A 91067-nucleotide genomic window follows, 5' to 3' on the forward strand; every position below is an offset into this window, starting at 1 on the left:
AGAAAGCGCCGTGCTGGGACGCGACGGTTGGGGTCAGCTCCGACATGATCAATCGAGTCACCGTCTGCAGATCGCGCTGTCCCTGCATCATCCCGGAGATCTTCGCGAGGTTCGTCTTCAGCCAGTCTTGCTCCTCGTTCCGTTGCGTCGTCTCCGCGAGGTTCGTGATCATCTGGTTGATCTTGTCTTTCAGCTGAGCCACCTCGCCTTGCGCGGCTACCGTGATCTCCCGCGTCAGGTCTCCCTGCGTGACCGCGGTGGCAACGTCGGCGATGGCGCGCACCTGCGTGGTGAGGTTGCCAGCGAGTTGGTTCACGTTCTCGGTGAGGCCTTTCCAGGTACCGGAGACTCCCTCGACCCGCGCCTGGCCGCCGAGCTTCCCCTCGCTGCCAACCTCTTTCGCGACACGAGTCACCTCCGCCGCGAACGACGACAGCTGGTCGACCATCGTGTTGATCGTGTCCTTCAGCTCCAGGATCTCGCCCCGCGCATCGACGGTGATCTTTTTGGACAGGTCACCCTTGGCGACGGCGGTGGTGACGGTCGCGATGTTGCGGACCTGGCTGGTGAGGTTCCCTGCCATGAAGTTCACGTTGTCCGTCAGATCGCGCCACGTCCCGGAGACGCCCTTCACCTGGGCCTGACCACCCAGCTTCCCTTCCGTGCCGACCTCACGGGCGACTCGCGTCACCTCGTCGGCGAAGGACGAGAGCTGGTCGACCATCGTGTTGATCGTGTTCTTGAGCTCGAGGATCTCGCCCTGGACGTCGACCGTGATCTTCTGGGACAGGTCTCCGCGCGCGACGGCGGTCGCCACCTGCGCGATGTTCCGGACCTGTCCGGTGAGGTTCCCGGCCATGGAGTTCACGTTGTCGGTGAGCCCCTTCCACGTTCCGGAGACCCCCTTCACCTGCGCCTGCCCGCCGAGTTTTCCCTCCGTGCCGACCTCTCGGGCGACGCGCGTGACCTCGTCCGCGAACGACGAGAGCTGGTCCACCATCGTGTTGATCGTGTTCTTCAGCTCGAGGATCTCGCCCTTGACGTCGACGGTGATCTTCTGAGAGAGGTCACCCTTCGCGACGGCGGTGGTGACCTGAGCGATGTCTCGCACCTGGGCCGTCAGGTTCCCCGCCATGAAGTTCACGTTCTCGGTCAGGCCCTTCCAGGTACCGGAGACCCCCTCAACCTTGGCCTGCCCGCCGAGCTTTCCTTCGGTGCCGACCTCGCGTGCCACGCGGGTGACCTCGTCCGCGAACGACGAGAGCTGGTCGACCATCGTGTTGATCGTGTTCTTGAGCTCGAGGATCTCGCCCTTGGCGTCGACCGTGATCTTCTGAGTCAGGTCACCGCCTGCAACCGCGGTCGCCACCTGCGCGATGTTCCGCACCTGGTCGGTGAGGTTGCCGGCCATGAAGTTCACGTTCTCGGTCAGGCCCTTCCAGGTTCCGGAGACGCCCTCGACCCGCGCCTGCCCGCCGAGCTTGCCCTCCGTGCCGACCTCGCGAGCCACGCGGGTGACCTCGTCCGCGAACGACGAGAGCTGATCCACCATCGTGTTGATCGTCTCGGCGAGGGCCGCGACCTCGCCTTTGGCCTCCACCGTGATCTTCTTGGAGAGATCTCCCTGCGCGACCGCGGTGGTCACGGTCGCGATGTTCCTCACCTGTGTCGTCAGGTTGCTGGCCATGAAGTTCACGTTCTCGGTCAGGCCCTTCCAGGTTCCGGAGACGCCCTCGACCCGCGCCTGCCCGCCGAGCTTGCCCTCCGTGCCGACCTCGCGGGCGACCCTTGTGACCTCGTCGGCGAACGACGAGAGCTGGTCGACCATCGTGTTGATCGTTTTCTTCAGCTGGAGGATCTCGCCCTTCACGTCCACCGTGATCTTCTGGGAGAGGTCCCCGTTCGCGACCGCGGTAGTGACCTGTGCGATGTCTCGCACCTGAGCGGTCAGGTTGCTGGCCATGAAGTTCACGCTCTCGGTGAGACCGCGCCACGTTCCCGAGACCCCCTCGACACGTGCCTGCCCGCCGAGCTTGCCCTCGGTGCCGACCTCGCGGGCGACCCTTGTGACCTCGTCGGCGAACGACGAGAGCTGGTCGACCATCGTGTTGATCGTGTCCTTCAGCTCCAAGATCTCGCCTTGTGCGCCGACCGTGATCCTCTTCGAGAGGTCTCCGGTGGCAACGGCGGTTGCAACCTGCGCGATGTTCCGCACCTGGTCGGTCAGGTTGCTCGCCATGAAGTTCACGTTCTGGGTCAGGCCCTTCCAGGTTCCGGAGACTCCCTCGACCCGCGCCTGTCCGCCGAGCTTTCCTTCGGTGCCGACCTCGCGCGCGACTCGCGTGACCTCGGCGGCGAACGCGGAGAGCTGGTCGACCATCGTGTTGATCGTGTTCTTGAGCTCGAGGATCTCGCCCTTCACATCCACCGTGATCTTCTGAGAGAGGTCCCCGTTCGCAACGGCCGTGGTGACTGCGGCGATGTCCCGCACCTGAGCCGTCAGGTTTCCCGCCATGAAGTTGACGCTGTCGGTGAGGTCCTTCCACGTCCCCGCGACGCCCTCGACCCGCGCCTGGCCACCCAGGTTCCCCTCGGTTCCCACCTCGCGAGCGACCCTCGTCACCTCGTCCGCGAAGGCCTGCAGCGTGTCGGTCATGCTGTTGATGGTTTCGGCCAGTGCGGCGACCTCACCCTTGGCCTCGACGGTGATCTTGCGCGACAGATCGCCGTTGGCAACCGCGGTCGCGACCTGCGCGATGTTGCGGACCTGGCTCGTGAGGTTCCCCGCCATGAAGTTCACGTTGTCGGTGAGGTCCTTCCAGGTCCCCGCGACGCCCTCGACCCGGGCCTGGCCTCCGAGTTTTCCTTCCGTTCCGACCTCGCGCGCCACCCTCGTTACCTCGTCGGCGAAAGCCCGCAGCGTGTCCGTCATGCTGTTGATCACTTCGGCAAGGGCGGCGACCTCACCCTTGGCCTCGACGGTGATCCGCCGCGTCAGGTCACCGGTCGCGACGGCGGTCGCGACCTGCGCGATGTTGCGGACCTGGCTGGTGAGGTTCCCGGCCATGAAGTTCACGTTGTCGGTCAGGTCTTTCCAGGTGCCGGATACGCCTTTCACCTGCGCTTGACCGCCGAGCTTGCCCTCGGTCCCGACCTCTCGGGCGACTCGCGTCACCTCGTCGGCGAACGACGAGAGCTGGTCCACCATGGTGTTGATCGTGTTCTTGAGCTCGAGGATCTCGCCCTTTACGTCGACCGTGATCTTCTGGGAGAGATCTCCCTTCGCGACGGCCGTCGTCACCTGGGCGATGTCACGCACCTGCGCGGTGAGGTTCCCCGCCATGAAGTTGACGCTGTCGGTCAGGTCCTTCCAGGTTCCCGAGACGCCCTTCACCTTCGCCTGGCCACCCAGCTTTCCTTCAGTGCCGACCTCGCGTGCCACGCGGGTGACCTCGGCGGCGAACGACGAGAGTTGGTCCACCATCGAGTTCACCGCAGTCCCGATCCGCAGGAACTCGCCCTTCACCGGCTGACCCTCGATCTTCAGCGCCATCTTCTGAGAGAGGTCACCCTCGGCAACGGCCTCGATCACGCGGGCGACCTCGGTGGTGGGACGGACCAGGTCGTCGATCATCGAGTTCAGCGAGTCCGCCGTCGTGGCCCACTGCCCCCCACGAGCGGGGCGGGCGACGCGCTCGTTCATGCGTCCCTCCCGTCCGATGAGGCGGCTCACGCGCGCGGTCTCTCTGCTGCGTTGGGCGTTCATCTCGACCAGCTCGTTGAAGGCGCGGCCGATGTCTCCGAGGATCCCGCTGCGCCTCGGCATCCGAACGGAGAAGTCTCCGTCGCGTGCCGCGGTGAGCGCTCGCAGGAGCTCTTCGAGCTGCTCGGGTGCTACGCCCGTGTGGCCGTTGCGCGACCCGTTCGTCTTGGCGCCGGCGCTTCCATTCTTCGCCTTCGCGGTCGCCGTTCCGTTCTTCGACTTGCTGGTCGCCTTGCTAGAGGTCGAGCGCGCCGCACTCCTAGTCGCCATCGGGCAGTTCCTTTCGTAAGAGTTAGCACCCCATTGACGCAGTATGCGGGGGCGGAATCAACCCGCCGCACGGCTAAACGGGTGATTCGCCCCAGCTTTGGCCCGTTTGGTCCAGGTTGGCACTGCGACACGATCTCGACCCGCCGCCCCGAAGCGGAGGCAGCGGTCAGCTGTGGGGGCGGAGGAAGCGGTCTCTGACCCCCCACAGCGTCACCCGCAACATCGCCTCCACCACGATCCGGCGGCTCATCTTGGACTGGCCCTTGGCTCGTTCGACGAACGTGATCGGAACCTCCACGATCTTTCCCCTCGCCAGGTGGACGCGCCGAGTCATCTCGATCTGGAAGGAGTACCCCTCGGATCGAAGCCCGACCAGCTGTTCCCCCCGCAGGACGGACGTCCTATAGGCGCGGAAACCGCTGGTGGAGTCCCGCACGCCGTAACCCAGCCAGGCGCGGGCATAGAGGTTGCCGGCGAGCGACAACAACCGGCGTACCAGGCCCCAGTTCTCGATCCGTCCGCCGGGCACGTAGCGCGACCCGACGACCAGGTCTGCGTCCTGGAGGCGCTGCAACAGGCGCGGTACGTCGGCGGGGTCATGCGACAGGTCGGCATCCATCTCGACCACGGCGTCGTAGCCGCGGTCCATCGCCCATCGGAAGCCGGCAACGTAGGCCGTCCCCAACCCCTGCTTGTGCGAGCGTTCGATCAGATGGACGGGGTGCGGCCCCTGCGCCATCTGCTTCACGAGCTCGGCCGTACCGTCGGGAGAGCCATCGTCGACCACCAGTAGATCGACGCGATCCCCCGCCGCCTCGAACAAGCGACCCGCAACCTCCCCTATCGAATCGAGCTCGTTGTACGTCGGAACTATGACGAGAGCCTGTGCCGGGCGACGCTCGTCCAGGTCACTCATCGGATGACGTTAGCGCGCGCTGCCGCCGACTTCTCCTGTCGGTCGCCGCAGCGCCCACCGCCGCTAGCGCGGTGAGGACGAGCGCCAGGTACGCGAACCAGTCACCGGTGCGCGCATAGAAGCTGGGACTCACGCCCAGGCTCATCGGGTGAACCAGCGTCGTCGTTTCGAAGAGGCCGGTCTGTTCGACCAGCTCCCCGCCCGGCTCGATGAAGGCCGAGATCCCGCTCAGCGCGGCGTGGACGACGCCGACCCCGTTCTCCGCCGCGCGAACCTGGCTGAAAGCGACATGTTGCGCGGAGGCCCACGACTCCTCCCACGTCGACGTGTTCGTCGCCACCACGAGCAGCCGACCGCCGACCGCGATGGGCTTCCTGACAAGGGAACCGAAGTCACCTTCGAAGGAGATGACGGTCGCGACCGGGCCCTTCGGGAGCGCGAAGACCTTCGGCTCCGCTCCGACCACGGCATCGCGCGGCACCTGCTGCAGCGGAGGGAGCCAACCGATGAGGTCCCGCCCAGGCACGTACTCGCCAAAGGGCACGAGGTGGGTCTTCTGGTAGACGTCGACCACCTCCCCCTCCGGCGAGACGTGGAACGCGACCACCTTGTACCGATCGGCGTCGATGTCGAGGTTGCCTCCGACGATCATCGGTGCCTGCACGGCTTGGGCGGCCGAGGCGACCTCCTCCGCCACGACGGGCGCTCGTTGCAGGTCGAGGCCAACCGCACTCTCCGGCCACACGACCAGATCGACCTCGCCGGGATCGAGCTGTTTCGTCAGACGCGCGTGGCTGCGCGTGATGGCGAGCTCCTTCTCGAACTGCCCCCCCGTGAACTGACGCGGAACGTTTCCTTGGACGATAGCGACGCGCATGACCGGTCCGTCCGCGGCGGCGACCGGCAGAGCGAGCGGCGCCGTTAGGAGAGCCGCAGCCGCCAGCGCCGGCGCCAAGCGTCTACGGCCGTTCGAAGTGATGGCTTCCGCGATGCAGGCGTTCACCGCCACCAGGATCGCCGCGACCAGCCAGGCACCTCCCCACGCCGCTGGCCGGAGCGTCCAGAAGAAGAGGTCGTGCTGGCTCTGGGCGAGCTGTCCCCAGGTGAACCCGCGTAGGGGGAAGACCGACCGCACATATTCCACGGCCACCCACGCCGCGGCGGCCACTGCCACGCGCAGCCACACCCTCCCGTGGCGCGATAGCCACGACCACAGGAGCCCGAACAACCCCGTGAACAGCGACTGGAGAACGATCAAGAGCGCCCACGCGATGTAACCGACGATGCTGATCCAGATCAGCAGCGCTCCGAAGAAGCCGACGCCGAAGGCGAAGCCGAGGCCGAAACCGCGCCCTGCCGAGGCCCCTCGCGCGGCGAGAAGCAGCGGCACCAACGAGACCCACGCCAGCGGCGCGATGTCTGGTTCGGGGAAGGCGAGGCTGAGCGCGGCTCCTGCAAGGATCACGGCGGGATATGCACGCCCGCCGCGCATCACGCCTTGGACTAGACGCAGTCTCGGCAGAGCTCGCGGTCCGCGTCTGCCAGCTGCGAGCGCGCCTTCACCAGGTGGCAGCGCTTGCAGACGAACTCTTGCCTGTCCTTGATGGGGATGACTTTCGTCCGGATGACCTCGGTGCCGGTGGGCTCGCGCTCCGAAGACAGCGACATGATGTCGTCTTCCTCTTCATCCGGCTCGCCTGCGGCTCGCCGGGCGGCGCCTCTTTGCGCGAGCAGTTCCTCCAGGCTCGCGTCGTCGCCCTCTTCGTCGTCGTCGGTCGCCAGCGCGAGCCCGGCAGCGACCTCGTCCTCGTCGTCCTCCAGATCCTCGAGATCGTCGTCGGGGCCTTCTATCTCTTCTTCGGGTTCTTCTTCGCTCGTAGCCTTAGGCGCCACTGTGGGATCCTCCGCCGGAATCGTGTCGGGACGAAAACAGTGCTCCCCAGACTAAGGCGTCCCAAACTCAAACGAAGCGCAACGCAAGAGACCCGAGTGACCGACCAGGACCCGCTCGGTAGCCGGCCGGAGCCGGTTATTGGAGCGTTTTCCCTGGGCCACTCGGGTCCCAAAGCTTTGTCCCAAGCAACCACCCGGTTCCGGTGGAGCGAACTCCTCCGGTCGGCCGCTCCGCCTTGGTCCGCAGCGGGCCCGAGGGCCGTGCGGTCCGGCGGCGCTGCGTGCCGGTTGACTGCTTGGGACGTTTCGCAAGATAGAGAGGCCGACGAGTGGAGTCAATATCTTCTTTCGCAGAATTTCGGGGTCCGCGAAAGATTCTCGTCTCTCCACATTTAATCCACAGTTTGTGAGTCATCTGTAAACGGCATCGAGCAAATAGGGTTGGTGCATGCAGACGCATCAAACGACTTTCACCATCGCCGCGCGCTCCAGGTTGGGCTTCGTCGACGTGACCGACGCCGTCGAGACCGCGGTCGCGTCATGCGACGTCACGGATGGCCGCGTAACGATCCTGCGACCGAGCGCCGGATGCGCCCTTGTGTTGAACGAACAGGAGAAGGGGTTGCATGCAGACGTGCAGGCAACGCTGGAGCGGCTGGGTTCCGCTTCCGGTGCGACGCCTCCCACCGCGGGCTCGCCGTCATTGGTACTCCCCGTCGTCGGGAGCCGCATCCGGCTCGGCACCTGGCAACGGATCCTCCTGCTCGAGCTCGAGGAGCCGCGCGATCGCGAGCTGCAGATCCAAGTGGTGGGTGAATAGCTATGGCCAAGAACAACCGCCTCCCCGATCCCAAAGAGGATTTCCCCGGCTGGTACGTCGAGGTCGTCAAGCAAGCCGGTATGGCGGAGCATGGGCTCGCCAAAGGCATGATGGTGATCAAGCCGCACGGTTACGCGGTGTGGGAGCACATCCAGCGGGCTCTCGACGATCGTTTCAAGGCCACGGGGCACGAGAACGTGTACTTCCCTCTCCTCTTCCCCGAGAGCCTCTTGCACAAGGAGGCCGAACACGTCGAGGGTTTCTCGCCCCAGGTCGCGGTGGTGACGCACGGCGGCGGACAGAAGCTCGAAGAGCCGTTGGTGATCCGTCCCACTTCGGAAGCCGTCATCTGGAACACCTACGCGAACTGGATCCAGAGCTATAGAGATCTGCCTCTGCTCTACAACCAATGGTGCAACGTCCTGCGATGGGAGATGCGGACCAGGTTGTTCCTGCGAACGAGCGAGTTCCTGTGGCAGGAGGGCCACACCGCGCACGCGACCGAGGCCGAGGCCTGGGAAGAGACCGTGCGGATGCTGGGCGTGTACCGCGAGGTGGCGGAAGACGTGCTCGGGGTTCCGGTGCTGCCCGGGCGCAAGTCGGCTTCCGAACGCTTCCCAGGAGCGGTGGAGACGCTCACCATCGAGGGCCTGATGCGGGACGGAAAGGCGCTCCAGTCCGGCACCTCACACTTCCTGGGGCAGAACTTTGCCAAGGCCTACGACGTCCAGTTCCTCAACGAAAAGGGCGAGCAGGAGTACGCCTGGGCGACGTCGTGGGGACTATCGACGCGCATGGTCGGTGCCGCGATCATGACCCACGGCGACGAGCGAGGACTCAAGCTTCCTCCCGCGGTCGCGCCCGTGCAGGTGGTGATCGTTCCGATCTATCGCGCCGACGACGAGCAGACGCGAGTCCTCGAGGTTGCGACGAAGCTTCGTGACGGCCTCACCGGCAACGGCATCAGGGTGAAGCTCGACGACCGCGATCACTACAGACCCGGATACAAGTTCAGCGAGTGGGAGCTCAAGGGGGTTCCACTGCGGATAGAGATCGGTCCCAAAGACGTCGACGCGGACCGGGTGGTCGTCGCCGCACGCTTCAGTGGTGACAAGGAGGAGGTCGGCACCAGCGACGTCGTGATGGAGATGGCAGGTCGGCTCGCGCAAGCGCAACGCGACCTCTTCGACGACGCACGCGCCTTCCGCGAATCCAATACCCACGAGGCCGGCTCCTACGACGATCTGCGAGGCGGTCTCATCGACGGCGGCGGCTTCTGGATCGGCCCCTGGTGTGGCAGCGAAGACTGCGAGACCCGCGTCACGAAGGACACGTCCGCGACGGTCAGGCTTCTCCCCCTGGAGCGCGAGGACCCCGGAGCTGCGTGCCTCGTCTGCGGCCAGCCCGGCGTGGAGCGAGCGACCTGGGCGAAGGCTTACTAGCGCCTAAACGCTCGGCTCCCGGTGCGAGGTTCGAACCGCCTCGGGCAGGGAATCAAGCTCCGCATGACGAAATCTGCCGATAAGTCCCATTCGCTGCGGAGGTCCCGATGACGCGTCGTCCCCGGCTCCGCCGCCTCCTGCCTGTAGCGGCGGTCGCGGCGCTGCTTCTATCTCTGCTGCCCGCGGCTCCCGCCACAGCGTCACCAAACCGGTTCCTCGAGATGAGCGACGGCGTGAAGATCGCGGTCAACATCCGGATGCCGGACAACTTCCAGAAGGGCCGCACCTACCCGACGATCTTCGAGATGTCCGGCTACGACGGCGGCAGCTCCGACGGCGACGAGCCCTACGCCGAAGAGGGCAGTCGCGTGCTGTCGAAGCAGTTCAACAGGGACTACGTCACGATCCACGCCTCGGTCCGGGGCACCGGATGCTCCGGGGGGTGAGTTCGACCTGTTCTCGTGGCGGAGCGCCCAGGACGGCTTCGAGATCATCGAGTGGATCAACGACCAGCCCTGGAGCGACGGCGAGATCGGCATCTACGGTCACTCCTACGGCGGCATCACGGGCTTCATGGTGGCCGCCACGCGTCCGCCGAGCCTGGACGCGGTCTCCGTCTCCGGCCTCATCGACGATCTCTACAGGGGCATCGTCTATCCCGGCGGGGTCAGCAACTACGGCTTCCCGTTGCTCTGGACGGGCGGCGTACGACCGCTGTACGACGTGGGCGGAGGTTTCCTTCTCGGTATGGACGAGGGCGGGGCCGAGGGGTGCGCGCGGAACGCCCCGACCAAGAGCCGCACGGTTCTGAACGACCCCATCCTGCAAGGTGTCTCCGACACCGACAACACCTGGTTCCAGGCGAGGTCGCTGATCAACTACGCCGAGCGGATCGACGTCCCGATCCACATCTCCGGGGCGTACCAGGACGAGCAGACGGGGCCGCGTGGGCCGTACCACCTCTTCGAGGAGGTGACGAACGCGCCCGTCCGCCGCCTCCTCATCACCAACGGCGACCACGGGACCCAGCAAGACGGCAGGTTCCTGGAGCCCGACCGCAAGGCGTTCCTCGACCACTACCTACGCGACGTGGGCAAGGGTTACGCCCGCTCGTCGGTCGCGACCTTCCTGGAGAACCTGCAAGGTGAAGAAGACGTCCCCGTCGCGAAGGAGAACCGCACCTTCCCGCTAGAGGACACGGACTGGACGAACCTCTACCTCGGCGCCGACAACAAGCTGGTGGGCAACGCGCCGCGAGACCCAGGAGCCGCGTCCTACCTCTCCGGCAGCCCACGGCAGTCGGCGTGGAGCTACCACGCGGGGCACAGTGCCGGAGCCCCGTTCACGACCGCGGAGGGCCCGGACGGGCTCACCTTCAGAACGGCGAAGTTCGACAAACCGACGGCCGTGATCGGGCCCGCGACCGCGACGTTGTTCATGTCGTCGACGGCGCCCGACACGGAACTGTTCGTGCAGATCATCGACGAGGCTCCCGACGGCACGCGCTACTACATCCAGCGCGGGCTGCTGAGGGCGAGCCACCGTGCCGTGATCCGGGGGTTGTCGGACAGGCTGGACAACGGCGAGATCTACCGGCCGCATCGCCCGCACACCAACCCGCAGCCGATCGAGCCGGGCAAGACCTACCGGTACCTCGTCGAGATCTTCCCGTTCGGCCACGTGTTCCGACCCGGGCATCAGCTGGTCGTGAAGATCACGACGCCGCCGCTAATCGACGGCTACTACGCCTGGGTGCCCAAGCGCGTCCCCGGCGTGAACACGGTCCACTTCGGCGGGAAGGCGCCTTCGAGCCTCATGCTCCCGTTCGTCCCGTTGAACGGCATGGACCTGAAAGCGGCGCCGAAGCCATGCGCGCTCGAAGACGTGCGTTGCGTGAAGGGCTGACGGACCGGTCGCAAGCACCGACAAACGGCAGCCACCGCTGATCCAGCGCGCGCACTTTTGGGACGTGCGGCGTGCCTGAGGCCGACGCGCTAGGTCGCGCCGGCTGTACCTAGTCGAGCCCGAGTACCTCGAAGATCTGCTCGTGGCGATCGATGACGGACTCGGCCTCGGTTGCGTCGGTCTTGTCGTTGTGGACGCCGCGGAACCGCACCGCGTGCATGCCGACATCGTGAGCACCGGCGATGTCCGTTCGCTTGAGGTCCCCCACGTGCAAGGCGTCCGGCGGTCGCACCCCGAGCTCCGCCAGAGCCTTGTCGAAGATCTCGTGACCCGGCTTCGGAACGCCGACCTCGTCCGAGAAGCACAGCACTTCTAGGTACTCGGCCAGCTGACACTCGGCGAGCCGCTCTCTAACTACGCGGCCGGGCGTGAAGCCGGTGTCGCAGACGAGACCCAGCCGGATCCCCTTGCTCCGCAGACGCTCGAGCGTCTCGCGCGCACCGTCGACCGCTTCGATCCCGGACGTCGTCGACGCGAGCTCGAACTCCTCGGTCAGAGCCGCGATCTTGTCGTCGTCGAAGATCCCCTTAGCCTCGAGGCAGTAGGCCGCCATGCGACCGGGGCCGAACGTCTCGACCTGCTTCCACGCCTCGTCGTGTCTCGCCCATGCTTCATCGAGGAGCTTCCGGCCCTCGTCTTCGGACAGATCCATGGAACGAAGAAGGGCGCTAAGTCTGATCTCCATAGCGCCCTCCCAATCACGGTCCTTCAACAAGGTTCCCCAGCAGTCGTAGGTGACTGCTCGGATGCCGTCCACTCTTCTCACTAGGCATCACTCCCGGTCGAGGTCGGCGCTGCGCGGCAGAGACAGACAGGCTACCGGATTTATGGGTTGGGTGACCGGCTAGCCGGTCATCGAAAGAGCAGGGGCAGCGCGGGCCGCTGCCGGCTCGTAAGTTCGGCCGTCGGGGCGGAACCACCTCGCCACCTGGTGCTCGTCGAGCGCCACCCGCCACCCGTGCTCGTGCACCAGCTTGTGGTGGAAGTGACACAGCGTCACCAGGTTGTCTAGGTCCGTGGGACCTCCGGCTTCCCAGTGCCAGATGTGGTGACCGTCTACGAAGCGGCGCGTCCCGCAGCCGGGGAAGGTGCAGCCGCCGTCTCGATGGAGCAGCTCTCGCCGCAGATAGCCCGGGATGTTGCGATCCGCGCGCCCGATGCCCGCGGCGGTGCCGTTGGGGTGGCGCAGCACGAACTGGAGCCGGCAATCACACGACATCCGCCGCGCGATCTCGGGGTGGATCACACCGGAGCCTTCGAGCTCGCAACCGCGCTCGTCTGACTGCAGGGCCTGAAGCGTCGTCGACACCACCACCGTGGCGCGGTCGGGATCGGGATCGGCGGCGATGTGGCTAGAGGCGAGCACCACCAACGCGTCCGCCATCCGCTGTGGGAGTCCATCTCTGACCATCACGGTCTCGGCCGGGATGACCTGCTCCTCGCCCTCGGCAGTCGCCCATCCGGGGATGGTCATCTCCTCGTTCTGCTGCGGAAGAGGCGGCATCTCGGGGAGCTGGTCGAGGATGCGGCGAAGCCCGTTCCCGACGACCGCTCCTTCGTCCGCGGGAAGGAGGCCCTCTAGATAGATCGCACCGGAGTCGTTGAAGGGGCGCAGCTCGAGGTAGCGGGCGAGGTGGGTGTCGTTGTGCTCTTCGAGCGGAGGCCGCGTGGCCAGGTCAGCCCGCTTCCTCAGGGCCGACACGGTCGTCCGGCGTGCGTAGCGCAGAAGCTCCCGCTCGGTGCCCGCCGTGGCGAAGCGGGTCAGCTGGAGGACCTTGTCGAGCGAGATCTGGCCGCGCTCGAAGGCAGCGCACGTAAGAGGAAGGTGCTCGAGGGCGTGGGCCGCATGCGTCCAGCGCATCCCGGCGGCGACAGAGATCCCGAAGCGGCCAGAGAGCCACTGCCCCATGTTGCGGCAGCCGTCCTTCTCCCACGCCCTGCGACGATCGTGCTCGCGCACGAACCGCAGAAGGTTCCGCTGCGTAGAGGCAACGACGCAGTTCAGCTCGCACATCGAATCCACGAGCTCGTCATCGCTACAGAACCGCGGGTGTTGCGTTAACCGATGTTCCTGTTGGTTCTTTTCCTTTTCCAAGGCCACCACCTGCTGCGGCCCGGGAGCGCGTACAGACACTCTATCGAACAGACGTTCGATAGTCAAGCAGAAAGTGACCCCTGAAGACCACAGTAGTACGCCTCGGCCGACGGCGCGGGCGCGTCGCTTAGAGCTTGGCTCTGGCTAAAGCTAGAGCTGCCAGACGTTGTCTTCGATGATCGTGATGCGGCCCCCGTCACGCGTCACGCCGGCCACGTCAACGCCCGGCCCCCCGATCATGAAGTCGGTATGCACGGTGGAGTGGTTGATCCCGCGAGCCAGCAACTCATCGGTAGAAAGCCCCGCGGCGCCGTCGACGGCGAAGGTGTAGGCGCCGCCATAGGCGATGTGTGAGGTCGCGTTCTCGTCGAACAGGGTGCTGTTGAAGGTGATGCCGGTCTCGCCGACGGCGGAGGCCCGATCCACCAACGCCACCTCCCCGAGCCTCGCCGCGCCCTCGTCGATCGCCATCTGCGCCCGAACGACGTCGGCTCCCGAGCTCGCCTCGACCTTCACCGCGCGGCCCTCCTCGAAAGTGACCTCCAGGTCCGTCACCGTCACACCCTCTGCCGACAGCTGTAACGGACGAGATGCGGCGACCGTCCCCTCGACGCGCCGGAAGTCCGGGGTCGTGAACACCTCTTCCGTCGGCAGGTTGGGGACGTGCCGGATCCCGGACGCCGTCGCGAAACGCGCGCTGATCCACCGGCTGTCCTCGTGCAGACCCACCGTCAGGTCCGTTCCCGGCCCACGGAAGTGAACGGCCTCGAAACGCCGTTCGTTCAGCGCATCCGCGCGCTCCGCGAGCCGCGCGAGGTGCTCCTTCCACGCCTGCACCGGGTCGGGCTCGTACAGGCGGGTTGCCTTGGCGACCGCGTCCCACAAGCGCTCGACGTCGGGCTCGCCCAGCGCGGCCGCAGCCCAACCTTCGTTCGGACAAGCCACGATCGTCCACGAGACGGAGCGTCGATTCACCTGTTCTAGGCGAAGCTTCGCCAGATCAACCATCTTCGCCCTCCCGACCCTGGTCGGGTCGAGGTCGGCAAGGAGCGCGGGCTCGGCGTCCCCGGCGACGCTGATGCGCGCTCCGCCCGTTGCGTCGACGTGCTGCAGCGCCGCGAGGAGGTGCGGCGGCGTCCAGCTGAGCGCGTCCTCCGGCCCGTGCTCGATCATCGCCCTGCGCACGTGATCGTCGGAGTAGGTGACGCTGACGTACGCGGCGCCGGCGCGGTAAGCAGCTTCGGTCAGAGCCCGGATGAGCGGAGCGTGCTCGAGCTTTCCCTCGACCAGGACGTGTTGGCCGGGCTGCAGGTTCACGCCAACCCGCACCGCCAGATCGGCGTACGCGCTGAGAAGCTCGTCTGTGTTCATTGGACGCCACCGTACCCGTGCAGGGATGACTCACCTGCGCTGGCGGTCCTTCTTCACGACGCAGGTTCCGGTGGCGGTGGCGACAGGTTCCGGCTGAAGAGACAGGTCCGCGGCGGAATCGGAGACGTCGGGACGCGGCGCCGCGTATCGGAGCACCTGGAATGCCATCTCGCGCGAGGTGTCGCCGGCACGGATTATGCGCGCGATGACCTCGATGAAATCTCCCGCGTACACGGGGGCGAGGAACCGGACCTCGCTGTAACCCGCGAGCAGACCCTCGTCCCCGTCGGATCGGATGCAGAGCTCTGTCGCGACGTCACCGAACAGCTCCATCAGCCGCCCGCCCGCGACCAGGTCACCGCCGTAGTGCGCGTCCGCCTGTGACAGGCGCATACGGTGACGCGCCTCCAGCCCCTCTTTCACGCGCTCTCCTTCACCGCGACGCGGTGCGCGAGATACGACGCGACCTCGGACGGTTTCGTGCCGCGCCCGAAGATGCGGTCGTAGCCAAGCTCGACCGCTTGCTCGGGAGAGAAACGCGGCCCGCCCCCGACGAGGATCAGACCGTCCCGCTCCCCCGCCGCGTCGAGTGCGGCGCGGACCTGGTTCAGGTGGACGATGTGTGCATCTCGCTGCGTGACGACTTGGGAGATCAACACCGCGTCGGCGCGTTCATGCCGAACCACCTCCACGATCTCGGCAGGCTCCACCTGCGCCCCCATGTTCACGACGCGCATCTCCTGGAAATACTCCAGCCCCTTGTCACCGGCGAACCCCTTCATGGACAGGATGGCGTCGAGCCCGACGGTGTGGGCATCCGTGCCGGTGCAGGCTCCGACCACCACCAGGCGCCTCTTCAGCCGCTCGCGGATGATGCGGTTGATCTCGGGCGACGTCAGCAGCGGGAACTCCCGCTCCTCGACCACGACGGTTGCGGGATCGACGGCGTGAGCCGTGGCGCCGTACATGACGAAGAAGGTGAAGTCCGGTCCCATCGCCTTCATGTGGACGACCTGGGGGCGCTGGAACCCCATCTTCCGAGCCAAAGCCAGCGCCGCCTGCCGCGCGCGCTCCGACTCGGTTATCGGAAGCGTGAACGAAACCTGCACGAGCCCGTCGTCCCTCGAGTCCCCATAGGGCTTGATATCCTTCAGGCCAACGCCCCTGTTCGCTCGCTCAAAAGATCGACGATGGGGTTCACGTAGCGCGGGTGCTTCGGAATCACGCCGTCGAGGCCCTTTCCGCCATCCCTGGTGCGGATGGTGTCGGCGAACATGCCGGCCTCGATCGCGCCGAACATCCCGAGCTCGGAGACCTTGCGCAGCATCTGCCGGCACTCCTCGAGTACTTGACCGGCGCGCCGCTCGACGTCACCACCGGGCTCGAAACGGATCTCCCCCGCCAGCGTGGCGGCGCCGCCGAAGATGTAGCGGGCGTTCTCGAGCGCCAGATCCCGATCCGACAGGAACGGAGTGTGGACCCCCTCCGTCATCATCCCGAGAAGGATGATGTCTTGGCCCGTCAGCGCCCCGACGAGGTTGAACATCCCGTCGTAGAGGAAGCCCTGGAAGATGTTGCCCGTCATGTGCTTGGTCGGCGGCATGTACTTGAGCGGGGCGTTCGGGAAGCACTCGCGGATCAGCTGCGCGTGCGCGAGCTCGAGCGCGATCTGATCCGGCGCCGAAGGGTCGATCTCGAACGCATGTCCCAAACCCATCTGCTCTTCTTTGAGCCCCGCGACCAGCGCCAGCCGCTCGTTCAGGAACTGCGACGCCAGCACGGTGTGAGCGGAGTCGATCGCGTTCGCGGTGGTGAGGTAGTTGTCCTCTCCGGTGTTGATGACGATGCCGGCGAGCGCGTGCACCATGCGCGAGAAGTGCTGGTCCACGAACGTCCGCAGCATGTTGATGTCGCGGAAGATGATTCCGTACATGCAGTCGTTGAGCATCATGTCCAGCCGCTCCATCGCCGCCATCGCTGCGATCTCGGGCATGCACAGGCCGCTCGCGTAGTTCGTCAGCCGGATGTAGCGCCCGAGCTCCTCGCCGACCCGATCGAGGGCGGCGCGCATGAGCCGGAAGTTCTCTTGAGTCGCGAACGTCCCCGCGAACCCGTCGGTGGTCGCGCCGTAAGGGACGTAGTCGAGAAGCGACTGCCCCGTCGAGCGGATCACGGCGACGACGTCGCAGCCCTCCCGCGCCGCAGCCTGCGCCTGAGGGATGTCCTCGTAGATGTTGCCCGTGGCGACGATCTCGTAGAACCAGGGCTTGGGTGCGTCGCCGACTCGCTCGATCCTGCGCGCCCTATCGGTGGCAGCCGCCGCGATGACCGCGACCGCTCTCTCGGCCTCAGCCCCGCTGCGCGCACGAGAGCGATCGAGATCGGATCCTTCGGGGAACCGCACCTCTACCTCGCCGCTCGCGACCCGCTGCGCGGTCGTCTGTATGTCTTCGCCACATCTTTCGACGGCGTCGAAGAACGGAATCAGCACGCCCCGCTGCAGACCGGCAGCGCCGCGGATCCGCTCCAGCACCAGGTTCGGTATCGGAGCGGCCCCGACCCCCTCGCCCTCCACACCGTCCACTCCGACCAGCCGCAAGCAAGCTCGCTCCAGCGACACCGTCGTGTTGGTGACAGCGAGCTCCTCAACAGGACGCGAGATCTCTGCCGCGAGCTCCCGGCATTCGTCGACCGCGTCGATGTCGATCCGCAGACGGCCCACCGGTCTCTGGAAGGTGCTCATGCGGTCTCCGCTTCGTCCTCGGGCCACACGCGGTGGCCCGCTACCCACGTCCCCAGAACGACCGTGTCCACCAGCTCGCCGGGGCTCACCGACAGCGGGTCGCGGTCCAGCAGCGCCAGATCCGCCAGCATCCCGGGCTCGAGGGTCGACCTGGTGGCGTGGTGGCGCGCGAGCACCGCGGGCGCCATCGTGTGGAGGCGAAGCGCCTCCAGCGCGCTCATCCGTTCGTCGTCGCGGTGGTGCTCGCGCAGCGCTGCCATCTGCAGGAAGGGATCGAGGGGCGTCACCGTCGAATCCGAGCCGGCCGCAAGAACGAGCCCCGCTTTGAGCATCGTGGAGAAGCGGTTCATGTCGCGCGCCCGGTTCCAGCCGATCCTGTTGGAATAGAGGCCGTCGGGGCCGCCCCAGTACCGATCGAAGGTGGGCTGAACGCTGGCGCGCAGCCCGAGTCTTCGAGCGCGAGCGATGTGGTCGTCCGACGCGCACTCGAAGTGCTCGATGCGATGGCCGAGGTCGCGAACCTCGGTCTCGCCGCAGTCCGCGGCGACCTTCTCCCACGTTCGGATCGCCTGATCGATCGCGGCGTCGCCGATCGCGTGAACGCCCGCCTGGAGGCCGGCCTGCTGCGCGCGGGTGAAGAAGTCGAGGAGCTCTTCGTCGGAGCGGTATGGGATCCCGTTCGCAGGAGTGCCCGCGGGAGGGTGGGTAGCGTAGGGCTCGTTCAACCAGGCGGTGTGAGATCCGAAGGAGCCGTCGAGGAAGAAGTCGCCGCCTATGCGCGGCAGACCCATGTCGACAACGCGCTCGACGTCCGGCGTCGCCAGCCACAGCGAGACCTCGAGCGCGACGTCGGCGACCGCGTCCAAGAACGCCTCGGCCGAGTCCCAGCCGCGCCACTCCACGACGAACATCTCGTGGACCTCGGCGATCCCTTTCGAGTACGCCAGTGAGATCGCGGCTCGGACGAGGTCGCGCTGTTCCTGCGCGGTCATGTTGCGGTCGAACCAGGTCCAGGCTTGCGCGGCGGCTCGCTCGCGCAGGTACCCGGTGGGGACGCCGTGCTCATCGACGTCGACACCGTCGAGCTCCGTCAGTTCGAGCTGCTCGAGAAGCGCGCTCGACACGACGCAAGAGTGCATGTCGGCGCGCGCAACGAGGGCGGGACGCGCCCCCGCTGCCTCGTCCAGCTCAAACCGCGTCAGCGGCCGATCGAGAGGGTCCTCGAAGTTCCCGCCGAACAGCACGGCGTCTGAGTGGACGGCTCGTTCGGCGAGTGCCTCCACGATCGCGCGGGTTCTTCTCTCGCCGCGGAAGTCGAGCCCGGTCGCGTACAGGCCCGTTGCGGGCAGGTGGACGTGCGCGTCCCGGAACGCCGGGACCAAAGTGCCGCCGTCCAGATCGATTACACGGTCACCTTGCGGACGCTCACCGGTTCCCACCGCGGTCACCATCGAGTCCTCGACCAACAACCATTCCGCCACCGCCTTGCCGGGCAGCCTCCGGATCGTTCCATTGCGGAAGAGCGTGGTGGTCATGCCGCGAAGATCGCGAGGAGTCGCTCGTCCGACCGTACGAGGTCCAGTGCCAGCTGGGCGTGTCCGGGGACGAAGCCGTTCCCGATCGTCATCTCGCACGCTTTGCCGACACCTTCAGCTTGCAGGGCCGCGGCCGTGAACGAAGTCACCATGGAGAAGAACACGATGCGCCCGTTGTCCTCGCAGGCAAGGATGGCGCCACCTTCGCATCCCGGGACGTTCGCGCACACGAAAACTAGGTCTGCCGCGCGGCCCCCCAGCGCACCCGCCACCTCGTCCAGAACCGCGGTGGCGTCGGTGCAGTCGACAACGAGCGGCTCCGCGCCGGCCACGGCGGCAGCGGGCGCAGTCTCGGGCGGCCAGCACAGTCCCAGCACGCGCCCTTCACCATGGAGCGACCGCACCGCTTGAGCGCATGCCAACACGCCGGACTTACCGCCGGCTCCGATCACCGCGACGTTCATGCCGGGCCGCGCTAGGCGCGCCATCCACGCGGGCGCGCCGCAAACGTCCAACACTCCTAGCACGACGTCATCGGGCAGGTCCTCCGGGACCTCCGAGTAGATGCCCGAGCCGAACACGATCGCCCGCCCCCGGACCTTCACCTTCTCCGAGGTGGGGTCAAGCTCCAGCACCTCGTCGAGCAGCAACGGGGTCAGGCTCAGAGAGACGAGCGTCGCTATACGTGTACCTACCTGGGGCTCCGTGCGATGGGGGCCGAGCTCGGCGACGCGCCCCACCAGCATGCCGCCCGATCCCGTATCGGGGTTGTGCATCTTGCCCCGCTCCTTCACGATCTCCACGATCCGATCGCGCATCTCGGCCGCTCCTCCTCCCGTGGCGGACCGGAGCTGTTGCCACGAAGCCGAGTCGATGTTCAGGAACTCGACGTCGATCGCCAGCTCATCCGCCGCTAGCGGCGACGTCGCGTCGACGATCTGCGCTTGTTGCGGAAGGACGCCGGGGGGCTCGACGGAGCGGTGCGTGCCGAAGCGCTCCATCAGATCTCTGCGGCCGCGGTGGCGTCGCGCCGCCGCCACAGGTCCTGTCCCTCCGGCGGCAGCGTGTAGATCGGGTCGTAGTACGGGTACGTGCGTCCAAGAGCATCTGGATCGTCGTACTCGATGCCGGTCCGGTAGTTCTTCGTCCAGTAGGAGATCCCGCTGACGCCGTCGTACGACTCCACTTGATGGACCCAGCGCTTGCCGACGAACGGGACATCGCACACGACGCGCGGCGTGGCGAATCCCGGGAGGTAACCCATGATCGAGTGCTGCAGGTCTTGCGCCTCACGCACGCTCACGCGCCAGTGCTCGGAGTTCGGGATCATGTCGCACATATAGAAGTAGTACGGCATCACCTTGGCGTGGTCTAGCAGAGCGAAGCAGAGGTCCAAGAGCGCCTCCTGGGACGCGTTCACCCCGCGCATCAAGACGCCCTGGTTGCGGACGTCGCGGAAGCCCATCTCGTGTAGCTTCTTCACCGCCCGCGCGACCAGCGGGGTGACCGAGTTCGCGTGGTTCACGTGGGTGTGGATCGCGAGGTCGACCTCGTACTCGATCGCCTTCTTAGCGAGGCGTTCGAGCCCCGCCAGAACCTCGTCCTGAAGGAAGTGCTGGGGCAGCCCCATGAGGCCCTTGGTCGCAAGACGGATGTCGCGGATGTTGGGGATCTCGATCAGCGATCCCACGAACTCCTCGAGGTGAGCGATGGGCAGGTTCGCCACGTCTCCACCCGACACGACGACGTCGCGCACGCTGGGCGTCACACGCAGGTACTCGAGGATCGCTTGGTAGCGCTCCTTCTGCTTGAGCTCGAAGCGGTGCTTGACCACTTGAGGGACGTTGTTGCCGACGAGGTCCATCCGCGTGCAGTGTCCGCAGTACTGGGGGCAGGTCGCCAACAGCTCCGCGAGCACCTTCGTCGGGTACCTATGCGTGAGTCCCTCCACCGCCCACATGTCGGCCTCGTGCAACGAGTCCCGCTCCGCGAGCGGGTGGCTCGGCCACTCCGGAGCCCGGTCGTCGAACGCGGGGATCATGTAATGGCGAATGGGATCGCGCCACAGGTCGGTCTCGTCCATCGTGTTCAGCATCTGGGGCGGGATCAACATCGACATCGTCGCCCGCTCCCTCTGATCCCGCTCGATCGAGGCCGCGAGCTCCCCCGGGAGCAGTTGGCCGAACACTCGCCGAAGCTCCGACAGGCTCTTGACGGTGTGCAGGCGCTGCCATTTCGCGCTCTCCCACTCGTGGCGGGTCACGCCGGCGTACCCGGGCAGGCGCGTCCAGTCCGGCTCCACCAGCTCGCGCTGGGGCGGGTACGGGTAGGGCTGCGGCGCGGCCTGCGCTCGGCGCGGGGCGGTAACGGGAGAGAGCTCGACGATAGCCACGGTTCTGGCAGTCTAGCGGAATCTGATTAGACAAACTAGCGATTATCCGGAATGATATTCGGCATGGACAACAAGGATCGGAGCATCCTGGCCCTCCTCGAGACCGACGCGAGGCTGGGCTATACGGAGATTGCCGCCGCCGTGGGCCTGGCACCCTCGTCGGTCCACGACCGGGTCCGCAAGCTCGAGCGGCGGGGTCTGATCAAGGCTTATCGCGCCGAGATCGACTACGAAGCCGCCGGGCTCCCGATCACGGCCATCGTGAGCCTCGCCTTGCGTCCGGCGTCACCCGGCGACATCCCGTCGAAGATCGCCGAGTTCCCGCAGGTCGAGACCTGCTACTCGGTCGCCGGCGACAACTCCTATGCCCTAGTGGTCCGCGCCGCATCGACGAAGGACCTCGAGGAGCTCCTGGACGCGCTGCGGGCCAAGCTCGAGGTCGTCACCCGTTCGACGATCGTCTTGTCGACCCCGTTCGAGCGCCGCCCGATGCTGACAGCCCGATCGGAGCAGCCGTAGCCACACCGGCGGCGTGCGACACTCGGCCGATGTTCACGTGGTCGGCCTCGAAGATCGCCGCATCGATCCGCTCGGGCGAGATGACGTCTCGCGCGGTCGTCCACGCCCACATCGAGCGCATCCGGGCCGTGAACCCGGTGCTGAACGCTGTCGTCGAGGAGCGGTTCGAGGACGCGTTGAAAGAAGCCGACGCCGCGGACGAGCAGGTCGCGAGCAGCGGACCTGAGGACCTGCCCCCCCTGCACGGCGTCCCGTGCACCGTCAAAGAGGTGTTCGCAGTGCCCGGCATGCGCCAGACCTCCGGGATCGTCGGGAGGCGAGACTTCGTCGCGACCGAGGAGGCAACGGCCGTCACCAGGCTGCGCGCCGCGGGGGCCATCGTGATGGGGACGACCAACGTCTCCGAGCTCTGCATGTGGATGGAGACCTCGAACAAGCTGTACGGGCGCACGAACAATCCGTACGACCCGACCCGGATCGTCGGAGGAAGCTCGGGAGGCGAGGGAGCGATCGTGGCCGCCGGCGCCAGCCCGTTCGGCCTCGGCTCCGACATCGGCGGTTCCATCCGGATGCCGGCTTTCTTCAACGGCGTGTTCGGCCACAAACCAACCGGAGGTCTCGTGCCTGGAACCGGGCAGTACCCGCTCGCGGAGAACGATGCACTCCGTTATCTCTGCACCGGGCCGATCGCGCGGCGGGCCGAGGACCTGATGCCGCTCCTTCGTATCCTGGCCGGCCCCGACGGGATCGACACGGGCTGCTACGACCAGAAGCTCGGCAACCCGGCCTCGGTAGATATAGAGGGCCTGAAGGTGGTCGACGTGCGCGGAAACGGGTTCCGCCGCGTCTCGGCCGAGCTGGGAGAGGCTCAGGAGCGCGCCGCTCATGCCCTTTCGGGATCCGGCGCGGATGTCAGCCGGGCGTTGATACCGAGCCTCAAGCGATCGCTCGATATCTGGGGGTCGATGATGTCCGATGCCGCCGACACCTCCTTCGCGGAGCTGCTGGGAGACGGGCGTCGTCTGCGCCCGCTGCGAGAATTGGGTCGTCTCGTCGTGGGCCGCTCGGAGCACACCTTCCCCGCGATCGGGCTCACGGTGCTGGAGCGGCTGGGCGACCTGTCCCCGAACAGGACCCAGAGGTTCGTCGAGAAGGGGAAGGCGCTGGCGGACGAGCTCGAGGACTTCATCGGCGATCGCGGCGTGATGCTCTACCCCTCGTACACCCAGGTGGCGCCCAAACACAACCGGCCACTGTTCCCGCCGGTCAACTGGGTCTACACCGCGATATTCAACATCGCGGAGATGCCGGTGACGCAGGTCCCTCTGGGCCTGAACGCCGACGGCCTCCCGTTAGGGATACAGGTCGCCGCGGCGCGGGGAAACGACCATCTCACGATCGCGGGCGCCCTGGAGCTGGAGCACGCCTTTGGCGGCTGGAGGATGCCGCCGCGCCTAGCCCGGGATGAGGCCCTCGTCCCCCAGCAGGTCTCTTAGCTCTCCCAGTGATACGTCTTCGGACGGAAGCAGCGCGTCGGACGGTGCGATGAAGTCATCGGCGACGGGACGCCCCTCGGACCTCACCGCCGCTAGGAGGTCTCCCAGGGCGGTGGAGTAACCGGCCTCATCGCCGCGCTCGACCGCAGCAACGACGGCTTCGTCCAGCTGGTTCAAGCCTTCGAGCCGCGCGTCGTCCAGCTCGAACTGTCCCTCCCCGAGTATGCGAACGATCAACCGCGCTCCCCCTCCTTGCTGCTCTCCAGCTCGGACCGCTCCTCGGGGGCGACGAGCTCGTTCTTCAAGCGCGCCAGCTCCAACTCGACCTGGGTGTCGTTACCGCCGCTGCCAAGCTGCCGCTCGATGTCGTCACCGCCGTGCGCTACATCTTCGATCGCGCCCGAGGCCATCAGCTCGTCCAGGGCCTGGCTGCGAGCCTGCATCTGCATGACCTTGTCCTCGGCGCGCTGCATCGCAAGCCCGACATCACCCATCTCCTCCGAGATGCCGCTGACGGCCTCGTTCACCTTCGTCTCGGCCTCGGCGGCGGAGTACGTGGCCTTGATCGTCTCCTTCCGAGTCCGGAACGCCGCGACCTTGGACTCGAGCCGTCGCGCCGACGCCACCAGCTTGCTCTCCTGGTTCTGCAGCTGTTGGTGCTGACGATGGATGTCTTCGAGCTGCGTCGCGACCGCCTCCCGCCGCGAGAGCGCTTCCCGCGCCAGGTCCTCGCGATCTTGCTCCAACGCGCGCCGAGCCTGGCCCTCGAGCTTCGTCGCCGTCGCCTCTAGCTGCTGCCCTTGGATCTCGAGACGCTTCCGCGAGGTCGCCACGTCGGTCACGGCGCGCCGCATCTTCTGCAGCATCTCCACCGTGCGCTCGTAGGAGTAATCCAGCGTCTCGCGCGGATCCTCGGCCGCGTCGAGGGCTCTCGCCGCCTTCGACTTGAAGATCATCGACAGTCTTCGCATCAAGCTCATCGGCTCTCCTAGCTCCGGCGTCCGGCGTCGTCGGGTTCAAGGATATGCAGGGTAGGGCACACTTGAGATGTGAAGAAGCGCTGGGGGCTCCTCGCTGTCGTGTGTGGCCTCATGTGGTCGCTACCGCCGGCCGTCCTCGCTCAGCAGACGACCACGGATTCGTATGTCGATGCTGCCGCGGAATCGCTCGCCACGGATCCGGTCTACGTCCACCCCGATGCGGAGGACATCCTCAGCGACGGCGAGGCAGACGACCTGAGGGACCAGATAGCCGCCGCCGACGCGGGGCCCATCTATATCGTGGCCCTGCCCGAGGAAGCGACGGCCGAAGCCGGCGGCGACCCGGACGGGCTGATCCAGCTGATCGGCAGTCAGCTCGGTCGCGCCGGGACCTACATCGTGGTAGCCGGCGGAGAGCTCCGCGCCGGCAGCAACACGTTCGATGCCGGTGTCGTTCCGGACATCGCGAACGAAGCCGTCGAGGAGAGACGCGGCCGGGGTGCCGCGGCGGTTCTGGGATACATGCTCGACCGGCTGTCGGACGAGGCGTCGGGTGAAGGGTCATCTGATGACTCCGGCGGGATCGGGTTCTTGCCCATCCTGCTCATCGGAGGCGGTGCGCTGTGGTTCGTGTCGTCCAGGCGGCGTCGCAAGCGGCAACAGGATGAGGAGCGACGGCAGCTAGAAGAGGTGAAGCTGGCGGCTCTCGACGACCTGGTCGCGCTCGGCGAGGACCTTCGCTCGCTGGACCTCGACGTCGAGATGCCCGGCGTCGGCGCCAACGCGAAAGCCCACTACACGCGCGCCCTCGGCTGCTACGAGACCGCGACGGCCAACCTCGATGACGCCGCCCGCCCAGAAGACATCCGGCAGGTCACGAGCGCTCTCGAGGAGGGTCGCTACGAGATCGCGTGTGCCAGGGCGGCTCTCGAGAATCAGCCGTTGCCGGAGCGACGTCCGCCCTGCTTCTTCGATCCTCGGCACGGCCCTTCCGTCAGAGACGTCCAGTGGGCTCCTCCGGGCGGGGAGGCCCGCGACGTTCCCGCGTGTGCGGCGGACGCCGCGCGCGTCGAGGCCGGCGAGGAGCCGGAGTCGCGTCTCGTGCAGGCGGGCGGGATGATGACGCCCCTGTGGGGCGCTCCCGCTTACTTCTCGCCGTGGTACGGCGGGTACTTCGGCTTCTTCGGCGGCGGGCTGCTGAACACGATGTTGCTCGGCACCATGCTCGGCGGCTTCGGTCCCTGGGGCATGGGCGGCTTCGGCTACGGCGGCTTCGGCGATGGAGGCTCCGGCGACCCCGGCGGTGGCTTCGGCGGGTTCGGCGGCGGCGACTTCGGCGGGGGCTTCGGGGGCGGCGACTTCGGAGGCGGAGGAGACTTCGGGGGCGGCGACTTCTAGCTCGGCGGCGCCCTCTTCTGAACCTGCGGCGCCGTGGGCCCGGTGCTGCCTTCTAAACGGACGGCTCGTCCTGGCGCCACTCTCGCTCCGCTCGGGGTGCCTTCCATCGCTCGCCGCGTTCACGTGGCGGCTTCGGCTCCCGCGCCGGTCTCGGCTCCCGCGGCTTCTCCGGCCCCCCCGCGACGACTAGAGCGGCGAGCGCGGTCGTGATCGGCACCGACGAGACCAGGCCGATGCTCCCCACCAAGGTCCGGACGATCTCCTCGGCCATGATCTCCGTGGTCAGGATGTCGCCGACGGTCTGGTCCGACAGGCTGAAGATCAAAAGCAGGGGTAGCGACGCTCCCGCGTAGGCCAGCACCAGGGTGTTCACCGTCGAAGCGATGTGGTCGCGGCCTATGCGCAGCGCCGAGCGATACAGCCGCCCGAAACCCATCGACGGGTTGGCGGCGCGTAGCTCCCACACGGCGGAGGCCTGGGTGATCGTGACGTCGTCCAACACGCCGAGCGCGCCGACGATGATGCCGCCCAACAGCAGGCCCTCGAGGTCCACCTGCCCCGCGGAGAGCTGCAGGAAACCGGCCTCTTCGGACGCGAGCCCGGTGAAGCTGGCGGCACGAACGAACAGCGTCGCCAGCAGCGCGGTCAAAGTAAGGCTGGCGAGCGTCCCGAGCACCGCCGTGGTGGTGGCGGCGTGGAACCCGTGCGCGAGGTAGAGCGCCATGAACATGATCGCCGCGGCTCCGACGATCGCTACCGCCAGGGGGTCTTCCCCGGCCAGGATCGCCGGCATCATGAACCGCACCAGGATCATCACGCTCAGCCCGAGGCCGATGAGCGCGGTGACACCGCGCCAACGGCTCGTCACGACCACGACGACACCGAAGAGGATCGCGAGAGTCACCAGCGGCTGCGCTCTCTTGAAGTCGACGAACGTGTATTGCGACTCCCCCGGCGCGGTCTCGAAGCGCGCAACGACGACGTCGTCGCCCTCCTCGATGCCTCTAGAGCCCTCGCCGCGCGCGTAGTCGAACGAAACGTCGTCTCCCGCGTCTGGGCCTTCCACGAGCCGCGCCGTGACCGCGGAGCAGAAATAGACGGTTCCTTCGGGGACGCCCTGGCACTCCTCAGGTGTCACCTGAACGACCGACGCGGTGAACCGCTCTCCCCTGTCGCCGCCGGCGAACCTGCCGGACACGTCGGCGGAGTTCGGCCACAGGATCACGAGGCCCGCGAGCGTGGCGACGACGAAGGGGACGACGGCGACGAGGAGCCTGCGCTGCGTCCGCTTGGGAACCTCGACGTCGGTATGCGAGTGAGAGTGGGAGTGCCCCATGCCCGGCCGCGTGTCAGGCGCTGGTGAGCTTGCGGCCGATCACCAGGCGCTGGATCTGATTGGTGCCCTCGACGATCTGAAGCGCCTTTGCCTCGCGCATGTATCGCTCCACCGGGTACTCGGTGATGTAGCCGTAACCACCGTGCAGCTGGACCGCGTCGGTCGTGACCCGCATCGCGACGTCCGAGCAGAAGAGCTTCGCTTGAGCCGCCGCCAGCGAGTACTCCTTGCCCGCGTCTCGCAGTCCCGCCGCGTACCTGTACAACGCTCGTCCGGCCTCTATCTGCGTGGACATATCCGCCAGCATGAACTGGAGGCCCTGGTTCTGGTTGACCGGCTTGCCGAACTGCTCCCGCTCGGCGGTGAACTTCAGCGCCTCGTCCAGCGCGGCCTGGGCGAGGCCGACCGAACACGCGGCGATCCCGAGGCGGCCGGAATCCAACGACGCCAGGGCGATCCGGAACCCCTGGCCCTCCTCGCCCACCCGCCTAGACTCGGGGACGAGAGCTTCGTCTAACTGCAACATCCACGTCGGCGACGAGCGCCAGCCCATCTTGTCTTCCTTCTTAGCGCCGCCGAACCCGTCGGTCCCCCTCTCGATGATGAAGGCGCTGATCCCTTTCGCCCCGGCCTCGCCCGTCCTAGCCATCACCAACACCGCGTCGGCTTCGTTCCCGCGGGTGCAGAACACCTTCGATCCGCTGAGCCGGTATCCGTCAGCGGCCAGCCGCGCCTTCGTTCCGAGCGCTACCGCATCGGAACCGGAGTGAGGTTCCGAGAGGGAGTAGGCGCCGAACCACTCCCCCGAGCAGAGGCGGCTGAGGACGTCCTCCTTCAACGCGTCGCTTCCGAACTCGGCCACGGCGAACGCGCACAGGGTGTGAACCGACAGGCCGACCGCGAAGCCAAGATACGCCCTCGCCAGCTCTTCGATCACAGCTAGATAGGTGCCGTAGGGCAGGCCGAGCCCGTTGTACTGCTCGGGGTAGGGGATGCCGGTGAGGTCCAGCTCCGCCAGTTGCTTGTAGAGAGGAGCCGGATCCTCGGAACGTTGCTCGTACTCGTGTGCGGCCGGCGCGGCTACTTCGTCCGCGAACTCCCGTACCATCTGAACGAGAGAGCGCTGCTCATCGTCGAGCAGTCGCAGGTCCGCCGGCATGCGCCGCAGGATATCCGGAGAGGGAACATGAAGATCGAGGACAGGCGCGGTGAGGCGGTCCCGGAAACGACCGTCACGGTCGACGACGAGGAGCTGATCGACCTACTCCAGGGGCTGGCCGATCTGATCGAGGGCAAGCGCGAACACCTCCACTTCCAGCAGCTCGGAGGACCGGAGCTCGTGGTGCAACGAGCCGGCGCCGAGGATGCGGCTCCCATCGAGCGCCAGATGGACTGGTGGGTCGGCCCGCTGGTGCTCTTCGCTGTCGTCTTCGTCATCATCGGCGCGGTGACGGTGGTGCGGTGGGCCGTCGGGCTGGTGTCGTGACCGGGCCGGGTCTGGGCCCGCGCGACGCGGCACTGGCGCACCTGGCGGAGCGGTCGGAGCCCCTGGACGTGCTCGTGGTCGGTGGAGGGATCACCGGCGCCGGGATAGCGCTCGACGCGGCCTCGAGGGGCGCTACCGTCGGCCTGGTCGAGCGTTACGACTTCGCGTCTGGGACCTCCAGCAAGTCCTCTAAGTTGATCCACGGTGGGCTCCGGTACCTCGAGCAGCGCGAGTTCGGGCTGATGAGGGAGGCGTGCACCGAGCGCGACCTCCTGCGACGGTTGGCGCCGCACCTCGTGGAGCCGCTCGCGTTCGTGCTGCCGTTCGCCGCTCGGACCACCCGTGCGAAGTTCGGCGTCGGCCTGTGGGCGTACGACGCTCTGGCGAGCTTCCGGAACCTGAAGCTCCACAAGCACCTGGATGCGCTCGAGGCCGAAGCCCTGGTCCCCGCGCTCCCGCGGGGCCAGGTCAGGGGCGGCTTCGTCTACTACGACTGCAAAACCGACGACGTGCGTCTCGTGATGGAGAACCTGATCCAGGCGCGCCGCTACGGCGCCGCCTCCGTGAACCACTGCGTCGTGCGCGACCTCTCTGCCGCGGGGGGGATGTGCCGGGCCGCCGTCGAGGACACGGTGAGCGGCTCCGACCTCGAGATCAAAGCGCGCCGGATCATCGTCGCCGCCGGAGTGTGGGCAGACGATGTCGAGGCGCTGGCTAGGCCCGCTGCGGCTCCGAGGCTGCGGCCCTCGAAGGGGGTCCACCTGGTGTTCCGTCGAGATGCCGTGCCGGTCCTGGACGCGGGCGCCTTCATCCCCGATGCGGACAACCGCCGGATGTTGTTCGTGATCCCGTGGCTGGACCACGTGATCGTAGGCACCACCGATGATGCCTACACCGGAAGCCTCGACCATCCGACCGTCGACGAGGCCGACCGTCGGTACTGTCTCGATGCGCTCAACACGACGCTGGGTCTGGATCTCGACGAGCGCGACGTAGCGGGTGCGTACGCGGGACTGCGGCCACTTATCGCCGGCGAGAGGGATGCGACCGCGGATCTCTCTCGCCGTCACTCGGTCTACGAGATCGCTCCCGGCATCACCGGGATCACCGGCGGCAAGATGACCACCTACCGACGCATGGCGAAAGATGCGATGGACGGCGTCGCCGAGGACCTGGGCATCTCCACGCGCTCGAAGACGCACTGGATCCGCCTCGGCTCCCGCAACGTCTCGGCCCTCTCGGTCGCGGTGGAGCGACGTTGCCGGGTGCTCGGCCTGGATCGTTCGGTCGCAGCGAACCTCGTCCGCTGCTACGGCGACCGCGCGCTTGATGTGCTGGAGGTCGCAGGCAAGGAGGACCTCACGGACAGCCTCGTCCCCGGGATGCAGCCGATCCAGGCCGAGGCCGCCTACTGCGCGCGCGCCGAGATGGCAACACACCTCGGCGACCTCTTGAGCCGGCGGACGCGCCTCGCGCTGACCGATCCAGAAGCGGGGATCGGCTCGTCCTCCTCGGCTACGGCCATCCTCGCCTCCGAGCGGTCCTGGAGCGACGACGAGACGGTGCGCCAGCGGGAAGCGCACCGCGCTGACGTCGAGAGTGAGCGCGGTCTGCCGTTGCGCGCCGTTGCACTGCGAGTGGCGGACGCGCGAGCCACGCTCCACACGGGATGACCAGAGTCGCATCCAGACTTACCGTCACGGGCTTCGACGGCACCTCGCTCGCGGGCTACCACTTCGACGGCGGAACCCTGGAGCCGCTGGTGCTGGTCAACGCGATCGGCCCCGACCTGTCCGCGTGGCGTTACGTGATCGACGAGGTGGAGCCGGAGCGACCGGTCGTAGCTTGGGACCTCCGCGGTCTCCACGGATCGGGGAAGCCCGCGTCGCAGCGGGTAGACGCAGCGGCTCACTGCGAGGATGCGATAGCGGTGCTGGACGCGACGGGGGCACAACGCTTCGTGCTTGCCGCGTGGAGCACCGGCACCAGGATCGCGGTCGAGCTCGCCCGCACTTATCCGGAACGGGTGAAGGCGCTCGCAATCGTCTGTGGCGGCGCCGGGCGCGGCTTCCGCGGCCTCTTCAGATACCTCGAGACCTCTCCGCTGTTCCCGTACGGCGCCGGTCTAGCGAAACACTTCGCGGGCTCTCTCCAAGGAGCCTTCCGGGCCTTCGTCTCACGCCCGGAGATCGCGGGCGTCGTCCGTCAGTCTGGTGTGATCGGTCCGACCGCCGACGTGGATGGATTGGTGGCGGTCCTGCAGAGCTTCGCCGCCTGCGACCTGAGGCAGCTGCTCACGATCTACGAAGAGGTGGCGGGTGACTCCGATCCCTCGGTCTTCGCCGAGGTCCAGGCCCCCTGCCTCGTCGTGTCCGGCAGACGCGACCGGTTCGCGACGCAGGGGATGGTGGACGAGATGCTGACGCGCCTACCGCTCGCGGAGAAGGTGGTGTACCAGAAGGGAAGTCACTTCATCCCCCTCGAGTATCCGGAGCGGCTGGCGCTCGACATGGCCGCGCACTTCAGACCTTGAGAGAGATCACGTCCCGAAGAACCTCGAACGTGGCGGGCGTGTGACCCAGCACCTCGCCATCGGCCTCGATGAGCAGCGGCCGATCGGCGGAGATGCTGACCTTGACGCGCTTCGCCTCCACCACGTCCGGATGCGGAAGATGAGCGCCCTTGAATACCTTCGGCATCATCGCGATCGCGTCCTTCTTGCGGGCGTGCTCGATCTGGACGTCGAGTAGCCCGTCCGTAGGAGCGGCCTTCGGCGCGATCTTCATCCCGCCCCCGAAGAACTGGCCGTTGGCTACGACCAGGTTGTTCATCGAGCCCTCGTAGGTCCTGTCGACGAGGTCGACCTTCACCTGCGCGGGCTTGTGCTTGCTCATCGTCAGCCAGAACGCGAACAGGTACACGGTCGGACCGAGCCAGCGCGGCAGGCGGGCGGCGCGGGCAACGACCTCGGCACCCAGCCCCGCCTCCGCGATGTTGGGGAAGTAGCGCGTGACCTGACGGCCGTCCTCGGTGAAGACGATCTTTCCGATGTCGATCGGGAACGAGTTGCCGCCGTCCAGATGCGCGACCGCCGCGCCCGGAAGGGGTCTCATCCCGAAGGTCTTGATGAAGTCCGATCCGGTGCCGGCGGCCACCACGCCGAGCACGGCGTCGGGATCCACCGCACGGTCGTCGTCGATCATCCCGTTGACGACCTCGTGAACGGTGCCGTCGCCACCGACCGCTACGAGGAAGCGGGTGCCGGAGGCGAGGGCCGCGCGGGCGAGCTCCGTCGCGTGGCCCGGTCCCTCCGTGTAGCGCAGCTCGTATTCGAGGTTCCGGTTCTCGAGGTGCTCTTGCACCTCCGGAAGCGCCCTCGCGACGCCGCCCCGGCCGGAGCGAGAGTTGCAGATCAAGAGCATCGGGCCGAAGGGGCTGCTCATGCCTTCAACCTCCCAGGCCGAGAGCGCCCGGATTCATGATGCCGTGAGGGTCGATCGCCTCCTTGACCGCGCGCAGCACGTCCCACCATCCGTCGAGCTCACGCTCCAGCCACTTCACCTTTCGCCGGCCGATGCCGTGGTGGTGGCTGATCGACCCGCCGGCTCTCAAGCAAGACTCCATACCAACCTCCCACCACCGCTCGAGCAGCTCGGCGGCCGCAGCGTCGTCCTCGCATGCGGACGCGAGCGTGAAGTAGAGGCAGGCGCCGTCCGGATAGATGTGTGAGAGATGGCACGCGGCCAGGTCCGCGAGGCCGCTGAGCTCGTCTTTCATCGAGTGATACAGGTCGCGCAGACCCGACCACGTCCCCGACACCTCGATCGTGTCGACGAGCGCGTGCGGTCCGAGTACGCCCTCGCCCGCCATCAGGATCATCAGCTGTTCGACCGCGTCGTTCCGATGCTCCCACCAGTGCTCCACCAGCGAGTCGTCGCCGGGGATACCGCTGCTCAGCTCCGCCGCCTGATCCGCCCGCTGCACCGCGCCCGCGTCTTGGAACGTGAGGAGCAGTAGCGTCCCCGGTGTCTCCTCCGGCAGGTTGCGCAGCAGGATGGCGGAGTCTTCGGGGTCGTAGAGCCGCACCAGCGTCGGCGCCAAGCCACTCTGCGCGATCTTCCGGCACGCGGCGACGCCGTCGGCCATGTGTTGGAACCGTACGCACCGATGCACCCGCTCGGCGGGTAGAGGAGACACCTTCAGGGTGACCTCCGTCACGATCCCGAGCGTCCCTTCCGACCCGACCATCAGGGCAGCAAGATCCGGGCCCGTGGCGCGGCGAGGCACCGTCTTCGACCGAACCACTCGGCCCCCAGGAAGCACGGCCTCGAGCCCCGAGATCATGTTCTCGATGCTTCCGTAGCGCGCGGACAGTTGGCCTGAAGCGCGTGTCGCGACCCACCCCCCGAGGGTGGAGATCTCCAGCGACTGCGGCTCGTGCCCGAGGGTCTGGCCCCACGAACGGAGCGCCTTCGCGAGGTCCGGCCCCAGCACCCCGCTCTGCGCTCGAACGAGCCGGCTCTTCTCGTCGAAATCCAGGATCTCGTTCAGAGCGCGCAGCTCCACCACTACGGCACCACCCGCCGCGATCCCCTGGGAGACTCCCGAACCCCCACCGTACGGCACGACCGGCGTGCGCGTTCGGTGCGCCCACTCCAGTACCTGCGCTACCTGCTCGGTCGTGTGCGGCCGCACGACACACTGCGGCAGCTCGTACGCGGTCCCAGCACGCCGCGCGAGGAGCGCCGACGTCGAACGGTCGGTCGCGTGACGGTGCAGATCCGCGGGATGTGAACCGACGCGGTGCGGGCCAATCAGTTCGGCGAGCTCGGCTACTGCCTTCACATGCCTTCCACGATCGTGGCGATCCCCTGCCCGACCCCGATGCACATCGTCGCCAGGCCGTAGCGCGCCTCGCGACGTCTCATCTCGTGGACGAGGGTGGTCAGGATGCGGGCGCCGGAGCAACCCAGCGGGTGCCCCAGCGCGATCGCGCCGCCGTTGACGTTGACCTTCGAGAGGTCGAGCCCGAGCTCTTTGACGCAGGCGAGCGACTGCGCGGCGAACGCTTCGTTCAGCTCGACCAGGTCGATGTCGTCCAGCGACAGCCCCGCCCGCTTCAACGCCTTTCGGGTCGCGTGAACCGGCCCGATACCCATCCGTTGGGGCTCGACCCCGGCCACCGCCGAGGTAACGATTCGCGCCATGGGCTGCCATCCGTGCTCGCGCACCGATGCCTCGGACGCGAGCAGCAGCGCGGAGGCGCCGTCGTTCAGGGTCGAGGAGTTGCCGGCGGTCACCGTCCCAGAGTCCTCGAACGCCGGCTTCAGCCGTGCAAGGCGGTCGAGGCTGCTGTCCGCGCGCGGTGGCTCGTCCCGCCCGACCAGGACCGGATCACCTTTCCGTTGGGGCACCTCGACGGCGACGATCTCGTCGTCGAAACGGCCGCTGTCACGCGCCTCTACCGCGCGGAGATGGCTCTCGAGGGCGAAGGCGTCTTGCTCCTCGCGCGTGATCCCGTACTCGCGGCCGTTTATCTCCGCCGTCTCCCCCATCGCGTGGCAACCCCACAGCTCCTTCATCCTCGGGTTGACGAAGCGCCAGCCGATCGTCGTGTCGTAGACCTGCGCGCTGCGGTCGAACGGCTTCTCGGCCTTCGCCATCACGAACGGCGCCCGCGTCATCGATTCGCTTCCGCCGGCGATCGTCAGCTCGGCCTCTTCGGAGCGGATCTCCCTGTAGGCGGAGTTCACCGCCTCGAGGCCCGAGCCGCACAGTCTGTTCACCGTTGCACCAGGCACCTCGACCGGCAGACCGGCAAGCAGAAGAGCCATCCTCGCGACGTTGCGATTGTCCTCGCCCGCCTGGTTCGCCGCGCCCCAGACCACGTCGTCCACGGCACCGGGAGGAACGCCGGTACGTTCGACCAGAGCCGAGATCGCCCGCGCCGCGAGGTCGTCCGGCCGGACGGAGGCGAGAGCGCCGCCGAAGCGGCCCATGGGCGTCCGGACCGCGTCGATCACGAACACGTCTCTCATAGGCCAGCAATCTATCCGGTGTCTTCTAGACCTCCACAGCGGACTAGGCGATGACGCCCCGGTTCAGCGAGTCGATCGCCGACCGTGCGCGGTCCGCTAGGTCCTGGCCCCGAGCGAGCCTCGTCTCTAGACCTCCACAGCCGAGTAGGCGATGACGCCCCGGTTCAGCGAATCGATCGCCGACCGTGTGCGGTCCGCTAGGTCCTGGGTCGTAGCGATCTCCTCGAGCTGTCGCAACAGGTCCACCAGCTGCTTGATCGACCGGACGAAGTCTCCGGGAGCGTCGTCCTCGGCCAGGACCTTCTCCAGCGGCGCGCCGGATGCCCACCTGTACGCCTTCCGTGCGAAGCCGGGGTCAGGTTCGCGGGTGAGGTCGAGGCCGCGCGACTCCTCTTCCCGGCGCACCTGGCGCCACAGCTTCATCAGCTGTCTCCAGACCTCTCCGGATGCGACCGTCGGCATATCGTGAATCAGGCCCGTGTCGGGACCGCGGGTCTCGTACACGAGCGTGGAACAGACGGCGGCCAGCTCGGGGGGCTGGAGGTCCTCGAACAGCCGGCGCTCGATCGACTCGACCACTAGAAGGTCGGATTCGTTGTAGACGCGGGTGAGCGTCTCTCCCTTCCGGGTCAGCACCCACTCCTTCACGTACTCGAGCTGCTCCAGCACCGCCAGGACCTGGTCGAAGCGCTTCGCGAGCGTCCCGGTACGTCTCTGCATCCTTCTGTCGATGCTCTTCAGCTCGCGCTCCAGCCGCGCCGCCCGCTCCGCGTAGTGCAGGTGACGCTTCTTCTCGGGGCAGCCATGGCAGGGATGTAGCTCGAGCTCCTCGCGCAGAGTGGCAACCGAAGAGGTCGATACGACGTCCGCTGCGCGCTCCCTCACCGGCGGGGGTGTGATCTCCAGGCGAGCGAGCGCCCTGCTCAGGTCTCTTCGGGTTCTGGCGTCGCGGGTCTGGAAGCCGCGCGGAAGAGGGAGCCGAGCGACGGGTTGCGGCGGATCGCGGAAATCCGCCGGGGAGAACCTGACCAGCGACCTTTCGTCCGAGAGCAGCAAGACGCGAGGGGCCCTTTCCGAACGCCGCTGAGTTACCTCCATCACGGCATAGCGGCCCTTCCGTTTCCCGGCCGGGATCTCGATAACGTCGCCGGGTCGGAGACGTGAGACCGCGTCCAACACACGCGCGCCCTTCGTGCCCCTCGGCGACCGTTCGCCGTTGGCCGAACCGAGGCGCTCCAGAAGGTCCCGGTACTCCGCGAAGTCGCCGAGCTCGCACGCCATCCGCTCTCTATAGGTGGCGAGGTACGCCGCGTCCTTCTCACGTTTGCGTTCCAACCGCACCACGTCGCGGTCCGCCTGGAACTGCGCGAACGACGAGTTGACGAGGTGCTCCGCCTCCGACCGGTCGTAGTTGCGGACGAGGTTGACGGTCATGTTGTACGAGGGCCGGAACGACGACTGGAGCGGATAGGTGCGGGTGGACGCGAGCCTGGTGATCCCGTCGAAGGGGATGAACCTCTGCAGCAGGACCACGCTGTGGCCGAGGGCGTCCTTGCCCCTGCGGCCGGCGCGGCCCGATAGCTGGGTGTATTCGCCCGGGGTCATCTGCTCGTGCTTCTCGCCCGTGAACTTCATCAAGCTCTCGATCACGACGCTTCGCGCGGGCATGTTGATCCCGAGGGCCAGCGTCTCGGTCGCGAACACGACCTTGACCAACCCGCGTGCGAAGAGATCTTCAACCGCCTCCTTGAAAGGCGGGATCATGCCGGCGTGATGGGCGGCGATCCCGCGGCGCAGGCCCTCGATCCAGTCGTCGTACCCGAGCACGTCGAGCTCGTTCGGCGGCAGGTCCGCGACGTGCATGTCGGCGTACTCGTGGATCGCCCGCGCCTCGTCCGAGGTTGTGAGGCGGATCCCCTCGCGCAGGCACTGCCTGACGGCTTCGCTGCAGCCCTTGCGCGAGAAGATGAAGTAGATCGCGGGCAGCATGCCCTCCGCATCCAGCCGCTCCACCACTTCGGTGCGCCACGGCACTCGGGCCCGCTTCTGGGGAGGTCGTTTCCCACCGCGACCGGGCCGGCCGGCGCCGGAGCTCCGCCTGCGGTCTAGCTCCCGGCCCCGCGGGTTCGGCATCACGGTGCCGTCCGGTTTCTTGACGAACATCGGCAGCAGCTCATCACCCGCGAAGTACCAGTTCTCCAGGTCCACCGGCCGCTTCTCTTCGATGATCACCTCGGTGCGGCCCCGCAGCGTCTGCAGCCACTCGCCGAACTCCTCCGCGTTCGAGACCGTCGCCGACAGAGAGACGATCTGGACGTCCACCGGGAGGTGGATCAGGATCTCTTCCCACACCGCGCCGCGGTAGGGGTCCTGGAGGTAGTGCACCTCGTCGAGCACGACGTAGCGGAGCCCCGCGAGCGCGGCCGAGTCCTCGTAGATCATGTTGCGCAGCACCTCGGTGGTCATCACCACGACAGGCGCATCGCCGTTCAAGGAGTTGTCACCCGTCAAGAGGCCGACATTGGGGCCGCCGTGGATCTCGAGGAAGTCCCCGTATTTCTGGTTGGAGAGCGCCTTGACCGGCGTCGTGTAGAAGGTCTTCCCCCCGGTGTTCATGGCGAGCCAGGCGGCGAACTCGCCGACCACCGTCTTGCCCGCGCCCGTGGGAGCGGCAACCAGGACGGATGCCCCGCCCACCATCGCCTCACACGCGCGCCTCTGGAACTCGTCGAACGGGAAGCGGTAGGAGCTCTCGAACTCGGCGACCGCGTCGGCGGAGCGGGCCCTAGCCGTCTGCGCCGTCGCCCTTGTCGCCCTTGCCGCCCTTGCCGCCCTTGCCGCCCTTGCCCCCACCCTTGCCGCCGCCGTCGCCATCGTCGGGCTCGACCGGAACGGTGGTCGAGGCGGGAGGCTGCGCCCCGGTGGGTGGCGCCGCCGTGGGAGAGCGGATCCCAGAGGGGCTGATCTCGGCCTCGTCGCGGGCATCGTCCAGAACGGCGACCGCGGAGTCCCAGATGGCGGATGCGGAGGTCACCTGGGTGGTCGCCGAAGCGATCAGCTCCGTCTGGTCCCCGCCCTCCAGCCCAGCTGCGACGCGCAATGTGTCGGCGCCCGACTTGTAGAGCTGCAACGACTGGAGGAAGAGCTCGCGTGACGTGCTGACTTCGGGGGGGGCTATGAACTGAGCGACCTCGGTCTGGGCTGCGGCGAAGCTGTCGCTCCACTCCTGGGCCTTCTCGCTCAGATCTTCGGGGGCCGCGGCCGTTGCGACTGCGGCAACGTCCGAGGCTGGGCCGCTGACCCTCTGAAGGAGCGCTCGAACCTGTTCGGTGTAGTTCTCGAGCGACACCTGCGCCTGCTCCCTCTCCCGCGCCTCCGTCCGGGCATTGTTCACCAGCGCCAGGACGACGACGATGCCGATGAGGGCGGTGATCGCCGCGATGGTCTGCCCGGCGGTGGTCTTGTACCAGGGAACCTTCTGCGAGCGGCTTGATGCGGGACGAGGGGCCATGGCGGGTCGTCGCCGCGCCTGGCTGCCCCTGCTCTGAGACTTCTTCTTGCCCTTGATCGCCACGGCGGGACTATAAACCGGCGCCCGCGCGCCTCTTCCTCTTCTGCACCACCCTCAACAGGATGATCGTGCCCTCGTAGAGAACATATAGCGGCCCTGCCATGAGGAGCATCGTGTAGGGGTCTTGACTCGGCGTCACAACGGCCGCGAGCGCAACGATCGCAACGAAGGCGGCGCGGCGCTGGTGCTGCAACTGTTGCACCGAGACCGCTCCCGACAGTCCCAGGAAGAACAACAGCAGCGGCAACTCGAAGGTGAGCCCGAAGCCGATGAACATCAGGCCCACGAAGTTCAGGTACGCGTCGGCCCTGAAGAATGGGGTGATCAGCCCCTCGCCGAGCCCGATCAGGAAGCGGAGTCCCGGCTCGAGCGTCAGGTAGGCGAAGGTCACGCCCACCGAGAACAGCACGATCGACGACAGGATGAACGGCAACGCGTACTTCTTCTCCTGCGGCGTCAGCCCCGGCGTCACGAAGGCCCAGATCTGGTAGATCCAGACCGGCGCCGAGAACACGACTCCCACCATGGCCGTCACCTTCAGCCTCACGATGAAGGGTTCGGCCGGGCCGAACCCGCTGAGCCTGCATCCCTGGGGGCCGAGCAAGCTGGGGTCCAGCTCGCACAGCGGCGCAAGCAACAGATCAAGGATGGGTTCGAAGAAGAAGAAGGCGCCGATCGAGATCGCCACGAAGGCCGCCAGCGAGAAGATGAGCCGCCTGCGCAGCTCGTGCAGGTGCTCGATCATCGTCATCGCCGCGACCTGCGACTTCCGACGTCTGCGGCCGACGAAGCTCAACCTGCGCCGGCGCAGGTTCCCGGAAGTTCCCATCAGTTGTCCTCGCCGGAGGCTGCGGGTGGCGCGGGCGCGGTGTCTTCGTCTTCGTCCTCGACGTCGTCGAGGCTCAAGCCGTCTTCGAACTCGGCCTTTGCCTCTGCCGCCATCCGACGCACCTCCGACAAGGCCTTGCCGACGGTCCGGGCGATCTCCGGCAGCCGTTGGGGGCCGAACACGATCAGCGCGATGACCGCGAGCATGAGGAGCTCAAGGGGCCCAAGGGACGGCATCGGCGCAGTCTAGAAGTTGCTCGGGCGGTAAAAGAAAAAGGCGCCGGACTCCGGCGCCTCTTGGAACGTTGGTGTGAAGACCCCTACTGAGGCTGCGGTCCCATCAGCTCGTCGAGCCAATCGTCTCGCTTCAGCACCTCGTGGAAAGCGATCAGGTCGTCGTAGTCGATCGGCGGCCCCTGCTTGGGCTCGAGCGCCTCGGCGGGGACGTGCATCAACATCGGCATGACACCGCCCGACAGCAACAGCCGCACGATGCGGTCGTCCGCGGGCTTCTCTACGAACTCGCCGCAGTCGGGGCAGGAGAACCCGTAGCTGTTCGACGTGGTCTGGCTTCCGATGCGCAGGAGGATGTCCTCTGCGGTCAGGTCAACCTCTCCACAGCCGGGGCATGTTGCTTTGATGGTGGTCATGGTTCATCTATCGGCGCCACTCGGAGAAGGTTTAGAAGGTTTCGCTACGTAGTTTCGCCTCGCGACGGGCGCTCCTCAATCACGTGTTCTAGGCGTCCGATAATGCACACATGCCCATCTTCACCCGCGCCCGGAAAGACGATCTTCCGGAGAGCCCAGACAAGACGCGGGTGGCCCTGGAAGCCGCTCTGCGCGTGTCCGAGATCGCGTCGTCGGGCGCCGCGCTGCCGAACGCGGTTCAGGGCATGGTCGAAGCGGCCATCGAGCTGCTCGAGGCCGAGCAGGGCTCGATCATGTTGCTGCAGGAGGACGGTCAGACCCTGACCCTCGTGGCGTCCTACGGGCTGCCGTCCGAGGTGCCGATCGGTCAGTCCATCCGGGTGGGCGAGTCGGTCGCCGGTCGCGTCCTGGCTACGGGCAAGCCACTTCTCCTGGGTGCCATCGACCGCGACGCCTTCGTGAACTTCGTCCCGAAGAGCCGCCAGATCACGTCATCGATCGTGGTTCCGCTGCGCGTCCAGGGGCGCGGCATCGGCGTTCTCAGCCTCGCGGTCACCGATGCCCCCGCGCGCTTCGGAGACGAAGACCTGCGGGTTGCCCAGATGTTCGCGGACCAAGCCGCGGGATTGCTCTACCGCGCGCGGCTGCACGAGCAGGCCGAGCACCGGTCCTCCGACCTTATGGCTCTGGTCGAATCCAGCCGCGGGCTCCTCGGGAGTCTGGACGTCGAGGAGCTTCTTCAGAGCGTGCTGGATGGTGGAGCTCGCCTGGCGGGTTCGACCGAGGGGTTCGCGTGCCTGTTCGACAGCGACAGCGGCGGGATCACGCGCGGCGTCTTCCGCGGCTTCGCGAAAGACAAGATCCGCGCCTTGCTGGACCTCGAGGAGGTGCAGGACGCCATCCAACGTACAGACGTAGCGATGGTCGACGATCCTGATCGCGGGCCGGTGGTAGCCGTGGGCCTCAGAACCACCAGGGGCAGCACCGGCGTCATGGTGGTCCAGGCAGAGCGGGAGATCATCGAAGAACGCCGGCACCTGTTCCGCGCCTTCGCACAGCAGGGCGGCGCCGCTATCGGCGCGGCCGAGTTCCACAACGAGGTCGAGCGCAAAGAGACGGAGCTCACGTCGATCATCCAGGGGGTGCCGAACCCGATCCTGTTGGTCGACGCCCGCGGGAACCTGGTGGCCGTCAACCCGGCGTCCGAGACGCTGTTCGGCATCTCCAGCATGTTCGCCGCGGGCGCCCCCGCAGTCGGGACCGTGGGGCATCCCGAGATCGAGCGGCTGCTGACGGCCGAGGGGGAGCTGCAGGCCGAGGTCATCGCGGGCAACCCACCTCGCACCTACAAGGTCCGAGTAGCCGATGTGCACGTCCCGCGGGCCCCGATGGGACGCGTGCTGATCATGGACGACGTCACGTCCGAGCGCGAGATCGTTCAGACGCAGCGAGACTTCGTCGCGATGATCGGGCACGAGCTGCGGACGCCGCTCACCATCATCAAGGGATTCGCCCGCACCTTGCTCCGCCGCATCGACACCGTGAAGCCCGAGGACGCAACGGAGGCTCTGCGCACGATCGACGTTCGCGCCGCGCAACTCGAACGTTTGATCGAAGACCTGCTCTACGTATCGAAGATCGAGTCGCGCGAAGCTCAGCTCCGCATCGACCAGGTAGAGATCGCTTCTCTCGCGCGGGCGGTCGCGGAAGAGATCATCGGTGACTACGAGGATCGCGAGGTAGCGGTGGAGATCCCTCGTGGGCTGACGTGGCCTTGTGACGAGACCAAGGTCAGCCTGGTCCTGCGGCACCTGATCGAGAACGCTCTGAAGTACTCGGCGGGGCCGCAGCCCGTGGTCGTGCGCGCGTCTGAGGACGACGATGAGCTGCGGATCGACGTGATCGACAGGGGCATCGGCCTCGTCTCGACGGACATCCCACACATCTTCGAGCGCTTCCGCCAGGTCGACGGGTCCTCGACGAGGGAGCACGGCGGCACCGGTGTCGGCCTGTACCTGTGTGCGCAGCTGGTCCGGGTGCACAACGGGCGCATCTGGGTCGACTCCACATGGGGCAAGGGATCTACCTTCTCGTTCTCGCTCCCCCGCGGCGCCGTTACCGCCGGCGTCGTGCGGATCCGGTCCAAGCCGGCTGTCGAAGCCTCCTCTTAGCCGCCGTCCCAGCCGTGACGGCGGGCTATGCGCTCCGCCAGTCGCTGAGCCGTTTCCAGCACGGAGGCAGGCCGCACGTTTCTCACCTGGTCGCCGAGACGAAGCGCCAGGGTTGCGCCCCACCTGTCGCCGCTCGACAGAAGCTCGACCTCGCGCCAGCCGTCGGGGAGCTCGCGCGCGGCCCGCACGGGGTAGTAGTCCTCGAACCAGCGGGCGGCCTCGGGTGAGATCTCGACGGTGACCACCGTCTGATCGTCGCGGCCGATGAACGCGCCCTTGTAGCGCTCCGCGTCGAAGTCGACCGGAGGAGCCGCCGGCGTATCCGTCAGCCTCGAGCTCTTGATGCGGTCGACCCTGAACATGCGCTCCTCGCCGCTCAGGTGGTCGAAGCCGACGACGTACCAGCGTCCAAGGGTCGCAACAAGTCCCCACGGGTCGATCTCTCTGGTGGCCGGCTCGCTGCGAGAGCTGGAGAGGTACTCGATCTTCACCCTCTTGTGCTCGGAGAGACCTTGTTGCAGGACCTGCAGGTGCTGCTGCGGAGTCGTCTCGAAGCGCACCTCGATCGCGGATCCCTCGTCCCCGTCTCCGTCGGCCCCGAGCGCCTTGCCCAGCTTCACGAGCGCTCGCCGCAGCGAGTCCGCCTGCTCCATCGCGGGGAGAGCCGCGATGGCTTGGCCGCCCGCGTAGAGGGCGAGCGCCTCCCCCGGCGTCAGCCGGAGGGGGGCCGAGAAATAGTCGGCCATCCGGATATAGATCCGGTCCTCTTGGATCTCGACGTCGATGAGGTCGCCGGGCCCGTAGCCCGGGAGCCCACAGAGGAACACGAGGTTGAGGTCATTGATCAACTCGTTCTTCGGGATCTGGAACTTGCGCGACAGCTCGCCGGCAGTCGTCCCCGGATGTTGGATGGCGTACGGAAGCAGCAGCAGGATCCGGCTGAGCCTGCGACCGAGCCTGCCGGCGTTCTCCGTCATGACCTCGGCAGGAAGGGGCGCAGGTGATCGATCATGCGCTCGCGAGCCTCTACGGGCTCCACGATCTCGACGGAGGCGCCAAGCCCGATCGCCCACGACACCAGCGCCTCGATGTTAGCGACGGGCATCTCCACCTGCGCCGATCCGCCGGGGCCTCCCGTGACGTCGAGCCGCGGCATGTTCTGGTGGGGCCACCACCGCAGAGCCTCGTCGAAGCGGACGGTGGCGCGCTGGTGATGGTCCTCCCCGAGCTCCCACGGCTCGACGCCCGTGTGGGCGTCGACGTCGAAGTCCTCGGGAACCTCGTACGTGCCGTCGGCGGAGGTGACCGACGAGATGATCCTCGAGACCTTGAATGACCGGACGGCACCGCGGGTCGCATCGCGACCCACCAGGTACCAGTGCCCGCGGCGGTGGACGAGGCTGTACGGCTCCAGGTGCCGGCTGCTGCGCGCGCCGTCGCCGCTCTCGTAGTCGAAACGTACGGGCCTCTTGTCCAGAAGGGCGGAGAGCAGGGGGCCGAGAAGAGGCTGCTCGGCGGCCACGTCCGCACCCCACACGACGTGCGGGGCGGCAACGGCATCTTCTGCTGCGCCAACCGACAGCTTCCGGAACCCGGCCGCAGCCTCCTCGCCCACGCCGAGAACGGCGTCGGCCGCGAGCCGCAGCGCCGCGAGCTCGTCGGCTTGCAGGTCGAGGTCGGGCATGTAGTACTTCCCGGGCGGGATCGTGTACGCATCCACGTCCTCTTCGTCCTTCACGACCTCGATCGGGATGCCCATCTCGCGCAGCTCGGCCTTGTCGCGCTCGAACGAGCGACGGAAGGCCTCGACGTTTTCGGTCTGGTACCCGGCGATCCGCGTCCGGATCTCGGCGGCGGTCATCGGCCTGCGGCTGTCGAGGAGCGCTGCGATGAGGTTGATCAGCCGCTCGATGCGCCGCATCGCGTGAGATTAACCGCCGTCCGCCAGAGCCTCCCCGGCGACGCTGCCGGCAGCGGCGGCCGCGTACCACAGCTCCGGCGCCTCACCCATAGTTCGGCCCATCGACACGGGGTTGATGCCGCGCTCGCGCAGGAGGCGAACACCGGGACGTCCGCTCGCGAACACGAGCTCGTGACGGGCGCAGACTTCCGACTTCTCGAGCTGTGCCTCCATGAGGCGGGTCTGCGCTACGGGCAGTTTTGGAACGACCACGGTGCAGCGCTCACGGGCCGCCACCGTCAATGCCGTCAGCGTGTGATGGCTGATCCCGAAGTGGCGGGGCCTGCCGTCGTGGAACGACACCCGCACGGTGGCGATCGCCCTGCCGTGAAGGGCCGTGGCCGCGTCCAGCAGTTGTCCCTGCTCGATCGCGCTGTGTCCGAGGCGGCTGCCGGTGCCGACCACGCCCGGGCCCATCGCCGCGATCACGGCATCACAGCGGGTGGCTCGTTGCAGTGCGACCAGGCCGCTGAAGACGTTCACCGCTTCGAGGTCCCCGCCGAATGCATGCCCCGTCGTGCAGGTGCTGTCGACGAGCCCGGCCTCCTTCATCTGGGTCACGAGGTTGCTGAACGCGGCGGGAAGGGCTCCGCCGTCCGTCATGAGGTAGCCGACGCGGGCCGCTGGTGCGGCGGCTCGTATGCCGGCGGCGACCGCGGGGATCTGGGAGTGCAGACCGCAGGCGACCACCGGCAACCCTCCGAGATCGTCCGCGTCCCGTAGAGCCTCGTGGTGCGGGCTCTCCGGCGCCTCCGCCGCGACCACGTTCATCTGCCACGGCGTGTACCTCATCTTCATGATGTGGCCTTCCCCGACGGTTCCCCCTCCGCCGTCGAGGTTCCACAGGATCAGCCCGATGCCGCCGGTTCCGAGGCCCAGCTCGAGCCCGGTCACGTTGACAACGACTGCATCGCCCTCGGCAAGTTCCCCCTGGAGCATGGAGGGGTAACCGACGGCGTCGATCTCTCGGTCCCCAAGCGCCACCTTCGCTCGAACGCGCTCCGGCGTCACCTCCACGACGGCCACCACCTTGCCCTCGTGGAAGAGTGCCATCAGAGAGACGCGATCAGCTTGGCGACCCGCTCGTCCACGGACCGGAACGGGTCCTTGCAGAGGACCGTCCGCTGCGCCTGATCGTTGAGCTTGAGGTGGACCCAGTCGACGGTGAAGTCCCGGCGCTTGCGCTTCGCGGCGCGGATGAACTCCCCGCGCAGCTTCGCACGGGTGGTGTCGGGGGGCTCTTGCGTCGCGAGCTCGATGTCCGCCTCGTCGCACATCCTCTCCGCCAGCCCGCGCCGCTCGAGGATGTAGTAGAGGCCGCGCTTCCGGTTGACATCGTGGTACGCGAGGTCCATCAAAGCCACGCGTGGATGGGCGAGCGACATGTTCTTGTGCCTATGGCGGTAGTCCTCGATCAGCTTCCGCTTCGCGATCCAGTCGACCTGACGCTCCAGACCTCCCTGATCGTGCTCCAGGCAATGCAGCGCGTGCTCCCACATCGCGGCTATCTCTTTCAAGACGTGATCGTCTCTCTGCTCCACCCATCGAAGCGCCTTCTCGAGGTACTCCTTCTGCATGTCCAGAGCCGACGCCTCGCGTCCGTTGGCGAGCCGCACTCGTCGCCGACAGGTCGTGTCGTGGGAGATCTCTCGGATCGCGCGGATCGGGTTCTCTAAGGTCATGTCGCGCACCTGCACGCCCTCCTCGAGCATCCTCAGCAAGAGCGCCGTGCTTCCGACCTTCAGATACGAAGCCCACTCGTTCATGTTCGAGTCGCCGACGATGACGTGGAGGCGCCGGTACTTCTCGGCGTCCGCGTGAGGCTCGTCGCGCGTGTTGATGATCGGACGCGAGCGCGTTGTTGCCGAGGACACGCCCTCCCATATGTGCTCCGCCCGTTGTGAGATGCAGAACAAGGCACCTCGCGCCGTCTGCAGGACCTTTCCGGCGCCCGCGTAGATCTGGCGCGTGACGAAGAACGGGATCATGACCTCGGCGAGGCGCCCGAACTCGCCGTACCTCGAGACCAAGTAGTTCTCGTGGCTGCCGTAGGAGTTGCCGGCCGAATCCGTGTTGTTCTTAAAGAGGTAGATGTCGCCGGAGATGCCTTCCTCCCGAAGCCGCGCCTCCGCGGCTTTCAGCAAGCCCTCGAGGATCCTTTCGCCCGCCTTGTCGTGAACGACCAGGTCGTAGACCGAGTCGCACTCGGGCGTCGCGTATTCCGGATGAGACCCGACGTCGAGGTAGAGGCGCGCCCCGTTCTCGAGAAAGACGTTCGAAGAGCGGCCCCAGGAGACGACGCGGCGGAAGAGGTAGCGGGCCACCTCGTCGGGCGACAGCCGCCGCTGGCCCCTGAACGTGCAGGTGACGCCGTATTCGTTCTCGGTTCCGAAGATCCGTCGCTCCATCGGACCATTGTCCCCCGCGAGCCGGGTTTGGGCTCCTATCTGAGGAAGTCTTGAAGCTCCTTGTTCGTCAAGCGGCGGAACTTCCGGCGCGGCCTGTTCCGGTCCAGCACCGCGACCTCGAGATGCTCGGCGGGCATCTCGCGCCCCTCGACGTTGCGCAAAGCTTCGTCGCCGAGCTTCACCGCCTGCTTCAGGGCGGGCGACTTCTTCGGGTACTTGTCGCCGAGGTAGGTGCCCAGCGCCTCGGCCTGACCACCCATGGCCACCCAGCCCTGGCGGTCGCTCACCGACCCGTCGAAGAGAATGTGGAAGAGCTCGTTGCGGTCGGGCGTGTCTCCCACCGCCGCCACCAGGATCTCGCACTCGTAGGGCTTCAGCTCGGTCGTGAAGATGTTGCCGAGGCTCTGCGAGTACGCGTTCGCCAGCGCCTTCGCCGTGACGTCCTCACGGGAGTACGAGTACCCCTTGACGTCGACGAGCCGGATGCCCCCGATCCGCAGCTGCTCGAACTCGTTGAACTTGCCGACGCCCGCGAACGCGATCCGGTCGTAGATCTCGCTCACCTTGTGCAGCGTCGCGGACGGGTTCTCCGCGATGAAGATGATGCCGTCCGCGTATTCCAGAGCGATGACGGATCTGCCGCGCGCTATGCCCTTGCGCGCGTAGTCGGCCTTGTCCTTCATCAGTTGTTCCGGAGACACGTAGTAGGGGCTGGCCATGCTCATCGCTCCGGTTTCGCTCTGCGCACGTCGACCGTGTGGGTCTCGGGCAGGAGCATGTCGTCGCGTCGTTCTGCGATCAGTTGCTCGAACAGGGAGCGGATCTCGTCCTCGCGGATCTCCACGGTGCCCGACGCCGTGATCGAAGCGACGGTCGGAAAGATCCCGCGCATCAGATCGGGACCTCCCGTCCCTACGTCCTCGTCGGCCGCGTCGAACAATGCCTCGATCGCGATCTTGACAGCCTCGTCCCTGCTGAGGCCGTCGTCGAACCGCTTCTTCAGCGACGACCGGGCGTCTTTCCCGCCCGAGCCGGTGGCGTGGTAATCGTCTTCCTCGTAGCGGCCGCCCGTGATGTCGTACTTGAAGATGCGCCCGATCTGCCGCGCCTCGTCGAACCCCGCGAAGAGCGGCACCACCGCAAGCCCCTGCATCGCGGCGGGCAGGTTCGCCCTGATCATCTGCGAGAGCTTGTTCGCTTTACCTTCGAGCGTCAGTCGCTCCCCCTCGACCTTCTCGTAGTGCTCGAGCTCGGTCTGGAACAGGCGCACCATCTCGACGGCGGGCCCCGCCGCGCCCGCGATCGCCACCGCGCTCATGTCGTCGGCGGCGAATACCTTCTCGATCGACCGATGGGCGATCTGGAAGCCCTCCGTCGCCCGGCGGTCGCCCGCGACGATGACGCCGTCCGCGAACCGCAGAGCGAGGACCGTCGTCCCCTCGGGCGCGTGCACCGGGCTTTCCAGCTTCGTCTCCGGGAGGTGGTCCGGGGCCGCGCTCTTCAAGACCTCCGTGAACGAAGAGCCGGGCCCGTACACCGGCATACGCAAGATGTCACCAAAGCTGTAGCTGTCCATGCCATCCATGGCGCTCAAGATAACTGAGGCCGCGCCGCAGCAGGTCGGCTAGCTAGCTCTTCGGAATCCGCCGTGGCACTCGCCGCGGACGATCGCCCGTACCCAGAGGTAGCTGTCGTCTCCGCAGATAAGCGCCCGCCGCTTCGAATCGAGCAGCGTCCTCGTGAAACAGCCCCATCGCTCGGTTGCAGCTACCGCAGAGAAGACCGCGTACACGACCCGAAGAGTGGTCGTGGTCAACATGGAGACGCGACCCATCCTCCTTCCCGCAGATCGCGCAGCGTCCACGCTGTACGACCACGAGGAACTCGAAATCGTCTTGGGTCAACCCGTAGTGTCGGGAAAGATGCAGGTCACGCTCCCGGCGTTTCTCCGCAGGTCCTCTAGCGGCCCTTCGTCGTCGCTGAGCCTCTAGATATCGCTCCCGGTTCTCGCGTTGCCACTGCTGAACCCGGCTGATGTGTGCACCTGGGTCGGCGCGAGATCTCCGCCTCTTCTGCTCGCACATACAGGCTTTGCAATCATTGCGAAAGCCGTCGCGCATCCCGCGCTGTTGATAGAAGTCGCTGTAAGGTTTCGGCTCTCCGCACGCTATGCATCGTTTGAATCCGTTCACGGACGCGCCACCTCTCGTTTCCTGATCCGGGGCGCGGGTCCGAATCCACTTCAGGGAGGACCTAGTCTCTAATCACACGCGCAACAGGAACCTCACTGACCGCCTTTTTGGACATATGAGCGCACAAAATCCTCGGCATTGACTTCGAGGACCTCGTCGATCTCGTCGAGAAGGTCTTCTAGTTCCTCGTCCTTCTCTTCGGTCGTTGTGGTCTCGGAAGCTTGAGGTGCTTCCTCTTCCTTCTTCGGCTTCGGCTTGCGCGTCTGGTCGGCCATGCGCTAACTCTACTACCGCCCTAGAACGGAAATGGGTCTAGGCGCTGAGGTTCGCGAGCAACGACGAGACGTCGGGGCTTGCGTCGAACAGCCCTTGCACGTGGGACTTCGTCCCGCGCATCGGCTCCATCGTCGGGACCTTCCGCAGCGGGTCGTCCCCCGAGTCGAAGATGAGGGCGTCCCACGACGCGGCCACGATCGAGTCGGAGAAGCGGCGCAGGCATTCGCCGCGGAAATACGCGCGCGTGTCCTCCGGAGGGTGATCGACGGCATGCGCGATCTCGTCTTCGGACACGAGTCGCTCGATCTTGTTCGACTTCACGAGCTTCCAGTACAAACCGCGCTGCGGGTCGACGTCGTGGTACTGCAGGTCGATCAACCTCAGCTTCGAGTCGTCCCACGCCAACCCATCACGTTCCCGATACGCCTCCATCACCTTCAGCTTCGCCACCCAGTCGAGCTGTGAAGACAGCGACATGGGATCTCGCTCGAGGCCCTCGAGCACGCTCTCCCACCGCTCGAGAACCTGATCGCTTCCGACATCGGTTTCGTTGTCCTGCGCGTACTTCTTGGCGAGCTTCAGGTACTCCCACTGCAGCTCGACCGCGGTTATCTTGCGTCCGTCCAACAGCTCGACCGTCTGTTTGCATGAGGGATCGTGCGACACCATCTTCATGGAGCGGACGGGCTGCGCGAGTGACAGGTCGTCCGCGATGAAGTCGTCCTCGATCATGCGAAGCAAGAGCGCGGTCGTCCCGATCTTCAGGTATGTCGGGACCTCGGCAAGGTTGGCGTCGCCGACGATGACGTGGAGGCGGCGGTAGCGCTCGGGATCCGCGTGGGGTTCGTCCCGCGTGTTGATGATGGGTCGCTTGAACGTTGTCTCGAGCCCCACCTCGACCTCGAAGAAGTCGGCCCGCTGCGACAGTTGGTAGTCGACGGATTCGGCCCCGTTCTCGGCCCCCACCTTTCCCGCCCCCGTGAAGACCTGCCGAGTCACGAAGAACGGAGTGAGGTGCTTCACGATCTGAGGGAACGGCGTCTCACGAGAAACGAGATAGTTCTCGTGGGTCCCGTATGAGTTGCCCTTCCCGTCGGAATTGTTCTTGTAGATGAAGACCCTCTCGCCCTCGCGCAAAACCGGGGTCGCGGCCTTGATGGAATCAGCAAGGATCCGCTCCCCCGCCTTGTCCCAGATCACGACGTCGCGCGCGTTCGAACACTCGGGGCTCGAGTACTCGGGATGTGCGTGGTCGACGTAGTACCTAGATCCGTTCGGCAGGATGATGTTGACCAACCCCGACTCGTCCTCCACGACGACGTCTGCCTGAGCACGGTCGAAGCCGCGGGCGTCGCGCAGCGGGCTCTCCTCCTCGTAGTCCCACCGCACACGGCTGAACGCCGGCTTCGCGTACGCGTTGATCAACAACGAAGACGTCAGGATCGGGTTGAACTCCGTGCTCCCGCGGACCGAGATGCCGTATTCGGTCTCGATGCCGGAGATCTTCGGTATAGCCATATCCGAGAGGGTACGCCCGAAGTGGCCTTCGTGGAACGACGCAGAGGTCTTAGAGGTACTGCCCGGTTTGCACGCGTTCCACTTGGCGGCTGCCGTCGCCATCGCCCGTCTCGCCGACCAGCGTCCGGATGTAGACGATCCTCTCGCCCTTCTTCCCGGAGATCCGAGCCCAGTCGTCGGGATTCGTCGTGTTCGGCAGGTCCTGGTTCTCCTTGTACTCCTGGTGGATCGCGTCGATCAGGTCCTGCTCGCCGATCCCCCTCGCTTCGCCTGCGATAGCGCGCTTGATCGCGGTCTTCTTCGCGCGCCTCACGATATTCTCGATCATCGCCCCCGACGAGAAGTCCTTGAAGTACAGCTCCTCCTTCTCGCCGTTCGCGTAGGTGACCTCGAGGAACCGGTTGTCCGCGTCCGTCGAGTACATCTTCTCGACGGTGGACGAGATGATCGAGGACACGGCGGCCTCCGGCGACCCGGCGCGAGCGACCTCGGCCTCCGCTATCGGCAGGTTCGCCGTCAGGTACTTCGAGAAGATCTGCTGTGCCGCGCGCTCGTCCGGACGCTCGATCTTGATCTTCACGTCGAGACGACCCGGGCGAAGGATCGCAGGGTCGATCAGGTCCTCACGGTTCGACGCACCGATGACGATCACGTTCTTTAGCGTCTCGACACCGTCGATCTCGGCCAGGAGCTGCGGGACGATCGTCGACTCGATGTCGCTCGAGATGCCCGAGCCGCGGGTGCGGAAGAGCGAATCCATCTCGTCGAAGAAGACGATGATCGGAACGCCTTCCTCCGACTTCTCCTTCGCCCGTTGGAAGATCATGCGGATCTGCCGCTCGGTCTCGCCGACGTACTTGTTCAGGAGCTCCGGCCCCTTCACGTTCAAGAAGTACGACCGGTGCGTCTTCTGGTCGAGCTTCGCCGCGATCTGCTTCGCGAGGGAGTTCGCCACCGCCTTCGCGACAAGCGTCTTGCCACATCCGGGCGGCCCATACAAAAGGATCCCTTTCGGCGGCTCTAGCTCGTGCTCGGCGAACAGGTCCTTGTGCAGGAACGGCAGCTCCACGGCGTCGCGGATCTCCTCGATCTGCTCGTCCAGGCCGCCGATGTCTTCGTAGGAGATGTCCGGAACCTCTTCGAGGATCAGCTCCTCGACTTCGGGCTTCGGCAGCTTCTCGAGGACGTGGCCGGACTTTGGCTCGAGCAGCAAGGTGTCACCGGCCCGGAGCTTCTCCTCGAGCAGCGGGCTCGCCAGCTCGACCACCCTCTCCTCGTCGGTACGCCCGATCACGAGAGCGCGGCTTCCGCCCTCGAGCACCTCCTTCAGGATCACGACCTCGCCCTGCACCTCGAAATCGCAGACCTCGATGATGTTCAGCGCTTCGTTCAGCACCACCTCTTGGCCCCGCTTGATGCTCTCGAGATCGACCTCCGGAGACACGTTCACGCGCAGCTTCCTGCCGTTCGCGAACACGTCTGCGGTCGCGTTCTCGTATGCCTCGAGGTAGATGCCGTAGCCGGAGGGAGGCTGCGAAAGCTTGTCGACCTCTTCTTTGAGAGCGACCAGCTGATCCCGCGCCTCTCTCAGCGTCTCTGCCAGCTTGCTGTTGTTGTCGCGGGTCTTCGTCAGCTCCGCGCTGGTCTCGGCGAGTCGCTTCTCCAAAAGGTGGATCTGGCGCGGAGCGGCGTCGAGCTTCCGGCGCGTGAGGGCGAGCTCGTCTTCCAGCAGCTTCAGCTGACCTTGAAGCTCCTGGACCTCCCGGTCGTAATCGGCGATCCGGCGTTCCAGCTCGTTCTCGTGAACGATGACCACCTCCCCTGTAGGAGGAAGACTACTCCCGCCAACCTTTAGTTCGCGAGCTTTCTGGCGGTGATGATGAAGCCCGTGTGCGCCACCATCCGGTGGTCCGGGCGTACCGAGCGATCCTCCACGTTCCATGTCCGCAGAAGTCCCTCGAAGGTGTCGATGAAGCCGAACCCGCTGCGCCGCAGCGTCTCGACCGTCTGAACCACCTGCAGCACGGTCGGGAGGTAGCAGCAGAGGATCCCGCCGCTGGCGAGAGAGTCCGTGCCCGCGCCCACCGCCCGCCACGGTTCAGGCATGTCCAACACCATGCGGTCGACGCCACGCTCCGGGATCCCCTCGAAGAGGTCGCCCAAGCGCAGCTCGATGTTCTCGGGCTTCCCTCCGCGGCCCTCGTACCAGGTGGTGACGTTCTCGACCGCTCGCTCGTGATGGTCCTCTCTCACCTCGTACGAGATCACGCGCCCCGCGTCACCCACGGCACGCGCCAGCGCCAGCGTCAGTGATCCCGAGCCGGTTCCCGCCTCCACCACGGTCGCACCGGCGAAGACGTCGGCGTAAACCAGGATGAGGGCAACGTCCTTCGGATAGATAACCTGCGCGCCCCGCTTCATCTTCAACGTGTACTCCGCGAGCGTCGGGCGCAGGACCAGCATCTTCGAACCGCCGCTGGTGCGCACGCTCGATCCCTCCGGCGCCCCGATCAGATCGTCGTGCTCCAGGATCCCGAGGTGCGAGTGGAACTGCTTCCCCGTCCCGAGCGTGATGAGGTAGCGCCGGTCGCGCGGGTCGATCAGGAGAACCCTCTCCCCCGGTTCCAGAAGACGTTCCATCGCTACCGCCGCGCCGAACGGCGGATGCTCGGAGCGGGCACGACCTCGCCCTTGCGTTTGGCCGCCAATGCTTTCGTCTTGCAGAAGGCGCAGCAGGGCTCGCCAGAGCTGGGAAGGATCGTCACGGCGCCGCACTCCGTACATGCAGCCAGCTCGACATCACCCTTGGGAACGTCTGCGAAACGAGACGCGGCCTTCTTCAGGAACCCGAAATACATCTGGCTCTTGGTGCCGGGAGAGGCCTCCTCCAAGAGCGTGATGGCCTCTTTGTACTTGTGCTGCGTGTTGCCCTCGACCATGGGGCACTCCTCGATGACGTAGTCGATCCCCTTCAGCAGCGCGTAGGCCGCCGTCTCGCGCTCGGCGATCTTCACCAGCGGTTTGACCTTCTTGACCATGACGGTCCGAGCGGTGTCACCGCTCCCGAACAATCGCTCCTCGAGCACGGGCGCCTGACGCGCGAGCATGTCGGTGTTCCAGTGCAAGACGTTGCCGAACAGCGTCGCCACCTCGTCGTCGAGGTTGTGGCCCGTCACCAGGATGTCGAACCCCTCCTCGAGCGCGGCGCGGTTGAACTCGTAGCGCTTGTTGAGGCCGCACCCTGAGCAGGGTGCGCGACGGGTCAGCTTCGACAGCTCGGGGACGCTGTAGCCGTGTTCCTCTACCAGGGTGCGGACGATCAGCTTCGCGTTCTTCCGCTCCGCGTACGCGATGCACGCCTCCTTGCTGCGGGTCGAGTAGCCGCCGATCCCAAGGTCTAGGTAGAAGCCGGTGACGTCGTAGCGGAGGTCGAGCAGGATGTCCCACAGCGCCAGGGAGTCCTTCCCGCCCGACACCGCGAGCAGCAGCCGATCGGTGGGATCGAACATCTTGAACTCTTTGATGGTCTTCGCGACCTGGTTCGAGATGTGCTCCAGGAAGTGATGCTGGCAGAACCCCGCGTTGTGGCGGCGGATGTCCACCACCGCATGCTGGCGACAGACCTTGCACTTCATCGGTAAGACCCTCCGGACAAGACCGGGCGGACCTCGATCTCGTCGTCTTCGTCCAGGCGCTCGTCGCGGGTCAGTAGCGTCGCGTCGCGGATGACGAGCACCGACTCGGGGACGATCTGCAGCTCCTGGAGGAGCGCCAGCACGTTCCGGGCCCCGGAGACCTCGACCACTCGATCTGGATTTCGCAGCCTGACCTTCATCGAACCGAGCCTAAGGGAGGCAACGAGCCGTGGCCGGTGAAGGGGCCGGCCGAGAGGCGGACGCGAGCGTCCATCCTTGCGACAAGGGGCAGGGCTACTACGTGACGGTGGCGGTGGCCCGGGTGTTCAACGCCGATGGAGACGTGGTTCATCGTGGCACGCGCACGTCGCGGCCGCGCTTTCTGGCGAACTGCGTCGGCTAGGTCGGCGGCTACTCCTCGTCTTGATCGCCCGGCTCGAACGTCGCGGGCCGTTGGGCCAGTACCACCGTGACGCTACGCTCGCCCGCCGCGGACACGACGGTGAGGTCGACCTCGGCCCCGGGATCCATCTCGGCAAGGCGGGCGATCAGATCCTCGCGTGAGGTGATGGGGTCCCCGTCGATGGCAACTACCACGTCTCCCTCTTGAAGGTCCGACTCCTCGGCGGGGCTGCCGGGGATGATCGAGAAGACGATCGCGCCTTGCAGGTCCGGAGGGACGCCCAGCTCCTGAGCTATCGCCGGCGACGTGATGTTCGCCAGCTGGACCCCCAACCAAGCATGACGCTCCGCAGGCTCGGTCAGGATCTCATTGACGATCGGCAGCGCTTCATCGATGGCGATCGCGAACCCGATGTTCTCGGCCGAACCCGCTACGGCCGTGTTGATCCCCACAAGCCGGCCGTTCAGGTCAACCAGGGCGCCTCCGGAGTTGCCGGGGTTGATCGCGGCGTCCGTCTGCAACAGGCCGACCAACTCCTCCACTCCGAACGCCGCCTGCGCCTCGATCGTGCGGTCGGTCCCCGACAGGATGCCACTGGTCACGGTCGGACCACCGAGGCCAAGCGGAAACCCCATCGCGACCACCCCATCCCCGAGCTTCAACTGCCCGGAGTTCCCCAGCTCGATCGCGTCGAGATCGTCGGCCTCGACCTTGATGACGGCGAGGTCGCGATCGGGATCGCCCCCTATCACCGTTCCCTCCAGCGGATCGCGGTCGTCTGTGAACACCACACGGACGGATACTGCGCCGGCCACTACGTGGTAGTTCGTCAGGATGATCCCTTCGTCGGCGATCACCACGCCAGAGCCTTCCCCGACGCCCTCCGTGGGCGGCGCGACCTCGGACAGGCTGATCGACTTCACCTTGACGTTCACGACGGAGGGAAGCGTCTGCTCGACGACGTCCGCGAGCCCCGAGTGCGGGGGCGGCACCGTGCTCTGCTCGAGCGGCGTCGCCTCGATGTCGGCTCCGGCGCGTTCGGAGTCGCTGAAGCTCTCCATCGAACACCCGGTCAGAAACAGAGACAGGATCACGGCGGCGACGACCCATCTGCGCATGCGGCTAAGGATAGGAGTCGCGAGCAGATAGGAGATCTCGATCAACGCCAGGTGAGGTGAGCGCCCACGCACCGCTGAAAGAAAGCGCCGGCTGCTGAGGCGCGCCGTAGGGGAAGCTCAGGCGTACCTCAGTAACCGGCACGAGCAAGTCTGATGTGTCTCCGGCACCGGGTCAAGCGAACGGCGGCTCGGTCAGGCGGCCTCCGCCGGCGCCTCGATCGCTTCGACATCGACGTCGCCTCCCCGGAGACCTCCGAGCCCGAAGACGATCTGGTACCGCCCCGGCGCCAGCGCCACCGGCTCGGTCACTTCGTCGCGGCACTCGGTGCGCGACTGTAGGCCCCAGATCAGCCGCTCCTCCAACGGGCCCTCGAACAGAACCTCGCTCGTCTCTGGATCCACCAGGAACCATTGCTCTGCGTAATAGCCCTCGGGCGCGGACCACTCGCGAGTGACCACGAAGGGAAGGGTCATGCCGTCGCGGATAGCGATCCCGGTCGTGCCGTGCGACGCCTTCAGCGGCCGAACGGACGCCGAGAGGATCTTGCGTTGCGGCCCGTTGATGTCTGCTTGCATGGCGCGAAGGATACCTAGACGACCTTTAGATCGACGATCTTCGGGCGGCCCTCCCGTTCAGCCCAGCGTGACTCCACTGTGGCGCTCGAGGTCTCGCTTCGATACACGATCGAGACGATGCATTCGTCGCCATCCGAGCGCACCCCGGAGATGTCAGAACCCGTCAGGTCCGGCGGCATGTGTTTCATCACCTCGGCTGCGGCTGCGAAAGCGCTCTTCTCCAGGTCGCTCCCCGCCGCCTTCAGGTCGCCGGCGACGGTTGCCTGGGCATGTCTCTCGGCGTGCTCGCGCACCATCGACTCATCCATCTCGTCGTCTCCTCTCAAGTACCTGCGGCCCGCTGCAAGAGGTCCCTGTAGATCGCCGGGTCGTCCCGATCGACGACCGGGAAACCATGCCCGTGCTCGCCTTCCCAATGGATGTCGACTCCAGGATTGTGCACGTCGGTGCCGTCCGGGAGGAAGAGGTGTGGGCTCCCTTCGACCTCGTCCGTCTGCGACAACCTCCACTGTTCCACGAGAGCGGGCCGCGCGCGCCCGTGGTCCAGAGCATCCAGCAGTGCGTCCACATCGACGTCGGGACACTCCGAAGCGGTCTCGCCGATCACGTGCCTCATCGAGATCGTCCGGCTCTGTCCGAAGAACGCCACCCGGAGCGATCGATCGAGCTGCTCGCTCGCTCGAAGCCCCTGCTCCTTCGCCGCCTCGACGGCCTCCAGAGCCGGAAGGGTCGTAACGGGGTAGCGGTACTCGGGCTCCTGCCACATCTCCCACCCTGCCTCCGGGTCGAGCGCTCCGGCCACGGGGATCTCGGCATCGAGCGTCGCCTTCGGAGTCGGTTGACCGTTGATGATCTCGAGCGGGAACGCCCGCAGGTCGAAGCGAACCGCCTCCTCCAAGCCCACGTCTCGTCGCACCGCGTGCAACCGGTACACGGCGAGGTGCGCCCACGGACAGCCGATATCGGAGAACACGACGATGGTGCCGGGGTCGGGCTGGATCACGCGCGTAGTCTCCGTTCTCGTGTGCGTCTTCTGCGACATCTCGAGCGGGAGGATCCCCGCCGAGATCGTGCTCGAAGAGGACGGGTTCCTGGGCTTCCTCGATATACGACCTCTATTCCCCGGACACTGCCTGCTGATCCCCCGGTCCCACTTCGAGGCGCTCGGGGACCTTGACCAAGAGATGGTGGGGCCGCTGTTCGAGAAGGTGCAGCTGCTGTCGCGCGCTGTGCCCGCCGCTCTTGATGCCGCGGGGTCATTCGTCGCCATCAACAACAAGGTGAGCCAGAGCGTCCCGCACCTCCACGTCCACGTGGTCCCACGCAACCCGAAGGACGGACTGAAGGGCTTCTTCTGGCCGCGTCACGGCTACTCGGACGAAGCCCACATCCGAGACACGGCGGCTGCGATCCGGGCCGCGGTCTTGGAAGAGCAGAGGGCATGAACGAGCCCGTACGAGTCACCAGCGCCGACGGGCTGGCGCTCGAGGGATGTCTCGACTCCCCCGACGATCCCGCTGGGGCCGTCGTCTTCTGCCACCCACACCCAAAGATGGGCGGAACGATGAACGCTCCGCTGCTGCTGGCGGTGACGGAGGAGCTGGTCGAGCGCGGCTGGGCGGTTCTGCGTTTCAACTTCCGCGGGATCGGCGCTTCGGAGGGTGAGGCCTCCACAGGGATCGCCGAGGTGGCCGACGGCGGCGGAGGGATCTCTTTCGTGTCCGAGCGACTGCCGAACCTCCCGATCGCCATCGCGGGGTGGTCCTTCGGCGGAGCCGTAGCGCTGCGCGCCGCCGCCAAGCACCCGGAGGTGGTGGCGTGTGTTGCCATCGCCCCGGCCGTCATGCCGAAGCCGGATATAACGGCCGGGGCTCCCGCTCCCGAGCTGTTCACGTTCCGCGGCCCCACCTTGTTGATCTGTGGAGCCAACGACGACCAGGTGTCTCCCCAGGCCTGCCGCTCATGGGCGGAGGACGCGGGAGCCCGCTACGAGGAGATGCGCGGCGCCAACCACTTCTTCTGGGGGAAGTACGAGACGCTCGCGGCGAAGGTAGCGGAGTTCCTGGACGAAGCGGTTTAGAAGCGGTCTAGAGGTACACCTGCTGCCATGCCTGCCACCAGTCGGGGGCACGCGAGATGACCCTCGTCTCGTCCCACTTGATCTCGACGCCGCGACGAGAGCGGAAGGCTTCCAGCCGGTCCGGTGCCACCAGCTCGACCTCGATCTCGGATGGGCTCGCCGGGATGTAGGGCGGGATCTCGTCTCGCCGCGCGACGGCACGCTCGGCGGCCTCCTCGATCAGCCGGCGGGCGCGAACCGGAGGAAGATGGCGCGCGCTGTACCGACCGAGTCCGGTCTTCACCGGTACCGTCTCGACCTCCGGACCCAGCAGAGCCTCGGCCTCGGCGCAGGTCGCGCGGTCCCCGGTCACCAGGACCACCGGACAGTTCCACGTTCCGCAGAGGGCTGCGTTGATGCCGGTCTCGCCGACCGAGGTCCCGTTGAACCAGAGGTTGCGCCAGTTGGTCCCGCTGACGGTATGGCTGAGAACGCCCGTCGGAGTTCCGGCTTTGGCGTGCATCGCCACGAACAGCGCGGCGTCGCAGCCGTCCTCCAGGATGCCGGTGTACTCCGTCCACTCGTTCTGCACCACCCACTCGCAACCCGGATCCAGCAGATCCGGGATCAACGAGTTGAAGCTCCAGTCGCTGCCCGCTCCGTGGCAGTCCATCACGATGATCTCGTCTGCCCCCGCGGCGCGAGCCCCGCGGACCGCCGCGTTGATCTCTTCGGTGTAGAGGCGACGACCCTCCTCGTACAAGGGCTTCCCGCCGGTGACCTGATCCCAGCGGCAGATACCGGCTACACCCTCCATGTCGCTGATGATGAAGACGCGCATCAGCTCTCCGGCGGAGCGTCGGGCGCGAGCGCGGTGAGGAAGTCGCTACACCGCCGCGCTTCGTCCGTCTCGCCGATCGCGCCGGCCGCCGCGGCCAACCCCCTGAGACTGCGCAGGAAGCCGCGGTTCGGCTCGTGTGACCACGGAACACGCCCGCTGCCACGCCACCCGGCGCGCCGGATCCGATCGAGGCCGCGGTGGTAGCCGACGCGGAAGTAGGCGTACGCCTGCACGGGATCGCCTTCGGCAAGAGCGGCGTCGCCGAGGACGGCCCACGCGGTGAGGCACTGCGGATGGGCCGCCGCGACCCGCCGGGCGTCGTCGGGCGACGACGACCGGGCAAGGGCATCCAAGCTGCCCGCGGGCTCCTCGATGGTCGTCTCAGCCGGTTCGGTGATCGGAAGCTCAGGCATGGCAAGATGCTAGCCGCAGGCGGGTTCGGGGGCCCTGCGGGCGCACAATACCCAGACCCTGGAAGGAATCTTGGCTCCGGCGCAGTATCAGAGACCGGAAGGGCATCTGCCCGCGAAGGGATACCCGTGACGACACCCCGCAACGATCTGATCCTGGTCATCGACGACGACGCGCAGGTATTGCGTCTGCTGGAGGCGTCGCTCGCGGCACAGGCTTACCGCGTCGTGACCGCTTCCAACGGCAGCGACGGGATCGCGTCGGCGAGGCTGCACAAGCCGTCACTGATCCTGCTGGACCTGGTGATGCCGGTCCTCGACGGGTTCGGAACCTGCAGGAAGCTCAATCAAGACGTCTCTTTGAAGCACATACCGGTCATCGCCATGACAGGTCATGAGATCCCCACGGACCGCCTCGGTGACATCTTGGGATGCATCGACGACTATCTCGCTAAGCCGTTCGACCAGGCGGACCTGCTCGCCCGCGTCGAGCTGTCGTTGAGACGCGCACGCAGCTTCGGCGGCGCGAATCCACTCACGCGGCTCCCGGGAAACGTAGCGATCCAGGAAGAGTTGATGGACCGCATCGCTCGTGAGATGCAGTTCGCCCTTCTCTACATCGATATCGATGGCTTCAAGGCCTTCAACGATCACTACGGCTTCCTTCGTGGTGACGAGGCGATCAAGCTGCTCGCCCGCTGCGCCCGCGAGGCTGTCACCGAGTACTCCCCCATGACCGGGTTCATCGGACACATCGGTGGCGACGACTTCGCCGCGATCGTCGAGCCGGAAGCCGCCCAGCAGGTAGCCGAGCAGATCCTTCGCACCTGGGAGGAGCTGCTTCCCACCCTCTACGAGCCCGAGGACGCAGACAGGGGCTTCATCGAAGTAGCGGACAGGCGCGGGCAGCTGACCCGATACGCGCTCGCATCGGTCTCCATCGGAATCGTGACCAACGCGATCCGCCCCCTCCAGACGCACTGGGAGGCCGCTGAGATCGCCACAGAGATGAAGCACGTTGCGAAGACCCGCCACGGCTCCAGCATCGCCATCGACAGGCGGCGGCAGATCTCCCTGGAAGATCAGACCCCCGCCGGGGTTCGCTAGCGCCCCTCCTGCGCCCCCCGGCCGCTAGTGCTACGACCAAGCTGCTGCAGCGCGAGCTGCTCAGGCGATCAAGCTCCGGAGGGCGTCTAGTCGAACGCCGTCCTCCGTCGGCAGAGCCCTTTGTTTTCGTTACGGGACCGAGCGGCCTACTCCTTGAACCGGAGGATGTCGAGGCCGCGCGTGTAGTCGATCGCGTAGACGATCTCGTCGGTGATCCAGTAGGGGGCGGAGGTCACTCCCGCGTACGGCAGGAACCAGCCCACCTCTTTGATCCGCCCCTTGTCGGTGATCTCCAGGAAGCGCGTGCCGTTGTCGTAATACGCGAGCGCCACCATGCCTCCGTTGCGGAAGTCGTCGCGCGCCTCGAACCAGTGCGTGCTGCAGGTCGAGGCGGGATAACGGCCATCGATCGGCGACCCGTTACCCACCACGAACTCGTCCGTCAGCTTCAACACGCCATCTTTCTGCCAGCGCGATGCGTCGAAGGTCCAGAAGTTGCGAGTTCCTCGGTTGCATTGTGCTTGCGCCAGGTTCGAGCCTCCCTGCCCCATCAGCCAGCGGTCGTTGCCGCTGCGTGGCCACCGCGTTGAATGAACACCTGCGCCCGCCTTCGCCAGCTCCGGCTCGATCACGGGAGGCGAGCCATCGACGACCTCTTTCGGATCGAGCGGGTCGCGCACGTCGAGGAGCTGGATCGGCCCCTCATAGGCGGACGTGACGAGGAACCCGTTGCGGAACTCGTCGAGGTCGTGAACCTTGAAGTCGATCCCCAGCTTCTTCTTCCAGTCCCCCACCAGCTTCGCCTTCGCAGGGTCACGCAGGTCCACGATGGCTCCGTCCGATCCGTACGAATAGCGGCACCGCAGGATGCAGGTGGCTGTGTGGTTGCCGGCTCCTTCCACCGCGGCGATCTGGACGGGGTTCGTCTTGTCCTCGATGTCCCAGACATGCAGGACGCTGCGAGGGGCTTCTTCGGAAAACAGCATGATCTGGCCGTCGGTCGCGACGTCTTCGTTCTCGAACTTGAAGCCGAAGGGCGTGCTGCTGAGGAGCTTCGGGTCGGTCGGCTCCGAGATGTCGTAGAGCGAGAACGTCTTCCACCCGGTGACGACCATGTGCTTGCCGAAGATCGCGGCGCCCGTGCCGGTCCCCGCCTCGAACGGCACGAACCTGACGTACTCGACGTTGTCGGACGACCACCCGCCCGCCGTCGGTCCCGCGTGTGCCGTCATAGAGAAAAACAGTAGGCCCGCCATGGCCACCACAGGCAGAGCTTTTCTCATCAAGAGCCTCCCGGGGTTTCGGTAGTCGCGCCGGTGCAGGAGCTATTCGCCGAACAAGACGTAGACCCTCTGGACCCTCGACCGATCGTGATCGGGGAGAACGGCGCGGAACCTGTAGGGAGTGTCCTGGTCGGCGTCCCGACGGGTCGTCTGCCACACGTACCTGTACCGGCCGTCGACGAGCAGGACCCGGGCGACGGTTCGCCAGGGGCGCGCTCCCCGGCGGCGCTGGATCTTCACGGCGCCCTCGTGGTTTGGCCGCGCGCGCCCTTTGATCGGCACCCGGTCGCCGTAGTGGTACGAGGGTGGCGCTTCGCTTCGTCGTGCACATTCGCCACCCACGTGATAGGGGATGCAGATCGAAAGGCGTACGTCCCCGTGCGCGGCCGCGGGCGGAACGCTTCCCGCACATAGACCTGCGATCACTACAACGACCATGCTCCGCGTCCTCATCCGCACCTCCCACCTCTGGACCCGTCTCGCGAGGTTAGACACGCTGTCGACGGCGGTAGCGCTCGTAACGGGTGTGTCGCGGCGCTCCCCGGTTGACGCGAGCCGGTGCTGATCGAGATGGAGCTAGCGGCGACGGTCGTCGATCTCGGCGCGGTCGCCGAGGCTCTCTTGGAGAGCGGCCACGAGATCCTCCCATTCCGACTCGCTCATCGTCAACGTTCCGCTGTGGACCAGATGGTCCTCGCTGCCTGCAAGCACGTTGACGGTGACATGGGATTCGTTGTTCCTCAGTCGAGCCGGATATCGCCCCAAGACCGTGAACTTGTACACGTGGGTGGCCACAGCCCGATGCTACGGCGCGTCCTCCCGCAGGTCTGGCCTGCGGGATCCACAACGTCTTTATCGCGACTTCTCGCCGGTGGTTGTCGGCGAGCGAACGATGGGTGCTACGGTCGCTGATCGCTGACGAACGGCCCGGGCGGTGAGACGCTGAAGCTATAACCGGTTGGGTGCGCAAAGGTATGCAGAAAGAGCATCTGCCCAACGTCATCACGATCAGTCGTCTGTTGGTTGTTCCCTTCGGCATCTACGTCCACGACACGCTCGGTGACGGTGACGTACCCGGCCCGCTGGCTCTGCTCGTTCTGGTGTGTCTGATCGGCGGTGACTTCTTGGACGGCATCTTGGCGAGAAGGTGGCACGCGGAAAGCGACTTCGGCAGACTCGTCGACCCGTTCGTGGACAAGACCTTCCTGGTGACGATGCTCGTCGCCTACGGGGCCGCGGTGGATAACGCCGCTCTCTGGGCGGCAGTCGCGCTGAGGCTTCTGCCGGATGCCATGACGTTCTTCCTCAGCTTGGCCGAAGCGTGGACCAAGAGGATCAAGGGGTCCGCGTTCTGGGGCAAGCGCAAGACAGAGGTGGACTTCATCGCCCTGCTCATCGGCTACACGCCACTGTTGCTCTCCGGCGACACCTCCTACTACAGAGCGCTGATCGGAGTTCTGCTGGTTTCGACCGTTTTGGGATTTGTCGCCTTTGGCTATTACCTATGGAGGTTCGTGCGACCGCTACCGGGTTCGATCATCTAACTCTTGCCGCAACGCGGCGGAGTCAGATCTACCAATCGAGTCCGAAGAAGCCGCCCGGACCAGCCTTCGGAGTGAGGTTCCTCTGGTGCGAGCCGTCCCGTCTCATCACCCAGATGTTCACCTCAGGCTCTCGCTCGTCGGCTTCGATCTGACGCCGGAGGTAGGCGATCCGCTTGGAGCCCGGGGACCACTCGGGAAAGACCCCTGTGGCAGCTTGACCCTCTGCGGTTAGATCCGGAGTCAGTCGCCGCAATCCGAGGCCATCCGGACGAACGCTGTAGACGAAGATCTTGCCGTCTTGCTCATCGCTCGTCGAGTGGGAAAAGGCGATACGCGATCCATCAGGCGCCCATTCAGCCTCTTCGTCTCTGCCGCGCGAGTCTATGATCCGTCTGCGGTTGGAACCATCCTTGTTGATCACGACCAGGAACGCGCTCGGCGCCGTTCGGATGCGGCTGAAGACGAGGCGCTGGGATCCCGGCGCCCATGACGGTTGATAATCGAAGAACCGGTCAGAGGTAAGGCGTCTCTTCGCGGTTCCGTTGGGGCGGATCAGAAACAATCCCGCGGTCGTTCCATAGGCGATGGTGGAGCCGTCAGGCGACCACTCCGGCGTCTCCACGTACGCGTCGTCCTGCGTCAAACGCTGTCTCCCAGATCCGTCAGCTCGCACGACGAATAGATCGCGCCCCGTATTCGACTCGTGGACATAGACGATGCGCCTTCCGCCCGGAGCCCACGAAGGATGGACCTCGCGCCCGCTTTGGGCTGTCACCCGTCGAACACGACCGGAGCGCCTGCTCCAGACGAAAATATCCTCGCGCTGTTCAGAGCCCGCCTCGAACGCCAACTTTGAGCGATCCGGGGACCATGCCACGCGCGTCGAGTTATTGATGTAGTAGGGAGTTTTACTCGCAACCTTGCGCTTCGCGGCGGTGCTCGCGTGCAGCACGTACACGCCGCCGGTGTGGCGCGGCCAGCTGAAGACCGCCAGATCGCCACGTTCGTGCGCGACGGCCGGCGCGCCGAGGGCCGCGCAGTTGAACGCAAGCACTAGCGCCACCACCCGCACCGACGTTGTCTCCCTGCGCCGACGGAGCATGTTTCTCCCCACGGGAACCCCCGACCTCAATGGGTAGTTCTACTGTCGAACGATCCGTCAGCACAGTAGCGGCCGGGCACCGCTAATTGAGTAATCCACGTGCAACGACCAGGGGCACGTGATCCCGCGACGTCACAGTGCAGTGTGTCGGAGGGGCGAGTGCAACCTTCAGCACACGACGAGGCTACGACTTGGTGGAGTGGACGGTAGCGCCTCCGCGAAACACATAGACCTTTCCTGCTCCCACCTTCGCCGATGTGCCCCCGCCTGGCGCGCCCACTACCAGATCCGAGGATCGATCGCCGAGCAGGTCGTCCGCGGCGAGGGCGAAACCGAATCCCTCACCCGCTTTGCCTCTCAGGATCACATCCGCGCGGCCTAGCTTGAGCCGGGAGGTGGGTTTGATCGGTCCGAAGAAGACGTGCACTGCGCCTGCGCGGTCGGATGCCCCGGGCGAACCCACGACGAGGTCGTCCTTGCGGTCACCATTCACATCCGCGATCAGGACGCTGCTCCCGGTGGCATCTCCAAGCTCCTTACCGGCCACGGTGACCGAGGCATCTGAGAGATCGATCTTCCCCACCAAGGCGCGGTCGCCAAAGATCACGTGGGCTGCTCCGGGGCCGGTGCTATCGGTCAGCTCGAACCCTCTTGCATCGGCACCTAAGACGACGTCGTCGATGCCATCGCGGTTGAGATCGCCGGAGGAGTCCACGGCGAAGCCCGTCCAGCTCCCGGGCTCGCCGACGAACCGGACGTCGGCTTCGTCGAAGTACCACAGACTCAGCGCCACCGTCTTCATACCGAAGATCGCGTACGCGCCAGAAGGGGCAGCCGGATTGGCCGACGGAGACCCGATGATCATGTCGCTGAGGCCGTCGCCGTTGATGTCCCCGCCGCTGGCGCCCCACGACGCGAAGCTAGCGGGCGCCGCGCCCGTCACCTGCATGATCGACCGTTCCACTCCTACCGTCCCGCTGTACCGCTGTCCGCCGGCGAAGAGGTAGGCGGCACCGGAGTATCCCGCGGTCCCAGCTGCTCCCACCATGAGGTCGTCGGTGCCGTCGCCGTTGAAATCCCCGACCGGAGCTAGACCGACACCCAGGAAGTCCTCGTCGTGGACACCCATAAAGGTCGCGTCGGCAGCTTCGGGCGCAGGGATGGTTCCGTCGAGCCGCTTGCCGCCATAGAACAGGTACGCCTCACCCCTTCGGGCCATGCCCGGTTGGAATCCCGGGATGGGTCCAGGTGCTCCGACCACGAGATCGTCTGCTCCATCAGCATCAAGGTCGACGATCGCAAGGCCCTCTCCGAGGTAATCCCCCGGGCGCGTTCCGAGGATCGTGGCGTCCGCATGGCGGAAGGAGGAGCCGTTAGCCAGTGGACCGTAAAGGACGTAAACCGCACCGGCTTGGCCTCCACCAGTCGATTCACCCCAGGCGTACCCAACCAGATCGGCCGCTCCGTCTCCGTCGAGGTCACCGGTCCGAACCACCCACCCGGCTGCGTCTCCGGCTTTCTCTCCCGAGAATCCGAGGGGACGAGAGCGACTCGACTCGACTCCAACTCCGGGTCCTGCTAGGGCCACAAGCATGCAGAAACTCGTGACGAAAGCCGCCAAACAGGAACCTCGACGCGTACCACCCAAGACATTTTTCACCCACGACCCCCATCTTCCGGCTCCGCTTGGCCGGATCGATTCGCCACTCTGCTTACCTTCCTGCACGCTTCCCAGAATGGCAACGGCCTTCAGCGAACTCGTAAGACGCCATGGATTTGCCTGGTCCCGCGGACACTTTTGACACGGGACGGTGGTCCCCAGTGCGGCGAACCACGGACCGGGTCGGTCTCGGGCCCACGCCGGGGGCCATGGGAACTGGTAATTCCTAGGTGGCGGTGGGGCGAGTTGTTCGATCAGCACACGCCGCCCGAAGCAAGGCGCCCCGGGCCCAGAGGTGTCGGGTGTGCTGGAAGATCTGGGTGTCGGAGGGCGAGTTGCACCTTGAGTACACAGCGACCGTGTGGGCACTCAACGTTTCGGAACCCTAGTACGTCTCCCTAGAGAGCCACCAATTTGGTCTAGGGATCGGCGTAGGCGAACGGAAGGCAATCGGGATGGCCACACGGAGCTCTGTCTCGCTGCTAGTGACGCTCGGTCTCCTCTCTGCGGCGGCGCCTGCAGCCTCCGCTCGTACTCCGCGGTGCCTTGGATACGAGGCCACCCTCGTGGGCACGGAAGGCGCAGACAAACTCTATGGGACCCACAAACGCGATGTCATCGTCTCCCTAGGGGGATCGGATGTGATCCACGGCGGTCACCGTGCGGACTTCATCTGCGCGGGACCAGGCTCCGACCAAGTGCGCGGCGGGAATGGGAAGGACTTCATCAGTGGGGGAACCAACCGAGACAGTCTCGACGGCGGCGAGGGACTCGACCTTCTGTGGGGTCGCGCCGGCAATGACGAGCTGAGGTCAGGGGCGGGTGCCGATCAAGATTCATACCGCTACAACTCGGATCGGATTTACGGGGGCAGCGGCGATGACGTCATCGAGGGCAATCCGGGCCTCAACATACTGGAGGGCGGGCCCGGTGATGACGTGATCAATGGTCACGGAGCTGATCTTGACAACTGTGATTGTGAGTCTGGCTTCGAGGAGGTTCTTACGGGCGGGGCAGGACATGATCAGTTGACCGGCGGCATCGTCTCGGGTCCGCTGGTCGAAGGAGAGCGATTCGATGGCGGTCCTGGCAACGATGTCATCGACGGCGGAGACGAGGTAGTGACCACTGACGGGTCATCGCGCCGGGATGCCGTTTACTACTACGACGCGGCGCATCCGGTCGTCATCGATCTCGTTGCGGAAACCGCATCGGGTGAGGGTCGCGACGTGCTGCGCGGCATCGAGGACGTCACGGGGACCGCGTTCGACGACCAAATTCGAGGCAACGACTACGCCAACGACATCAGTGGAGGGGATGGTACCGATGTCCTTTCGGGGATGGGCGGCGCGGACCTCATCTCGTCCTCAGACGCCACGGCTTACGGGGGCGATGGCGACGACGACATACGACTGATCGCAGGGATCGTTGACGGCGCTGCCGGCCGCGACACCATCCACTTCTTCTTCCCGTCGGTGGCGGACCTCGTTGGCGGAGAAATCGTGAACGACTACGGGACGATCAGCACGGAAAACATCGAAGATGTGTACGGCAGCGATGGTGCCGACGTCATCACGGGCACCAACGACATGAACTACATCTACGCAGGTGGAGGTGCTGATCGAGTTTTTGCAGGGGATGGCGTGGACGAGATTTACGGGGCCGGAGATAATGACTTCTTGGACGGAGAAGGTGGCGTCGACACCCTGCACGGCGGCGATGGGATCGACCGCTGCGAGAACGGGGAAGTTGTCCTCTTCTGCGAATAGTCGTCACGAGACCTGCTTAGGCGATCACCGAAGGCTGAAGGTCTTGGGGTGTCGGAGGCGCGAGCCGAACCTTCAGTACACGCGACCTCCCTGGGAGCGACCGGATGGGCAACGACGATTAGAGCTCTTCCCCGGGCGGGATGTTCGCGTTTAGTCGGAAGAAGTTCGAGGGATCGAATCTCGCTTTCAGCGCAACGAGTCGTGACCATTGCTCAGCGCTGTAGGCGTGAGAACGAACGCGTTCGCCTGGATCATCGCTCGTGAAGTTCACGTACACACCTCTGCTGTGCGGCTCGAGCGCGCGGAAGAATCCCCGCACCCACTCGATGTGCCGAGCGGGTTCAGGATCATCGGGCATCCAAGCGGCAACGATGTTGATGTCGTGCGCTGCGTCCCGGTTCGGAAAAGCAGCGTCCGCTTCGGGTACGCGATTGACAGCGCCTCCCTGGGTAAATATCGGAACCGTCGTTAACGGCGAGGTGATCCTCCCTGCCTGCTCCACGATGATGTCGATCATGGAGTTGCTCAGCGGCCCGAGCTTGTGCGACTTCCAGTAGTAGTGCCGCCCGTGCGGCAACGCCGGATCGAACATCTTCTGGTGCGCGACGTACGGCTTAGGCGAAACCGTGTCGAGCACCGGGCTGCCGAACTCTTTGATCGGCCGCAAGACTTTCTCCCCCTCCGCGATGGTTCCCGTGTACATCGGGACGAGTGCCACGATCGGCTCACCGTGAAGGGGCTCAGGGACGACCGGAAGAGGCGGCGCCAGACGCAGGTTGGCCATGATGCCGACCTCGTCTGGGGCTTCAGCAACGAAATCACGGAAGAATCTCAGAACCTGGACCGCATCGCTCATCGGCCACGCGACCATCCCAGCCAGCACGGTGGGACCGAGCGGATGAAGTTGGAACTCGAAGGACGACACGACCCCGAAATTGCCTCCGCCCCCACGCAGTCCCCAGAAAAGATCCGGGTTCTGCTCACGGTCGGCTACCAGGAAGTCACCGTCGGCGGTCACTACGTCGCAGGCCAGCAGATTGTCAATGGCGAGCCCGAACTTCCGCATCACGTGGCCGATGCCGCCGCCAAGCGTCAATCCCGAAACCCCTGTGTGGCTGACGATCCCACCCGTCGTGGCCAGCCCGAACGTTTGACTTTCTCGGTCGAGATGTTCGTTGAGAGCACCGCCCTCGACCCGGATCGTCCGCGCCGACGGGTCGACCCGGCAGCCCGTCATGAGTGACAGGTCGATCACGATCCCGTCGTCACAGAGGGCGTGCCCGGCGACCGCGTGCCCACCGCCGCGGATCGCGACGAGGAGCTCGTGTTCCCGAGCGAACCGCACCGCCGCGACGACGTCGGCGACGCCGTAGCAGCGCGCGATCAGGCCCGGGCGGCGGTCGATCTGCCCGTTCCAGATCCTTCGGGAGTCGTCGTACGTGGGATGACCCGGCTGGATCAGGTCACCCACGAACTGCGTTCGGAGATCCTCGATGTCGGGTGTCTTCACGGGATCAGCCTGGCGGATGAGCGGTTACGACGGCGGCGCGAAGAGTTCCAGGGCGATGTTGTCCGGGTCCCGGAAAGATAGACCGGAGCCGTAGGGCGCATCGACTATCCCGCCGTGGTCTATGCCGAGTTCGTCCAGCCGGCTCACCCACTTCTCCAGCTCCGCTCTGCTGGACACTCCGAATGCAAGATGGTCGAGGCCGGAACGGAACTCACTGAATCGTGGCTGATCGTTCGTCGTTGGGTGAGTGTGCAGACCGAGAAGGGTCCCCCCCTCTAGGGCGTAGACCACGTGGTAAAAGCCGCCGGCGTCCTCATCCACTATGGGATCCGCCTCGAGCAGACGTCCGTAGAACTCTCTGCTTCGGTCAAGGTCAGTCACCGTCAGGGCAACATGTGAGATGCCCGGGAATCCAGCCATTCTGTCCTCCTATGCGATCTTGATTGAACTCTGCCGGTCTCATGGATCGAATACAACCCCGACGGAATGGAAGCAACGACCCCTGCTCCCTGATGCCTACGAGAAGCAGGGCTCCGGTTGCGGGTTAGCCGCGATCGTCGGACGCAGGTCTTCGGTGCGGATGTCCGTGATCACGACCTCGGCGGTCTCGCTCGACGATGGGTTCCTGAGGGTGTGGATGTGTGGGCGGTGCGTCGATCCTGGATCGAAGAACCCGGTGTCCTTGGGGTAGCTGGTGAAGCTGCAGTCCGTCTCGTAGACCTCCACGGTTCCCGACTTGACCGACACGATGTGGGGACCTGCGTGGTAATGCCACGGCGTGTGTCCGCCCGGCTCGACCGTGATGTGGGCGACGAGCACCCGTGACCCCGCCTTCTCGTTCACGCGGATCCGATCGTCCACCACCACGTTCGATTCCTCGGTCCGGGTGAGGCCGTGCGTCCCGGTCCCGCTACCTTGGGCCAAGCCGGACGAGGCGGCGACTCCGATCGCCGCCAGCGCTAGCACGGCAAGAACCTGCTTCACATTCTTGCGTTCCATGATTGCTCTCCTTTTCCTGTCGTCCATCACTTGCTGGCGTACGCGTCTTGCACTGTCTGTCGAATCAATTCCTCGTCATCCCTTGGTACCGGAGGCCACGAGAAGCTCGCACGGACCTTCGAAGCCCGCGTCGGTCTCGAAGCGGGAGAGCTCACTTTCGATCTCCGCCCAGGCCTGTTCGCGCTGCGGGTCCGCAAGACCGCCGAGCATCTGGTGCAGCGCGCCGAACGACTCGCGCTCGAAGCGGACGCACTCCGCGGCACTGGCCATCCGCACGGGGGCGGGAACCGTGATCACGCTCACGTTGGTGAAGCCGGCCTGTCCGAAGGTCTCCTCGATGACCCCCGGAGAGCCGAGGCTGAAGGGGCCCGGCTGCCCGGGGAGCGGGGCAGGAAGCTGCGCTCGCCGACGGATGATGCCCACCGGGATCGAGAAGAACTCGTTCCGCTCGGGGGTGGAGTAAACGATTGCAGAGAGGCGGCCGCCGGGGCGCAGTGCGCGGCGCATGCCCGCCAGCGCGCGTTGCTGATCGGGGAAGTAGATGAGCCCGAGGCGCGAGATCACCGCATCGAAGGAGCCCTCCTCGACGTCGAGCTCCTCACCGTCGACCGTTTGCGTGTCCAGGTTGTCATAACCGGCCTCCGCCGCTGCCTCGGCGGCGTACGTCAGGATCGACGGCGAGATGTCGGTGGCGAGCACCCGTCCCGTGGCGCCGACCCGGGCCGCCGCGGCCAGCGACTGGCCGCCCGCACCCGCGGCGACGTCCAGCACACGACTGCCTTCGCCGATGGCGGCGGCGTCGAGCATCCGCTCGGTCGCCTCACCCAGCCAGCTCTCCAGCGCGGGTCCCCACCGATGCCACGCCTCAGCGGCGTCTTCCCATTGCTCGCGCGTCGTGCGCTTGTACTGTTGGGGATCAAAGGTGACGGTCATCACTCCTCCTCCGTTCGGTGGCGGTCACCTCTCTCTGCGCCAGATATCGGGGCCAGACCGCCAGAAGCTGTCTGGCGATTGCGCCAGATCACACTGTCCTCGGGATCAGCCCGGGGACATAATCGACAGATGGCGCAGGTCTTCACGGAGTTCATCGGACGCAGCGCGCCGCAGGCTCGGATCAGGAGCGCGTTCCGCGACTCCCTCACCGGCAGGGCCCGCCTGGTCCTGGTGAGTGGCGAGGCCGGGATCGGGAAGACCGCGTTGCTCACCGAAGCGACGCGTGAAGCCGCCGAGCGCGATGCGCTGACCGTGTGGGGCACCTGCTGGGACGCCGAACGAGCGCCGGGCTACTGGCCCTGGGCGCAGGTGCTGCGCGAGATGGTCGATCGAGCTGACGCCGAGCTCGTCGACGCGATAAGCGACGAAGATCGACGCGCCCTCGCAAGGCTCGTGCCCGCGCTGCAGAGTGGCGGATCCGAGGCGACGACGGAGGGATTGGACTCCGATCGAGCGCGGTTCGGTTTCTTCGATGCGGTCGCCCGCTGGCTCGAACGGAGCGCCCGGGGGCGGCCGGTGGTCGTCACCCTCGACGATCTTCAGTGGGCGGACGCCTCGTCGCTGGAGCTACTGGAGTTCGTGGTAAGGGCCCACCGTCCGGTGCCGTTGCTCCTCCTCGGCGCCTACCGACACGATGAGCTACGGCCCGAGATCGGGGAGATCCTGGCGACCATCAGCCTCCGCGCCGACAACATCCGGTTGCAGGGCCTGTCGGCGACCGAGGTGCGCGAGCTGCTTGCTCATACCGGCGGCGACGACGTCGCCGAGAGGTGGGGTGACGACGTCCATGGCCGTACCGGGGGCCATCCTTTCCTGGTTCGCGAGGTCTCGCACGCGCTCACCAGCGATCAGACGTCTGACGTCGTTCCCGCGGCCGCGCACGACCTGATCGCCCGCCGCGTTGCCCGCCTGCACCCAGACTGCCGTCGCGTGCTTGATGCAGCTGCAGTTGCCGGGAACGAGGTGCTTCCTGATGTGCTCGCAGATGTTCTGAACCTGCCGGCATCGGCGGTCGTGTCCCACGTCGTCGACGCTGTCAGAGCCGGAGTGCTGACCACGTCAGGCGATGGCGGAGCAGGGATGAAGTTCGCCCACGACCTGTATCGAGAGACCGTCTATGCAGATCTCCCGACGCCTGAGCGACTCGCGCTGCATCAGCAGGTGGGGGCCGCGCTGGAGCGGCGGGCGGCGCGCGGTGGAAGCGTGTTCGCTGGTGAAGTCGCGCGCCACTTCGCCGCGGCGGCCGTCGTCGATGGCCCCGATCGCGCGATCCGGTGGGCACTCGAGGCCGCCGCGGCAGACCGCACCCGGCTCGCCTTCGTCGAAGCTGCGGCCCATCTCGCTCGTGTTCGCAGCGCGCTGGATGACGCCGGCGTCGCGGTCGCCGCCGACGCGCTAGTCGACCTTCTCGTGGCACAGGCGGACGCCGCGAGCAGAGCCGGGGATCCCGCAAGACCACGCGAACTTCTCCATGAAGCCCACAGACATGCCGTCCGTCTCGGTGACCCCGAGCGTCTGGCGGCAGTAGCGCTCGGATTGCAAAGCCTCGGCGCCCGCTACGCGATGCCTCGCGACGAGGTCGTGGCCGTCCTCGAAGAAGCCCGGTCTGCCGTCGAAGGTCGGGCATCGGCGGTCGAAGCGGAGATCACCGCAAGCCTGGCACGAGAGCTGCACCACTCGGTGCCGAAGGACAGAGCGCGGGCCCGGCCGCTCAGCGAACGAGCCGTCGAGATAGCACGCGCCCTTGACGACCCCGCGACTCTCGCTGCCTGCTTGCTCGCCCGCCACGACATCTTGTGGACGCCGGGAGCAGCTGCGGAGCGGGTAGACGTCGCTCGCGAGATCGTGGCGCTGGCCGACCGGGGCCGAGATGATGAACGCCGCAGCCAAGGACACCTCCTCACCGCGAACGCCCTCCTCGAGAGCGGATCGCCGGCCTTCCGCGCGGAGCTCGACGAGTTCCTTCGCCTCGAGGAGGGTTTCCGGCAACCGCGCCACGAGTACCTCGCGCTCACGCGGCGCGCCGGGGTGTCGCTTCTCGAGGGATCCCTCGATGAGGGCGAGCGGCTGATTCACGAGGCCGCCGCGCTCGGGGAACGGATCGGCGAACCCGATACCGGGAACGTGCGCATGTCCCAGCTCCTCGAGCTCGCTCGCGCCCGAGGTGAACCCGATCAACTCGAAGCCACCGCGAAGATGGCTATCGGTTGGTGGATCGGGATTCCGTCGCATGCACACGCAGTCGCGGCGGGCCTGCTGGCGGACGCGGGTGACCTCGGCGGCGCCCGCCGGGCCCTCGATACCGTCCTCGAGCTCGGAACCTGGCGAGAGGATCGCAGCTACGTGTGGTCGGTCTTCGTCGGCAGCCTGACCGTCGCGGCCGCTCGTCTCGGGAACCTGGACCTAAGCCGTCAGCTTCTTCAGGACCTCGCACCGCTCGCAGAAACGTGCGGTGTGAACGGTGCCATCGTCTGCTTCGTCGGCAGCCACGCGCACTGGGCGGGGGTTGCCGCCAAGACCCTCGGACGAACCGAGCAGGCGCGCGACCTACTGCTTCGCGCGCTGATGGTCCACCAGCGACTGGGCGCGCGCGCCTGGGAGGCCGAGACGTGCGCTGAATTAGCCACGCTCGACGCCGACGGCGCCCCGTACGGCGATCGCGCCGCAGAGCTCGCCGCGGAACTCGGCCTGGTGGGCCTCGCGGCCCGCCTGCCGCGGCGCGAGTCCGGTGGCTCCAGGTCGACCCCCGCAGCGTGGTACCGCGACGGCGACGTCTGGAAGGTCGCGTACGGCGGCCGGTCGGCTCTGATCCGGGACGCAAAAGGACTCCACGATCTTGCTGCACTTCTTGCTCGTCCGGGCGAAGATGTCCCCGCGCTCGACCTCGCGGGGAGCGGCATCCGAGGAAGCGAAAGCGCCAGTCCAGTGCTCGACGCTCAGGCGCGGGCAGAGTTCCGACGCCGGATCAACGATCTCGAAGACGACCTTGCCGAAGCGCAAGCGGATGATGATCGCGGCCGTATCGAAAGGCTCGAGACGGAGCGCGACACGCTTCTGGCGGAGCTGCGTCGCGCTACCGGACTCGGCAAGGACCGCGGCCTCGGACCGCGGACGGTCGAGCGAGCCCGGAAAGCAGTCACAGCTCGCATCCGAGATGCGATCCGCCGCATCGAGGGCGCCCTACCGGAACTCGGCAGCCACCTCGACCGCTCCATCGTCACCGGCAACTACTGCCGCTACGAGCCCGCCGAACCCATGACATGGAACCTTCATGGCCCGGAGGATCACCCAAACCCGCTCGGCACCACATCTAGGTGAAGCAAGGGTTCAGGATGCAACGGCTTTCCTGCTTTGGGTCATGGCGCTGGGGAGGGAGGGGGCGGTTGGGTGAGGACGGCCTCGATCTCGAGAACCACCTTGATGGTGTTTCCCACGACGGTGTCGAAGGGCGGATCCGGCGTGATGCCGAAGTCGCGGCGGTCGAGCTCGGTGGTGGCAGTGAACCCTGCGCGAGTGCCGCCGTAGGGATCCGGCCCGAACCCGTTCACCTCGACCTGCAGCTCCACGTCCCGGGCGATCCCGTGCAGGCTGAGCTCGCCGTCGACGACGAAGGAGTCCCCGTCGCCGCGGACCGACCTTGAGCGGTAGGTCATGGTCGGGTAGTTGGCGACGTCGAAGAAGCGCGCCGAGCGGAGGTCGGCGTCGCGCTGCTCGTTGCCGGTGTCGATCGACGCCAAGTCGATCTCCGCCACGACAGTCGAGTCGATCGGGTCCTCGGCGAGGACCAGCGTCCCCGTGACGCCGTGGAACTTGCCCCGCACGTTTGCGACCATCAGGTGACGGACCTTGAAGGACACGTCGCTGTGGACCGGGTCGATCGTCCAAGTCCCCGCGATGTAGCCGGGGATCTGTGTGGTGTCGAAGCTCGTGGTCACTGTGTTCTCCTTCTCTGCTCGGTTGGTTCCTCGTTCAACTCGGTTGGTTCCTCGTTCAACACGACCGAAGGGCAAAAGGGGGCCGGCGCCTCCCCCGGGGTCACGGCCGCGCCTCGAAGACGAGGTTGAAGGGTGCCTCGGCTACGCGCCTGAAGCGGGTGAAGCCACCGGCTGTGACGACCTGGCGGAGACGGGCTTCACCCGCCTGAGCACCGAGGCCGGCGTCGACTTCTTGCGAACGGGATACGGGCAGGCAAATGGTCGTGGAGGCCGAGTAGAAGATGCGCCCCACCGGGTTGAGGTTGTCCTCCAGGCGATCGTGGGCGAACGGCTCGACGATCATCCACGTGCCGTCCGGCGCAAGGGTGGACAGGACGTGCGCCGCGACCCCAGTGGGATCGCCCATGTCGTGGAGTGCATCGAAGACCGTCACCAGCCCATAGCCCCTTCCCGGATACTCCTTGGCCGTCGCCACCTCGAAGGAGCACCGCTCAGAGACACCGGCTGCAGCCGCCGATCGGCGAGCCATAGCGATCGATTCCTCGTGGTAATCGAACCCGATGAATTCCGATGCGGGGTAGGCGCGCGCCATGAGGATCGTCGACGCCCCAGCACCGCAGCCGATGTCGGCGACAGTGGTCCCGGCGAGGAGCTTCTCCTCGACGCCGGCCAGCGCGGGGACCCAGTGCTCGGTCAGGTTGGCGACGTAGTTGGGGCGGAAGAAGCGCAGGGTTCCCTCGAACAGGTCGGGATGGTGCTCGCCCCACGCCACTCCCCGTCCGGTCCGGAATGCACCGGTGATCAGGTCGACGTCGGCGAGGGTGGACGCCGCGACCTGTACCCCTCCCGGAGCGAACAACGGGTTGTCTTCGCTGGTGAGCGCGAAAGCCTGCTCCGGCGTGAGCCGGAAGCGGCCCGAGGCGGCGTCGTACTCGGCATAGCCGCTCGCTGCCTGCGCGGCCAGCCACTCTCTCACGTAGCGCAGGTCAGTGCTCGTACGCTCGGCGAGCTCTTCGGGAGCGCACCAACGGCAGTCCGCCATCGCTTTGTACAGGCCGAGGCGGTCTCCGATGAGCACCGTCGCGGCATGTAGGACGGCGCCGAGGTCTCCGGCGAAGCGTCCGACGAACTCCTCCAGCTTGCCTTGGTCGACCTCCGCAGCGGCGGGCGTCTCGATCGTGCTCATGGCCTCTCCCCTCTGTTGATGTGTCTTGACCGGCAGCATGAGGGGGGCGAAGAAGTCCGGCATCGTAAGGGGGGTCGTAACATTCGGCGGAACCCCACGAAGGAGCTTGAGGAGGACGGGCCTTGGCCGTGCGAGCCCGGGCGTCAGACCTGCTTCTGGAGCGGCAGGGCGAACTCGAGTCGGCCCGTCTGGCCGTTGCCGCAGCGGCCGCGGGCCAGGGCCGCGTCCTGCTGGTGGAGGGTCCCGCCGGGATCGGCAAGACTCGCCTCCTCGAGGCGATCGCGTCCATCGCCCATGACGGCGGGTTCGAAGTGCACGGTGCACGAGGTGATGACCTCGAGACCGGATTTGGCTACGGCGTGCTGCGCCAGCTACTCGGTCCGGTCCTGGCGCGACTCGACCCGGCGGAGCGCGCCGTCGTCCTCGAGGGAGCCGCTTCGTTCCTTGCATCGCTCCTGGAGGGGACCCCCGGCCCGCTGTCTAGTGAGGTTGGTGACGCGGAGGTCCTGGCGGCCTATGGCCTGTACCAAGTGATCCAGGACCTGGCCGAACGCAGACCACTAATGCTGCTGGTCGACGACGCGCACTGGACGGACCAGCCATCGCTGCACGCGCTGGGATTCCTGGCGCGCCGCCTCGGCGATCTGCCCGTCCTCCTGCTTTTGGGATACCGGCCCGCGGTAGACGCCCGCCTGAAGGACCTGCTCGGAAGGTTCGACGCAGTACCCGGATCGGTACGCCTCAACCCGTCACCGCTGGGTGAAGAGGCTGTGTCGATGCTCGCCCGTGCGACCCTCGACCGCGACATCGATACTGCCCTTTGCCGCCACCTGTTGCATGTCACTGGAGGAAATCCCTTCCTCATTCAGGAGCTGCTCGCCGCGCTCTTGGTCGACAAGCAGGAATCGGCCGACCTCGAGGCCAAGGACATGGAGCGGCTCGTTCCGGAGCGTGTCGGTCAATCCGTCCTCCGGCGGGTTGCCGCCGCCGGCGATCAGGCCAGGACATTGGCGGATGCTTGCGCCGTGCTCGGCGAGGCGACGCTGCAGGAGGCGGCGCAGCTCGCAGGGCTCGACGAGCTCGAGGCCGTCACCGCAGCGGATGGCTTGGTCAACGCCGACATACTCGTCCCCGGACCTCATCTGCGGTTCGCCCACCCCCTCCTGCGCCAAGCGGTCCGGGCCCACATTCCTCCGGCGCGACGAGCACTGGCCCATGGGCGGGCCGCCCGCCTCCTCGGCGAGCGGGGATCGCCTCTCGATCGGGTCGCCGCGCACCTGCGGGAGGCGCTGGCGCGGGGAGATGCGTGGGTCGTCGAGACGCTGCTTACTGCCGCCGCCCGGGAGCGGGAGCGGGGATCGCCTGAAACGGCGGTCCCGTTGCTCGCTCGTGCCCTTGCCGAGCCACCGCCGCTGCACCTGCGCTTCCGCGTCACGCTGACGCTCGCCCAAGCGCAGGCCCAGACCGGCCATCCTGACGCGGTCACCACCGCGCGCCAAGCTCTCGCGTTCGCGGGAGGACCGAGCGAGGAGGCAGAGGCGACGCTCCACCTGGCGCGGACGCTTGCTCTCGCGGGAGATTTCTGGTCGGCCGTCGACCTGTTCGACAAGCAGGCGGCCGCCTCGAACGCGCTCGATCCGGATCTGGCGCTGCAGGTGGAGGCGGAGTTGCTGGGTGCCGCCCGTCTCCACCGCGACACGCGCGAGGAGGCCTTGGCTCGGCTCGACCGCCTGGCGCCGGTGGCGCTCCCGCCCCGGCCCGCGAGCGTGGTGCTGCTGGCCAATCTGGCGCTCACCGGCCTGGAGAGGAGCGAGGCGCCGGAGAAGATCGCTCACCTCGCGCAGCTGGCCTTAAGCGAGGACTGGCTGGTCGAGAGTGGGAGCTTTCAGTTCGCGTACGCGGCAGAGGCCCTGATCTTCGTGGACCGGTTGGAGGAGGCAAGGAGCGCCTGTGATGCGGCGGTCGAGGCGGCGCAACGCGGCGGATCGGTCATGCTCTCTGTCGTCGCGCACGGGTTGCGCACCGAGCTGAACCTGCGCCGGGGGGCGGTGGCAGAAGCGGAAGCCGACGCGCGGCTCTCCTACCGCCTCTCCGCCGAACTGGCGGACAGGGGGCTGCCGGCATCCGGTAAGCCGTACGGTCGAGCGCACTTGGCGAACGCCCTCATGGCACGAGGTGAGTGGGACGAGGCGGGTCGCGTCCTCACCGATGTCGAGACGGACGAGCGTGCCGAGGAAAACCCTTTCTTCCTCCACCGCCGCGGCTTGCTTCGGCTCGCGCAAGGCGATGCAGCTGCTGCCTTGTCGGATTTTCTCGAGTCCGGCCGCTCGTCGGAGGGACGGGGAGGCGTCGACACGCCCTCGATGCTTCCATGGCGCTCTGACGCGGCGCTGGCTCTCCAGCAGCTCTCTGAGGAGGAGCGAGCGATGGAGTTAGCCTCGCAGGAGCTCGACCTGGCTAGGAAGCAAGACGTCCCGGGCGCGATCGCCGAAGCGCTCATCGCGATCGGGCTCATCGAGGGCGGGGAGCACGGAATCCGCCGGCTGCGAGACGCGGTGGACCTCCTGGAAGGATCGCCTCGAGTGCTCACGCGAGTGCGTGGCCTGACCGAGCTCGGGTCGATGCTGCGACGAAATGGCGACTCCCGCGCCGCTCGGGAGTACCTCGTCAAGGCGCTCGACCTTGCTCATCACCACGGAGCGACCGCCCTTGGGGCCCGTGCACGCGAAGAGCTCGTGATCGCCGGCGGACGTCCCCGTCGACCGGCCGTCACGGGTATCGCGGCGCTGACCCCTAGCGAACGGCGAGTCGCGCGTTTCGTTCACGAGGGGCTGACGAACCGACAGATCGCCGGTCGATTGTTCATCTCGGCGCGCACGGTGTCGGCCCACCTCACGCACATCTATCAGAAGCTGGGGGTGGCCAGCCGCGCGGAGCTGAACGCACTTCTCAAGGACAGCGTCTGAGGCATCGACCCGACGTAGCCGTGTCTCACAATCGCTGGTCCAGGTGGCTGCATTGCGCGTCCCGCCGCACCTCCTCTAGAACAGGCTCGCCCGGACACGGGGACTGGAAGGCTTAGCGATCTCCCAGTAGGTGATCGTCCGGTCAGCTTCCGAACAGGGTGTAGCCGACGACCAGGAGGACCAAGAAGACCCACCCGAAGATAACCACAGCGGACATGAAGCGCCCGAGTCCCAGGACGCGCATCACAACTCCAGGACGAACGCCACCAGCATGGCTACGGCGGTCACGGCACCGGCGATACCCAACGCGATGAGACCGCCGCGCAGGCTGATCCGCTGGTACTCGTCGTAGTTGTCGTCCTTCCCCACCCCGCGCCCGCCTTTCATGTGGGCTCGCGTCATTCACGAACAACAACATCATGATAGGCCAGCGGAAGAATTCGTCGTTGACTTCACTCCCATTCGCGAAGTCACGGTCCGCAACGCAAGCGGGGACGAATGCTCGCTTTGCCTTGGCCGCGTTCAAAAGGGGGGGTGCTTCATCGCACGTATCAGAAGCAAGGGAGCCACGACGATAGAGGACGATATGAAGAGATACCTTGCCCTTGTCGCAGCTTTGCTGTTGGCAGGTCTGACGGGATCGATCGCGCCCCAGCGGGAGCGCAGGGCGGACCGGCAAGTGCAACAGCATTCATCCGCCGCGACAGCGGCACGGACCGCGTGAACAAGAACGTCTCGCGCGGGTCCTCCTGCGAATGGCGATCACTCCGATGACCTCCGTGATCGCTGACCGATCCGAGACGTCGTAACCTTCACGGAACCCGAACGTCGAATAGTGTGAGATGCAGGTAGCAGCGATGATCTTGATGCCGCTGGCCCAAGGGGGCGCCCTGGTGGTCCATCTCGGACTCGGCTACCTCTATGGCGTTTCTGGGCTCGGCGTGCCCGGCATCTTCCTCTTCTCGTTGTGGGCCGCCTGGGGGGCGCTGCTGGCTGTTGGAGTCCAGCATCGCCACGACTGGCGCTACCTCGCGGCCGTGCCTCTCATAGCGGCGATCCTCTGGGCGACAGTAGCGCTTGGTGTCGGATCGCTGCTCGACTGGCAGGCGTGATAGGCGCGAGAATGGCATCGCAGCGGTTGTGGGAATCGTGGGCGTGGTGATCGGATCCTCGCTGGTGGCGGCCGGTCGTTTCCTCGCTGCAGCAGAGAAACGGGCGCCACCCAGGTCACCCATCCGACTGATAAACGATTTTGACGGTGGAAATCCTGGGTGTCGGAGGGGCGAGCGCAACCTTCAGTACACGGGCTAATCCCCTACCCTGCGGCTACTGAACGCGAGCTTCCTTGCCGGCCCACCTACCTGCCACAGTCGCCTTTCCGACTGCATGGCCGCCGGCCTTGTCCGACTCCCGAACGACTCTGCTGACGAATCTTCGTCCTGCGGGATCAGCGTGGCGGTTCAGTAGCCGTCTACTCGGGCGTTTCCAGCGACGCGAGATGTGCGTTTGCCCGTCTGGCACCTTCGACGTGCCCCTTTTGGCTGTATAGCCGCCGAGCGTGCTCAATCGCCAGTTGAGCATCGGTTGTGTGACCGCAGATGCGGAGTACCTCTCCACGGTCCATCAGAACCATGGCGCGAGGCACGAGCCATTCGGTTGCGTTCGCACGATCCACTGCCCGCTGCGTAAGTTCCAGCGCCGTCGTACAGTCGCCGCGGAGGGCATGGAGCTTCCCTTCCGTGGAGTCCAACCGCATGATGGCATCGACGTCGTCTGCGGACGTGCTGGCACGTGCCCGCCGCACCGTCTCTTGTGCGTCATCTATCCGGCCCTGTCGATACAGAACTTCTGCGAGTCGAGCCAACACGCTCGCCTGAACGCTCTGGTGGCCTCTCTTCTCGACCCACTCGGAGCTCTTGCGCAGGTACGCCTCGAGCAGATCGAGCTCGCCCGCTTCCCGGAAGATGTCGTCCGCGGCAAATGCTATGCGCGAATGACCGGCTCGCTCGAGCTGCTCGGCTATTTGGTAGCCGGTTTGGAAAGTTTTTCTCGCCTCAAACGTTTGGCCCTGTCGCGCGTTAACCGAGGCGATGTTGACCAGTGCGATCGCCTCCATTTCCCGTTGCCCCGACGTCTTCGCAAACCGCAGCAGGTCCTCCGCCGCCACCCGGGCCTCGTCTAAGCTGCCGGGTCCGTCCAGTGTTAGCGAGCTGATGGAGCGCAGCGCCCATGCTTTGGCAGTGGGATCTGCCCGGCGCTCGGCGTACTCGACGGCGCGGCGCGCCGCGGCGAGGCCCTCCTGTCCCTGTCCATAGGCTTCATAGACCAGCGCGAGGTACGAATAAGCCTCGGCGGGAACCTCATCGGGCCCTAGCCCCTCGAACAGACTTATAGATCGCTGAACGTCTGCCAGCAACGCCGACTCGGAGTAATCGGGATCGCTTGAAGCACGAGATTGTGCTTCCAGGAGCAGTGCAGCGGCGTCGAAGCGCGCATCTCCCGTCTCTTTGAACGCCAGTCGCATCTCGTGCAGCGTCTTATTCCTTCGCTGTCCTTCTTGAGCTGCCTTCGCCCAGAGGCTTGCTATCGGGAAAGACCAGACTCCGCAGATCTTTGACAGTTCCCATGCACGTTGAAGAAGATCCCATGCCTGATCCAGCTCGTGACGGTTCGCCGCGTTGAACCCAGCTTCAGCGAGGAGGGCCGCGCCCCGCTGGGCAAGCACTTGTCTCCGATTCCCAAGGTTGTGCATGCGTGTAAGAGATTCAAACGCTTGCTCGTAGTGATAACCGGCGATCTCGGGTGGTGCCGGAGGATCCAACGCCTCAAGCCACTTGGCGAGCCGTTCATGACGCTCAGCGCGCTCTTCGTGCGGGAGCGCGTCGTACGCGGCTTCGCGGATCAGCGCGTGTCGGAACGCAAAAACAGGACCACTGAGACTGTCCCACCGTCCTGCCTGCACAAGGTTCTTCGCGATGAGCGAGTCGAGAATCTCGAAGACCTGAGTTACGTGATGCTGAGGGACGATCTGCGCCACTGCCCGCGCCGAGAATTCTGCCCCCACGACTGCAGCGGCCTCCAGCACCTCGCGCTCTGCAGGGGCGAGCATGTCGAGACGCGCCGCCAAGAGCGCCTGGATCGAAGGAGGGAGCCGGATAGACCTGGACCCGCCAGCACTACCAGCAGCCGTGTCAGCATCATCAAGCATCGAAGCAAGTTGTTCGATGAAGAGCGGATTGCCGCCGCTGACTGCAACGACCTCGTCTGTGCGCTCGGGGCCGAGAGTGGCCGAGGAGATCCCACGAACGAGGATTCGCGCCTCCTCGTGAGGCAGCGGTTCGAGCCGAAGTGTCATACGGGCCTTGCGCTCCCACTGTGGGTGGAGATCGAGGAACTCGGGACGGCACGAGCAGATGAGGATCACCGCTGCATCCCGCGTCCATTCGACGAGATGATCCAAAAGACCAACAAGAGATGGTTCGGCCCAATGGAGATCTTCAATCGCAACGACCAGAGGGTGCTCTCGCGCAAGTGCCTCCAGGAGCTTCCGCAACCCCCAGAACAATTCTTCTGGAGGAGAGATCGGTTCCTCGAGACCCATCAGTTGGAAGATCCGACTGGCGATCACGTCAGAATCAGCTTCCGCTGCAACAGTCGTCGCCAGAGCTGTACGGATGTCGCGCACCTCGTCCTGCGAAGAAGCGAACCATCTTGTTACGGCTCGTGCGATCGGGGCGTAGGTGGCCGCTTGTCCGTATGGGAGGCACCCTCCGATCAAGAACAGCGCCCGGCGCGCCTGGAGACGTGCTTTGATTTCGGCTACAAGCCGCGACTTTCCGATGCCTGGCTCGCCAACGACCATGACCAAGCTACAACCTGGCGTTCCGCCAGCTTCTTCGAGGACATCCTCAAGCGCCAGCACGTCAGGCTCGCGGCCGACCATGGGACGGTCGAGGTGTCGCCGAATGGCTTCGACCTCCGGATCGAGCGTCTCAACGGCATACGCAACAACTTCATGACCCTTGCCTTTTAGTGTCAGCGGTGCGAGCGGCCGGGCATCAACCGCGTGCTGGACGAGCTCGTACGTCGTCGGACCGATCACGATCTGGTTCGGCGCCGCGGTCTGCTCAAGGCGCGCCGCCACATTCATCGCATCCCCTAGAGCAACAACATGGTCTCCATGCGTCACCGACATGACCTCGCCTGTGTTGATGCCGATCCTCGTCTGAAGCGCGAATCCCCATCGACTGCGAAGGTCTTCATTCAGCTTGGCCAGGGATTCCCGCATCTCGACGGCGGCACGGACCGCACGTAGCGCATCGTCCTCATGTGCCACCGGGACGCCGAACGACGCCTTCACGGCGTCTCCGACGAACTTCTCCACCATGCCCCCGTGGCGCTCCACGACTGATGACATCTCGGTGAAGAAGCGGCTCATCAAGCTGGCGAACGCCTCCGGATCCATCTGTTCCGCGATGGAGGTCGAGCCGACGACGTCGACGAATACCGCCGTGACCGTCCGCCGGGTTCCGCCGCCCATCGAGTCACCATAGTGCCGCTGCCGACCCCAGGCACGGAGCGCCGTCCTCACGCGGCGCTAACGAGGACGTCTGCCGCGATCGAAGGAGGACATGGACCCGCGGTAGCCTCGGGAACAACAGACGAGGAGGTAGACGCGTGCTGCGGGTCGCGTTTCGCAAGATCGCTCCAGACAAGATCGAGAAGATCAGATCGTGGATGGCTGAAGCGCAGCAGCGCGACGACGAAGTGCGAGCGACCTTCCGGCAGGAGACCGTTCGACACGAGCAGGCTTATCTACTGCAAAGCGGTGGTGAACACATCCTCGTTTACGCGATGGAGGCGGAAGATCCAGAAGCCGCCCGACGGGCCTTCGAGAACTCGACGCTGAAGATCGATCACGAACACCGGCAGGTGTTGGCGGAGGTGGTCGAAGAGACTCTCGAACCAGAACTCCTCTACGACGTTCGCCTCTAGTCGCCCTCGAACGGCGGGAGGCTCCGGCTTCGCGAGGAGTCAGCGACTACGGCACACGGCTGGTCGCGTCCCAGCACCACTGGTACGTCTTGGGTGTCGGAGGGGGGCGAGTGCAACCTTGAGCACACCGGCTTTGCGCGGCGCCTTCCCGCTCAGGGAAGGCAAAACGGAGGGCGGTTAGCTTGCCGTGTAAAGGCGGTCAGCCGATTCCCGGGACCTGTAAGGACGCCGGAGAGCCGAGCCGAACGCACTGAAGGTCCTGCCGTCGGCGTCTCGAGGAAGGACCAGGAACTGGCCGGTCCGACTAGGTTCAAAACCGCGCTCCAGTCCGGACGGGCGAGACGAGGGGCGAGTACCTCAGCTCTCGCAGTTCGTTGTGACTTCGCCGACACACCAGTCTGCTCCGTCGCCGCCATCGGCAGCGTCCACATCATCGCCGCCGTCGAGTTCGTCGTCGCCCAAGCCCCCGTCGAGCGTGTCGTTGCCCGCTGCGCCGATTAGCCGATCGTTGCCTGCACGGCCATCGAAGGACTCGTCCTCGATGCCGCCCATCAGCAGGTTCGGCCCCCCATCTCCCAGAAAGGTGATGGCCGAATAGTAGGCACGAGGAGGGGCGCGTAGATCCTCTATCCCGAGGAGCTGCGACACATGATCCTGAGGCGGTTGCATGTAGGGCGTGCAGGTGTGTGTCGCGGTGCCAGTCTCGAGGTCCGCAACCAGCTTCTCGCACTCGTCGCGGAACGACGCTCGGTCTCGCCCCGCACCTCCCGCGATGATGTGACGCCCGGCCCCCATGCGGATGATGTCGTCGCCGCCCTGCCCCCGGACCTCATCGGTGCCCTCCGGGTCGTACTCCCGTTCCCTCCCGAGGTCGGTGAGCAGATCGTCCCCAAGTCCGCCCTTAACGACATCGTCCCCGTAACCCCCACCGAGACGATTCGAGTGGGCATCGCCGATGATGACGTCGCGACCGAAGCCGGTCTGGACATTGGAGATAGAGCTCAGTCGATCCTCGGAACCATCTTCGAATCGGGCCAACCCGCTGCGAAGATCGACGTGCACATCGTGCTCACCCACGCCACGCCGGCCTCCACCGCAGGCCTCCCCTGGATAATGTGCGAGCACCGCGTAGTCCGATCCTCGGCCCCCGAACAGGGCGTCGTCTCCGTCGTCCCCGGTCAAGAAGTCGTGGCTCGCGCCCCCTCGCACCTGGTCGTCGCCGGAGCCCCCGTACATGTAGTCACGATGGCCGCCGCCGTAAAGAAGGTCGGCATTCTCACAGCCACCGATCAGGTCGATATCGGCACCTCCCGCGACAAGGTCGCGACCTTGGTTCCCACTCACTAGGTCGCCGCCCTTCGCACCGAAGAGCCGATCGCGGCCCTCGTTGCCGTAGATGTCGTCGCGCCCGACCCCACCATGAAGCAGGTCGTCTCCCGCACCGCCCGAGATCGTCTCGTGCTCGTACACACCAGCGGGGCCAGCTCCAGCGCAGATGACGTCATCACCACCGTGGCCAGAGATGTAGTCGCGGCCCCCGAGCCCGACGATGACGTCCCTGTGCTCGGTACCCTCGATGCGTTCGCCCTCGTCCGTGCCGACGATCGTCGGTTCAAGCCCGAAACAGGTCCGGGCGGGGACAGCGTTGGCAGCTGCGGGAAGACCACCGATCATGAGGACGGCAGCTGCCAACCGCAGAACCCATCTCGCCCGCCGCATCGCTTCCCTTTCCCTGCTCCCGACCTGCCCCCCTCCAGACGCACGACCCAGGACCAACGTTGCATCTGCTCGGAGACGCTCCGCCCGAGCGAGGCTTCGAAGCGAAAGAACGATGACATCCAGTCCGGCTCCGTCTCATTGCCGGCATATCCGTCAGCGGACGCCCGCGCGGCGATCCAAGCGCATGACCTAGAGGTCTTTTATCACCGTCCATATCGGCCGAGTAAAGGACGCGGTTTCCGCTGGGTGCCCAACCCCCCGGCTCTGCTTCACGTCTCGCAGTTCCTCTCGACCTCGGCCGCGGGTTCAAACCCCGCCCTGCAACCACAAAGACCGTGGTTATAGGGCCTTTACATTTCCGGAGGTCCGCCTACCGGCCGATTCGCTAACGATTTGCTAACGACGCTCAGCTGACGAACTTCGAATACTGCTGTGCCATTTCCGGACCAAGTAGAGCGGGACAGGGCCCTCTCCGACCGATCACCGGCCGAAAGAGGGCCTCGCGGTCCGCGCTTCGTCCTACTCCGAACACTGACCCCCAGGTATGCCCGTCACGGCCGCGCCTCGAACACCAGGTTGAAAGGTGTGTCGGCCGCGCGGCGGAAACGACTGAAGCCCGCTTCCTCGACAACCTTGCGGATACGCGCCTCACCCGCCTGCGCACCCAACGCTAGGTCGACCTCCTGCGAGCGTGAGACGGGCAGACAGATCAGGGTGGACGCGGCGTAGAAGATCCGTCCTACGGGGTTGAGGTTGTCTTCGATCTTGTCGCCCGCGTTCGGCTCCACGATCATCCACACGCCGTCTTGCGTCAGTGATCCCCGAACATGCCGCGCCGCGCCCACCGGATCCCCCATGTCGTGCAAACAATCGAAGAACGTGACGAGGTCATACCCGTCGCCCGGGTAGTCCTTCGCGGACGCAACGTCGAAGGTGCAGCGGTCGGCAACTCCGGCCTCGGATGCAGCCTTGCGGGCGGCCTCGATGGACGGCGCGTGGTAGTCGAAGCCCACGAAAGTCGAGTTCGGGTAGGCCTTCGCCATGAGGATGGTCGACGCGCCGAAACCGCAGCCGACGTCGGCCACCCTTGCCCCCGTTTCGAGGTTCGCGACGACTCCGTCGAGGGCGGGCAGCCACGCGTCGACGAGGTTGCCGATGTAGTTCGGCTTGAAGAAGCGTTCGGTCCCCTCGAACAGGTCGTGGTGGTGCTCGCCCCACTCCACGCCGCGACCCGTACGGATCGCCTCGGCGAGAAGATCGACATCCTTGATCGTCGACGCCGCTACTTGAAGTCCCCCCGGAGCGAACAGTGGGTTGTCCTCGCTGGTGAGCGCGAACACGTGCTCGGGCGTGAGACGGAAGCGGCCGCTGTCGGCTTCGTAGATCGCATAGCCGCTCGCAGCCTGCGCCGCCAGCCATTCCGTCAGGTAGCGCTCGTCACAGCCCGTGCGCGCGGCGAGCTCGGCGGGGGTAACGGGTTCTCCGTCGGCCATCGCGCGGTAGAGCCCGAGCTTGTCTCCGATTAGGACGGTAGCGGCGTGGAGCACGGCGCCGAGGTCCTGCGCGAAGCGGCCGACGAACTCCTGGAGCTTGGCCTCATCGACAGTAGCTGTCGTCATCTCTCTCTCCTCTCTCGCGCTCGGCTCTGATGACCGAGAGCGACACGTGTGTGCCGGACCTAATCAGCTTGACGACGGGGGTTGCAGAACCATTGCAGCGGGAGCAGCGAGTTCACTGCGGGCGGACGCGGAGTGCAACCGGGTTGCAATGCGAGGCCCGACGCTCGGGGTGTGGAAACGACCGCGCTCCCGCCAGACGGCGTCAAGCCGTCGATCCGAAGGTCGTACGAGTCGTCGGCGCTCGCTTACTCACGCTACGCCGAGCCGCTCGTCTTCCGCTTCGTGGTCGAACCCCTGCTCGAGGTGGTCGAACCGTTCGGGCGACCGGTTCTCGACGTCGCGTCCGGAAGCGGTGCGCTCGCCCGGCGGCTAACGAGATGCGTGGCGATCGACATGGCCGCGGCGCAACTCGCCCTCAACCCGCTGATACACAGGGTTCAGGGCGACGCCGAGCGGCTCCCCTTCCGGAACGACTCGTTCGCGGTGGCCGCGTGTGCGTTCGGCATCAACCACTTCCCCGATCCAGTAGCGGCCGTGCGAGAGATGGCCAGGGTCGCCCCCGTCGTGGGAGTGATCACATGGCAGCGGCCCGAGACGCCCTATCTACCCAAGGAGATCGTGAGACAGGCGATCGCTTGTCATCAGAACGGGCCCCGCCCCCATGCGGGCGACACCATCGACCGCATGACGAGCGCTGTCGGGTCGGAGCACGCGCTGCGGGACCTCTTCGAACGTTCGCATCTGGGCGCTGAGGTACGGACAACCGAAGTGGAGGTGCCGTGGCCGGGCGCCGCTCAGTTCGTCGAATACCGGCTGTCTCTGCCCCCGGCGCTCTCGCGCCGGGTCCGTGACTCCGTCAGGCGCGAGGCCGTCGAGATGATCGCGGCGCTCGGTCCCGACGCGCTGCGCTGGACCCCGCAGCTGATAGTGGCCCTCGCGCAACGAAGCCCTCCCTGAGGTCCTCGGGCAGCCCGAGCGCCAGCCGGTCCACCGCTCGCCGCGCGCTCTCCTCGTCTCCCACCAGAGCCGTCAGGTAGTCGGAGCCCAACGCGGTCGCTATCCGGAGCGCGTCGCGTGGGCGCCCGAGATGCGCGAAGGCGAGGGCCTCGTACTTCCTCGATCCGCATCTCCGGGCCAGCTCGAGCACGGCTTCGGCACGTTCGGCCTCGACACGAGCGCGCAGCTCGGCCGCGTGCAACTCGAGTCGCCAGCTGAAGCCGACGACGCGTCCGGCGACCATCGCGCTCACCTCGTCGACCAGCCGCGCCGCTTCGGCGTCGTCACCTTCGAGCAACGCGCATTCGGCGAGCGCAAGGGCGGCGTGACCTCTCGGTTCGACCTCGCCGAACTCCGCGGCTCGATCGACCGCCTCCTGCGCAAGGTCACGCGCCCGCCCGACGTCGCCGAGCTCTCTGTACATCCACGAGCGTAGGTTCGCGACGCGTGCCCGATAGGAGCGTGACTCGGACTCCTCGACAAGTCGAGCCAGCGTGTCGAAAGTGGATAGCGCAGGCCCGAACCTTCCGAGGTTCCCCTGCGCCATACCCGAGAAGAACAGGCCGTTGACGAGGAAACGCAAGTTCTTTGTCTTGCGGCACAGCTCGACCGCTCGTTCGAGCGTGCGCGCCGCCTCCTCGAAGCGATCTCCGTGTGCGAGCGCGCTACCCAGACAGCTCAGGGCGGCGGCCCTCGTAGCATCGTCGAGGTCGCCGGCCACAGCATCTTGCAGGACCTCCGACGCGTCGTGCACCTCCCCGCGGGAATGCTTCAGACGCGCTCGGAGCACGGTCGCGCTGGGACGGGCTCCCGACGCCTCGGCGGCCGACTCGCTGAACTCCCATGCCCGCCGCGCCAGGTCGTCGGCTCCTTCGTCGTAGCGGCTGCTGTACGCGACCCACGCGAGTCTTTCCAGCGCCTGCGCCTCCAGATCCGGGTCACGCCGCCGTTGTGCGATCTCGAGGGCGGCGGATGCGTCCTCGGAGGCTTCCCGGTATTCGCCCAGGGTCTCCCGAACCCGGCTTCGGGTCAGACGACACCGCGCCGCCAACAGGTCGGCGCCCGACCGGTGTGCAGCGGTAACCGCCTCGCCGAGTAGGCGCGCGGCGTCGCGATTGGCAAAGGACGCCGCCGCGCTCTCGGCCGCCGTCAGCCACGCCTCTGCGGCGCCCCTGACGTCGCCGGCCGCCGCGAGGTGGACCGCGCTGGCCTCGGGGTTGTCGGCGAGAAGGGTCGCCGCGAGGCGATGGCGCGCGACCCGGCTGGGCCGGGGCGTGGAGTCGTAGAGGATCTCGCGGATGAGATCGTTGGCGAAGCCGTAGGCACTCCCCGACTGGACTATCAGACGAGCGTGGAGAGCACGCTCGGCGTGGACGACCGCCTCCTGCAGCGGTACGCCCGCCAGCTCCGCCGCGACCCCGACGTCGAAGGTCGATCCGAGCCCCACGACCGCGCGCAGGAAACCCTCGGTTTCGGCCCCCAAACGCTTCGTGCGCGCGACGACGGCGTGGCGCAACGAATCCGGGATGGGAATCGTCCGCGCTTCACCACTTTCGACTATCGCCCGCAGGGCCTCTACTACGAACAGCGTGTGGCCCGCCGTCTTCCTCATCAGGTCGGTTGCAAGCGCGGTCGCCTTGGCCTGGCGCGCCAGGGACGCGACCGCCTCTTCCCGGAGAGGCTCGAGCGCCACCGCATCGCCGATCTCGACAACTTGTCCCACGACGTCGGAGGCCTCCTCGGATCTCATGGTTGCGATCACGAGCACCCGAGCGCGGCCGATCCTTCGCACCATGAAGTGCAGCAGCTCGATCGTCGCCGCCCCGGCGAGGTGAAGGTCGTCTAGCACCAACAGCACGGGACGACGTTGCGACAGCGTGTGGAAGAACGATGCGACGGCCTCGAACGTCCTGCGGCGCTCGACCTGCGGCGGACCGGGCTCGTAGTCGACGGGCGCCACGACTCGAGAGACCTCGGGGGCGAGCTCCGCTAGCGGCCCTGCCCACTCCCCTGCAGCCGCGCGCGTGTCGTCGGGGCTTAGCGTCGTCACGGCCCATCGCAGCGCCTCGGCGATCGGTTGAAGGAACAAGGATCGTTCGGCCTGGTAGCAGCGCGATCGCAGGACGACGCCCCCGGTCGCCTCCACGATCCGGGCCGCTTCCGCAGCAAGGCGCGACTTCCCGATGCCCGCTTCGCCGGTGATCAGGACCAAACCTGCGGACCCCCCCGACGCGCGTGACCACCGCTTCAGCAGCATGTCGACCTCGCGGTCGCGACCCACGAACCCCGGGTCCATTACGTCTGCTCGGGTTTCGGGCGACGGCCGCGACGCCGGGGCGGGCTCTTCATTGCGAAGGATCGCGACGTGGAGCGCCTCGGTCTCCGGGCCGGGGTCGGTGCCGAGCTGGTCTTCGAGGATCGTTCGCAGCCGTTCGAAGGCAGCCAGCGCCGCTCCCTGATCGCCCGCTCTGTAGTGGGCAAGCATCACTGCGCGATGCGCCTCCTCGTCGAGCTCGTCGGTCCTGACGGCCGCGCCGGCAGCCGCCAGCGCCGTCGCCGGGTCGGACAGCTCGAGCGCCGCCAGCCACAGACACCGCCGCGCCCGGCGCG

At 66.3% G+C, this 91067-nt stretch carries 79 protein-coding genes and 3 pseudogenes (1 of these 82 running past the window's edge); 21 read left to right on the top strand and 61 right to left on the bottom strand.

Going from position 1 to position 91067, the window contains the following annotated elements; genetic code table 11:
* The 4 genes from M3N53_07220 to M3N53_07235 form a co-directional block, all read right to left on the bottom strand.
* Positions 1 to 3826, bottom strand: partial view of a HAMP domain-containing protein gene (locus M3N53_07220; GenBank protein ID MDP9068120.1) — the 5' portion only. Its footprint begins 2696 nt before the window's first position; only the first 3826 of its 6522 coding nucleotides appear in the window; it begins with the start codon at positions 3824 to 3826; its stop codon lies off the left edge, out of view.
* Positions 3827 to 4199: 373 nt separating this feature from the next.
* Positions 4200 to 4949 (bottom strand): polyprenol monophosphomannose synthase, encoded by a 750-nt coding sequence (locus M3N53_07225; GenBank protein ID MDP9068121.1) that lies wholly within the window; start codon positions 4947 to 4949, stop codon positions 4200 to 4202.
* Positions 4942 to 6441: an apolipoprotein N-acyltransferase gene (lnt, locus tag M3N53_07230; GenBank protein ID MDP9068122.1), complete on the bottom strand. Its 1500-nt coding sequence runs from the start codon at positions 6439 to 6441 to the stop codon at positions 4942 to 4944. Before lnt ends, M3N53_07225 begins: the two co-directional genes overlap by 8 nt.
* Positions 6442 to 6452: 11 nt before the next feature.
* Positions 6453 to 6842, bottom strand: coding sequence for a DUF4193 family protein (locus M3N53_07235; GenBank protein MDP9068123.1), 390 nt, complete (start codon positions 6840 to 6842; stop codon positions 6453 to 6455).
* A gap of 448 nt (positions 6843 to 7290) precedes the next feature.
* Here M3N53_07235 and M3N53_07240 point away from each other — a divergent pair, with 448 nt between their 5' ends.
* The 3 genes and pseudogenes from M3N53_07240 to M3N53_07250 all read left to right on the top strand — a co-directional run bounded on the left by M3N53_07240 (position 7291) and on the right by M3N53_07250 (position 11009).
* Entirely contained in the window at positions 7291 to 7662 is a 372-nt protein-coding gene (locus M3N53_07240) for a YjbQ family protein (GenBank protein MDP9068124.1), read from the top strand.
* A 2-nt stretch (positions 7663 to 7664) separates the two neighbouring features.
* Positions 7665 to 9104 (top strand): proline--tRNA ligase, encoded by a 1440-nt coding sequence (gene proS / locus M3N53_07245; protein MDP9068125.1) that lies wholly within the window; start codon positions 7665 to 7667, stop codon positions 9102 to 9104.
* Positions 9105 to 9361: 257 nt separating this feature from the next.
* A pseudogene (locus M3N53_07250) lies at positions 9362 to 11009 on the top strand (CocE/NonD family hydrolase).
* A 109-nt stretch (positions 11010 to 11118) separates the two neighbouring features.
* Here the strand turns inward: M3N53_07250 and M3N53_07255 are convergent.
* The 9 genes from M3N53_07255 to M3N53_07295 all read right to left on the bottom strand — a co-directional run bounded on the left by M3N53_07255 (position 11119) and on the right by M3N53_07295 (position 21205).
* Positions 11119 to 11835, bottom strand: a complete 717-nt coding sequence (locus M3N53_07255; GenBank protein MDP9068126.1) for an HAD family hydrolase — start codon at positions 11833 to 11835, stop codon at positions 11119 to 11121.
* Between the two features lie 78 nt (positions 11836 to 11913).
* Positions 11914 to 13083 (bottom strand): HNH endonuclease, encoded by a 1170-nt coding sequence (locus M3N53_07260; GenBank protein ID MDP9068127.1) that lies wholly within the window; start codon positions 13081 to 13083, stop codon positions 11914 to 11916.
* 231 nt (positions 13084 to 13314) lie between these two features.
* On the bottom strand, positions 13315 to 14535 hold the full coding sequence (locus M3N53_07265; GenBank protein MDP9068128.1) for an aminopeptidase: 1221 nt from the start codon (positions 14533 to 14535) through the stop codon (positions 13315 to 13317).
* Positions 14536 to 14565: 30 nt separating this feature from the next.
* Positions 14566 to 14958 carry a hotdog fold thioesterase gene (locus M3N53_07270; GenBank protein ID MDP9068129.1) on the bottom strand — a complete coding sequence of 131 codons (393 nt, stop codon included), beginning with the start codon at positions 14956 to 14958 and terminating at the stop codon, positions 14566 to 14568.
* Positions 14955 to 15644, bottom strand: a complete 690-nt coding sequence (locus M3N53_07275; protein ID MDP9068130.1) for a cobalamin-dependent protein — start codon at positions 15642 to 15644, stop codon at positions 14955 to 14957. Before M3N53_07275 ends, M3N53_07270 begins: the two co-directional genes overlap by 4 nt.
* A 41-nt stretch (positions 15645 to 15685) precedes the next feature.
* Entirely contained in the window at positions 15686 to 17278 is a 1593-nt protein-coding gene (locus M3N53_07280) for a lysine 5,6-aminomutase subunit alpha (protein ID MDP9068131.1), read from the bottom strand.
* Positions 17275 to 18813, bottom strand: coding sequence for an amidohydrolase family protein (locus tag M3N53_07285; protein ID MDP9068132.1), 1539 nt, complete (start codon positions 18811 to 18813; stop codon positions 17275 to 17277). Before M3N53_07285 ends, M3N53_07280 begins: the two co-directional genes overlap by 4 nt.
* Positions 18810 to 19814: an L-erythro-3,5-diaminohexanoate dehydrogenase gene (locus M3N53_07290; GenBank protein ID MDP9068133.1), complete on the bottom strand. Its 1005-nt coding sequence runs from the start codon at positions 19812 to 19814 to the stop codon at positions 18810 to 18812. The genes M3N53_07285 and M3N53_07290 overlap by 4 nt, the downstream gene beginning before the upstream one ends.
* Positions 19814 to 21205 carry a lysine 2,3-aminomutase gene (locus M3N53_07295; GenBank protein ID MDP9068134.1) on the bottom strand — a complete coding sequence of 464 codons (1392 nt, stop codon included), beginning with the start codon at positions 21203 to 21205 and terminating at the stop codon, positions 19814 to 19816. The genes M3N53_07290 and M3N53_07295 overlap by 1 nt, the downstream gene beginning before the upstream one ends.
* A gap of 63 nt (positions 21206 to 21268) precedes the next feature.
* On the opposite strand from M3N53_07295, the gene M3N53_07300 reads away from it, so the two are divergent.
* Positions 21269 to 21724 (top strand): AsnC family transcriptional regulator, encoded by a 456-nt coding sequence (locus M3N53_07300; GenBank protein MDP9068135.1) that lies wholly within the window; start codon positions 21269 to 21271, stop codon positions 21722 to 21724.
* Between the two features lie 29 nt (positions 21725 to 21753).
* Positions 21754 to 23220: an amidase gene (locus tag M3N53_07305; protein ID MDP9068136.1), complete on the top strand. Its 1467-nt coding sequence runs from the start codon at positions 21754 to 21756 to the stop codon at positions 23218 to 23220.
* On the opposite strand, the gene M3N53_07310 is transcribed toward M3N53_07305, so the two are convergent.
* Positions 23179 to 23457, bottom strand: coding sequence for a hypothetical protein (locus tag M3N53_07310; protein ID MDP9068137.1), 279 nt, complete (start codon positions 23455 to 23457; stop codon positions 23179 to 23181). The genes M3N53_07305 and M3N53_07310 overlap by 42 nt on opposite strands.
* Positions 23454 to 24200: a PspA/IM30 family protein gene (locus M3N53_07315; protein ID MDP9068138.1), complete on the bottom strand. Its 747-nt coding sequence runs from the start codon at positions 24198 to 24200 to the stop codon at positions 23454 to 23456. The genes M3N53_07310 and M3N53_07315 overlap by 4 nt, the downstream gene beginning before the upstream one ends.
* 69 nt (positions 24201 to 24269) lie before the next feature.
* Here M3N53_07315 and M3N53_07320 point away from each other — a divergent pair, with 69 nt between their 5' ends.
* Positions 24270 to 25598 (top strand): hypothetical protein, encoded by a 1329-nt coding sequence (locus M3N53_07320; protein MDP9068139.1) that lies wholly within the window; start codon positions 24270 to 24272, stop codon positions 25596 to 25598.
* A 52-nt stretch (positions 25599 to 25650) separates the two neighbouring features.
* Here M3N53_07320 and M3N53_07325 read toward each other — a convergent pair whose 3' ends face one another.
* Entirely contained in the window at positions 25651 to 26934 is a 1284-nt protein-coding gene (locus tag M3N53_07325) for a YibE/F family protein (protein MDP9068140.1), read from the bottom strand.
* Between the two features lie 13 nt (positions 26935 to 26947).
* Positions 26948 to 28093, bottom strand: coding sequence for an acyl-CoA dehydrogenase family protein (locus tag M3N53_07330; protein MDP9068141.1), 1146 nt, complete (start codon positions 28091 to 28093; stop codon positions 26948 to 26950).
* Positions 28094 to 28120: 27 nt separating this feature from the next.
* Between M3N53_07330 and M3N53_07335 the strand changes: the two genes are divergently transcribed.
* Genes M3N53_07335 through M3N53_07345 form a run of 3 tightly spaced genes read left to right on the top strand, consistent with a single transcriptional unit; the run spans position 28121 to position 30953 of the window.
* Positions 28121 to 28420 (top strand): hypothetical protein, encoded by a 300-nt coding sequence (locus M3N53_07335; GenBank protein MDP9068142.1) that lies wholly within the window; start codon positions 28121 to 28123, stop codon positions 28418 to 28420.
* Positions 28396 to 30093, top strand: coding sequence for a glycerol-3-phosphate dehydrogenase/oxidase (locus M3N53_07340; protein MDP9068143.1), 1698 nt, complete (start codon positions 28396 to 28398; stop codon positions 30091 to 30093). The genes M3N53_07335 and M3N53_07340 overlap by 25 nt, the downstream gene beginning before the upstream one ends.
* Positions 30090 to 30953 carry an alpha/beta hydrolase gene (locus M3N53_07345; protein MDP9068144.1) on the top strand — a complete coding sequence of 288 codons (864 nt, stop codon included), beginning with the start codon at positions 30090 to 30092 and terminating at the stop codon, positions 30951 to 30953. Before M3N53_07340 ends, M3N53_07345 begins: the two co-directional genes overlap by 4 nt.
* Here the strand turns inward: M3N53_07345 and M3N53_07350 are convergent.
* The 8 genes from M3N53_07350 to M3N53_07385 form a co-directional block, all read right to left on the bottom strand.
* Positions 30943 to 31863, bottom strand: a complete 921-nt coding sequence (locus tag M3N53_07350) for a diacylglycerol kinase family lipid kinase (GenBank protein ID MDP9068145.1) — start codon at positions 31861 to 31863, stop codon at positions 30943 to 30945. The genes M3N53_07345 and M3N53_07350 overlap by 11 nt on opposite strands.
* Positions 31864 to 31867: 4 nt before the next feature.
* Positions 31868 to 33265, bottom strand: coding sequence for an FAD-binding oxidoreductase (locus tag M3N53_07355; protein ID MDP9068146.1), 1398 nt, complete (start codon positions 33263 to 33265; stop codon positions 31868 to 31870).
* Positions 33262 to 34458 carry an acetyl-CoA C-acyltransferase gene (locus M3N53_07360; protein MDP9068147.1) on the bottom strand — a complete coding sequence of 399 codons (1197 nt, stop codon included), beginning with the start codon at positions 34456 to 34458 and terminating at the stop codon, positions 33262 to 33264. Before M3N53_07360 ends, M3N53_07355 begins: the two co-directional genes overlap by 4 nt.
* Positions 34459 to 34584: 126 nt before the next feature.
* A complete protein-coding gene (locus tag M3N53_07365; protein MDP9068148.1) occupies positions 34585 to 37332 on the bottom strand; it encodes a DEAD/DEAH box helicase in 2748 nt (915 codons plus the stop codon).
* Positions 37244 to 38032 carry a hypothetical protein gene (locus tag M3N53_07370; protein ID MDP9068149.1) on the bottom strand — a complete coding sequence of 263 codons (789 nt, stop codon included), beginning with the start codon at positions 38030 to 38032 and terminating at the stop codon, positions 37244 to 37246. The genes M3N53_07365 and M3N53_07370 overlap by 89 nt, the downstream gene beginning before the upstream one ends.
* Positions 38033 to 38039: 7 nt before the next feature.
* The gene (gene tatC, locus M3N53_07375) at positions 38040 to 38858 is read right to left on the bottom strand and encodes a twin-arginine translocase subunit TatC (GenBank protein MDP9068150.1); all 819 of its coding nucleotides are present in this window, start codon (positions 38856 to 38858) and stop codon (positions 38040 to 38042) included.
* Complete coding sequence (gene tatB / locus M3N53_07380; protein MDP9068151.1) at positions 38858 to 39094, bottom strand: Sec-independent protein translocase protein TatB; 237 nt, start codon at positions 39092 to 39094, stop codon at positions 38858 to 38860. The genes tatC and tatB overlap by 1 nt, the downstream gene beginning before the upstream one ends.
* Positions 39095 to 39177: 83 nt before the next feature.
* Positions 39178 to 39507, bottom strand: coding sequence for a hypothetical protein (locus M3N53_07385; protein ID MDP9068152.1), 330 nt, complete (start codon positions 39505 to 39507; stop codon positions 39178 to 39180).
* Between the two features lie 110 nt (positions 39508 to 39617).
* Between M3N53_07385 and M3N53_07390 the strand changes: the two genes are divergently transcribed.
* Positions 39618 to 41678 (top strand): ATP-binding protein, encoded by a 2061-nt coding sequence (locus M3N53_07390; GenBank protein ID MDP9068153.1) that lies wholly within the window; start codon positions 39618 to 39620, stop codon positions 41676 to 41678.
* Here M3N53_07390 and M3N53_07395 read toward each other — a convergent pair.
* The 13 genes from M3N53_07395 to M3N53_07455 form a co-directional block, all read right to left on the bottom strand.
* Positions 41675 to 42655 (bottom strand): WYL domain-containing protein, encoded by a 981-nt coding sequence (locus tag M3N53_07395; protein MDP9068154.1) that lies wholly within the window; start codon positions 42653 to 42655, stop codon positions 41675 to 41677. The two genes, M3N53_07390 and M3N53_07395, sit on opposite strands and share 4 nt — an antisense overlap.
* Positions 42652 to 43599, bottom strand: coding sequence for a WYL domain-containing protein (locus M3N53_07400; protein MDP9068155.1), 948 nt, complete (start codon positions 43597 to 43599; stop codon positions 42652 to 42654). Before M3N53_07400 ends, M3N53_07395 begins: the two co-directional genes overlap by 4 nt.
* 9 nt (positions 43600 to 43608) lie before the next feature.
* Positions 43609 to 44691: a DUF3866 family protein gene (locus tag M3N53_07405; protein ID MDP9068156.1), complete on the bottom strand. Its 1083-nt coding sequence runs from the start codon at positions 44689 to 44691 to the stop codon at positions 43609 to 43611.
* Positions 44691 to 46046 carry a Pup--protein ligase gene (pafA, locus tag M3N53_07410; protein ID MDP9068157.1) on the bottom strand — a complete coding sequence of 452 codons (1356 nt, stop codon included), beginning with the start codon at positions 46044 to 46046 and terminating at the stop codon, positions 44691 to 44693. The genes M3N53_07405 and pafA overlap by 1 nt, the downstream gene beginning before the upstream one ends.
* A gap of 35 nt (positions 46047 to 46081) precedes the next feature.
* Entirely contained in the window at positions 46082 to 46765 is a 684-nt protein-coding gene (gene prcA / locus M3N53_07415) for a proteasome subunit alpha (protein MDP9068158.1), read from the bottom strand.
* A gap of 2 nt (positions 46766 to 46767) precedes the next feature.
* Entirely contained in the window at positions 46768 to 47631 is an 864-nt protein-coding gene (gene prcB, locus M3N53_07420) for a proteasome subunit beta (GenBank protein ID MDP9068159.1), read from the bottom strand.
* Between the two features lie 39 nt (positions 47632 to 47670).
* Positions 47671 to 47865, bottom strand: coding sequence for a hypothetical protein (locus tag M3N53_07425; protein ID MDP9068160.1), 195 nt, complete (start codon positions 47863 to 47865; stop codon positions 47671 to 47673).
* A gap of 465 nt (positions 47866 to 48330) precedes the next feature.
* Positions 48331 to 48513 carry a ubiquitin-like protein Pup gene (locus M3N53_07430; GenBank protein ID MDP9068161.1) on the bottom strand — a complete coding sequence of 61 codons (183 nt, stop codon included), beginning with the start codon at positions 48511 to 48513 and terminating at the stop codon, positions 48331 to 48333.
* Between the two features lie 37 nt (positions 48514 to 48550).
* Positions 48551 to 50026, bottom strand: coding sequence for a proteasome accessory factor PafA2 (locus tag M3N53_07435; GenBank protein ID MDP9068162.1), 1476 nt, complete (start codon positions 50024 to 50026; stop codon positions 48551 to 48553).
* A gap of 55 nt (positions 50027 to 50081) precedes the next feature.
* On the bottom strand, positions 50082 to 51848 hold the full coding sequence (gene arc / locus M3N53_07440) for a proteasome ATPase (GenBank protein ID MDP9068163.1): 1767 nt from the start codon (positions 51846 to 51848) through the stop codon (positions 50082 to 50084).
* Between the two features lie 35 nt (positions 51849 to 51883).
* The gene (locus M3N53_07445; protein ID MDP9068164.1) at positions 51884 to 52672 is read right to left on the bottom strand and encodes a tRNA (adenine-N1)-methyltransferase; all 789 of its coding nucleotides are present in this window, start codon (positions 52670 to 52672) and stop codon (positions 51884 to 51886) included.
* Positions 52673 to 52674: 2 nt separating this feature from the next.
* Positions 52675 to 53667 carry an adenine nucleotide alpha hydrolase family protein gene (locus M3N53_07450; GenBank protein MDP9068165.1) on the bottom strand — a complete coding sequence of 331 codons (993 nt, stop codon included), beginning with the start codon at positions 53665 to 53667 and terminating at the stop codon, positions 52675 to 52677.
* Entirely contained in the window at positions 53664 to 53867 is a 204-nt protein-coding gene (locus tag M3N53_07455; protein MDP9068166.1) for a MoaD/ThiS family protein, read from the bottom strand. Before M3N53_07455 ends, M3N53_07450 begins: the two co-directional genes overlap by 4 nt.
* 29 nt (positions 53868 to 53896) lie before the next feature.
* Between M3N53_07455 and M3N53_07460 the strand changes: the two genes are divergently transcribed.
* Positions 53897 to 54070 (top strand): hypothetical protein, encoded by a 174-nt coding sequence (locus tag M3N53_07460; GenBank protein ID MDP9068167.1) that lies wholly within the window; start codon positions 53897 to 53899, stop codon positions 54068 to 54070.
* An 8-nt stretch (positions 54071 to 54078) separates the two neighbouring features.
* Here the strand turns inward: M3N53_07460 and M3N53_07465 are convergent, their stop codons facing one another.
* The 4 genes from M3N53_07465 to M3N53_07480 all read right to left on the bottom strand — a co-directional run bounded on the left by M3N53_07465 (position 54079) and on the right by M3N53_07480 (position 56764).
* Positions 54079 to 55188, bottom strand: a complete 1110-nt coding sequence (locus tag M3N53_07465; GenBank protein MDP9068168.1) for a trypsin-like peptidase domain-containing protein — start codon at positions 55186 to 55188, stop codon at positions 54079 to 54081.
* A 192-nt stretch (positions 55189 to 55380) separates the two neighbouring features.
* The gene (locus M3N53_07470) at positions 55381 to 55764 is read right to left on the bottom strand and encodes a hypothetical protein (protein ID MDP9068169.1); all 384 of its coding nucleotides are present in this window, start codon (positions 55762 to 55764) and stop codon (positions 55381 to 55383) included.
* A 14-nt stretch (positions 55765 to 55778) separates the two neighbouring features.
* Positions 55779 to 56072, bottom strand: a complete 294-nt coding sequence (locus tag M3N53_07475) for a hypothetical protein (GenBank protein MDP9068170.1) — start codon at positions 56070 to 56072, stop codon at positions 55779 to 55781.
* A 14-nt stretch (positions 56073 to 56086) separates the two neighbouring features.
* Positions 56087 to 56764, bottom strand: a complete 678-nt coding sequence (locus M3N53_07480; protein ID MDP9068171.1) for a DsbA family protein — start codon at positions 56762 to 56764, stop codon at positions 56087 to 56089.
* On the opposite strand from M3N53_07480, the gene M3N53_07485 reads away from it, so the two are divergent.
* Both M3N53_07485 and M3N53_07490 read left to right on the top strand, forming a co-directional pair.
* Positions 56742 to 57209, top strand: coding sequence for an HIT family protein (locus tag M3N53_07485; protein MDP9068172.1), 468 nt, complete (start codon positions 56742 to 56744; stop codon positions 57207 to 57209). The two genes, M3N53_07480 and M3N53_07485, sit on opposite strands and share 23 nt — an antisense overlap.
* Positions 57206 to 57844 carry an alpha/beta fold hydrolase gene (locus tag M3N53_07490; GenBank protein ID MDP9068173.1) on the top strand — a complete coding sequence of 213 codons (639 nt, stop codon included), beginning with the start codon at positions 57206 to 57208 and terminating at the stop codon, positions 57842 to 57844. The genes M3N53_07485 and M3N53_07490 overlap by 4 nt, the downstream gene beginning before the upstream one ends.
* 7 nt (positions 57845 to 57851) lie before the next feature.
* Here the strand turns inward: M3N53_07490 and M3N53_07495 are convergent, their stop codons facing one another.
* Positions 57852 to 58664: a M55 family metallopeptidase gene (locus M3N53_07495; protein ID MDP9068174.1), complete on the bottom strand. Its 813-nt coding sequence runs from the start codon at positions 58662 to 58664 to the stop codon at positions 57852 to 57854.
* A complete protein-coding gene (locus M3N53_07500; protein MDP9068175.1) occupies positions 58664 to 59077 on the bottom strand; it encodes a DUF3151 domain-containing protein in 414 nt (137 codons plus the stop codon). Before M3N53_07500 ends, M3N53_07495 begins: the two co-directional genes overlap by 1 nt.
* A gap of 126 nt (positions 59078 to 59203) precedes the next feature.
* On the opposite strand from M3N53_07500, the gene M3N53_07505 reads away from it, so the two are divergent.
* Positions 59204 to 60181, top strand: coding sequence for a response regulator (locus tag M3N53_07505; GenBank protein ID MDP9068176.1), 978 nt, complete (start codon positions 59204 to 59206; stop codon positions 60179 to 60181).
* 146 nt (positions 60182 to 60327) lie between these two features.
* Here the strand turns inward: M3N53_07505 and M3N53_07510 are convergent, their stop codons facing one another.
* From M3N53_07510 to M3N53_07520, 3 genes are all read right to left on the bottom strand, one after another.
* On the bottom strand, positions 60328 to 61413 hold the full coding sequence (locus M3N53_07510) for a hypothetical protein (GenBank protein MDP9068177.1): 1086 nt from the start codon (positions 61411 to 61413) through the stop codon (positions 60328 to 60330).
* A gap of 93 nt (positions 61414 to 61506) precedes the next feature.
* Complete coding sequence (locus M3N53_07515; protein MDP9068178.1) at positions 61507 to 61917, bottom strand: hypothetical protein; 411 nt, start codon at positions 61915 to 61917, stop codon at positions 61507 to 61509.
* A gap of 123 nt (positions 61918 to 62040) precedes the next feature.
* Positions 62041 to 62259 carry a hypothetical protein gene (locus M3N53_07520; protein MDP9068179.1) on the bottom strand — a complete coding sequence of 73 codons (219 nt, stop codon included), beginning with the start codon at positions 62257 to 62259 and terminating at the stop codon, positions 62041 to 62043.
* Between the two features lie 167 nt (positions 62260 to 62426).
* Here M3N53_07520 and M3N53_07525 point away from each other — a divergent pair, with 167 nt between their 5' ends.
* Positions 62427 to 63008 carry a CDP-alcohol phosphatidyltransferase family protein gene (locus M3N53_07525; protein ID MDP9068180.1) on the top strand — a complete coding sequence of 194 codons (582 nt, stop codon included), beginning with the start codon at positions 62427 to 62429 and terminating at the stop codon, positions 63006 to 63008.
* Positions 63009 to 63036: 28 nt separating this feature from the next.
* On the opposite strand, the gene M3N53_07530 is transcribed toward M3N53_07525, so the two are convergent.
* Both M3N53_07530 and M3N53_07535 read right to left on the bottom strand, forming a co-directional pair.
* On the bottom strand, positions 63037 to 64071 hold the full coding sequence (locus tag M3N53_07530; GenBank protein ID MDP9068181.1) for a hypothetical protein: 1035 nt from the start codon (positions 64069 to 64071) through the stop codon (positions 63037 to 63039).
* A gap of 223 nt (positions 64072 to 64294) precedes the next feature.
* A complete protein-coding gene (locus M3N53_07535; protein ID MDP9068182.1) occupies positions 64295 to 65605 on the bottom strand; it encodes an integrin alpha in 1311 nt (436 codons plus the stop codon).
* Positions 65606 to 66336: 731 nt separating this feature from the next.
* On the opposite strand from M3N53_07535, the gene M3N53_07540 reads away from it, so the two are divergent.
* On the top strand, positions 66337 to 67539 hold the full coding sequence (locus tag M3N53_07540; protein ID MDP9068183.1) for a hypothetical protein: 1203 nt from the start codon (positions 66337 to 66339) through the stop codon (positions 67537 to 67539).
* A 118-nt stretch (positions 67540 to 67657) separates the two neighbouring features.
* Here the strand turns inward: M3N53_07540 and M3N53_07545 are convergent, their stop codons facing one another.
* The 4 genes from M3N53_07545 to M3N53_07560 all read right to left on the bottom strand — a co-directional run bounded on the left by M3N53_07545 (position 67658) and on the right by M3N53_07560 (position 70981).
* Positions 67658 to 69049, bottom strand: coding sequence for an FAD-binding oxidoreductase (locus M3N53_07545; GenBank protein ID MDP9068184.1), 1392 nt, complete (start codon positions 69047 to 69049; stop codon positions 67658 to 67660).
* 24 nt (positions 69050 to 69073) lie between these two features.
* Positions 69074 to 69469 carry a VOC family protein gene (locus tag M3N53_07550; GenBank protein ID MDP9068185.1) on the bottom strand — a complete coding sequence of 132 codons (396 nt, stop codon included), beginning with the start codon at positions 69467 to 69469 and terminating at the stop codon, positions 69074 to 69076.
* Between the two features lie 96 nt (positions 69470 to 69565).
* Positions 69566 to 70048 (bottom strand): hypothetical protein, encoded by a 483-nt coding sequence (locus M3N53_07555; GenBank protein ID MDP9068186.1) that lies wholly within the window; start codon positions 70046 to 70048, stop codon positions 69566 to 69568.
* 75 nt (positions 70049 to 70123) lie between these two features.
* Positions 70124 to 70981, bottom strand: coding sequence for a methyltransferase domain-containing protein (locus M3N53_07560; GenBank protein MDP9068187.1), 858 nt, complete (start codon positions 70979 to 70981; stop codon positions 70124 to 70126).
* Between the two features lie 129 nt (positions 70982 to 71110).
* Here M3N53_07560 and M3N53_07565 point away from each other — a divergent pair, with 129 nt between their 5' ends.
* On the top strand, positions 71111 to 74359 hold the full coding sequence (locus tag M3N53_07565) for an AAA family ATPase (GenBank protein ID MDP9068188.1): 3249 nt from the start codon (positions 71111 to 71113) through the stop codon (positions 74357 to 74359).
* A 38-nt stretch (positions 74360 to 74397) separates the two neighbouring features.
* Here the strand turns inward: M3N53_07565 and M3N53_07570 are convergent, their stop codons facing one another.
* Complete coding sequence (locus tag M3N53_07570) at positions 74398 to 74976, bottom strand: YceI family protein (GenBank protein MDP9068189.1); 579 nt, start codon at positions 74974 to 74976, stop codon at positions 74398 to 74400.
* Between the two features lie 100 nt (positions 74977 to 75076).
* On the bottom strand, positions 75077 to 76162 hold the full coding sequence (locus tag M3N53_07575; GenBank protein ID MDP9068190.1) for a class I SAM-dependent methyltransferase: 1086 nt from the start codon (positions 76160 to 76162) through the stop codon (positions 75077 to 75079).
* Between the two features lie 128 nt (positions 76163 to 76290).
* Here M3N53_07575 and M3N53_07580 point away from each other — a divergent pair, with 128 nt between their 5' ends.
* On the top strand, positions 76291 to 79128 hold the full coding sequence (locus M3N53_07580) for an AAA family ATPase (protein ID MDP9068191.1): 2838 nt from the start codon (positions 76291 to 76293) through the stop codon (positions 79126 to 79128).
* A gap of 243 nt (positions 79129 to 79371) precedes the next feature.
* On the opposite strand, the gene M3N53_07585 is transcribed toward M3N53_07580, so the two are convergent.
* Complete coding sequence (locus tag M3N53_07585; GenBank protein ID MDP9068192.1) at positions 79372 to 79530, bottom strand: hypothetical protein; 159 nt, start codon at positions 79528 to 79530, stop codon at positions 79372 to 79374.
* A gap of 440 nt (positions 79531 to 79970) precedes the next feature.
* Here M3N53_07585 and M3N53_07590 point away from each other — a divergent pair, with 440 nt between their 5' ends.
* Complete coding sequence (locus M3N53_07590) at positions 79971 to 80240, top strand: hypothetical protein (GenBank protein MDP9068193.1); 270 nt, start codon at positions 79971 to 79973, stop codon at positions 80238 to 80240.
* A 359-nt stretch (positions 80241 to 80599) separates the two neighbouring features.
* On the opposite strand, the gene M3N53_07595 is transcribed toward M3N53_07590, so the two are convergent.
* Positions 80600 to 83668, bottom strand: a complete 3069-nt coding sequence (locus M3N53_07595; protein MDP9068194.1) for an AAA family ATPase — start codon at positions 83666 to 83668, stop codon at positions 80600 to 80602.
* Between the two features lie 137 nt (positions 83669 to 83805).
* Between M3N53_07595 and M3N53_07600 the strand changes: the two genes are divergently transcribed.
* The gene (locus tag M3N53_07600) at positions 83806 to 84123 is read left to right on the top strand and encodes a DUF6176 family protein (protein ID MDP9068195.1); all 318 of its coding nucleotides are present in this window, start codon (positions 83806 to 83808) and stop codon (positions 84121 to 84123) included.
* 432 nt (positions 84124 to 84555) lie between these two features.
* On the opposite strand, the pseudogene M3N53_07605 reads toward M3N53_07600, so the two are convergent.
* The 3 genes and pseudogenes from M3N53_07605 to M3N53_07615 all read right to left on the bottom strand — a co-directional run bounded on the left by M3N53_07605 (position 84556) and on the right by M3N53_07615 (position 87461).
* Positions 84556 to 84660, bottom strand: a pseudogene (locus M3N53_07605) (hypothetical protein).
* Between the two features lie 387 nt (positions 84661 to 85047).
* Positions 85048 to 85797: pseudogene (locus tag M3N53_07610) on the bottom strand (hypothetical protein).
* A 596-nt stretch (positions 85798 to 86393) separates the two neighbouring features.
* On the bottom strand, positions 86394 to 87461 hold the full coding sequence (locus M3N53_07615) for a methyltransferase domain-containing protein (GenBank protein MDP9068196.1): 1068 nt from the start codon (positions 87459 to 87461) through the stop codon (positions 86394 to 86396).
* A 171-nt stretch (positions 87462 to 87632) separates the two neighbouring features.
* On the opposite strand from M3N53_07615, the gene M3N53_07620 reads away from it, so the two are divergent.
* On the top strand, positions 87633 to 88418 hold the full coding sequence (locus M3N53_07620) for a methyltransferase domain-containing protein (protein MDP9068197.1): 786 nt from the start codon (positions 87633 to 87635) through the stop codon (positions 88416 to 88418).
* Here M3N53_07620 and M3N53_07625 read toward each other — a convergent pair.
* Positions 88318 to 91067 (bottom strand): AAA family ATPase (locus tag M3N53_07625; protein ID MDP9068198.1); only part of this gene is annotated, 2750 nt, incomplete at its 5' end. The genes M3N53_07620 and M3N53_07625 overlap by 101 nt on opposite strands.

Source organism: Actinomycetota bacterium (assembly GCA_030776625.1).
Lineage (GTDB): Bacteria > Actinomycetota > CADDZG01 > CADDZG01 > WHSQ01 > MB1-2.

What these genes read in the sequence shown, in the direction of transcription:
- M3N53_07585 (MDP9068192.1), bottom strand. Translation starts at nt 79,530, where the DNA reads ATGACGCGAGCCCACATGAAAGGCGGGCGCGGGGTGGGGAAGGACGAC.
- M3N53_07290 (MDP9068133.1), bottom strand. Translation starts at nt 19,814, where the DNA reads ATGGAGCGCTTCGGCACGCACCGCTCCGTCGAGCCCCCCGGCGTCCTT.
- M3N53_07515 (MDP9068178.1), bottom strand. Translation starts at nt 61,917, where the DNA reads ATGAGGACGCGGAGCATGGTCGTTGTAGTGATCGCAGGTCTATGTGCG.
- M3N53_07315 (MDP9068138.1), bottom strand. Translation starts at nt 24,200, where the DNA reads ATGAGCTTGATGCGAAGACTGTCGATGATCTTCAAGTCGAAGGCGGCG.
- M3N53_07510 (MDP9068177.1), bottom strand. Translation starts at nt 61,413, where the DNA reads ATGACGGCACACGCGGGACCGACGGCGGGCGGGTGGTCGTCCGACAAC.
- pafA (MDP9068157.1), bottom strand. Translation starts at nt 46,046, where the DNA reads ATGGAGCGACGGATCTTCGGAACCGAGAACGAATACGGCGTCACCTGC.
- M3N53_07485 (MDP9068172.1), top strand. Translation starts at nt 56,742, where the DNA reads ATGGTGCCGGGGTCGGGCTGGATCACGCGCGTAGTCTCCGTTCTCGTG.
- M3N53_07575 (MDP9068190.1), bottom strand. Translation starts at nt 76,162, where the DNA reads ATGAGCACGATCGAGACGCCCGCCGCTGCGGAGGTCGACCAAGGCAAG.
- M3N53_07365 (MDP9068148.1), bottom strand. Translation starts at nt 37,332, where the DNA reads ATGGCGACGGCGGCGGCAAGGGTGGGGGCAAGGGCGGCAAGGGCGGCA.
- M3N53_07595 (MDP9068194.1), bottom strand. Translation starts at nt 83,668, where the DNA reads ATGGGCGGCGGAACCCGGCGGACGGTCACGGCGGTATTCGTCGACGTC.
- M3N53_07305 (MDP9068136.1), top strand. Translation starts at nt 21,754, where the DNA reads ATGTTCACGTGGTCGGCCTCGAAGATCGCCGCATCGATCCGCTCGGGC.
- lnt (MDP9068122.1), bottom strand. Translation starts at nt 6,441, where the DNA reads ATGCGCGGCGGGCGTGCATATCCCGCCGTGATCCTTGCAGGAGCCGCG.
- M3N53_07325 (MDP9068140.1), bottom strand. Translation starts at nt 26,934, where the DNA reads ATGGGGCACTCCCACTCTCACTCGCATACCGACGTCGAGGTTCCCAAG.
- M3N53_07470 (MDP9068169.1), bottom strand. Translation starts at nt 55,764, where the DNA reads ATGCAAGCAGACATCAACGGGCCGCAACGCAAGATCCTCTCGGCGTCC.
- tatB (MDP9068151.1), bottom strand. Translation starts at nt 39,094, where the DNA reads ATGCCGTCCCTTGGGCCCCTTGAGCTCCTCATGCTCGCGGTCATCGCG.
- M3N53_07475 (MDP9068170.1), bottom strand. Translation starts at nt 56,072, where the DNA reads ATGGATGAGTCGATGGTGCGCGAGCACGCCGAGAGACATGCCCAGGCA.
- M3N53_07490 (MDP9068173.1), top strand. Translation starts at nt 57,206, where the DNA reads ATGAACGAGCCCGTACGAGTCACCAGCGCCGACGGGCTGGCGCTCGAG.
- M3N53_07565 (MDP9068188.1), top strand. Translation starts at nt 71,111, where the DNA reads ATGGCGCAGGTCTTCACGGAGTTCATCGGACGCAGCGCGCCGCAGGCT.
- M3N53_07260 (MDP9068127.1), bottom strand. Translation starts at nt 13,083, where the DNA reads ATGTGCGAGCTGAACTGCGTCGTTGCCTCTACGCAGCGGAACCTTCTG.
- M3N53_07430 (MDP9068161.1), bottom strand. Translation starts at nt 48,513, where the DNA reads ATGGCCGACCAGACGCGCAAGCCGAAGCCGAAGAAGGAAGAGGAAGCA.
- M3N53_07335 (MDP9068142.1), top strand. Translation starts at nt 28,121, where the DNA reads ATGAAGATCGAGGACAGGCGCGGTGAGGCGGTCCCGGAAACGACCGTC.
- M3N53_07330 (MDP9068141.1), bottom strand. Translation starts at nt 28,093, where the DNA reads ATGCCGGCGGACCTGCGACTGCTCGACGATGAGCAGCGCTCTCTCGTT.
- M3N53_07280 (MDP9068131.1), bottom strand. Translation starts at nt 17,278, where the DNA reads ATGAGCACCTTCCAGAGACCGGTGGGCCGTCTGCGGATCGACATCGAC.
- M3N53_07500 (MDP9068175.1), bottom strand. Translation starts at nt 59,077, where the DNA reads ATGCCTGAGCTTCCGATCACCGAACCGGCTGAGACGACCATCGAGGAG.
- M3N53_07495 (MDP9068174.1), bottom strand. Translation starts at nt 58,664, where the DNA reads ATGCGCGTCTTCATCATCAGCGACATGGAGGGTGTAGCCGGTATCTGC.
- M3N53_07300 (MDP9068135.1), top strand. Translation starts at nt 21,269, where the DNA reads ATGGACAACAAGGATCGGAGCATCCTGGCCCTCCTCGAGACCGACGCG.
- M3N53_07285 (MDP9068132.1), bottom strand. Translation starts at nt 18,813, where the DNA reads ATGACCACCACGCTCTTCCGCAATGGAACGATCCGGAGGCTGCCCGGC.
- M3N53_07425 (MDP9068160.1), bottom strand. Translation starts at nt 47,865, where the DNA reads ATGTTGACCACGACCACTCTTCGGGTCGTGTACGCGGTCTTCTCTGCG.
- proS (MDP9068125.1), top strand. Translation starts at nt 7,665, where the DNA reads ATGGCCAAGAACAACCGCCTCCCCGATCCCAAAGAGGATTTCCCCGGC.
- tatC (MDP9068150.1), bottom strand. Translation starts at nt 38,858, where the DNA reads ATGGGAACTTCCGGGAACCTGCGCCGGCGCAGGTTGAGCTTCGTCGGC.
- M3N53_07615 (MDP9068196.1), bottom strand. Translation starts at nt 87,461, where the DNA reads ATGACGACAGCTACTGTCGATGAGGCCAAGCTCCAGGAGTTCGTCGGC.
- prcB (MDP9068159.1), bottom strand. Translation starts at nt 47,631, where the DNA reads ATGGATGGCATGGACAGCTACAGCTTTGGTGACATCTTGCGTATGCCG.
- prcA (MDP9068158.1), bottom strand. Translation starts at nt 46,765, where the DNA reads ATGGCCAGCCCCTACTACGTGTCTCCGGAACAACTGATGAAGGACAAG.
- M3N53_07455 (MDP9068166.1), bottom strand. Translation starts at nt 53,867, where the DNA reads ATGAAGGTCAGGCTGCGAAATCCAGATCGAGTGGTCGAGGTCTCCGGG.
- M3N53_07395 (MDP9068154.1), bottom strand. Translation starts at nt 42,655, where the DNA reads ATGACGGAGAACGCCGGCAGGCTCGGTCGCAGGCTCAGCCGGATCCTG.
- M3N53_07450 (MDP9068165.1), bottom strand. Translation starts at nt 53,667, where the DNA reads ATGAAGTGCAAGGTCTGTCGCCAGCATGCGGTGGTGGACATCCGCCGC.
- M3N53_07555 (MDP9068186.1), bottom strand. Translation starts at nt 70,048, where the DNA reads ATGGAACGCAAGAATGTGAAGCAGGTTCTTGCCGTGCTAGCGCTGGCG.
- M3N53_07400 (MDP9068155.1), bottom strand. Translation starts at nt 43,599, where the DNA reads ATGCGGCGCATCGAGCGGCTGATCAACCTCATCGCAGCGCTCCTCGAC.
- M3N53_07345 (MDP9068144.1), top strand. Translation starts at nt 30,090, where the DNA reads ATGACCAGAGTCGCATCCAGACTTACCGTCACGGGCTTCGACGGCACC.
- M3N53_07550 (MDP9068185.1), bottom strand. Translation starts at nt 69,469, where the DNA reads ATGGCTGGATTCCCGGGCATCTCACATGTTGCCCTGACGGTGACTGAC.
- M3N53_07560 (MDP9068187.1), bottom strand. Translation starts at nt 70,981, where the DNA reads ATGACCGTCACCTTTGATCCCCAACAGTACAAGCGCACGACGCGCGAG.
- M3N53_07265 (MDP9068128.1), bottom strand. Translation starts at nt 14,535, where the DNA reads ATGAACACAGACGAGCTTCTCAGCGCGTACGCCGATCTGGCGGTGCGG.
- M3N53_07240 (MDP9068124.1), top strand. Translation starts at nt 7,291, where the DNA reads ATGCAGACGCATCAAACGACTTTCACCATCGCCGCGCGCTCCAGGTTG.
- M3N53_07360 (MDP9068147.1), bottom strand. Translation starts at nt 34,458, where the DNA reads ATGAGAGACGTGTTCGTGATCGACGCGGTCCGGACGCCCATGGGCCGC.
- M3N53_07350 (MDP9068145.1), bottom strand. Translation starts at nt 31,863, where the DNA reads ATGAGCAGCCCCTTCGGCCCGATGCTCTTGATCTGCAACTCTCGCTCC.
- M3N53_07590 (MDP9068193.1), top strand. Translation starts at nt 79,971, where the DNA reads ATGCAGGTAGCAGCGATGATCTTGATGCCGCTGGCCCAAGGGGGCGCC.
- M3N53_07225 (MDP9068121.1), bottom strand. Translation starts at nt 4,949, where the DNA reads ATGAGTGACCTGGACGAGCGTCGCCCGGCACAGGCTCTCGTCATAGTT.
- M3N53_07445 (MDP9068164.1), bottom strand. Translation starts at nt 52,672, where the DNA reads ATGGAACGTCTTCTGGAACCGGGGGAGAGGGTTCTCCTGATCGACCCG.
- M3N53_07385 (MDP9068152.1), bottom strand. Translation starts at nt 39,507, where the DNA reads ATGACCACCATCAAAGCAACATGCCCCGGCTGTGGAGAGGTTGACCTG.
- M3N53_07390 (MDP9068153.1), top strand. Translation starts at nt 39,618, where the DNA reads ATGCCCATCTTCACCCGCGCCCGGAAAGACGATCTTCCGGAGAGCCCA.
- M3N53_07465 (MDP9068168.1), bottom strand. Translation starts at nt 55,188, where the DNA reads ATGCGCAGATGGGTCGTCGCCGCCGTGATCCTGTCTCTGTTTCTGACC.
- M3N53_07405 (MDP9068156.1), bottom strand. Translation starts at nt 44,691, where the DNA reads ATGGCACTCTTCCACGAGGGCAAGGTGGTGGCCGTCGTGGAGGTGACG.